This is a genomic window from Kitasatospora mediocidica KCTC 9733, assembly GCF_000744225.1.
Classification (GTDB): Bacteria; Actinomycetota; Actinomycetes; order Streptomycetales; family Streptomycetaceae; genus Kitasatospora; species Kitasatospora mediocidica.
Map to the genome: position 1 here is coordinate 1 of NZ_JQLN01000001.1, position 114,933 is coordinate 114,933.

The following is a 114,933-nucleotide window of genomic DNA, read 5'->3' on the forward strand; positions in this document are numbered from 1 at the left end:
GTCCAGGTCGATTTGGTCGAGCAGGCCGTGGCCGAGGATGCCGTGGTCGCTGAGCAGGTCGATGGCGCGGCCGGCGGTCCCGCTGCGGCCTTGCTCGACGTCGTTCAGGTGCGTCTCGGCGAGGGTGACGGCGGCCTCGGCGGCCTCGTGTGTCTGTTCCGCCTTGATGTGATCGCGCTGGCTCAGTTGAAAGCGATCGGCGGTGGTGGTCGTGTCGCTTCCGTCCCAGTCGTGGGTCTGGGCAGAAGGGTGGAGCGCTCTTCGAGCAGCATCGCGTGTCGGGTCTTCAACTCGGTCAGCTTTTGCGCGAGTTCGCTGTCGAGCTGCTGAGCGTTTGACCAGTTCTGCTTGGCCTGGCGTTCCTTGTCGGCGGTCGGTCGCCGACCTGAGCGTGCTCACGCGGTCGTCGGCTTCCTGTACGGCGGCCGCGGCGGGTCTCGGAAGCTTCCTCTGCTACTCGGATATCCGCGGCGAGGCTCTCGTCGAGAGCGTATGCCTCGCGGTAGGAGGCCGCGAGGTAGCGCTTGCCACGCCGCAACGGCCGGCTTCGAGGCTGTCGAGGGAGGCTTGACGGGCTCGTACTGCACCCAGCACCTGCTCTTCAATGAGCCGTTGCTTGTCATGCTCTGCCTGGGCGTTCTCGAGGTTGATCAGGTTTTCCAGTGCCTGGCCGCGCAGGCTGTACTCCTCGTCCAGCAGATGGCTCATGCCGGACAGAGCGATCAGGACCGGCGATGTCCTTGGGTTCCATCTCCGTCAGCTGCTGGCTGAGCAGCGAGGGGGCGGGTGGGCGCAGGGCGGTATCGAGGTAGGTGAGGCAGCGGGGGGCCGTGCCATAGAGCGTGTCGGCCATGGCGCGGGCGGAGAGCTGTTGGCGTGTGACCAGTGCGCGCCACAGGTCGTCGGCCTGGATGCTGCGTTCGTGGTCGGTGGCGGCGTCGGCGAGGTGTAGGCCTTCGGTCCAGTTAGCCTGCAGGTAGGGCGCGGTGGTGGCGATGCGGATCCACACGGTCATGGGGTCGGCGGCGGGGTCGGCAGGGTGGGCGAAGACGCCGACGATGTAGCCGTGGTCAACCGGCGATGCCCGGTGGGTCTGGTCGACTCCGGCGGCGTCGGGGTGGAACAGGATGCCGCTGGCGGGTCGTCCCCCGTTGGTGTCCAGGCGCCATTGTGGATCGGCCAGCAGCAGTGAGACGGCGATGAGGAAGCTGGTCTTCCCAGACCCGTTGGAGTCCTCCTTGGGGCCGAGGCCGGAGACCGCGATGAATGTCTCGGGGACGATTGGGACGGGGTGCGAGGTAAGCCTGGCGATGTCGAAGGTCTGCACGGCGACGAGTTGGCGGTCGCCGACGAGGCCCCGCGGCAGGTCCGAGGCGGGCGGGGTGGTCATGGCGTCTCCCGTGTCTCACGGTCGAGGGCGGTAGCTGGCGATGCCGGGCGGGGGGCTCGCCGGCGCCGAATCGACTCGGCGAGGGGGCCGGCGGGTCGGCCAGCAGGATGAGCTCTTCGAACAGCTCACTGCCCGCCGATTTCGTCAGGCGCAGGAACTGGTGGCCCAGGACGTAGCCGGCCTTCGTGTGGCGGACTAGGTCCGCGTCGGCCAGTCGCTGCAGAGCGCTGGTGACGACTCCGTCGGGCACCCGGCTGTCTTTCAGCTCCTGCACGGACACGGGCGTGCCGCGGGTCCAGGGTTGGTCGGCAAGGTGGTGCCCGCGGCCTGGGGAATGGCGACGCTGTGGAGCAGGACCAGGGTGAGGACGGCGCGGTCGTCGCGCGGCAGGATGCCGATGCCTTCGTGTACCAGACGCTGCCTGATGTCGTCGTCGTAGCCGGATAGGTAGCCGCCGCTAACGGCGAGCAGGGTACGTCCGGACGCGGCCAGGACCTGTTCCACGACGACCCTCAGCGCAGTCTCCGCGAGGGCGCGGTAGTGGGCGGGGCGCACTGGCAGTCGGGCGGTCTCCACGGCACAGACCGCGGCGCGTACGTCCGCCCGTCGGTTGTGGGGCAGCGCGTCCAGCGACGGTACGTCCACCGGGTCACTCCTTCCCCAGGCCCGGGCCGGGCAGGACGTCGTAACCGCTGCGGAGTTCGGCGATGTCGCGCTCGGACCACAGCGCGGCCATGGGGCCGAGGCGGATCGTGCCGTCGCCCTCGTCCGAGGCGAGGTAGCCGCAGGCGCGCAGGAAACGTACGGCGGCGAGGAAATGCGAGGCGCGGCCCAGTGCTGCGATGCCTTCCCTGGCGGCGAGGGTGTCGTGGAGCGGGACCAGAGTGGTGATGATGTCGTCCTGTCTGGCGGCCTGCCCCGGGTACAGGGGCTGACTGCGGTCGGGCCAGCAATGGCGGATACAGGCAGCAAGGGTGACCAACCGGAAAGCCGAGGCGGTGCGGCGGACATCGCTGTCGTCCAGCCAGCCGTTGGCGGGTTCGACGTCGGGGCTGAAGGCGAGCATCAGTTCACTGGCTCCTCCCGCGGTGATGACGTCGGTGAGGCGGCGTTCCACATCGTCGACGGCGCAGCGCAGCTGGGCGAGTTCTGCGCGATCGGCCGGGACAGGAAAGGTACGCAGCACCCGGGCACGCGCCAGCTGGTAGCGGTGGTCGTTCACGAGGGCTCCGCCGATGTGGTCTCGGTGTCGTCGTCGTGGTCGTGCATGTCCTGGAGGCCGTCGGGAACCCGGTAGACGGCCATGGGTGAGGCGTAGGTGACCGGGCCGGAGGGGTCCACCACCACTTGCCGGGAGATGGCGAGCATGAACGGCAGGGCCGGGTCGGCCGCGGCACGCAGCAGGTCGACGACATGTCGGACCGCAGCCCGCCAGGGCAGGGCCCGCAGTTCCTCGGTGAGGTCGGCTTCTGCCCTACCTCCCATGAGCAGAGTTACTGCGGCTTCGCGCCGCTCCCGCGCGCGGGCGGCCCTGGCCCGCGCGGTCTCGACCGGATCCGGACCCGGTGGCCGTGCGGGAGGCCGTGGCAGGCGCTGCCGCGGCGGCGGGGGCCGGTGGTCAGCAGCGGCGGTGAGAACCTGGCCGACGGTGATGTCGACACGGGGCGGGTCGAAGACAGTCGCAGCGAACACACTCGCCAGCGCGTCGATCGGAGCGCGTCGGGCAGCGGTCACATACTGCTCGGGCAGCAGCATGCTGAAGTCACGACGGGTGGTGGCCTGTCGCATGAGACGGTCATGGAACTCCTGGACGGCCGCCGTGTAGCGCAGCGCCTCCTGGATCAGGCGAGTGCCGGCCGGGCGCAGCGCAGGGTAGCGCTCGGCGATGGCGTGGACGACGTGCTTCGCCTCATGGATCGAGGCGGCGTGGGCGTGGTGGTGGCGTTGTCCGAACAGTTCCTCGATTGGCCTGGTCCGGACGAGTTGCAGCAGGTGGTTGGTGTAGTTCGCCAGGCTGCGCCGAACTTTGGCGATCTTCGTGGCGAGGTCCGCCTCGGTCAGGGAGCCGTTCAGGATGCCTTCATGGGTCCGGTCCAGAAGCATCGTGATCTCGTGGACTCCACCGGCCTCCCGCAGCCGCTCGTAGACCAGCAACGCTGCGCCGCTGGTGGGGTTGAAGACGTAACGCTGATCATGAGCCTTGCGGCGCAGCGGCTCGAGCAACTGGAGCTTGGTGAAGACGTGGAAGCGTGCATCGAACTCGCCGGTGGAGGCTACCGACGCGCAGGCCTGGGCGATCTCCGCACGGCTGAGACCGTTCTCGGAGCCGGAGTCACCGAACACGTCACGGATCGCCTCCGCGATGCGCAACGCTACCGGATCGCCGGTCACCGCCCCGGCCGTGGCAGCCACTGGCGCCACGAACGGCGGTATGTGCTGAAGACCATCAACGCTGTCCTCCTGCTGAGCGGAGAACAGATCAGGCTGATCCGACAAACGCCCCCCACACTCCCCCTACCACGGACCGATCGACCAAGCATGACTTACGACGGCGTCAACACTCCCGGAAACGAGTCAACTTGTACTCGATCGACCGCAAGCGACCCCTCCCTTGAGCCCGCACGGCCATCGCGATCTCCAGGCGCCCGGACCGCATATACCGGCCAGCAGGCGGTCATCAACACCCACACGCGCTCTCGTCATCGTGGTGGCTAGAACCACCGTTCATGGCCGCCGGACCGCCAGAGATCGCCTTCACCCGGTCGACGAAATCGACCGGCAGGACGACAAGGCCGGGCCCCGCGCCCCTGGATCAGGTTGTCCTGGCAGCCGACGTCCGAGCCGGCGGCCGCCAAACATTCCAGGTCGCGGCTGGCGCGGAGACCTGTTCGGTCACTGAAGCCGCCAACAGGCGAACCACCTTGTCAACGGCCAGAGATCAGCATAGGTGCACCTTTGAGCGTCAGAGGTGATGAACGAACTCGTCGGGGAACACCTTCCCGCAGGCAACGCAGAGCGGAACACGGGCACCAGGCTTTGCCGCCCGTTCGGCAAAGAGAACCACAGTGGTATCCGAGCAGTCAGGACAGTCAACGATCCATTCCCGCCCGGCCTCGGGCTCCTCGTAGGAGCTCAGACCCAACACAACGTCGACATAGAACACCGCGAAGTTGGCGAAGTCCCTCGTCGGCGGCTTCTCCCCGCAGAAGTGGCAAACCAGTGGGGCGATCCCCACGACCAGAGCAAACTGGCCGCAATCGGCACACTGCACGGTTCGCTCCGCGTAGGGAGCCAGGCCCGGCCGCAAGCGATCCATACGCACCTTGATCAGGCTGCGGATGTTGGCGAGCCGCTCGATGATGTAGTACTCCCCTTCCCCTGCGTACATGAGGTCGAGGCCGGTCAAGCCAGGCATGAGGTGTTCGCGGAGGAAGACCAGGAGGAAGTCGAGAATGCTGGCAGCACGCGCTTCGACGGCCGGAGCCGGTGCGGTCATGCCATAGTGCTGAAGGGCGTTGCGCCACTTGGCCAGGTGCTTGAGCTCGTCAACGGCCTTCTGAGGGAGGCTCAACCCCGCGATACTGCCGAGCCGAACTATCGTCTCGGCAACTCCACAGCTCTCGAAGTCACCGCTCTCGAATCGCGTTCGGTCAGCACGGCCTGGATCCTTGAAGACCAGGCTCCAGTGCTCCTGGAGCAGACGCGCCTTCAAGAGAACCTCAGCTGCAGCCTGCAGATGCAAGATCGCGTACTTCAAGTCACGCGGCTTTGGCTCGCCAGAGAGATGCTCCACCACGCTGTCCAGGTAGTCCATCGCGTTGGCGACCGGTGGGTACTCCACGTGAGCAGGCCCACTCGGCGGCATCTGAGTCATGGCCGGAGACTATCCCGAGAGGCGAGACCACGACGCACGCCAACAGGAGCAGCAGGCCCTCAAAGGCTCTGACCAGCACAGACTCCTTTCCCGTCATAGCGGTCTGCGCCAGAATGGCATGATCCTTCGTCATTCATGTCAGCGATGAATAAGCACCTCCTACCAGCGCAGATCACGAGGTCGCTGGGCCCATTCCACTGACACGCAGTTGACGATACGCAACTGACACTCCCCTGCAGACCATCAGGCGGCGGGAGAAGCATCCGCGGCGGCGGATCGTGGACGCGATCTTCTACGTGGTGCGGACGGGGTGTGCTTGGCGGCAGCTGCCGAAGGACTTCGCTCCGTGGCCGACGGTGTACTGGTATTTCACGTGGTGGCACGACGACGGCACCGTCGAGCGCATCCATGACGCCCTGCGCGGCAAGGTCCGTGAAGCTGACGGCCGGAGTGCTGAGCCGAGCGCGGGCCTGATCGACTCGCAGTCGGTCCGCACGGCCGACACAGTCACCGCTGCCACCAGGGGCTTCGACGCCGGCAAGAAGGTGAAGGGCCGCAAGAGGTTCATCATCACCGATACCCTCGGCCTGCTCCTGGCCGTCCACGTCGTCGCGGCGAGCATCCAGGACCGCGACGGCGCGAAGCGCCCCTTGCTGTGGACCCGTCTCGACCACCCGAGCGTCAAGAAGGTCTGGGCCGATCAGGGCTTCGCCGGCCGCCTGGTCGAGTGGGCCGCCAAGATCCTCGGCCGCGACCTGGAGATCGTCCGAAAGGACCCTGGCCAGCGCGGCTTTCAGGTCCAGCCCAAGCGGTGGGCGGTGGAGCGCACCTTTTCGTGGCTCACCGCCCACAGGCGCCTCGCCCGGGACTACGAAACCAGCCCGGCCCACTCCGAGACCATGATCCGATGGGCCATGATCGGCGTCATGGTCCGCCGGCTCACCCGGGGCGGTGCTGCGACGCGCCCCGGCCCACGAGCGCTCGTCCGGCAATCCTCGTAGACGGCCTGCCGTCCCTCACCGGCGGCAGCTGCTGTCGGTGACCTACCGAGCAAGGAACCCCTCAACTTCGCGTTTCAGAGCAGACGGCACGTCGGCCAATTCCGAGACGATCAGGCGGACCTCCCGCCCGAGTTCGGGGGACTGCCTCCAGACTTCCGGACTCCTGGTGAGCACGGCGACCAGCAAATCGCCCTCGTACATGTCGCCTTCCGCCAGTGGGTCGACCCGAAGGACCTCCACCGCCAGCGGCAGGAGACAGGCAAGGCCCACGTCCTGCCTGATCAGCAACCGCATGTCCTCAACCGTCAACTCGCCGATCGGCTTGCGCCGAAGCTCGCGCGCGGTCGCCATCAACCGGGTTTCGCCGCCCGACGAGGCCGACCAACGGTCGCGCTCAAGTTCCTCAAGGGAGCGGTCACGGTTCACGAGTCGAGTCACCGACCGATCGTCCCACGGCAGATCTCAAACGCGGTCTGACGTCACGAAGAGGAGACCAACACGATGACCGCACCTGACAGTCTGCCGTTCGCCGCGCTGCTTGAGGAGAACCTCGCCTCGGCGAGTCCGGACTTGTTGCGGGCGATGGTGAAGACCTTCGCCGAGGCGATGATGTCCGCCGACGTGGACCGGGCCTGCGGCGGCGAGTACGGCCGCCCGGGCGAGGAGCGCACCAACTCCCGTAACGGCTACCGGCATCGGGACTGGGACACTCGCGCCGGGACCGTTGACCTGGCCATCCCGAGAGTTCGGTCGGGGTCCTACTTCCCGTCGTGGCTGCTGGAGCGCCGGCGCCGGGCCGAGCAGGCCCTGGTCTCGGTGGTCGCGACCTGCTACCTGCTCGGAGTGTCGACCAGGCGGGTGGAGAAGCTCGCCGAGAGCATGGGCGTGACCCAGCTGTCCAAGTCTCAAGTGTCCGAGATGGCCAAGCACTTGGACGAGCGGGTCGCCGAGTTCCGCAACCGCCCGCTTGACCAGGGCCCCTACACGTTCGTCTGGGTCGACGCGCTGACGCAGAAGGTCCGCGAGGGCGGCCGGGTCGTCAACGTCCACTGCCTGGTCGCGGTCGGCGTCAACAACGAGGGCCAGCGCGAGGTCCTGGGCCTGGACGTCGCCACCAGCGAGGACGGAGCCGGCTGGCTGGCCTTCCTGCGGTCCCTGGTCGCCCGCGGCCTGGCCGGCGTCAAGCTCGTCGTCAGCGACGCCCACGCCGGGCTGGTGGACGCGATCGGCGCCACTTTGCCCGGTGCGGCTTGGCAGAGATGCCGAACGCACTACGCCCGCAACCTGCTGTCGCAGGTCCCGAAGTCCGCCCAGCCCTGGGTCGCCACCCTGCTGCGGACCGTCTTCGAACAGCCCGACGCGAAGGCCGTGCGCCAGCAGCTGGCCACCGTCATCGCCGCCCTGGACGAGCGATTCCCCAAAGCCGCAGAGCACTTGGAGCACGCCCGCGAAGACCTGCTCGCCTTCGCCGCCTTCCCGCGCACCGTCTGGAAGTCGATCTGGTCGAACAACCCGCAGGAGCGTCTGAACAAGGAGATCCGCCGTCGCACCGACGTCGTTGGGATCTTCCCCGACCGCAGCTCGATCATCCGCCTGATCGGCGCCGTCCTGGCCGAGCAGAGCGACGAATGGGCAGAACAGCGCCGCTACATCGGCTCCGAGATCCTCGGCCGCTGCCGCCTCCACCCGATCGAGGGAGAAACCCTCGAAGAGACCAGCACAACCGCACTCACCGCATAGCCTGAAATCGGATCACCGAGTGGCCGTCGATACACCACTCCGGAGGACGTGACCCAACGGGATTCTCTGCCACTGAAGACTGACCACGGCGTCGGCGGCTCTTCGCCGTGTGGACTACCAGGTCTTCGGGGGGATCCGGAGCAGTTGGCCGGGGTAGATCCTGTCGGCGTTGACGATCATGGGTTGGTTGGCGTCGACGATCTTGGGGTAGTCGTTCGCGTTCCCGTAGTACTGGGCGGCGATCTTGGCCAGGTTGTCGCCTGCGGTGACGGTGTAGAGCTGGCTGGGGTCGCTTGGGGCGGTCACGGACATCTCGTCGTTGACGCCGGTCACGCCCTTGATGTTGCCGCAGACCAGGAGGATCTTCTCCTTGGTGACCTGGTCGGGGGCCTCGCCTTGGACTGTCACCGTGGCGGTCGCGGCGTCGAAGGCGATGTCCAGCCCGTCCGCAGTGAGTCCGTTCGCTGTGACGTCGTTCCGGATCGAGTCGGCGGCCTTCTGCTCCAAGTCGGCGGTGTTCGGGGTGGACGCGGCGGCCAGGGCAGCGGTCACGCCGGGGTCTTTGACGCCTGCGGACGGTACGAAGTCGATCAGGCCCATGACTACTCCTTCAAGTCGGGTGGTTCGCGGTGGAACGGATGCGTGCCCGGTCGCTGGCAGGATGACGGCTTCTGGGACGAGGGCGCCCCGCTTCCATCGAAGATCCAGCGCTCCCCCATCGGCCGTGCTATATGGCGTGTCCACAGCATCTTGGGAGGCCTCCCGTCCGGGCAGGCCAGGCCCGATCAGAAGCCACACCCCGCAGCAGGGCGGTCAATCTTCAGCGGCAGAGAATCCCGTTGGGCAACGTTCAATGGCAAGCGGTCAAGGTGCAGTGTCAACGGACAACCAGTACTCACGCGGCGCGGTCCCTCAGCGGGTAGAGCCTGGTGTGCAGCATCCGCACCTCCCACCAGGGATCGTCCGGGGCGAAGACCAGGGCGGCCATCTGCTCGCGCTTGGTCGGGGCGGGCAGTACCAGCGGACGCAGTTCCTGCCTCTCCCGGTCGGCCGCGCACTGCGGGCACTCCAACCGGTCGGGGCCGGCCTTCTCGGTCAGCTCCAGCTTCGAGCCCGTGGTGCCGCCGATCGAGCCCCGGCACGTCCAGCACGGGCGCAGCTCGGCGTTCGCCGCCCGGGCGGTGGGTGCGCTTTTTCGGCCGGCCTCCAGGACCAGGGCGATCGGCAGACCTTCGTGGCCGGTCGGCGGGCAGACGGTCGGCCCCAGCGACGGCGCAGCGAGGCCTCGAATGGCGCCTTTACCGTGCCCTTGGCCGGGAGCTCGCACCAGGTGCGGTGGGAGGCGAGCTTTTCCACGAGCGTACCGGCGCCTTCGTTCTCCCGGTCCCACCTTGACCAGGAGCGCCGACACCTTCGCGCAGCACCAGTTCGGTGAACAGCGAGCGGCGGTGCGGGATCACTTGCTCGAACTCGGTGGTCTGCACGCAGACCACCTCGTGCTGAATCTGGTCTACGTGCTGCTGCCCGCTGGCGAGAGCGCCCGGGATCAGCCGGACACTGCGGCCATGTGTGCGTTGTGCCGCTTCTGCGCGGTCCGGCGGAACAGCTTCCGCAGCGCTTCGCGATCGCGCCCGCGCGTCTTTGCGGCATGGCAGTTCGGGCACACGGCGATCATGTTGATTGGGTGGTCCTGGCCACCATGCTGAAGATCGGTGATGTGGTCGATGTCTAACACGGGCTCCCCCGTATCGGTAACCGTGTTGAAGCCGGGGCTCGTGCAGGTCGGGTTCTCGCACCGGCCATTGGAACGCAATATCACGATGTCCCGGGCTTCGTCAGACCGGTCGGGCCGATCGACGTTCACGCGGCGGCGCGGCGGCGCACAGTCGGCGTTGGCGCGTTCCAGCGCTTCGACCCTACTGCGGTACGACGCCGCCCGTGTTGCGGACGGCGTCGCGGGGACGGCGGTGGTGTCCGAGCCGTCGTAGCTATCGATCGCCCAGCCGCTCATGATCTGCCGGATGTTGCTGGACTTCTCGGGGATCGGCTTGCCGAGGGCTCCGCCGGAGGTCGGGTCGAACCGCTCGCGTTCCAGCTCCGGAAGTGGCCCGGGAAACGGCGGCCTGAGAGCACAACTCGCCGGAGCCGGGGTCGATGGAACGCGGGAGGCCGGCACAGGACGTGTGGCACGTCCCGGGGCCAGCCGCACGGGGTGGGATGGAACCACCCTTGGACGGAGATTCCGCTGCGCTTGGTCAACGGCGGCGAGCGCCCGGGTCAACCTGGCATTGGACGCCCTGACGATCTCCCAGGCCGCCGCGAGCGTGGCAGACCGAATCGCGGCGACGAACCGCTCGCTTTCCCGAGGCGAGCGCGGCCCCTTGGGAAGCGCTTCCGCTTTCCGCACCTCCTCCCGCGCCTCGCGCAGCGCAGCTCGCGCGTGCCGCACTTCTTCTTCCGCCTCACGCAGCGCCGTTACGAGGATCTGCGTCCTATCCCGACTGGGTGCCGCTTCTACCTTGCGCGCGCACCGGCGACACATAGCCTGTGCCTCCCGTGCGGCTTTCCCGCAACGGACGCAGGCGCGGGACTTGACCTTCTGCTGGGCCATCAGGAATCCCCTCGGGAAGGTGTAGGCGCTGCGCTGTGGCGTCCGGGAGGACGGCGGGGTCGACCAAGCCCGCGAAGAAGTACCTTGTCCAGATGGCCAGCGGATCGTTGTCGGTGGTCCTGAATCTACTGGGAGAGGCCGACCGCCTGAAGTGCTTAGTCACACTGTGGAGGTCAGTTCAGGTCAAAGTCGTTGGAGTTGAAGTCGAAGTCGTCGGCCGAGAAGCCGCCGTAGCTGGCGCCACCGTTGAAGTAGTCCGCAAGGGCCTGGCCGATCACGACCCGCACCTCGTCCTCGTCCTCGGCGACGGCCAGGGCAGCGGCCTGGTCGCCCGACAGATTCAGGTGGATGTCGCGGGCCCGGACGGCGTCCGAGCCTCGGATCTCGAAGCTAACGGCGCGGCCGACCCGGGCCCCGATCCCGGAGACGGTGCCGCGCTGCGCGAGCTGCTTGGCCTTGCGCTCGCGGCCGCGCTCGGTGGTCTGCACCTCGACGGCCTCGCGCTGGAGCTGGTCGACGTTCTGCTGCTTGGTGGGGTGGCGGGTGCCGTCGATCCAGCGCAGCACGGTGCGCGGCGCGACGCCGTAGGCGGCGGCCATGGCCTTGGTGTTCCCGCCGTATTTGCGCTCGCGCACCTGGCCGGCCTGCGTGGTGGAGTGCACCGGTGCCTTCCGGGAGGGGAACATGGCCTCGCGGACCCGGCCGAACAAGCCGCCCGCCATCAGTTGTCGCCTTCCTCATCGTCGTTGCCGGTGCCGGCGGCCCCGCCGTCGGCACCGGGCTGCTCCTGGCCGATCGGGGTACCGTCGGTGGCGTATCGGTGGACCAGCTTGGAGGGGTGCTCCCGGCGCTCCATCGCCTCGACGGCGGCCTCAAGCGGGATCGAGGACTCGTGCTTGTGGCTGCCCGGGGCGATGCCCAGGCGCAGCGCGCCGGGGACCGGGGTGCCGTCGTCCTTGACCGGGAGCAGCTCCAGCGGGGACGGGGCGTCGGCGGCGTACAGGTAGCTGTCCACGTTGACCGCGAACGGGGCCCGGCCGGTCAGCAGCAGGGTTTTGCGCAGGCGGCGGTGGGCGGCGATGCGGGCGGCGGCGATGATGTGGAAGCGCAGCTCGGGACGGTAGGACCAGGCGGCGGCGACCTTCTCCAACCACACCTGGTCGTCGAGGTGGCGGGCGCTGTCGGCCCACTTGCCGATGCCGCCCTTGTAGATGTTCTTGTAGAGCCCGGCCAGGACCAGGGCGTCGGCGCGGACGGGATCGGTGCCGACGTCCTTGTGGACGGCGTAGGCGGCCAGGAACTCTTCGGGGGCCTGGCCGTCCATCAGGCCCAGCTCGGTGTAGGCGCGCTTGTAGCCGCCGCGCAGTCGGCCGGTCCACTCCTTGAGCAGCGGCGCCGTGTGGGCGGACAGGTCCGCCACGCTGATGGTGGACGGGTCGAAGCCGTAGGTGGTGATCATGTAGGCGACGGTCGGGGTGGCGTACCAGCCCGGGCCGGTCGGCGGGCGGCCGTGGAAGGTGGCCGGGTGCGGCAGCAGCTCGTCCACCGCCGTGGTGGTGAAATCCGCCCACCACAGGCCGGCGGTCTTGCCGCCGTCCCACGCCGGGTTCTCCACGCGCTCCAGCGGGCCGACGGGCAGGCGCAGGGAGTCGGTGACCGACAGGTAGCTGGCGCAGACGTCGACCGCGACCACCCACGGGCGAACGGCCTCCTGCCCAGTGAGCTCGCGGGCCCACCACTTGTAGTCCTCCTCCTCGCACACCGCCTCGCCGCGCGAGAGCAGCTCGCGGGTCAGCGGGTGCCGGGCCCCGGCCGCCGGCGGCACGCACAGGTCACCCGAGGGCAGGGCGCCCTCGCGCAGGTGCGAGGACCACTCCCCCGTCGTCTCGTCCTTGACCCACTCCACGCGCGGGCGCACCGCGTCCAGGAGCAGCATCGCGGTGGAGGCGGTCGTCGCCCCCGGCGCGGCGCCCAGGTCGGCGGTGAAGGCCCGGTAGCGGCGGGTCAGGGTGAGCCCGTCCCGGGTGCCGTCGGGGGCGGTGGCCAGCGGGGTGGCGAGGGAGCTGACGGCCTGCTGGCGGCCATCGCCCTGGCCCAGCCACGGCGCGACGGTGACCCGCACCGACGTCTTCGGACCGCCAGCCGACCCGGCCCGGCGGAAGGCGTGGAAGGACGGCCCGATCTGGTCGCTGATCTCCATGCCCACCGTGGCAGCGGCCTTCGCCAGCTTCGTGTGGAGCGTGGCCAAGGCCTTCTCGGTGCCGGGCAGCGTGGCGGGCAGGCCGAGCTGCCCCAGGGCGGCGGCGGTCAGGCAGACCATGCCGTCACCACCGCGTCCGGCCGGGTGGGCGCGCTCGACGCGCAGCGGCAGGCCGGTGCCCAGCCACGCGAACCAGTCGCCGAGCTTGGTGCCCGCTGGGGCCGGGATCTGAGGGACGTCCAGCGCCCAGCCGCCGTCGGCGATGTCCAGCGCGACCGCCGGCCACCAGCGCGCAGCAGCAGCGGAGGGGGCAGCGGGCAGCGCCGCAGCCTGACGGGCAGCGGTGCGGGCCGTCGCCGGACGCGTCTTGACCGACGGGGCCGGGGATGCGGCGGGCGCGGGCCGGACCGGCGCCGAGGAGGCAGGAGCAGCAGCTGCGGGCGCGGCCTGTTCGGCGGCGACGGGTGCCGGGGCCACCGGGGCGGTCGGAGCCTGGTCCGCCGGAGCCTGGGTCGGCTGCCGGGTGACCACCGCGGCGGCCTCGGGCGCCGGGGCGGCAGAACCCGCCCAGGTGCATCGGGCGGCCCTGGGCACGGTAAACGGAGGGCCGGCCGCACTGCACGCACGGCGCGGCCTCGCCCATCACCAGCGAGCCGTCCGCGTTCTGATCGAGCATCGGGACCACCAGGCCGTCGGCCGGATCCTGGGTGGGTGCCGGGGCGGTGAACGTCTGCGGCACCGCCGGGGCCGGTGCCTCGGCGGGCTGCTCAGGGGCGGGGAAGCGCTCTGCCAGGCCCGCGAGGAGCCGTGCGTAGGCCGGGGCGATGGCCGGGCCCGGGACGGCGCTGCCGTCCTCCCAGCCCAAGCACCTGGGCCGAGTCCACCCGCAGCGCTGCGGCGATCTGCGCGGGCGTTAGCCCGGCCGCCAGGCGCAGCCGTGCCCGCTCGGCCGGGAGCGGCAGGCCGGTGTTCACTGCCGCCAGCAGGGCGTCGACGGAGTTGAACAGGTCGTCGGACATCGGGCGTTGCTCCTCAGCGTCCGTTGGGTCGGGTCGGGTCGATCCGCGGGTCGCCGAACAGGGCGTCGAAGACCTGCTCGGTGAGGCAGACGATCGGGCCCTGGTCGGGGCGCAGGGTGTAGCCGGCGGTGCGTCCGAGGTCGGCCACCGCGATCGGGACCTGGGGGCGGTAGTAGAACGTCAGGTTGCGGCCGGCGAACTCCGTGGGCTCGACCACGCCCTGCGCGGGGTTGAACGGCAGGGTGAACGAGGGTAGGCCGGCCACGTCCTCCTCGGCGGCCAGGTGCAGCACGCCGTCGTCGGTGGTGCGGAACGCGACGGCCACGTCCACGCCGCCGGCCCGGCGGTCGCGCGGCAGACCGTGGCCCTCCAGCACCCGACCCAACTGCGAGGGCGCCATGGCGGCCGCCATGCCCAGGGCCCGCCGGTTGGAGTAGCCACCAGTGGCGTCCGCGCGGGACATCGCCAGCTCCTTCACCACGGTCAGGTGCTGGGTGACCCGGCTGATGCAGGCGACAAGGGCGGTCAGGTCCTCGAACTCGGCGGCCTGCAGCGGCTCCACCAGCTGCTCGCCGCGCAGCGCCGCGAGCAGCGCCCGGCCAAGGTCTTCGGGCACCTCGACCCGCTCACCCCCGATGCCGATCCTCACGAAATCACTCCCATATAGTAGGCTATGCCCAAATACTACACCTATCCATTTTGATAGATCAGAGGGACGGTGTGGGACGACGCCGTGCAGGGAAGCCGCTGCCTGCGAGTCGCAGTAGGCCGAGTGCCGGTGCCCCAGTCGCTCGCCGCCTCAGAGTCGGCGGCCGCCGTATCACCCGAACACCTGTCGCCCAATCCGGTGGTAGTCACACGCCGGCCCATGCGCTGGTGGCGGGCAGTCCGTCCCGCGTGGACTACCCACGGGTTCCTGTTGGTGAATCGGCGTTTTGCCGCACCATCCCGTAGTAAGAGTGTGAGGTTCACCGAATGCGGCCAGCGGCCGCCGACCGGCCAGGCGACGGACTCCAGGGGGCCAGCGTGCTCGGCAGGCTGAAGCGCAAAGCCCCCGGCCGTGAAACCGCCGACACCCTGTTCGGGGAGTACTACCCCTCGCTGAGGGGCCGGGTGAAGGCGGTCATCGAGATGATGTGCGGGCCCGGCGCCGACGCCGACGGGATGGCCCAGGAGACGTTCACGAAGCTGTACGTCGAGCTGGTCAAGAATCCACGAACCGTGCCGAAGACGTACGTCGTCAAGATCGCGATCAACCTCGCCACAGACCATCTGCGCCGCCGGGCCTCGGGCGAAGTGGTGGTGGAAGACTTCACAGCCACCCCCTGGGAGCAGATCGCCGAGCACGACGGCTACGAGGAGGCTATGGAGTTCCTGGACACGATGCAGCTCCTGACGAAACTGCCGCTCATTCAGCGCCAGGTCGTCGTGCTGATGCTCCTATCGGCTGTCAAGCTGCGGTGAGCCAGTCTCGGTAGGCGGTGGCGAGGGTGTCGTTACGGCGGGTGCCCACGCTCAAGGGTGGAGATGACTGAGGGCCAGACACCGAAGTGGTTGGCGACGGCGGTGAGGGTGATGTTCTTCGCCCGGCGTGCCGGTCGGAGGTCCGCGATCTCGGGGACGGCGACGATCGTGGTGAGGCAGCGGAAGATCTCCCGGGCGATGGCGCGCTTCAGGAGGCGGATGATCTCCTTCTTCGTCCGGCCGGCCTTGGTTTGGCGCTCGACGTAGTCGCGGGTGCGCTGGTCGCCGGACATCCGGCACAGGGCTATCCGGTAGAGGGCCGCGTTGGCTGCGCGGTCCCCGCCGCGGGAGAGGCGGTGTCGGTTGGTCTTGCCGCTGGAGGCGGGGACGGGGGCGGCGCCGCACAGGGCCGCGAAGGAGGCCTCGGTGCGCAGGCGGTCGGGGTTGCCGCCGGCGGTGATCAGCAGCTGGGCGGCGGTGTCGGGGCCGACGCCGTAGGTGGCGCGCAAGCCGGGGTTGAGCTCGGTGACCAGGGCGTCGAGGGCCGCGGTGAGGGCGTGGTGTTCCTCGGTGAGGGCCCGAACGCGCTTGGCGAGGGTCTTGAGCGCGGTCAGGATCGCGATGCGGATACCGTCGCCGGTCGGGCGGAGCCGGGTGAGGGCCTCGATCCGCTTGTCGCCTTGCAGGGCGCCGTACTTGGCGCGGATGTCGTCGGGGGCGCCGATGAGGGTGTGCGCGATCTGGTTCAGCGTGGCGGTGCGGGCCTTGACCGCGGATCGGGCCGCGTTGTGCAGAGCTCGGATGCCGCAGACGCTGTCGTCCTTGGGGGTGCTTGAGGCCCGGCCGGAGAGGACCGCGCGGGCGGCGGCGTAGGCGTCGATGGGGTCGGACTTGCCGATCCGGCGGCGCTCGGCCCGGTCGGGACGATTGACCTCCACCACCGTCAGGCCCGCCTGGCGGGCGGCGCGGGTGAAGCCGGAGCCGTAGGAGGAGGTGCCCTCCACTCCGATGGCTGTCACGGTCCCGTGGGCGGTCAGGAAGGCGATCGCCGCTGTGTAGCCCGGGGACGTGGTGGGGAACCCGGCGTCGGCGATGTGGCCGCCGCGGTCGGTGACGACCGCGACGTGAACGGTGTCGGCGTGGGAGTCCACCCCGCCGAACACGGTGGGATCCGTGGCGCTCGTGGTGTCTGGTCCTGTCATGCTGGAGCTGCCTTCCTAGCCGGAGGCGGCCCGACCGGGTGGGGCAGACAGGACACTGAGGGGGCCTCTGGCCAGGCTCCTATAAGGTCATGCTCCACCCGGCCGGGGCCATCGAGAATGGGCCCCGGCAGCCGGACAGAACAGCCGAAGGACAGCCCAGCAGGGCGTCAGTCAGTGGCAGAGCCACGACCACCGGGGACCCAGTTACGACTATCAGTGTCAGCGGTGGCGGTGCCGTAGCGGGTGGTGGCGGTCGTGGTGGTGTGCGCGGGTTCCGGCCAGGTGGTCGGCTTGTTCAGGGCGAACTCAGGCCCGTGCTTGGGTGGGCGTCCGTTGGTGCCGGGCAGTCTGGGCGGCTTCGGCCGTCGCAGGACCCGGTCGGAGCGGATGCGTCCGAGGAAGTTCGACGGGCAGGTCGGCGAGGACGAATGCCAGGCGGGTGACGTCGTAGCCGGCGTCCATGACCACCAGGACGTCCGGGTCGCCCTCGGCCCAGTGCCCGGCGGCGATCAGACGCTCGACGACGGACCGGAGCTGGTCGGCGGTCACCGCGGTGGCGTCGTCCTCGGGGCAGAGGCGGACGGCGTCCAGGATCCCGGTCCAGGAGGTGCGGCCGCTTTCCAGGGCGACGACGAACGAGTAAGGCCAGCCGGGGATGAACTGCGCGGAGTTCTTCGCGCGCCCGTGGACGTGGCAGAACAGCCTGTCCGGGCTGGTCGCCGCGTCGGAGCGCAGCCAGGAGCTGACGTCCACGGCCAGGACGATCCGTCCATCGGCGGTGCGGGGCAGCGGCAGAGCGGCCAGTGTCGTTCGCAGCCGGTCGGCCTCGATCCGGCCGTCGTTCAGCGCGTCGTAAAGGGCGCCGTGCCCTCGACGGTGTTCGGGTGTCAGGGTCAGGTCGACCAGGGCCTTGACCGGCCCGTCCGCGCAGAGCAGGGCGTCGGCCAGCTCGAACAGGGTATCCCCGCGGGCGGTCAGACAGTCGTAGAAGCCGGTCCGGAAACTGGAAAGCGCGGACAGGGACTCGACGCGGACAGCGTCTTCCAGCAAAATCGTCCTCACGGCCTTGGTTGGTGATCATGGGTGCTTCGCAACGCACATGATCACGCCAGGGCCGTACTGCTGTCCGACGAACGCCCGAACCCGTCGTGGCTGCCTCAATCAGCATCCCGAAGGCCGGCGTTGGCGGCGTTGTCAGCTGCGGCGGCCAGCCCTGATTCCGCAGCGGGTGGACCAGTCGCCGGCGGGCAGCAGTCGTTCTCCGCTCGCCCGCACGACGACAAGCCGGCCGTCCTCGAAGCTGATCCGATCACCGACGGCCGGGAAGAGCGGTCCAGTCAGTTCGAAGGTGTAGCCGTCGTCGGTCTCAAGGTCCTCGACCAGCACCAACCGCGAGGTCGGCGTGGCTCCATCAGCAATCAGGCGCATGCCGAGATGGTCCCACGCGGTGCGGCGCCACGACGGGCCAATCCAGAAGGCCAACAAGCCGGAGGTTAAGGAACAAGCTCAGGCAACTCCAGCTAAAACGCAGAGGCTAGTCTCCGTCGAGGCCATACTGCCACCCGATCCAGTGGCGGAGAATCCGTCTCCCGGGGGGCGTAGATAGCAACGGCTCCATCAGCGTGTCAGTGCGGCCACCTGGCGTTTGGCTTCGGCCGCTTGCTCGGACGTGTTCCCAGTCACGGTGTGAATTCCCTTAGGGGCCGGATGCTCTGGCGTCGCGATGGCAAGCAGCTTTGTCGTCGGGCTGGCTGGGGTGATGTCGGGCAGGGCATCAGTGAACGACGACCCGACAGCGATGATCAGTGTGCAGTGTTGCGCGACCATGCCCGCCAAGTAGGGGCTGGCTTGGGATGAAGTGTCGATTCGTACGATCTGTTGCTGAACATTCACAGCTGTACCGCGTGCGGCTTCCTGCATGGCTGCCCAAACAGGTTGGATGCTGGCTGCCGTAGTGGAGTCGCCAGAGTCTGCCGCCAAGCAGGCTGTCGGGCGTCCAGAGACGTTGGCAGCTGTCACGAGGGGTGGAGCTTTCTTGTGCGTGGTGCTCATCTGGAGAACGAGAATGGCCACTGCCGCGACTGCGGCAATGAGAACGATTACGGCGGAGATTTGGGCTCGCCGACGATGCGGCCGGGTGTCCAGGTTCATGAGCGTCGACGTCCTGAGGTGGTTGCTGAGCGTTGGGACTGGGAAGAGCTAGGTCGTACAGCACGATTGCTCGTAGCGCGTCGCGGCGTCTGGTGTTGACTACGCACCGGTGTGGCAAGGCGTTGGCGACGACGTCGCCTGGTCGCTGCGGCCAGGGCCAGGGCCAGGGCCAGGGCCAGCAGCACCGTGACGCCTCCGAGGCTAAGAAGCCAGCCTGTCCGGTTCGAGGTTGACTTCGATGCGGTAAGTGGGGCTGGAGTCAGTAGTGGGTTGGTCTGGTCGGTGCTGGGTGCGGTCGGGCTGGTGAGGGCGGCCGCAGGGTCGACGATGCCGTAGCCGACCTGCGGGTCAGGCCTCGCATGGTGTTGTTTGGCGGTGTCGATCAGACGGCGGATCACTTGGGCGGCTGTCAGGTCCGGGAAGTGTGCGCGGACCAGGGCCGCAGCGGCTGAGACATAGGCGGTCGAGAAGCTGGTGCCGTCGGACTTGACGTAGGAGTCGAGGTCGTTGGTGGAGTAGATCTCGGTGGCGGGCGCGGCGAGGGTGACTCCGGTGCCTGATTCGCTGGGGGCCCAGAACTTTCCGTCCTGTTCCACTCCGGAGACGGAGACGACCCCGGGGAATGCCGCGGGGTATTGCGGGGGGTTGCCTTGCTGCCCCTGGTTACCGGCGGAGGCCACGACGATCGCTTGTTTGCGCAGTGCGTAGGCAACGGCTTGGCGCAGGAGGGGGTCCGGATTCGGTGAGCCGATGGAGACGTTGATGATCTGTGCGCCGTGGTCGACGGCCCAGGTGATTCCTTGCGCCAGCGTGGTTGGGTCGACCTGGTTTCCGCTGGAAACGCGCACGGGAAGGATCTTGGCCTCTGGCGCGAGGCCAGTCATCCCGCTTCCCTGACTGGAGTTTCCAGTGGCGGCGATGATTCCGGCGATCGCTGTCCCGTGGGAGTCACCCGAGGTGTCTGTGCGTCCGTCACCGTGGTCGCCCAGGAGGCTCGTGCCGGGAACGATTTGGCCTGCGAGGTCGGGATGCGAGGCGGATACTCCACTGTCGACTACCGCGACCGTGACACCGGCTCCCTTGCTGACTGTCCAAGCTCGTTCAGCATCCAGCTGGTTGGCCTCCAGTGGCCATTCAGCTGAACGGATCGAGTCTGCAAAGGCAGTGCCGCCGCCCTGCTGGCCGAGCAGGAGGGGCGCCGTGAGCGGGATTGCCAGGAGCAGAACGGCTGCTCTTCTCCAGTGGCATGTTGGAAAGCGGAGGAAAGACAAGGGAGTTACTCCAGGTCTCGGGCCTGATGGCGCGGCGGTTGCCGCTTCCAGCGCCAGCCGGCCTGGCCTCAGACGGCACTGAGTACACGGCGTGATCGTACTCATGGACGTGGCGGGTTCGTACACCAGGTGCGCAAGTCGTGCATTGATAGAAGTTGATCATCCATCAGATGGTCAAGTGATCGTCAAATTTCTCCGGAGCTTGTCCTGAAAACTCCGCCGAATTACGGATAAAACACCGCCCGATCTCTTGGTTCTAGCTGTACACAGATGGGCGCGTCCCGGTAGGAACTCGTTTTGTCGATCACCAGTGGGGTGCTCAGACCTGAGTTCTCCTGGGGGTTCGGCCGTGCGCCGCACTGTGTCGCGTTGCTCCGATGTCTCCGCCTCGTTCCGGCGGCGGGCGGGCTCCCTGGTGTCAGCGCGCTTCGGCCACACTCGGGCTCGTGGTGTCCCGCTCTGGTTCAAGCGCCTGTTCGTCGTGGTGACCGGTCTCTCGGTGCTGATGACGGTTTCGACACAGGGCGCGATCGCGTTCGCCGAGATCCAGGCCGCACAGAACTTCGCACCGCCCAAGGTCCCCACGCAGCTGGCCGGGTCGCCGGACGGGCTGGGCCACCAGGTGTCGGCGGCCTCGACCGAGAAGACCGCCGGGCCGACGAACGGCGGCCACATACCGGCTGTCGGCGAGTTGCCCCAGTCCCAGAGCGGCCAGAGTCCGGTGGCTCCCAGAGCGTCCGGTGACAATCGGACTCCGCATGCTCCTCAACTGACCAATCCACCGGATTCTGTCCAGCCGAAGCCGAAGGTGAAGAAGCAGGCCTCCACAGCGCCCAGTGGCGGATCAGCCAACACAAGCACCGCTGCGCCGGCCGCCGGCGAGCCCGACGCCTCGCAGTCGACTGGCATTCCCGGGCCGACGCCGGAGGGTGACACCGGTGTCGAGGACACCAGTGCTCGTACCCAGAGCTCCTCGGTCTTTCGCAACAGCGACGGAACCAAGACCACCCGTGTCTACAGCCAGCCTGTGCACTACAAGCAGGCCGACGGCACCTGGGCGGACATCAACACCCGCCTGGAGCTGAACAAGGGCGACCGGTACCAGGAGACGGCCAACAGTCAGCAACCGAGCTTCGCGGCGCACGCCGACGATCCGGCACTGATCAGCCTGACCCTTGATTCCAGTCACCAAGTCGCCTACGGCCTTCAGGGCGCGGCCCCCGTGGCTGGGACGGTCAACGGTGACACCATTACCTACGCGGGTGCGGCTACTTCCGCTGACGTCGTCTACGACGGTCTCGCTGCCGGCGTGAAGGAAACCCTCGTCCTGCGCGATGCGACCGCGCCGACCAGCTGGGTCTTTCCCCTCCAGCTCACCGGGCTGACGGCTTCGCTCAACGCGAACGGTGAGGTCGAGTTCAAGGATGCGAGCGGCAAGGTCCTGATGACCATGCCGCACGGCTCGATGGAGGACTCGGCGAAGGATCCGCGCTCGGAACTCGGCGCCATGAGTGACGACGTGACGTACCAGCTGACCACGGTGAACGGCTCCCCCGCGCTGCGGGTGGACCTCGACGCCACCTGGCTCCACGACCCCAAGCGCGTGTTCCCCGTGCGGGTCGACCCGACCTCCTCGACCAACGTCCCCGCCGGTCAGACCACGTTCGTGGTCAGCGGCTTCAACGCGAACAACTCCGGCCAGAACGAACTGCACGTGGGAACCTACGACAACGGGACCCACGTCGCGAACAGCTACCTCTTCTTCCCCGCAGTCTCGACCTCGATCCCGAACGACTACGTCGAGGCCGTCGACCTGCACATCGCGAACACCCACTCGTGGAACTGCTCCCCATACCCGATCAACGTCAACCAGATCACCACGCCCTGGGACCCGGGATCCATCAGCAGCTACCCCGGCCTGTCGATCGGCCAGCAGCTGGGAACCGAGACCTTCGCCGCCGGTGACAGCTGCCCCAACGGCATCCAGTGGGAGACCATCCACCTCGGAGGCGACCAGACCCTCCCGGGCCCCCAGCTGGTGAACAGCTGGTCCCACGGCGGCGCGAACTACGGTCTGTCCCTGACCGCGGACCCGAACGACCCCAACGCCTGGAAGATCTTCGACAGCGTCCACACCGCCTTCCAGCCATACCTGTCCATCACCTACGCGGACTGGGCTGCCAACTACGGCGCGGGCGCGGTCGTCAGCCCGTCGGCATCCACGGCCGGCTCCCAGCAAGTGACGCTGACCAACGCGGGGGCGAATGCGTGGAACGCCTCCAGCATGCAGATCAGGCCGAGGTTCTACGACGCGAACTGGACTGAGCAGTGGCCTGCCGGGAGCGCACCGCTCACCGGCGTTCCCGGCAATGTCTCACCTGGTCAGACCGTCACCTTCAACGCCACCATTCCCGCAATCCGTCCCGGAACCACCTACCAGATGTGCTGGGACGGCTACGTCAACGGCACGACATCCCTGCACGACTCCTACGGCGTCCCCTACCAGAACTGCACCTGGTTGACCGCCGGAAACGCGGCGCCACAGATCGCCTCGGTCGCGCCGCTGAGCAATGCGCTCTCGGGGACGCTGACGCCCCAGCTGTGGGCGACAGGTCTCGACCCGGACAACTACCCCGGCACCGGCCTGAGCTACGACTTCCAGATGTACACACTCCCTGCATCGGGGTCGCCGCAGCTAGTGGTGGACTCGGGCTGGCAAGCGGGTAGCTCCTACGCCGTGCCGCCCGGGAAGCTGGCGTGGCACACCAACTACTTCTGGCAGGTCTCGGCGTCGGACCACCTGAACGCCAGCCCGTGGTCCAATCCGATCTACCTGTCGACGGCGTCTGTTGATCAGCCGCTGATCACGTCGCATCTGGGTGGGGCTGCCGATGACGGTTCGGGTCGGACGTTCGATCCGCAGGTCGGCAACTACACGACGCAGGCCACCGATGCGGTGGTGAAGGTGGTGGGGCCGGCGCTGGATGTGACGCGGTCCTACAACTCGCTCGATCCGCGGAATAGTGCGCTGTTCGGTGCGGGCTGGTCGTCGCGGTACGACATGAGCGTGGTCCCCGACGGTGACTCGCCGGACGTCATGGTGCTGACGGCCGCTGACGGGCACACGGAGCGGTTCGCCAAGAACCCGGACGGCAGCTACGTCGTGCCGGACGGCCGCTCGGAGACGTTCTCGGCGAACCCGGGCGGCGGCTACGTGCTGCTGGTTCCGGGCGGGATCCGGTATTCGCTGACGGCCGCGGTGGGGTCGGGCTTCGCGCTGTCCTCGATCACGGACGTGTCGGGGCACGTGCAGAACCTGCACTACACCGGCGGCAAGCTCGACACCGTGACCGACGCGGTCAGCAGCCGGGCCCTGCACTTCACCTGGACCTCGGACGGTACCCACGTCGCGAAGGTGGCCACCGACCTGCTGTCCGGCAGCGACCCGAACAGCGCGCTGACCTGGACCTACAGCTACAACGCCACCGGCACCGCCGGCGAGTTGGACCAGGTGTGCGCCCCGCCGACGGGCGGCAACACCGGGCCGGCGTGCACCAAGTACTCCTACGTGGCGGGCGCGCACTTCCGCTCGGCGGTGCTCGACGCACGCGCGGCCTCCTACTGGCCACTGGGTGAGGCCTCCGGCACCACTGCCCAGAGCCTGGTGGCGATCAACGAGGGCAACGACAACGCCACCTACACCAACGTGACGCTGGGCACCGACCACGGCCCGCTGGCCTCCGGCACGGCCACCGTCGCGAAGTTCGACGGGACCACCTCCTCGGTGGCGCTGCCGAGCGGTGCGCTGAAGAACACCTTCCAGTCGATCGGGCTGTGGTTCAAGGCCAGCGGCCCCGGTGTCCTGGCGTCCTACCAGGACACCGGCCTGAACGCGACGCCCTGGCACTCCTCCCCGGTGCTGTACATCGGCGCGGACGGCAAGCTGCGCGGCGAGCTCTTCGGCCCGTCGCTGGGCGCCAACCCGATCACCACGGCCGTCTCCGAGATCGGCCCGAACTGGCACTACGCGGTGCTGTCCGGCGCGGGCTCCTCCCAGACGCTGTACCTGGACGGCAATGTCGTCGGGTCTCTGACCGGCGGGATTGACCACCTCGACCAGGACCAGGTCTTCATCGGCGCCGGCTATGCCAAGACCTCGATCTGGCCGAGCATGCCCGGTGCCGCTGCGGACGGGAACAGCCACTTCGCCGGTGACATCGCGGAGGTGGCGACCTACAACCGCGCCCTGGGCCAGCCCACCGCCGCAGCGCAGGTCGTCGACGCCGTCCAGACCGCCCCGCTCCTCACCCAGGCCAAGCTCCCCTCCGGCAAGCAGCAACTGGCCGTCGCCTACGACGTGGTCAAGGACCGCGCGACCCAGGTCACGGACGCCAACGGCGGCACCTGGGGCATCAGCGACCCCACCGTGTCGGGAACCTCGCAGGACTACCGCTCCGCCGTGATGGGCTCCCGCCCCGCCGACTACTGGCGCCTGTCCGACCAGGCGGGCACCCAGGCCTCCAACGAGATCTACACACCCCGCCCGACCCCCAACAACGGCACCTACTCCAACGTCACCCTCGCCACCGGCGGCCCGATGGCCGGCACCACGGCCGCGACGTTCGACGGCTCCACCTCCTGGGCCCAGATCCCACCCGCCTACGCACCCCAGGTCGGGCCCGGCGCGATCGGGCTGTGGTTCAAGACCACCAGCACCGCCGGCGGCGTGCTCCTCGCCTACCAGGACCAGGCCCTGGACCAGACACCCACCACCGGCCAGTACTGGAACCCCGCCCTCTACGTCGGCAACGACGGACACCTGCGCGGCCAATTCTGGTCGGGCGCCTCCGCCAACACCATCGACAGCGGCGCCACCGTCACCGACGGCACCTGGCACTACGCCCTGCTCTCGGCCGACACCGCCTCCAGCCAGACCCTGTACCTCGACGGCAAGGCCGTCGGCACACCCGCCACCGGCCAGATCAGCACCAACGGCACCGCCCACGTCTACGTCGGCGCCGGCCACGTCAGCGCCGACTGGCCGCACGCCCCCGCCGACCCGGCCGGCCACTTCAACGGCCAGATCGCCGACGTCGCCGCCTTCGCCCACGCCCTGAACGCCACCAACGCCACCACCCTCTACACCATGGCCACCGAGACCACCCAGATCGGCACCGGCCTGCCCGCCAACAACTCCGTCGACTTCACCAGCGCCGTCCTGGACGACAAACCCACCGGCTTCTGGCCCTTGAGCGACACCAGCGGCAACCAGGCCAGCGAATACCTCACCTCCGCCGCCATGCTCCAGAGCCGCGGCATACCCACCGCCACCACCTGCTGCACCCCCGGCCCCTGGGCGACCGGCACCTCCACCGCCACCGCCTTCAACGGCACCTCCTCCACCATCCAACTCCCCTCCCACCTCACCCCCAAGGCCGGCGCCTCCGCCACCGTCGAACTCTGGTTCAACGCCACCGCCCCCGGCGTCCTCTACGGCTACCAGAGCTTCCCCCTCGGCGCAGCGCACGACAGCACCCAGATGTGGGACCCGGCCCTGTACATCGGTAGCGACCACCTGCTGCACGGCCTGCTGTGGACCGGCGGCGGCGTCACCCCGCCCACGTCCCCCGCGGGTAAGAACGTCGACGACGGCAAGTGGCACTACGCCGTTCTGACCGCCAACGGCACCAGTCAGCAGCTCTACCTCGACGGCGTCGCTGTCGGTACCCCCGTCCCGGGGCCGCTGAAGTACAACGGCGACGCCTACGCCTACCTCGGCGCCGGCAACTCCGACACCTGGCCCGGCGCTTTCGGCTCCGGCAACGGCTACCTGAAGGGCTCCCTGGCCGACGTCGCCGTCTACCAGTACGCCGTCGACGCCGGCACCATCGCCAACCGCTTCGCCGTCGCGACCACGGCCGCCCCCTCCGGGTCGGGTGTGGATGCCGCCACCGCCTACCGGGCGCAGGTGGTCCGCTCCGCGGAAGGCTACTGGCGCCTGAACGACCCGGCCGGCGCCACCAGCGTTGCCGACGAACTCGGCACCGCCAAGCCCGACTCCACGTCGGGCACCTACAGCAACGCCACCCTCAACACCCCCGGCCCCTCCGGTGACCCCGCCGAATCCGGCGTCACCTTCAACGGCACCAGCACCATGGTCCAGCTCCCCGCCTCCGCAGCCCCCACCTCGGGGCCGGCCAGCATGGAGCTCTGGTTCAAGACCACCACCGCCGGCGTCCTCTACTCCTACCAGGACTTCCCCCAAGGCCCCTCCGGAACGGATGCCTCACCGGCGAACGCCGGCAACACCCGGCACTGGAACCCGGCCCTGTACGTCGGCAGCGACGGCAAGCTCTACGGCGAGTTCTGGACCGCCCCCGGCAACGTCATGACCTCCACCCAGACCGTCAACAACGGCGCCTGGCACCAAGCCGTCCTCACCGCCGACACCACCGGCGAAACCCTCTACCTCGACGGCGCCAAAACCGCCTCCAACGCCGGCAACCACCCCGTCTCCTACAACGGCGCCTCCTACGCCTACCTCGGCTCCGGCACCACCGACACCTGGCCGAACGCGACCGCCGCCTACTTCAACGGCACCATCGCCGAAGCCTCCTACTACCCCTCCTCCCTCACCGCCGACACCGTCGCCGGCCACTACAGCGCCATGAGCGCCTCCGGCAAGGCCACCCCCACCACCACCGTCACCTTCACCGACCCGGGCACCAACCACCTCACCTACAGCTACGACACCCAAAGCGCCCGCATCACCGCCCGCTCCGACGCCAACAACAACACCACCCGCTACACCTACGACACCCACGGCTTCCTCTACACCACCACCGACCCCGACGGCCACACCACCACCACCGGCCACGACACCCGCGGCAACACCCTCTCCACCACCACCTGCCAAGACCCCGCCCACTGCCACACCAGCTACGCCACCTACAACCTCAACACCACCAACCCACTCGACCCCACCAACGACGAAATGCTGACGTCCAGCGACGCCCGCTCCGCCGGACCCACCGACCAGACGTACCAGACCAAATACGGCTACGACGCGTCCGGAAACCTGACGTCCGTCACCACCCCGAAGACCCCGGACTTCCAAGGCGGCCGCGTCACCTACATCAACCGCACCGCCGGCACAGAGAACGCCTACTCGTACGTCCCCGCCAGCGGCACCATGCCCGCAGGCTTGCCGGCCGGCTCGACCGCACCCGTCGACGCAAACCAGTACAAGCAGGCCAATGCGGTACCCGCCAACCAGGCCACGACCTACCGCTACGACGCCCAGGGCGACCTCACCTACACCGCCACCCCCCTGGGTCTGACCACCAACTACTGGTACGACCCCATCGGGCGCCTCATCCAGAAGCAGGACAGCTGCGGCAACTGCGGCCAGAACCAGACTGTCCCCTTCAACCTCAACACCAGCACGTACACCACCACTTACGCCTGGGACGGCCATTCCAACCCCATCGGTAAGACCGATCCGGCCACTACCGACGCCATCACCGGCCACACCCACACCCGCCAGACCACCACGAACTATGACGTCGACGGCAACCAGCTCAACCAGACCGTTGCCGACACAGCTCCTGGCGGAGACCAGCCCCGCACCACCAGCTGGACCTACGACTCCGGTGACAAGAACCTGCAGAAGGTCACCGACCCCGCAGGCCACACCACCACCTACACGTACGACAAGTACGGCAACACCACCGGCAAGACCGACCCCGCCGGTACCAGCTACCACTACAGCTACTCGCCCATGGGTCAGATGTATCTCGCCGGCATCACCAACTACACCGGCAGCGGACCCACCCCCACTGCTGCCCACTGGCAGGTGACCGACGCCCGCGCCTACGACCCCGCCGGCCGGCTCGCGACCGACACCGACGGCATGGGCCGCACCACCCACACCTACTACAACGACGACAACACCACCGCCGAGATCGATCTCGACTCCTTCCACAACTTCAACCCCACCACCCAGACCTACGACGGCACCACCCGCACCGTCGTCCTGGAACAGGACACCTACGACCCGGCCGGGCACCTCACCGAACGCGTCACCGGCGGCGGAAAGACCACCGTCACCAACACCTACGACGCCGCCAGCCGCGCCACCAGCACCACCCTCGACCCCGGCGGCCTCAACCGCACTACCACCAGCACCTACGACGCCGCAGGCGACGTCCTCACCAGCACCCTCACCGACGGCACCACCGCCCGTGAGACCGACGCCACCTACGACACCGCCGGCGACGTCCTCTCACAGACCGTCAAGAACACCCCCAACAACTCCACCACCACGCACACCTACGACCAGCGCGGCCTGCTGCTGACCACGGTCAGCCCGCTGGGCAACGCCAGCGGCGGCAATGCGGCGGCGTACACCACGTCGTACACGCATGACGATCTCGGCCGCCTGACCATGACGACGAGCCCGCCCGTCGCGAGCACGGTGTTCAGCACCACGACCGGAACAGCCACTGTCCTCCCGCAGGTCAACGCGATCTCCCGCACCGGCTACGGCGTCTTCGACGCGCCGACCTCCACCGAGGACCCGGTCGGCAACATCACCACCTTCACGCAGACCTTCGACAGCAACGGCCAGCACAGCTCCGTATCCCAGAACACCTACACCGCTCCCGGCCAGAGCACCCCCGTCACGCCGGTGACACAGCTCGACTTCGACGCCCTCGGCCGCCCCCGCACCGCGCACGACGCCAAGGGTCAGATCACGACGAGCACGTACGACCAGCTCGGCGACCTCGTCGAAACCGACCTTCCCGCCATCAACGGCACCACACCCAAGACCTTCTACAGCTACGACGTCGACGGCGAGAAGCAGTCCGCCACCGATCCCAGCGGCGCACAAACGTCCTCCACCTACGACGACCTGGGACGCACTGCCACCTCAACCACGCAGGTGCGCCGCGCCGGACAGGCCACGTCCGCCTACACCGCAGCCTTCGGCTACGACGACGCCGGAAACCGCACCACCGCGATCACGCCCAGCGGACAGGCCGTCACCGCCGTCTACAACGCCGCAGGGGAACGCACCAGCAGCACCGACCAGCTCCAGCGCACCATCCGGACCAACTACAACCTCGCCGGCCAACCCATCCAGGTCACACTCCCCGGAACCGGCAGCGCCAACGGTCCCTCGACGAAGACCACCTACGACCAGGCCGGCCAGGCCACCGGCTCCGCACAGCTTTCAACTGCCGGAGCTGTCCTCGCCACCACCAGTACCGCCTACGACGCCGACGGCAACACCGTTGCCACCAGCGACGCCGACGGCAACACCAGCACCACCGTCTACGACGTGATGGACCGCCCCGTCACACAGGTACAGCCCGTCACGGGCAGTCAGAACATCACCACCAGCCTCTATTACGACGCGGCCAGCCACCGCACCGCGTACACCGACGGCAACACCAACACCACCTACTACACCTTCAACTCCCTCGGCCTCCCCGAATCCACCACCGAGCCGGCCACCTCCGCCTACCCCAACGTCGCGGACCGCACTTACACCACGGGGTACGACGTCCTCGGAGAACCTGTCACCTCCACCCAGCCCGGCGGTGTGACCCTCACCAGCACCTTCGACACGGCCGGCCACCTCACCAACCAGTCCGGCTCAGGCGGCGAGGCACCCACCCCCACCAGGACTCTGGGCTACGACGCCGACGGTCGCCTCAACTCCCTCTCCACCCCCAAGGGCACCCAGACCTACACGTACGAGGACCGTGGCGCCATCGCCACCGCCACCGGCCCCCTCGGTAACGCCACCTACACGTACAACGCCGACGACGACCTGACCACCCGCACCGATGCCGCCGGTACGGCCAACTTCGGCTACGACCAGGCAGACGAACTCCAGACCCTCGCAGACCCGCAGACGGGCACTACCGCCAGCTACACCTACACCCCCACCGGCCAGGTCAGCACGGTCCAGTACGGAACCGGCAACACCCGCACCTACGGCTACGACGACCAAGGCAACCTCACCAGCGACACCGTCAAAACCAACACCGGATCAACCGTCGCCTCCCTCAACTACACCTACTACCCCTCAGGCCGTCTCAAGACCCAGGCCACAAATGGCCTGGCCGGCGCCACCACCCACACCTACACCTACGACGCCGCGGGCCGCCTGAGCACCTGGAACAACAGCACCGCCACCACCACCTACGGCTACGACGCCAACGGCAACCTCACCTCCAACGGCAGCACCACCGCCACCTACAACCAGCGCAACGAGCTCAACACCGCAGGCTCCACCAGCTACACCTACACCGCCCGCGGCACCCGCTCCTCCACAGCGACCGGCTCCACCACCACCAACGCCAACTACGACGCCTTCGGCGAACTCACCACCCAGGGCACCCAGAACTACACCTACGACGCCCTCGGCCGCCTCACCGGCAGCGCCGGCCACACCTTCAACTACGACGCCACCACCAGCAACCTCACCTCCGACGGCACCGAGAACTACACCCGCACCCCCAACGGAGACCTCACCGCCATCGGCAACAGCACCTCAGCCGCCTTCAACTACAGCGACCTCCACGGAAACCTCGTCGGAACCTTCACCCCCAGCGGCACCACCACCGCCGGCTCCTCCTCCTACGACCCCTGGGGCAAACCCACCGCCACCACCGGCACCACCCACAACCTCGGCTACCAAGACGGCTGGACCGACCCCACCACCGGCCAAGTCAGCACCGCCAGCCGCTGGTACGACCCCACCACCGCCGACTTCACCAGCCGCGACACCACCACCCTCCCCCCCACCACCGCCGTCAACGCCAACCGCTACACCTACGCCAACGACAACCCCCTCACCAACAGCGACCCCAGCGGACACTCCAGCAGCTGCGGCGGCGGCGGCGGTGGCGGTCGTGGTGGTGGCGGCGCTGCCGCGAAGCCCCCGGGCGGTGCGGCAACGCCAGCAGACGCCGATCCCGCCGACCCCAACTACGACTGGTTGGACTACAGGTACGAGCACGGTGGTGGCCCCAGAAGCTGGAACTCTGCCTCCATCAATGCTCGAAGCCATGAGGCATCATCAGACCAAAACGAATCCGACTACAGCCTTTCGTACTGGGGATCAGCACCCGACGCGTATGGAAATTGGCGCAATGCGGATGGAACCATAGTTTCCGCCAGCGGATGGGGATCCCTAGACAATGCGCAGGCGCTGAACAATGCTCAAATAACGCGGCTTGAAATCGAGTCGGAAATCGATATCGATATGGAATTCGCAGAGGCTGCTGGCCGTAGCGGCTGCGACACGACTATGCCAGACCTCCCGCCTCCGCCACCCAACCGCTCGCAGATCGCACCCGGCACCGACAATCCCAACAGCGGCGACACCCGCCCAGCCTCCGGACTCAACGGGCCCCAAATCGGTCAAACGCAGAACGCCACCATGGCGGCCAACAATCCCGCTAATTCAACTCAGCCATTCACGGCCGGCCAGGTGGGGTCTCAGCCAACGGCAGCACCCGGACTCCCGAATATCGGACAGAATCCAGGCACCTCAGACAACTGCAATACTGGCGCAGGATTTAATTCGACGTATAATATCGTCTATCTACCCAGACATAAGCAGGCGGGTGAATGCGTAGCGAGCGGAGCATTTGCCAACCTAACAAAAAACGACTACACGCCACCCCCGAGACCCAAACTGTCATTTCCGCTGCCCGGCCTGAATGACCTACCCGATGATAATCGCGCACGCGGACACCTCATCGGATACGCCATGGGTGGATCGAACAAGGATACGAGGAATTTTGTCTCCATGTATCAGGAGGCAAATCAGTGGATGTACGATGAGGCCGAAGGGCCAGTCGTGAAGGCCCTGAAAGAAGGTGGCAGTGCTTACATTCAAGTCACACCGGTGTATGGTGACCCCTCCTCGCCGATGCCAACATCACTCACCTTCGTGGCGTTCGGACCTACAGCAGTCGGCGAAGCACGAACCGTGTGCGTAATTGAAAACAATGCAACAGCCGCCGGAAGTCACTGCTAAGAAGGGGATACACCGATGAAATCGGCATCTGACTTCATTCCGCTCTTGGGCCCACCGATTCGGCCCAATGAAGAGCCTGACGTTTTGGAGATCGGCCGATCATGGGGGGTCTCTTTCCCCGAAGATTTCTGCAACTTTATGGGATCCTACGGCGACTCGGTAATTTCTGAGTTCATATTTCTCTGCGGAATGCGCAAGCTCGAATCGTATTCCGCAGGAATGGGGCGCAAGCTCGAAAAGTCAGACAGCGTCCCTGTCACAGTATTGCCTTCCTGCGATGGCGCACTACTTTGGGGGAATACGATCGAAGGGGATCAGCTATTCCTAGTAAGGCGAGCGACGGGCCAGTGGACAGTTTCTGCCTTCCGGCGGCAATGGGGAGACTGGTACGAGTCAGACATCGAGTTTAGCGATTGGCTTTATTCTGTATTGACGGGTTCAGAGGGCACCGAGTGGCTGCCCGACTGGGGAAATGCTCCTTATCCGATAAGGCCGGTCAGATAGCCGTCGAGCCCTGGGATTGTCCACAGCGGTACTCGGCTGGTCTGGATCTAAGGAAAGAGCCGCTGAGTGGGCTCTGTGGCGCTGCGCGCGAAGGATCGCGCAGCGCCACATTGTGGTGCATGTGGGTGTCCTGGTAGTCCGGCTGCCAGGACCGGGAGGCCGGCGTGCCGCAGGCCCGGGGCCAGAGGCAGGGGGCCGGGCCTCGCTACTCGTCGATCAGGAAGCCGCGCATGGGGGCGGGGGCGGAGTGAGAGCCAACGGCTTGCCACGGGGGTGGGCTGATTTCAGCGGAATGCCACAATGCCCCGGCCTTGGTGGCGGCTGCCAGGGACGCTGCCTGGGTGTTCGCGCGGGGCCAGGAAGGTTGGAAGTAGTCGTAGCGCCGCGGAACACGGATGGGTAGCCCGGCAGGGCCCCGGCAAAGTCGTTCATCACGCTGCCAGGAGCAGGTTGATGGGGCGGTCGGTGTCGCGGGCGTGATGTCGTAGGGCGGCGGCGATGTTGTGGTGTCCGTCCAAGCGGAGAAGGGTAATCGCGGTGTTGCGCAGGCACGCCATGACACGGGGTGCGTTGCCGGTGCGGACCTGGGATCGGTCCTCGTCGAAGGTGACGTCGCGAACCCAGTGCAGGCAGTTCTCGATCTCCCAGTGCGACTGCACCCATGTGGCCAGAAATGCCGGGGCCGCGGTGTGGGCGTCCGCGCTGGTGATCAGGTAGACGATCTCGACGGTCCGTCGGCCTTTCCTGGTGACGGTGCGTCGCAGTTGAGCGACCTGCGCGGCAGCGGTGAACTCGACCCATACCGGCACGTCGACGACCTTGATCGTGCGGGTGGCCCGACGTCCGTGTCCTCGGTCCGTCCTGGTGACGGCGGGTATCGAAGCCCAGGGAAGCGCCTTGAGCTGTGCATACAACGACTTCTGATTGGCCTTCACGGTCAGGACGTAGTCTCCGCCGGCCTCGGTCACCAGGGCCGCCGTGTCGTGCTGGGTGTGCAGTGCGTCCATCGTGACGACCACGCCGTCCAGGTCGAGGAGTTGGAGCAGTTCCCGGGCTGCGGGGATCTCGTTGCTCTTCTCACCCACCGCGACCTGACCGAGCACCGCCCCGGACCCGTGAGCGAGGGCGGCGACCAGGTGCGGAGCCGAGGAGCCGCCGCCGCGTGCGCCGCGGACCGTCTTGCCGTCGATCGCGATCACCGTGCGGCCCGCGACAAGCACGGTCCCGGCCAGGGCCCAGGCGCCCAGCACCGCATCGAGACGATCCGCGTCGAGGCGGGCGAACATGCGTCGCAGAGTGGATTCGTCCACCCCGCCCCGCTCAAGTCCCAGCCTTTCCAGCGCGGCACTTCCGGCGTCCCGGGCCCATTCCCCGATCGCGGTGAACCCCCGGGCCCCGGCCACCACCGCGCATACCGCCACCGCGATCAGTGCACCCACCGGATGCCGGACCCCGCGCCGACGGCGCGGATCAGGAACCCGGGCGAGCACTTGGACGAGGAGCTCATGATGAGGGACGGGCGTGCGAACAGGCGCAGGGATGAGAGACGATGACATGGCGCAGGCGTGATCCCCCGGTCGGATGGTAAGGCGTAGGAACCTCCATCCAACCGGACCGGAACACGCCCGCGCACCTCTTCTACCCGCGAAACCCCACGTCGCAGAGCTACAGAACGACTTTGCCGGGACCCTGGCCCGATCCCGCTCGCGGCCAAGCCAGAACACGGCTCCGCCCCAGCGCAGCATCAGGGGCTGTACCGGGGCGGTCGAGTCGGCTGACGGTGCTGATGGTCGGGTGGCCCGGGGGAATCGCAGCCCCGGGCTCCCACAGAACGGAGCGTGACAGTCTCCCGTCACTCCGCTCTTGTCATCCTGATCACGAGAACCCCGGTGTCCATGCCCATTGGGCGAAGAGCCTCGGGTACTGGCGCGTGGCGCGTTTCCAGCACGCATGGGCCTTCTTGAAGGTCCGGAGCCGCCTGTACTTCTTGCGGATCCAGCGCATCAGGTAGGCGTTGATGCGCTGGAGGAGGGGATGCAGCGCGGAGCGGTAGAACGCTCCGTAGTACTGCATCCAGCCCCGCACCATCGGGTTGATGCGACGGGCGAGGTCAAAGAAGGTGAGGTGGATCTGCCGGTGGAGCCGCCAGGAGCGGACCTCCGCGCTGATCTTCTTCAGGGCGTCCTTGCTGATCGCGGGCAGGAAGCCGGTGAAGTTCTTCCCGGCCCTGGTCCGCGCGCCGCGGGCTCGGAACGTGAACCCCAGGAAGGTGAATGACGTGTGCTCATACGAGCCCCGCCGGTTCCCGTCCTTGCAGTACACGATCCGGGTCTTGTCGGGATGCAGTCGCAGCCCGACCTCCTCCATCCTGTTCGCGAGCGCCGCCAGCACGTGGCGGGCCTGGCTCTCGCTGGCGCAGTGCACGACTGCGTCGTCTGCATACCGCTCGAACTGGATGCCCGGGGAGTTCCGGGCGAGCCAGGTATCGAACGCGTAGTGCATGAACAGGTTCGCCAGCACGGGCGAGACCGCCGACCCCTGCGGGGTGCCTCGATCTCGCTTCTGCAAGGTGCCGTCGGGCAGTTGGAGCGGAGCACGAAGCCACCGCTCGACGTACAACTTCACCCAAACGGCGTCGGTGTGAGCCTCCACAGCCTTGACGATGAGGTCCCACCGGACGCTGTCGAAGAACTTCTGGACATCGAGGTCGATCACCCAGTCCTTCTTCCAGCAGCGTTGCCGGCAGCGTTCCACCGCGTCCAGCGCGGACCGGTTCGGCCGATATCCGTAGGAATCATCGTGGAATACAGGCTCCACGCGGATTCCCAGATGATTGGCCACCACGGTCTGCGCCACTCGATCGGCGACAGTAGGAATGCCGAGCATCCTTGTGCCGCCACCGTGCTGTTTTGGAATCTCCACCGCACGCACCGGAGGAGGAAAGTAGGTCCCCGATGACAGCGGTTCCAGATCTTGTACAGGTTGCCCTGGAGATCCTTCTCGAAGTCGTCAATGGACTGCCCGTCCACACCCGATGCGCCCTTGTTCCTCTTAACCTGCCGATACGCCTCCAGTACTTCCCACTTCGAAATCTCAAACGGCTTTTCTGGTGACTTCAGCTTGTCCATCGGCTCCTCCCGGAGAACGTCCGGTTGACCAGACACACACAGCCACGGATGACCCGGCCCCTTCGCTCCACCCCCATTACAGGGGCTTCAGCACTACTACGAGCCGGTCCGCCAGCACCCTTCGCGACGGTACTCAGCCCCTTGCGGTTCAGCCGCTTGGGGCGCTCCCTCTCGCCGCCCTCACGAGCAGCAGTGTCGAAGCGTGCCTTCCCACGTTCCGTGCAAGAGCGGCAGATCAGGCTCACGCCACCTCCGTGCCGGACACCGCCTGGCCAATAGACGGGCACCCGCCAGGCTTATCCCGGGATCGATCCTATGGCCCCGGTTTTGATGTCACTTAGATTTCAATAACGGCACTTCAGCAGTGGTTCACTTGTGTTCGTCTTCCTGATCCCTACCTGACGCCTCATCGGCGCCTTCTCCACATCGCTCACCACGATCGCGTCACCACTCTCGCAGCATGTGGCGGCTTGAAGCCTCCCCCCGCAGGGCGGCTCCGAAGGGCCAAGCCTTCATCTCTTGCACAGCATTGCTTCCAGAACTTCTCCTACATGCAGTTCCTTTCGCATTCGTGGCACACAGGATCCGGGAAAATCCCCAGGCCTACTCCTGTTCCCCACTTGGGTGCGCGTGCATTGACAGGGTGCGCAAGGGCGGGTGAGGGCCGGTCGGCCTTGGACGGGCTGACCGGCCCTCACCCTGCTGGCATCAGTCCCCCAGTGTCCGCAGGAGGCGCTGCTCCTCCTGTTCGCTGAGCCCCTCGCGGTCCAGGGGCAGGCTGCCGCGCGCGGTGTCCCAGGCGAGCGTGTCCGCCAGGGTCTGCGCGAGCGGACGGAGCGTCAGCCCAGCGGCCAACGCACGCGAGACGTCGACCCGGTTGATGGCCGCACACGCCGGGTCGGCGATCCACATGGGGACCCCCATCCAGGGGTCGACCCCAGCCGCGAGCAGCCGCTCGCTCGGCACCCAGACGGTCTCGGACGGTGCGCCGGCGACCGCACGGCACGCGTCGAAGAACGCACCGAAGGCGATCGTTGAGCCGGTCACATTGAAGACCCCGCCCCGGTCCTGGACAGCGCACCCGACGATCCAGTCGGCCACATCCCGGACGTCGATGAACTGGGCGGCATCCGTCGGGTCGCCGGGAAGCAGCACACGCCCGCCGCGGGCGAAGCGGCGCGGCCAGTACGCGAAACGGTCCGTCGGGTCGTGCGGTCCGACGATCATGCCCGGACGGACAACGGACGCCCGCTGCGCGAACGCGTCGAGCACCACGTGTTCGCAGGCGGCCTTGCGCGCCCCGTACGCGTCCTCGGGAGGCATGCCCCCACGCAGGACGAGCAGTTCGCCGTCCTCGTCCTGAGGCGTGCGCTGATCGGCGAGGACGGACAGGGACGAGACGAAGACGTACCGCCCGACCCGACCGCGCAGGGCGTCGACCGACAGGCCCACCACCTGGGGGTCGTAGCCGGCCACGTCGACAACTGCGTCCCAGCGACGGTGGGACAGAGCGGACAGGTCGTCGGTGCGGTCGCCGATGACGGTCTCGACTCCGGGGAACAGACCGGGGTTGGTGCGACCGCGGTTGAACAGGGTCACCTGGTGGCCGTCGGCCAGTGCGGCCTCGACGACGGCGCGGCCCAGGAAACGGGTGCCGCCGAGAACAAGAAGACTCAGCGGTCGAGAGGTAGTACTGCGCATGGTGTGCAACTCCGGAAGGGATGCTGGAGTCCGGGCCCCGGCGGCATGGAGCCGACTCAGTCGGCGACCCGGATGAGGACATGGCAAAGCTCGCTCACGGCACCCATACCCCCACCTCCCTCGGTCGCGTCCGACACCGGGCACTGTAGCGGCGGACGTTCACCACCACCAGGGATTTGCCGCCCGCGCCACGGTGGGGGCAGTCGCGACAATTGGGCGGGGAACCAGGGTGAGCAGGTCTGGCCAACGCCGAGTACGAGGTGGCCGTTTTCAGGGTTCTGACCGCAGTTCCGTGAAATCCCAGGTCAGAGAGTGAATGCAGGAACGTTCACTCGGGGCAGTCATCGATCATGGGGGCCTCCTCGATCGAAGACGTGCTGTTTCCCGGGATCGATGTGCGGATGGAGGGCGTAAGCGTCACCGCCGCGATGCTGTTCGTCGACGCCGCGGCGTGCGGACGGCCACCGTCTTGCCCGAGCTGCCGATGGCGGGGAGGCAGAGTGCACTCGACCTATCGCCGCAACCTGTCCGAGCGGCCCTTGGGTGGGCAGAAGTTGGTCGTGCGTCTGCGGGTGCGGCGCTTCTTCTGCGATCGGAAATCGTGCGCCCGCAGGACATTCGTCGAGCAGGTCGACCGACTGACGGAACGTTACCGACGCTCCAGCCTCGGGCTGAAGGAGTGGCTGACGACGGTGGCCGTCGAGCTCGGCGGCCGGGCCGGCGAGCGGCTGTGCCGCAAGCTGAACCTGACGGCGGGCCGGACCCGCCTGGTGGGGCTGCTGGAGGAACCGCAGGTGCCGGAGCAGGCGCCGCGCGTTCTCGGCGTGGACGAATTCGCGTTCCGCCGTGGGTGCCGGTACGGCACCATCCTGGTCGACGTCGAGGCCGGGCGGGTGATCGACGTCCTGCCCGACCGCACGTCGGAGACCTTCGCCGCCTGGCTGACCGCCCACCCCGGAGCGGAGATCATCTGCCGGGACCGTGCCAGCGCCTACACGAAGGCGATCAAGGAAGCCGCGCCGGACGCCATGGAGGTCGCGGACCGCTGGCACCTGCTCCAGAACCTCTCCCACGCGGTCGAGAAGACCTGCTATCAGCATCGGCCGTGCCTGAAAAAGCACGCGGAAAGGGGAGGTGACCGCCCGATCCAGATGCCGCTGGTGGACGCCCTGCCGCCCACGCGGATCGTGCAGCGCGTTCTCCAGCACCACGCCGAGGTCACGCGCATGGTCGCGGCCGGCCACCCGCTCAGTGACATCGCCCGCCGCCTCGGTCTCGACCGCAAGACGGTCCGCCGCTACCGCGACACCAGCCTCGACCACCTCCTCGACAGCGCCCGCGACCGCCGCCCCGAGAAGTTGGATACCTTCAAGCCATTCCTGCAGCAGCAGTACGGCGCAGGCATCACCAACGGTCGCACGCTGTTCCAGCAGATCCGGGAACGTGGATTCCGCGGCGGCTACTCGACACTCACCCCCTACCTCCGAACCCTGAAGGCTGGCACGGCCCCGGCCGCACCAGCGGAAATCCCGAGCCCGCGCCGGATCACCTCTTGGATTATGCGCAACCGCGAGCGCCTCAGCACCCAGGAGATCGAGCAACTCGACCAGGCCCGCCTCGCCTGCCCGGACATCGCGCGGGCGTGTGACCTCGCCCGAGCCTTCACCGACCTCGTCCGCAACCGCCGGAGCCAACTGCTGCCAGCCTGGATCCGCCAGGCCGAACAGTCCGACGTTCTCCCGGTCGCCAAGTTCGCCGCGTTCCTCCGCCAGGACTTCGACGCCGTCACCGCCGGACTCACCCACAAATGGAGCTCCGGCAAGGTCGAAGGCCATGTCAATCGCGTGAAAACGATCAAGAGAGCCATGTACGGCCGAGCCTCGTTCCGACTTCTGCGAATCAGGATCCTCACCCGGGGATGAGCCCAGGGCCCTCGATCAGCCCGCTCCGGGGCGATCCGTCGGATCGCCGGCGAGGTGATCGAAGAACTCGTCGAACAGGCCGATCAGTTCGGTCACGGCTTGCTGGTCGTTCTCGGGCGACCAGGGTTCCTCGGGGCGGCCGTCGGGAAAGATCAGCTTCTCGGCCAACGCCCAGTACACCAGGTTCCAGCCGTATCCCAGTTTGGCGGCGAGCCACTCTTGGAACCCGTCCAGCAGGGCTCCTTCGGAGGCGGCGTCATAGCCGTTGAGGAACCCGACCACCGCCCCGAAGCTGACTCGGCCAGCGAACATCCCCGGACGTATCTTGAAGTTCGCCCAGATGTCCTGGCGCGACCTCACCGGCTTCGACTGGCCGCGCCACCAGGCGGCGGGCATGTGCGCCAGGTCGGTGCCGGCGCCCCAGGTGGAGTACGAGACCGCCTCCGGCCCCACGCCGAGAGCCGCGAGGAGGCTGCCTGTACGCGTGGCCGGATCGACGGGTCCGCCCTTCCGGGTCCAGACGTGGGTTCCCGGAGCGTCGCCCTCGTGGTGGTAACGACGAAGTCCGTTCCGTCCAGCACGAAGAACGCCGCCCGAACGCTGCCGTGCCCGTCCCACGAGGTCTCGATGGTCAGCCTCAGCCGCCGGGCCACCGCGTCCAAGTCCACCGAGAGCAAGGCCAGCGAACTCAACGGCCAGGCCGCGCTCTGGAACATCGATGCCTGCCACGCCGGATTGCGCCCACGTGCCTGGAGTTCTGTCGCGGGCTCCCAGTTGCCCTCTGCATCCGGTATCTCGATCAGCTCAGTCACGACGCACAGTCAACCAGTACACGATCTCAATGCGGCTGGCCGTCGACAGATCCGCAGTATCCCTCTCCAGTCGTTCACGGAATCACGGTCAGAGCCGTTTTCAGGGATCGTCATCAGCAGCCTCCCCGGACCACCAGCAGAGCCACCACAGCAACCTCCAGGGCGGCCTGACGGCCACCCAGCACCACCACGGCAGGACCCGACGGCGACCGACCGGGCGGCGACCAGCGCCCCGGGGCAGCGGCGCAGCACCGCAGCACCGCACGGCAGCCAGGACGGCGGCCAACACGACCAGGACGGGGCGCAGTACCAGGGACGGCGGCACGGCCCGGACGGCGGCGCCAGCGCCCGGCCACCCCGGACCGCAGCCGCCCGACGGCGACCACCAAGAAGCGCCCAGCCCGACCCCGCCAAACCGAACACCGGCCCCGCCACCACCCCCGGCCACCACAATTCCGACCCGAATTCACACCACCACCAGCAACCGATCCACCAAAACAACCGAACGGAATACCCGGCAGAATTCACCCCCGAAGACCCGCCCGCAACACCCCACCGACCCCCGACCGGCCCCACCCCACCCCTAACCCCACCCACCACCACACACAGTCACCGCGCCCCGCCGACCACCCACCCCGGCGCCACTACCTCCAACAGGTCCAACCAAAGGTCCAGACAACACCGCGTGCGAAGCCAAAACACCCCCACAACACCAACAGGTCACACCCGACCTTGTCACCGCTTTCAGATAGCCTGGTGCGTCGGCGAAGCTGAACACCCATCCCGCTGTCGTGCGCCCACGCCGCGCGAATCCCGGGAGAAGGTCCTACGGGATCCAGACCTGACGAACCGTCGGGTCCTCTTCTTCACCGGCCGATGGCGTGGGCACAGAGAGCCGGTCTCGAAGGAGACGATCGTGACCAGGCGCAACACCGACCAGCAGCGAGCCAGGGAGCTGCGGCACGCTGAGGGCATCGGCTACCACGAAGCGCTCAACCGGATGCGCGAGACCAAGTAGCACGAGCCGGAGATCAACTCCGGCGTCGTCCTGACCGGCTCGACCCTCATCGCCGTCGAAGCGGCCAACGGCGTGCGCTGCATGGCGTGCTGCAAGGGCATGGGCTTCGACGAGTGGGGGCTGCACCTGGCCGACGTGAGCGGCCATGGGTACTTCCAGCCCGTCCTGTGCGCTTCCTGCGCCAAGGCGATCGGCAACGCCGTCGACCGCATCCCCCCGCTCCCCGCCCCGGACCCCGAGGACCCGGACACCATCCTCGTGCTGGCACAGACCGGGCGGGACCAGGTCGTGGCGCACCTCTCGCAGGACCGCGTCCATCTGCTGTGCCGCCGCCACACCCCCGAAGCCCCGGTCAGCGACGACGACCGGTGCCAGCCCATCACCGCGGAAGAACTGGAAGCCCTCGGCCACGGGTTCCGCCCCTGCGGAGGCGGGCACCACTGCAGCGTCTGCAACCTCGACGTGCTGACCGTCTGACAGGTCTCCGCAGAGCTTGACGGCCGGCGCCAACCGTCGGCGCACCCCGACCTCCCACCAGGTGGGAGGTCGGGCCCCCGTTCGATCCTCAGCCGGTCGTGGCAAGACGGCTGAAGGCCCATCGCAGTACTTCCCGGTCGACGCGGGTGCGGCCGATGCGCTGGAGGGCGGTGTGGGTACGGGCGGTCAGGCGTGCCCAGTTACGGAAGTTGCCGTGGGCGGCGTGCTGGTCGGCGAAGGCGATGTCGGCGGGATCGACATCGGCCCAGATCGGGTGGTAGAGCGGGATGACGTCCAGAACCTCCTCGGGGGTGAGCCGGCCAAGGCGCTGCCAGATGAAGATCCTGGAGGAGAGCATCGGCTCTTTGCGCAGGGTCTGGTAGCAGCCTTCGCCGCCCACGAAGACGACGGCGAGCTGGGTGTAGGGGTCGTCCCAGAGGTAGCGGACGTACTCCAGTTGGTCGCCGGAGAGCCATTGGGCTTCGTCCAGGACCAGGGGGCGGGCGGCGAGGGCGGTCTTGAGGAGGTGGTCGAACTCGCCGGCGTAGCGCGGGGGCTGCCCCGGCAGGCCGAGGCTGGTGAACAGCTCGTGGCGCACGGCGCGGGTGGTGGGGCGGGCGTGGAAGGTGATGCGGTGGATCTACTCGCCGGGTTCGAGCTCGCGCAGGCAGTTGGTCACCGCGACGGTCCTGCCGAAGCCGGCGCCGCCGTGGATGCACCTCATGGCGCGGGCGGTAATGGTGTCGGCGAGGTTCTCCCGCACGGTGAGCAGCGCTCGGGTGGCCACGAGGCGGGCCTCGGGCAGGGTGACGTACTGGTCGGTGGGTGCAGGCGGCAGGCGGCGGTTCATGGGGTGTCCTGGCGGTCGGTCGGCGGGGTGGGCCGGGGGGCGGCTCTCGTGGTGGCGGGACAGTTCCCGGGTCGCTTCGGCGGCGGTGACGGCGTCCAGAAGGTGTGGAGCGGTCGGGGCGGTGGCCGGGGCGAAACGTTCCTGGCGCAAGTGCTCGGCGGCCTTGGCTTCGGCCCGCAGGCGCTGTACGCGCTGGGTGCGGGCGCGGCGCAGCGCGGTGAGTTGTTCGGGGGTGGCTTGGTCGGCCAGGCGGGCGGTGCCCAGGCGGTGGCCGGCGGGGTCGCAGATTTCGATCTCGTGGGTGTGGTGGGGCATGAACCGGACCCTGACCTCGCGGCCGACCTGTCCGGTCATCCAGTCGGCGAGGTAGTCGCGCCTCTTGGAGGCGGTCGGGGCGGCCGGCGATGACGCGTAGCGGGCCTGGACGTGGTCGCCCTCCCAGGTGTGGTTGCGCCAGGTGCGGGGGCGTTTGCCGAACACGTCCAGCGCGCGGGCCGCCTCGGGGCCCTTGCGGTAGCCGGCCCGCTCCCCCGCGGTCAGGTCGCGCACCGCGCGCAGGAGTGTCGACGGCGACGGCACCGGGTCGAGCACGGGGCCGGCGGCCGGTGGAGCGCCGCCCGCCGGAGGGTGGGGCTGGGGCAGCAGGGAGGGTGGGACGGCCTGTCCGGGCGCGGAGCCGCAGGCGGCGGCTGCGCGGGCTCGGGCGAGGAGTTCGCGGTGGACCGCGGAGGCATTGCCGCGCCAGTACGCCAGCAGCACCCGCAGCTGCGGGGTGATTTCGAACCGGTCGGGGTGGCGCGCTCCGGGCTCGTCGGCGGTGGCGGGTGTGGCGGTGGCATCGGCCAGCCATCGCCACACCGTGCGGTCGGAGACCGCCAGGCACTGCGCCGTGGTGTGGACGTGCGCACGGGTGAGATCGCCCTCGGCGCGCAGGGCGAGCAGACGGTGCACGGCGGGAGCGCGCAGGACCTTCAACGACACGGCGTCCAGGACGGGTTCGGCCCCGGCCGGCACCGGCGCGTCGCCAGCAGCGCCATCGAGGGTGGGGGTGTTCACCAGGATCCTTTCCGCGCGCGGCGGCAAGCGGCTCAGTGACGGTCGGCGGGGTGACGCGGTAACGGTCAGCACGGCGGCGGAGCCGCGGCACGGTGGGGCGGAGCAGCTCGGCCGTGGCCGCCCTGGTCGCGGCGAGCTCCCGCGCCGCCGTGACCCGGGAGTGGAAGGTGATGACGCGGCGCGGCTCCAGGTCCGCGATGGCGCGCAGTACCGCGATCTGGAGGGCCAGGCACAGCAGTTCCTCGTTGGAGGGCTGCGAGCGGAGGTCCGCGATCGCGGGCAGGTTGAGCAGCTCGCGCAGGTCCTCGTCGGTAACGACGGGGCCTGCCGCTGCCACGTCAGGTCCCGGCCGGTCTGCGACAGCGGGCCCATCAGCACCGTGTCCTCCCAGTGGCGGCGCAGCGTCTGCCACAGCAGGGTGAACGCCTGGCGGCAGGTCACGACGTCGGCGCCGTCCGCATCGAACCGCTCCCCCACGGACCGGATCTCGGTCGTGCCGCTGTCCGGCGCGGCTGCCGGGGCGTAGCGGCCGACCGGCTGGCGCTGGTGGACGAAGTGCCCGGCCAACGTGTCCCGGCCCGAGCCGACAGCAGTCGTCCAGCGTTCCGACGGCGTGTTGAGCCACGCGGCGACCGCGTCTTTGAGCGTGGAGTAGCGCTCGGCGCCGTCGTGCCAGGGGCGCCGGCGGTGATGTAGATCCGCTCCGTGCCGGGCGCGGTCGCCAGGACCGCGTCCAGGATCTCCCCGGGCGTGCGGGGGGCGCCCCGCCTGCTGTGCGGGGCGGGGCGCTGAGGCGGGGCGGGGGCGGGGCGCTGAGGCGGGTTCAGGGTCGGTGGCCGGGCTCGGGCCGGCCGAAGAGGTGGCCGTAGCCGGGTGGGAGCTGGAGCAGGACGCGTTGGGTGAGGTCCTCGCCGACGGCGTCGGCCGCGGTGGACAGGACGGCGCCGATGTCCCACAGGGCGGTGGTCTCGGTGGCTCCCTCTATCCACGCGGCGGTGGCGCGCACGAACCTCTCGGGGCTGAGCGGTTCGGCGGCCTGCAGGGGGTTGAGGAGGATCAGGGCGAGGGTCTCGGGCAGCCGGGCCGCGAGCTGGGCGCGAACGTCGCCGACCAGGTGGGCGCCCAGCAGCGCCAGCACGACGCGGGTGACCCGCTCGGCCTCGTGGGGTGTGTCGTAGTCGCCGCGTTCCTGGACCGCGTCCAGGAACGCCTCCCATCGCACAGTCACCGCGCTCTCCCTTTCTCTCGCTCGCTCGGGCGGGCCCCGGCCCGCCGGTCAGGACTCGAGGGGCAGGTGCCGCTCGAGGCGCGTCAGTTTCAGCAGCCGGGTCACCTGGGGGCCGGCACCGCGCAGGACCAGCCGACGGCCGGTCCGGTCGGCCTGGTCGCGGGCTGAGACGAGGACCCTCAGGCCCGCGCAGTCCATGAACGTCACCGGTGACAAGTCGAGCACGACCTCGTGGTGCCCCCGCAGCGCCTTGGACAGGACACGCCGCAGGGCAGGAGCGGCGTCGAGATCGATCTCGCCGTTCGCCCGCACCACGACGGTGGGTGTGGAAGTGCGCTGGAGCATGGTGTCCCTCGCCGTCTGCCGGCCTGCGCCGCGTGGTCGGCTTGAGGGGTGTTCCGTGCCGCCCCGGGGAGAGGTGTGGGGCGGCGCGGAACGGCTTGGGCGTGGGTCAGGCCCGGATCTGCTTGCGGTCTTCGCCGCTGTGGCTGATCGCGATCTTGCGGGGCTTGGCCCTCTCCGCGACCGGGATCTTCAGGGTCAGCACGCCGGCGTCGTAGTCGGCGCTGATCCCCTCGGGGTCCAGGGTGTCCGAGAGCATGACCTGGCGCGAGAAGACGCCCAGCGGGCGCTCGGACAGCTCCCACTTCACGCCCTCGCCCTCGTGACGCGGGCGGCGTTCGGCCTTGACGGTCAGCATGTTCCGCTCGACGTCGATCTCGATCGCCTGCGGGTCCACCCCGGGCAGATCGAAGCAGATCACGTACTCGTCACCGGCGCGGTAGGCGTCCAGCGGCATCGGGGCCGGACGCGACCAGGTACCGGTGGAGCCGAGGAACTGCTGGGTCAGACGGTCCAGCTCGCGGAACGGGTCAGTGCGCATCAGCATCGCGAAACACCTCCAGTTGATGGTGCCAGTGCGCTGGGTCTGAATCCGTTCTAACATGTCATCCATCCGATGACAACTCCATGAGTCGCCCAGAGAGTGACACTGATGCCAGAGACACCCGCACCACCCCACACCGGCGCCGCCGTGCCCGCCGAGCCGGTCTCCTTCCTCGCCGCCGCCGCGGCCCTGGCCGCCATCGACGACGCCGTCCGCACCGCCCAGACCCCCGACCCCTCACACCCGACCGACCCCCACACGGCCGACGGACCCGGACCGGCCCTGGCCGCCCTGATGCTGCTGCGCGAACTGCGCACCGAACTCGCCGGCTGGGAAGCAGGCCTGGTGGAGAGCGCCCGCGCCACCGGCGCCACCTGGGCCGACCTCGCCCAACCCATGGGCGTCGCCAGCCGCCAAGCCGCCGAGAACCGCTACCAGCGCCTGCGCCCCGCCCCCAGCACCCCGCAGGCCACCACGACAGGCGCCGAACGCGTCAAGGCCGTCCGCGACCGCCGCGCCGCCGAACGCACCGTCACCGCCTGGGCCCGCACCAACGCCGCCGACCTGCGCATCCTCGCCGCCCAGATCTCCGCCCTCACCGACCTCGCCCCCCAAGCCCGCCCGGCCCAGAACGCCCTGCACGCCGCCCTCGCCGCCGCCGACACCGCCGACCTCCTCACCCCCCTGACCGACATCCGCCCCCACCTCCCCACCGCCCACGGCGACCTCGCCACCCGCCTCGACGACCTCGCCCGCCACACCGACCAGCTCCGCCATGACAGCAACCGCCGACGCGCCTGACCCGACCCCCGACCACGACCGCTGGCACCACATCCAGGACCGGCTCACCGAAGCCCGGGCGCGTGCAGGCCGAGACCGATGAGGCCGTCACCTCCATCGACTCCTGCCTGACCCAGCTCGACACCCTGCGCCACCACCTCGCCCGCCTCGCACACCCCGGCCCGGACAGCACACAGCGAACCCGGACAGCACACAGCAAAAGGGGTGACGGCATCGGCCCGCCGCTCTCCAGTGAGCGCACAATGTCGATCTCCCCAGGAGGCAGTGAGCGCATGATGCCGATCTCCCCAGGAGGATCCATGCCGAACAGGACACCCACCAGCGCCGACACCGTCGGGTTGAACGACAGCACGTGGGGCGGCCTGACGAACGACACCGTCTGGGGCGGTGTCAGCGACATCACCTGGGGTGGCTTCACCTCGACGAGCGCATCCGGCTGGGGCCGCAGCACGGACAGCGGCTGGAACTGACCGCCGCGGTCACTGCCCGTCCGGGGCCGTCGCCGCTCGCTCAGGCGACGGCCCAGCGTCGGCAGCAACTGTCCTGGTGTGTGCGGACGGGACGTGCGGTCGGCCCTATCTCCGGTGCGTGCGCCGACCCGAGGCCCAGTCGGACGGGGCGCACCGTCACTGCGGGATCCGGGACACTCGGTGCGGCACCCGGCACCTGGCGGGCCGTCACCTCAGCCGTCGGAGGAATCCCGTGCAGCACCCGGCCAGCGTCGTCCTGGCCGCCACCGCCGTCCTACTCGCGGCCGCGTGCGGCCCCACGGCCAGTGGACACCCCGGCCCGTCGCAGCGCGCCGCACCGCCGGCCTCACCCGCAGGGGCGGTGCCCGTCGGTGCCGGCCCGCAGAGCACGTACACCGCGCAGCCCCAGCCCGGCCCGGGCAGCTGTCACTACCGCCACACCCCCGCCGGGCAGCCCCTGCCCGCCCCCGCGAGCACCCCCGGCGCGAGCAGCCCCGCCGTCACCCCGGCCAATCCGGCGAGCACCGTCAGCCGGCCGGGCGGCCACACCTCCACCGTCCGGCCGACCACGAACATCACGAACATCACGAACAAGGAGAAGACCGCCAACGCCGCCTCCCACAGCTACACCGGGCCGATGGGCGACGCCGAGCACGACCACCTGATCAGCCTGCAGCTCGGCGGCGACCCCAACCGATCCGCGGAACGTGTGAGTGGAGCCGCCCTCCCCCCGGGCACCAGCCCGGCAAGGGCCCCAACAATCCCAAGGACGCGGTGGAGACCCACCTGCACACCGCCCTCTGCAAGGGCACCGTCACCTCGCCGCCACCCAGCAGGCCATCGCCACCGACTGGACCACCGCCGAAGCCGTCCTCGGCATCAAGGACACCAGCTCCAGCAACCCCGACGACTCCGACCGACCCGCCGCGGATCCTCATCACCGGCGGAGAAGGCAGGATTCGAACCTGCGTGGGCCTCAAGGACCCGACCGGGACCAGAGCCCCGGCCCCCGATCAACCACTCCGGGCACCTCTCCCAGCTCGGCCGGACCCCGAACTCCCGGGCCCGTCCTCACACCCATGACTATCCGCCACCGCCCTGACCGCTCACTGATCGGACGCTGATACCGCTCCCGAAACAGGAGCGGTAGCGCGCACAGCGGTCACCGGCCCAGTGGCCCGTCAGGCGTCGAGCAGGTCCTGTTCGACACCACCCAACAGCACCTTCACCCTCTCCCGGCCCTCCTCATCGCGGCGCACCACGACCTGGACCTGCGGTACCGCGGTGCGCAGCGGTCCTTCGACGTGCCCGAGGCGGGAAACGGAAGACTCCCGTTCGACGGCAACCCTCAAGATCGGAGCGATAACAGCACTTCGAACACTGCGGTCGAGGCTGTGCTACTGCGCGGCCTCGGACCCCCGCGCCAACCGTGTGCTTCCGCCGCCGCCACCTTCGGCGGTGACCAGCAGCAAGGTGGCGCCGGGGACATGCCGATCGGGCGGCTCCCCCGGGTTTCCCGCGCAGTTGGCATGACCACCTACGGCGCACGGCGGGCGCAGCGCAGCGGGGAAGGGACGCCCCGGACGGCGGCCGGCTCCGAAGCGCGATGGTGACGGTCAAGGCCGGCGCCTGGGCGGTGTGTCGCGGAGCTGGTTGGCGCTCACCCCCGGTGGCGTCGTCCTGCGGGCCGGGACGACCGCATCGAGCACCGCCGTCCACGAGGTGCGGCCGGACTCCAGCGCGGCCACGAAGGAGTACGGCCGGCCCGGGATGAACTGCGATGTGCTCTTCGCACGCCCGCAGACGTGGCAGAAGAGCCGCTCGGCGCTGGTCGGCGCGTCCGAGCGCAGCCACGGGCTGACGTCCACCGCGAGCACGATCCGTCCGTCGGCCGCTCCGGGAAGAGGCAGGCCGGACAACTCGGCGCAAAGTCGGTCCACTTCGATCCGGCCACGGTTCAATCCGTCGCAGAGCGCACCGTGCCCGCGCCGGTGCCCAGACGTCAGCGTCAGGTCAAGCCGAGGTCCCGGAATGCCTTGCCGTCCTGCCGGTAGCAGCGCAATGCCACCCGGCCGCCGGCGCCGTCCAGCAGTCCGTGCCGGCTCCCGCGCCCGCCGGTGGGAAGTGACGCGCGGCGCCCGCCTCCGCTCACCTGGCCGCCGCCAGCGGATCGGTAAAACCCGCGGGTGACCGGTGAACACCTCGGCCATGAAGGCCTCGACCGGGAAGCCGTCCGCGTGTGCGAGCAACACCTCCACGTCCAGGCTTCGAAAGGGCTCCAGGTAGACGTCCTTCGTCGGCTCGACCGCGCTGTGGCCAAGCATCGTCTGCACCAGGTGCCAGCTGACACCGAACTGCTCACGGAAGTCGCGCCGCTCACCGTCCGTCGGATGACCCAGCCGCGCGGCGAGCAGCAGCTTCCCGACCGTGTACCACTTCAGGGCCGGAGAGTGCCGGAGCATGTGGACGGTGCAGGTGAGTTCTCCGGGCCCAGTGCCTGGAACCGCTCGTTCGCGGTGTCGAAGGTATGCTCCCAGCCCCTCCCGTCGCGCGGCAGGTCGTCCTCGTTCAGCCAGAGCGTCACCGGCTCCAAGCCCTCTTCGGTGCGGCGGAACAGGCGAAGCCGGTTCCTGGGGCCGACCTCGTTCCAGAGCTTCTTCTCGGCGCCGCCGCGCACCCCCTGAACGGTGACCGCCTTGGTGCCGTGAAGTGCGAGGACCAGCCGCCGCCCGTCGGGCTTCTCGTAGCGGCCGGCCGCTTGGGCCCGGCGGACCGCAGCCGCGCGGGCCCTCCACGCAGGACCGCACGCCCTTCATCGCCGAGCGCGGCGTCCAGGACGGATGCCCGTAGCCACCCTTGGCGCAGGCGTCCGCCAGTCGGCCGGTGACGTAGCCGCGACGCCGGCCGTAGGCGGGCAGCTCCGGCAGCTCCGGCAGCTCCGGCAGCACCACGCTCGCCCACCCCGAGACCCGCAGCCCGTTGCCGTACAGGCCGTCACAGAACGCTTCGTCGCGCCGGTCGTTGCGTCCGCGCCACCACAGGTCCGGCCGCCCCGACAGGTCCATCCCTCGGATGCCCAGGTCGAGCCGGCGCCGGTAGCCGCCCGGGTCGAGCCACTTCACGTCAGCCGAGCGCACCGCCCTCGGGGCGTCGAAGTCATCGAACGGGTTGGCGATGCCGTAGCGGCGCATCCACGTGTAGAACTTCTTCAACGCCGCCAGGCCCCGGGAGAACGAGCTGGTCTGCACCGATTCATCGTTCTCGGGGTCGGTGACGCGCCAGAACAGGAACTCCTCCGCGTCGTCCTCGGTCGCGTCCCACCGGTTCACGCCAGGACGAGCAGGAGATTCAGCCACACCCCGACCGAATAGGTGTCGTCCCGCTGCGAGCGTTCCTTGAGGTTGCGCCACTTCGCCGACCCGAGGCAGGCGTTTACCCGCAGGTCCGTCCGTCCGTCCGGGCCGAGCAGAAACCGTTGGCCGTCTCGAACGCCCCGGGCCTTCGCCCAGGAGCTCAGATCCAGCGCGAACCCGGACAACAGCACGGCAAGCTCACCGAAAGACCGGGCAAGGTTGAACCGGTGGACCTGCCGGCATGGCGAGTCGTCCGTGGCCACCATCACGGAGGCGCAACGACCCCTTGCAACAACAGTCACCGGTGCCACCCGAAACGGTTCGGGGCAGGACATGGTGAAGGCATGCCAAGGGGTGGGGCCCGCCCCGGCAGCGGGCCTCACCCCTTGCGGCAGACTGTGGGTTCTACCGGCGAGTGGCGTTGCCCCGGACCAGCGGCGTCAGTCGTTGCGGTGCCGCCAGGTCCTGGGGCAGCCCCTCAGTGCCATCCGAGGGAGAAACGACCTGCCGACAGCGAGACCTCCTCGATGGCGACTTCGTTGCTGCTGGCATCGAAGTCGGGGGCAGCGAGCTTGGTCGGGAACGCGTTGCGAACGCTCCAGGTGAGGAACAGAGCAGTGCCGGCGTCGTCGGTGAGGCTGATCGAAATGTCGCGCTTGCCGATGCGAGAGTCATCAGCGGGGTCCAGCCACGCGGCGAGCCCGGGCTGGTCCTGGAGAGCACCGTCCGCGAGCGTGATCACGGAAGGCATCCGTAGAAGTCCTCCCGGAAGTGTGACGCTTCAGCGAACAGCTCCCGCTGGACATCCCAGTACAGCAGACTCATCCCCCACGGCCTTCGTCGAGTTCAGGTGCATCCTTGGTCGGAGCACATGGTCAGACGAGGGCCGTGTCCGCGTCCGGCGAACTCCCGGATGAGTGAACTCGTTCGAGAAGCGCGCGTGATCGCGACACCATGGGCCGCGTGATGACGAACCGAAAGGTCCATGCCGCGTAGACGGCCGACGGACGTCCGGGCCAGCTTCCCCCTGCACCGGACACAGGCTTCGAGACCCGCGATCGACGGTGTCTCCTCACGGGCACTCTCCGAGGTAGCCCGCCTCGAACGCACCCGGAACTACCTGCAACCAGGGGATGTCACCGTCGCTGTGCGCCTGTGGCGGGACTACGTTCGCCGCTCCAAGCGGCAGCAGTGGCACGACTACGAGTGGGGCAACGTGCACTGGTACTGCTGCGGCAACCCCTTGGAGGCGCGCGCCCTCCTCGACAAGGTGATGAACGCGATGTCACTTCGGGGCGCCCGCGAACTCCGGAAGATCATCAACAGGCTTGACGCCGCCTACAGCATCCCCCTGTCGCCGCATGACGGCAAAGGAGGATAAAGCACAAGCTCACTTAGGACCACACCAGCCCATCGTCGGTCCAAGCGACCCCTTTGTGCCGGCACAAGCAGAAGGGATGACCGGCCGGGTCGGTGTAGACCTGCCAGCCGTAGCCCTCGGGGTCGATGAAGTCCTTCTGCAGTTTCGCGCCGAGTTTGACGACGCGGCGCTGTTCGGGCTCGATTTCGTCCACTTCGAAGTCGAGGTGGTACTGCTTGGGGTGTTCGTCGTCGGGCCAGGTTGGAGGGCGGTAGTTCTCCACTAGCTGGAAGGCCAGGTCGACCTCACCGAAGGTAACGCCGGCCCAGCTGTCGTTGCTTCCCTCCATGATGGCGCGGCCTGTCACCTCGGAGTAGAAGGCTGCCAGCTTCATCGGATCCGGGCAGTCGATGATGAAACCCAAGATTCTTAGCATCAGGTAATCCTGCCAGCCATCTACCCCCCGAGGCGGGAAACGGAAGACTCCCGTTCGACGGCAACCCTCAAGATCGGAGCGATAACAGCACTTCGAACACTGCGGTCGAGGCTGTGCTACTGCGCGGCCTCGGACCCCCGCGCCAACCGTGTGCTTCCGCCGCCGCCACCTGCGGCGGTGACCAGCAGCAAGGTGGCGCCGGGGACATGCCGATCGGGCGGCTCCCCCGGGCTTCCCGGCAGTTGGCATGACCACCTACGTCGCACGGCGGGCGCAGCGCAGCGCAGCGCAGCGGGGAAGGGACGCCCCAGACGGCGGCCGGCTCCGAAGCGCGATGGTGACGGTCAAGGCCGGCGCCCGGGCGGTGTGTCGCGGAGCTGGTGCTGAAGGGTGGCAACCCGAAGGCCACGAGTGTTCGATATGCACTCGCAGTCACCGGGCACTCGCCTCCTGTCCCGAACGGTCGACGACCAGTCATCGACACCCGAGCTTCTAGTAACCGACGGTGAAGTGCCGGTCCTCGCGTGGGTCCTCGAGTTCGTCCAGCACGGCCACGGCGAGGTCCTCAGCCGAGATGCGGGACGCGCCGTCGGCGCTGGTGAGGAGGGTGGTGGTGCCGCGTCGGTAGATTCCGGTGCGAGGTCCGGGTTCGAGGACGGCGGGTGGGCTGAGATAGACCCAGTCGGCCGGGTGTGCTCGGCAGGCGTCCAGTTGTGCGGCGCTGGCGGCGGCGACGGTGCGCCATTCCTGCGGCACGTACTCCGGGCTGTCGAGGACGAGCAGGTCGGGGCGTCCCGGGAGCTGCAGGGGAGCGGCGCCGCCGACAACCAGGATGCGCGTTTGGGCCGTTGCGGCCGCGTCGAGCAGCATCGTCGTCGTCGCGGCGACGGTGCGCTCGTGCCCAGGGGCGGGACGGGTGGCGGTCACGATCACATCGACGCCGGTGAACAGATCGCTCAGGCGGGCGGGATCGTCCGCGTCGCCCTCGACGGCGGTCACTGCCGGTGGCAGGGTGGTCGGCCGCCCGCGCCGGAATATCGCGAGGAGGTCATGGCCCCTGGTGGCGGCTTCGTTGACGACGCGTGAGCCGACCATGCCTGCGGCTCCTATGACGGCGATCTTCATCGAGGTGTCCTATCCGGTGCGGGTGCGGGTGCGGGTGCGGGCGAGGGTGCGGGTGCGGCAGGGGTGGGCGAAGGGAGCTGTCCCGCGACGATCGCGGCCAGTGCGAGCCCGAACCCCACGAGCTGGATCGGGCCGAGTGTCTGGCCGAGTACCACGGCGCCGAGCACCGCGGCGACCAGCGGCGAGAGCAGGCCGAGTACGGCGACCGAGGTGACCGGCAGGCTGGTGATGCCCTGGAACCAGAGGATGTAGGTGATCAGACCACCGACCAAGCCCAGCCAGAGGTAGCCGAGGACGGCGGTCGGCTGGATCGCGGGAGGTGGTCCCTCGGCAAGCAAGGTGACGGGCAGCAGGAAGAGACCTCCTGCGGTGAGCTGCCAGCCGGTGAAGGCCATGGGACTGACCCCGGTAGGGCGTCCCCAGCGCTTGGTGAGCGTCACGCCCAGGGCCATCGTGGCCGCGCCGGCCAGGCCGGCCGCGATCCCGACGGTGTCGAGGGCCGCATTCGGCCCGATCACCACCAGGCCGACGCCGGCGACGCCTGTGACGCCCCAGAAGAGACGCCGGGCGGACAGGCGCTCGTGAAGCACGGGGACGGCCAGCACGACGACGAGGAGCGGCTGGGCCGCCGCCAGGGTTGCGGCCACGCCTCCCGGCAGACGTTCGGCCGCGGTGAAGAGCAGCGGGAGGAAGAGTCCGATGTTCAGCACGCCGAGCGTCGCGGCCTTCCCCCACCAGGCTCCACACGGCAGCGTCCGGGTGATCGCCAGCGCGATCAGGCCGGCGGGCAACGCCCGCAGGAGCCCTGCGAAGAGGGGGTGTCCCTGCGGGAGAAGCTGGGTGGTGACGACATAGGTCGTGCCCCACACCAAGGGAGCGAGCGCCGTCAGGGCGGTGCGTGGCAGGTTTCCTCTGGTCATGCCTCGAAGTCTCACCTGGCAGCGATCGATGAGTCCAACACATGCTTGTCACTTCATCGATCTCTTTTTAAGATGGATCTCCATGGAGCTTCAGCAGATGCGCTACGTTCTCGCCGTCGCCGAGACGAACAGCTTCACCCGGGCCGCCGAACGGTGTCTGGTGGTCCAGTCCGCCTTGAGTCACCAGATCGCGCGCCTGGAGCGGGAACTCGGCGCCAGGCTCTTCGAGCGCACCAGCCGCCGGGTGCGGCTGACGCCGGCCGGTGAAGCCTTCCTCCCCGCCGCCCGCCAGTGTCTGGATGCCGCCGAGCGGGCGGCCGCCGAGGTCGCCGCGGCGGTCGGAGAGGTCCGCGGACGGCTCGCGGTGGGCCTGATCCCCACGGTCGCCGCGGTCGATGTCCCGGGCGCGCTGCGCGACTTCCGCGAGCAGTACCCGCACGTGCGGATCAGCCTGCGGGTGGGCGCGAGCGAGGAACTCGTCGAGCAGGTCCAGCAAGGCACCATCGACGTGGCGTTTCTCGGGCTGCCGACCACAGCGCGACCCCGAGGTGTCGCCGCCCACGAACTCGCCCGTGACCGGCTCGTCGCCGTGGTCGCGCCGGACCATCCACTCGCGGGCGAGCCGACGGTCAACTTGCGCAGGCTCGCCTCCGAGGTGTTCGTCGACCTGCCGGCCGGGACCGCCGGACGTATCCAGTCGGACCAGGCCTTCGCCGCCGCCGGCCTCAGCCGTGACGTCGCCTTCGAAGTGACCAGCGCCGACTACATCGCCCGACTCGTCGGGCCGGGCCTCGGCGTGGCCATGCTCCCCTGCGCCTACGCACCCCAACTCTCCGGCGTCATCACCCTGGAGGTCACCGACGCACCGGCCCGCATCGAGTACGCCGTCTGGAGCCACCGCGGCCGCACGCCGGCGGCGAGCGCGTTCCTCGCGGTACTCGACATCCCGGCAAACCCTCCACACGACGCGGCACCGGGAAAACCCGAGTGACACCACGGGTGCCGGACAGGGAGACTGCCGCCAGACACACGCAGAGTCGCCGACCGAGAGGCAGCAGCGTGGCACTGGCCAAAAAGGGTTCCCGCCGCATCGTCGTCGACGGCGTCGAGTACCGCTGGCGCGTGAGCAGGAAGCACTGGTGCTGCAGCTACGACCGCAGCACCTTGGGCTACGTGGCGGAGGACGCGACCTGCCCCGGAACCACCCTCGTCGTGGAAACCGGCAGGCCGGCCCTCCTCGACCCCGGCATGGTGCCAGGCGCGGTCGTCCCGCCACGGGAAGTCGCCGCAGGTATTCGGGCCGCACGATCGAAGGGCTGGACGCCCACCTCCAACGGCTCGCCCTTCCAGCTGCACCTGTCCGCCGCCTGACCAGCCACCGGTCGCCGGACAAGGTGAGCATCCGCGCGCTGCGCCTCGACCCCAACGGCGTCCAAACCGCCGTCGGCCAGCGCCCGCAGACCTTCGTCCACCCAGCGGTCGCACGGTGTGCAAGCATCGCCCACGCGGTGTCCCGCCTCACTCGCCCACCCGGACGGCAGGCGGCGTCCCGAGCGGGAAAGACAGCACCGGCCATGCAGCTCCCTCGCACAACCCACACCGAACAGCCCTGGCGGATCCACGAGTTCACCCACGACCTCCGGATCGAGGACGTGCGGTCCTTCCAAACCCCCGGCGCCGGACCGGACGACTTCCCGCTGATGCCGGCCACGACGCGGGCGGCCGGCGGATTCGCCGCGCAGGCCCGCCCGGCCCGGTTCCTGCTCACGGTGCGCCGGAAGCTCGGGGCCCTGCCCAGCCGGGAACCGGCACCGGATCTGCCGTCTCATAGGGCTGGCGGGCTCCCCGCTTCGGCACCCGGCTCGCACCACAAGAGCACCGATTCCACCGAAGCGGAGCCCACGCGGTGGCAGGCGTCGATGGTCTCGCGCTGGGAGGCCGTCAGGTGCTCGCGGTCGGCCTGGGCGGTCATCCCGTCGGCGGTGCGGGCGGCCTGGCCTGCGAGGATCGTGGTCAGGTGGTCGGCGGCCCAGGCTTCGGCCTCGGAGGTGCCTGGTCTGTGGAAGGCGTGGGCGCCGGCCCAGACGTATTCGGCGACGTGCACGAAGTCCAGCAGGACGTGCGCCGTGACGCCGCGTCGGGCGGCCTCGGCGGTGATCAGGTCGAGCTGGTGGCGGGCCCCGTCGACCAGGACGACCCAGGACCGCAGGTGCTTCGGGTCACGGGCCCGGGCCTGGTCGAAGGCGTCGGCGATGACCTGCTCGGGCGGGCGGATGAGGGAGGCGGTGCACCACCTGTTCTCCGCCCCGGGCCCCGGGCGGACCGATCGTTCGCGGCTGCGGCCGCCGGGCGGGTGGATCACGTCGTGGGGGCGTCTGGGGGCCGGGCGGGTGTCGAAGACGCAGGCCACGGTCGCCATCCGCTTGCGGTTCGGCTTCTCGCCCGGCGCGAGCCGGCCGCGATGCCCGACCGCCGCGGCGGCTTTCACGGCCGCCCGGCGGGTGCCCTCGCGCAGGGCCTCGGGCCGCATGACCACGCCCTTGCCGTCCACCTGGACCGCCAGCGGCATCTCGCGGCTGCACGGGAGCGGGATCCTCGCCCGGTAGAAGCCGTCGACGTCGAGCGCGGCTGCGACCACGAGCTCTTCGAGCCGGCGCTTGCCCAGTACCCTCCCGCAGCGTCGCTCGATGACGTGCTGAGCCTGGTCGAACGAGCCGCGCACGGCTTCGGTGACCGCGAGCCGCCGCACTCCCATCGAGTGCCGGCCCGCCGGCAGGGACAGCGCGGCGTCGGCCGGGTGGACATTGCAGGCGCCTTTGCCCCGGTGGGCGATGCGGGTGACCCGGACCGGTCCGAACACGCCGGCCAGCCAGCGTCCGTGACCGCTCTCCCGCCATGGCCGCACCCGCCCCTGCGGCCCGACCACGACCGGCCTGGCCCCGGCGCGGACCAGGTCTTCCTCCTGCCGGGCGCGCAGGTCCAGATGGTCCTGCAGCAGTTGCCGTAACAGCTCCCGCCCGGCCGTCTCCAGGCGTTCTTCCAGCACGGCGTGGGTCCACGCGCTCGCATCGGCGCCCGGCAGCGTGCCCATCAGCGTCTCGAAGGCGCTGATGGAGCGGGCAAAGGGGTCAGCTGTGGCATGAGTGTCGTACTGTTCCACCCCGAGGGCTCTTCCTGTCCCGCGTCCGATATGGGTCGCACCTTCGAATGTAGGCGGAAGAGCCCTTCTAATCACGGGAGTTGGACGAAGCGGCCGTGCGGCGGCGGGCCGGGGTGAACAGTCCCGGGGTGTCCTCGTCCAGCCAGCCCCGCTCGACCAGCCGCTTCAGCTTCGCCCGTGTGCCCTCGATCTTCCCGGTCTCGGCCGGCAGCCCCATCCTGGGCACGATCTGCTTGGCGCGGACCGGCCCCGGCCCATCCGCCACCACCTCCACGATGTCCCGGTAGACCGCCGGCAGCACGTCCGCCCCCATTCCGGGCTGCCGGGTCGGCGCGCTCAGCACCCCGATGACCTGCCGCTCGGCCCCCGCATACGCCGATGCCACCCGCTACCGCACCCAATGTCGTTGGCAGGGCTTGAGCTTCCGAGGGAGGACGAAAGGACCGGTGAGGCGGCGGGCGGCAGACCAGTTGAGGAACGGCGGGGCGTGCTGGGGCACCCGCCGGTGCCTATCCCCAGCTGGGGCAGGTTACGCCCGCCGAGTCGACCCATACTCGGATCCATGACCGGAAAATCGCAGCTCGGGGAGTTCTTGCAGGCACGACGCTCCCAGGTCCGTCCCGAGGACATCGGGATGCCCACTTACGGGGAGCGCCGGCGTGTGCCCGGGCTTCGGCGCGAGGAGCTGGCATTGCTGGCGGGGGTGAGCGCCTCCTACTACACGCGGCTGGAGCAGGGGCAGTCGTTGAGCGCCTCGCCCGAGGTACTGGAGGCGATCGGCGGGGCGCTGCGGCTGGACGAGTCCGAGCGGCGGTACCTGCACGACCTGGCCCGGGCGGACCGGCCCCGCACCCGGGGTCGGCGGCCCGCGCCGGAGCGGGTGACGCAGGCGGCGGGTCAGTTGCTGGACGTGCTGGCCGACGTCCCCGCCATCGTGCTCGGTCGGCGCAGTGACGTGCTGGCGTGGAATCGCCTGGGCCACGCGCTGTTCGCCGGGCACCTGGATCCCGGCGCCCCGGACACCCCGGCGCAGCGGCCCAACATGGCCAGGCTGGTGTTCCTCGAGCCTCATACCCGCGACCTGTACGCGGACTGGCCGAGCAAGGCCAGGGCGGTGGTGGGGAATCTGCGCTTGGTGGCGGCGCAGCATCCGCAGGACCCGGCGCTGCACTCGCTGCTGGGGGAACTGAGCGCGAGGAGCGCCGAGTTCGCCTCGCTGTGGGCCGACCACCGGGTCACGGCGTGCACCGTGGCCGGCTACGAGATGCGGCATCCGCTGGTCGGCTCGCTGAGCGTGATCCAGCAGACGCTGAGTCATGGGCCGGGCCCCAGTGTCGTGGTCGCCACCACCGAAGCCGGTTCGCCCTCGCGGGCCGCGCTGGCCCTGCTCGCGCAGGCCGTCACCGGGGGCACCACCGCAGCCGATCCGGCACGGACGGTCTCGCGGGTTGCCACTGCCTGACCTCACACAGACGCCTCCGGGCTCCATCAGTCACAAACCCCGTGCGTCGGCGCGTTGCTGGCGCATGCCCGAAAACAGTGAAGGAACCATGTTCAAGAAGCTCTCCAAGTCCGCTCTGTCGGCGGCCGTTGTCGTCGCAGCTGCTGCCGCGGTGCTCACTCCGACGTCGGCAACGGCAACGGCGTCGGCTGCTCGCGCTCCGCTGAGCGGGGCACGGATCGCCGTGCACTTCGATCTGGCCAAGGGGCAGACGCCGGAGAACGTCGCCCTGGCGCCGGGCGGCGCCGCGTACGTCACCTTCGCCGAGGGCCGCCAGATCGCCGAGGTCTCCCCCGCCGGCGCCGTCCGGATCCTGGCCACGCTGCCCGTGCCCGCCGACGGGGGTGTCCACACCCCGGCCCTGGGCTTCCCACTGACCGTCGGCATCGTCCGCGCGCACGACGGGACCCTGTACTTCCTCTACGCCACCGGCACCGCCGACCTGACCGGCGTGTGGCGCCTGCGCCCCGGCGGCCAGCCGCAGCGGATCGCCGCGCTGCCCGCCGACGGCCTGCCCAACGGCCTGGCGCTGGACGCCGCCACCCACACGCTCTACGTGACCGACTCCGTGCTCGGCACCATCTGGAGCGTGCCGACCAGTGGCGGTACCCCCACCGCCTGGTCCACCGCGCCCGAACTGGCCGCCGGCGGATTCCTCGGCGCCAACGGCCTGAAGATCCACAACAGCGCGCTCTGGGCCACCAACCTCGACAAGGGCACCGTCCTGCGCATCCCCATCCTGCCGGGCGGGCAGGCCGGCGAGGTCCGGACGGAGGCCACCGGGCTGCCGGGGATCGACGACTTCACCTTCACCGGCCACGGCGACCAGCTGCTGGCCGCCCTCAACGGACCCAGTGAGGTCGCGCTCGTCCAGAGCGACGGCAGCCACTCCATCGTGCTGGCCCCGGCCGACGGTCTGCAGAACCCCACGTCCATCGCCCTGCGCGGCGACACCGTCTACGTGCTGAGCGCCGCCTACGTCACCGCCAAGGACCCCAACCTGCTCCTGGCCCACCTGAACCGCTAGAGCCGCGTCCGGGCGATCCCGTCGGATCAGCGCCCGGCACCCGCAGCCTCCGGCCGGGGCACTCCCCCGGCCGGAGGCTGCGGGGTGCCCCGCGTCGCACGCCCGGCCGTCGCCCCGGCACCAGTCCAGACCGCCACCCCCAGGAGAACCCATGACCATCACCGTCCGTGACCAGAACGCCGACGACGACCTGCGAGCCGAGGACTTCCACTTCACGCGCACGGCATGGATCGCGGCCGCCCCCTCGACGATCTACGACCTCGTGAGCGACGTGTCGATGATCGGCACCTGGAGTCCGAGCGCCAGCCAGGTGAGCTACGACGAGGGAGCAGGCCCGCAGGCCGGCGCCTGGTTCAGCGGCCGCAACGAGCGCAGCGCCAAACAGTGGACGAGCCGCTCACAAGTGCTCCGGGCCCAACCCGGTGAGGAGTTCGCCTTCGTCGTCGAGGGCCTCGTGCAGTGGACCTGGACGTTCCGGCCACTCGGCACCGGGACCTTGGTACGGCAGTCCTGGCAACTCCTCCGCCTCGACCCGGTGCTGGGAAGCACGCGCGCCGACCTGGAATCGCTGCTCGCGCACATGGCGGAAAGCGTGGAGACCACGCTGGCCGGTCTCGCGCGCTGGGTGGCCGAGCAGGACCACACCCGCTCCCCCGCCCCTCAGGCGCAGTAGCCCGCCACCACCGCCCGCACCCCTTTGGCAGCGAGCCGGTCAGGCATGGCGGACCGCACCGAGGAGAAGTACTGGACCAGCGTCGCCCCGAGATGAACCGCTGCGAGCGCCTCGGCCGAGCTCTCCTTCCGGGTGGTGTGCTGGTTGCCGTGCCGACCGGTCTGCCCGTCCAAGCCGCACGGCGTGAGTCCGGCACCGCGCCGAGCACTCCACGCGCTTGTCATGTCCGGTTTCAGTGAGGGTGGCGCGGCGGACACCAAGGCGCTCCTGAACCTGACGGCCCCTCATATCAACTTCCGGGACACCTCCGTGACGCGCACCCGCCTCCTCCTCGCAATGCCCGCAATGGCTTTGTAGGTGAGTAGTGGCTCTGGCACGAGTTCTGCGGTGGCTCACGTTGCGTGATTGTTGATCTTCTTGGCTGTACTCGTGAGGTTGCCCGAAAATCGTCGGGCGCCGTCGTGCTGTCGCTGACACTGCTGGCCCGTGAACGAGTTGTTGGTCCGGCTGGAGACGTTGCTGTTTCCGGCGGTCGCGGACGTGAGGGTGCTGTCGGTCGATGTGGACAGCGAGGTGATTCGGGTCGAGGTGCGGTCCACGGCTGTTGGGGCGTCGTGCCCGGGCTGCGGGGTCCGGTCGAGTCGGCTTCACGGCTCCTACCTGCGCTCTCCCACGGACATGCCGAGCGCGGGCCCACGGGTGCTGTTGCGTCTGCACGTCCGCCGGCTCTCATCTGCGCCGGCACGTCGTGTGAGCGGCGGACTTTCGCCGAGCAGGTGCCGGGCCTGACCCGTCGGCACAGCCGGTGGACCGAGCGGCTGCGGCCGACGCTGGCCAGCATCGGCCTGGCGCTGGCCGGCCGGGCCGGCGCCAGGCTGGCAGACGCCCTCGGGGTCTCGATCAGCCGCAGTGCCGTGTTGCGACTGATCCATGCACTGCCCGAGCCACTGCCGCCGCCTCCGCGGGTGGTGGGTGTCGACGCGTACGCGATGCGCAAGGGCCGCGTCTACGGAACCGTTCTGATCGACATCGAGACGCGGCGGCCGGTGGACCTACTGCCGGACCGGGAAGCGGCGACGGTCGCCGCCTGGCTCGCAAAGCATCCCGGCATCGAGGTCGTCTGCCGCGACCGCGCCCCGTTCTTCGCCGAAGGCGCCCGGACCGGCGCCCCGCAGGCTGTCCAAGTCGCAGACAGGTGGCATCTCTGGCACGTGCGCCGTGAGGCGCCGATTGATCGAGTGGAGGTGGGAGACCTTCGCCGCTGTCCTGTCGCAGCAGGGCGGTGAAGCTGGGGCAGCCTGACCCGGGAGATGCCGGGAGGGTGGCAAGCGGCCCTGACGAAGCCGGGACGTGCCAGCACGGTCAGATGGTGCGGGTCCGGCGAGCAAGACGAAGAGGTATACGAGAGGAACCGGTGCGTGAAGCCTCCTAAGGTGCCGCCAGCTCGAACCTGGCAGATCTGGGCTGGTAGCGGCGCGCACCCGCCTCACCGTTGGTGGAGCGGGGAACTCCTGGGTGGTCTGTACCAGCTGCCCCGGGAGGCCCTGGTGAAGTGCTGCGGGGTAGCCATGGCGATGCCGCGGGGGTCACCTCAGGGCGGCTCCAGCCCGTGCCCCGTGCTACCGAAACGCCGTGCCCCGCAGGGCCGGTCTTCCACGGACCGCTCGACCGTGCGACGGCGCGCACTCGACCTTCACGGCACAGGGGGGTTCCGGGCCGCGCAGGCGGTCGCTTCGCCGCGCGACTGTCGCCGAGATCATCGCGGCTGCAGCGGGCGTCGTTCCCGGCCTTGGGCCATCCCCCCGGGGACCGCGGCGTGCTTCCCGCGGCAGCCCGGGGGCTCGGCGGCGGGTCAGAGCTGGCTCATCTCCTGGGTGAACTGCAGGATGATGAACTCGGCGGGCCGCACGGCGGCGAGACCGGCCTTGACGATGAGCCGGCCGGCCGCGATGTCGTCCTCGGTCATCGTGACGCCCGTGCCGACCTGGACGAAGTACGCCTCTTGTGCGCTGTGGCCCTGGAGGGCGCCCTGCTGCCACAGGCCGTGCAGGTAGGTGTCGACGGAAGCGCGCACCATCTCCCAGGTGGGCTGGCTGTTGGGCTCGAACATCGCGGCCGACAGCGCCCGCTCGATGTCGCGCTCGACCGCGTTGAAGAGACGGCGGACGGGGATGTAGCGCCAGCTGTCCAGGTCGGAGAGGGTCCGCGCGCCCCAGATCAGGGTGCTGTCGCCGGTGCCGGGGAAGGTGCGGAGGAAGTTGAGGTTGGGCCGGGCGCCCTGGTCGTCGTCGGTGGCCTTGCAGATGGGGCCGTCGGTGCCGCGCAGGGCGATGTTGGCCGGCGCCTTCCACACGCCGCGCTCGCGGTCGACCGCTGCCCAGGCACCCGCGACCGCGCCGACGGGCACGAGCGGCTCCTCGTCGCCGCTCTGGCGCAGCCAGGGGAAGTACACCGCCGCGTAACCTCGCGTCTCGCCGTCGAGGTCCCAGGCTTCGACCGCCTTGGTGGCCTGCTCGGGGGTGTGATCGCGGTCGGTGTGCAGGATGGTCATCGCCTTGTTCGCCGCGGCCCAGCCGGTGAGCGCGCGGGCCCACTCCCGGGCCGCCTGCGCGCCCTGGTCCCACAGGCCGGGGGCTGCCAGGAGCGTCACGTCCCCCAGCGCGCTCACCGCCCGCAGTGCCTCGGCGAGGGAGGACTCGGCGGTGCTGACCAGGTAGCAGTGGCCGCCGCCGTTGTGGAAGTAGCTCTTGAGGACCGGCCCCAGTGCCTTGCGCAGGTCCCCGTCGCCGTCCTCGCCGGCCAGGGCGGTGAAGTCCAGCCAGCTGCCCACCCTGGCCCCGGCCGCGGGCACGCCGGGGAAGTCGCCGACGAACGCCGTCACCGAGGTTGGCCCCGACCTGACGGACAGGCCGATGGTGAACGTCTCCTCGACGTAGACGTGCGCGCTCGGACCGACCACTTTGGTTGCCATGGGACTCTCCTCCACTGTCGTGTACACAACGCGGGTGATCATTCCCGGAGACCGGAGCGCCCGGAGCTGTTCGCGTGTTCTGACCAACGCCGCGCCGCGCATCAGGTAATGCACCCGGTCAACCCACGCGGTCCTCGCCGACACCCTCCGGGCCACGCCGCAAACCCGGCGGCCGCGCCAACGGCCCCCGGCCCTACCGCGCCACCTCCCGCACCTCCCGCTCCGACTCACGCCCAGGTCAGGCACGCAAGCCTCGCCCAAGCAGGTTGCGATCCCCTCGGCACGCTGCCCGGCATGCGCAGCCCAGCGGGTGGTCACTCTATGTTCCGAAGGTGCCACGCTGAGGCGCCGGTGTGGCTAGGCTGCCGACTTGATCGTCCGCGACCAGCGGCCCGGCATCCGGAATGAGGAGTCCCATGACCGTCGGCGTCGAGACCGAGACTCTCGTCGGCAAGTCCAGCTACCAGTGCCTCCAGAACAACGGCTACACCGAGGTCATCGTCCGCGCCTACCAGTCGACCGTCCGGGTCGACCCGAACTTCGCGTCGAGCACGAGGAACGCACGCGACGCGGGCCTGGCCGTCGACGCCCTGATCACGGTGACCGGGCACACCCCCGCCACCGCGGCCGCGGACGTGGCCCAGTACATCAAGGACAACCAGCTCTCGGTGGGGACCACCTGGCTCTTCCCGGAGGCCCCGGACCGCTACTGGGGCACCGACAAGAGCGCCAACCGGACCGTGCTCACCAACCTGGTGGCGGCCTGCAAGGCCGCCGGCCTGTCGGTCGGCATCTACGCCTCGGCCGACCGCTGGGAGCGGAACTTCGGCGCCGACTTCGCGGACCACAGCGCGCTGCCCCTGCTGTACGCGCCCTTCGACGGGCAGAGGGACTTCAACGGCTTCACGGCGTTCGGCGGCTGGACCAGCCCAGCCCGCAAGGCCTACAACGGCGAGACGAACATGTGCAACGCCAAGGTGATGTCCTTCACCTGGCGTCCCTGACACCTGGCCACGCTCCGCCGCACTGGGTCGACACCGACCAGGTTCCCTCGCCAGCCCGGCGGCCGCACCACGGCCGCCGGGCCTCCCTCACCCTCCTCGTCGCCTCTCGCAGCACCCGCCTAAATCCCGCCTCCCGAGCGCGCAACCCCCACACCGCACCGGCACCGGCCCCGGCGGTGACACCAAGCACGAGAACCGCGAGCTGGTGACAAGTAGCACGACCATCTGGTGACAACTATCGCGATTCACTCGACAGGTTCACCCAGGTCAGTCGGCGCTCGCGGTGACAACTACCAGGGTCTGGCTCATGTGCGCGCGGGAGGTCAGCGCCACCGGTAGGACGTGGTGGTCATCGCCGGGAGCAGCACCGGGGCGCCCCCGGCGGTGTCGGGCCGGACGGCCTGGTCGAGGACGGCGGCGACGTCCGGGTACAGGTGGAGGCCGGCCGCGTCGGGCAGGGAGGCGCCGTAGCGCACCGAGTAGCCGGAGGCGACGTGGAGATGGGTAAACACGCTGGTCGCCTCCTCATGCGACGACCCCCGTCGCTCTCGCCGGTTTCCCCTCCGTATGGCCAGCGTAGCGCTTGTTCGATTATTTGTTCGAATGCATTGCCGGTCACATAGAGTGCGTGTCGACCGATGCGACTGGTCGAGATAGATGTCACCTGATCGCGATGGTTGTCACCCGGTTCCCGGGTCGACCGTCCTTGCGCTGGTGTCGGGGGTGGATGGCATGCTGGCGCTCTTCGCGGTCCAGCTGGTGGGGCGCACTTTGCAAGGGTGACTCTGATGGACGGCACGGATCTGGATGACATACCGGAGCTCTTCCCCGCGCTGGCGTCATACGGCCGTACGACCACGCTGTTGAACTGGCTCCCGGCCAACCCCGGGCCTCACGAGAGTTCGCTTGGCGGCCCCATCCTGTGGCCGGCGGAGGAGCCCTGGCCCGTGTGTACGCAGAAGCACGGTCACGTTGCTGAGACCGGCGAGCTTGTGGAGTCGCCCCCAGGATCCGGGCAGATGTTCACGAGGTCCGCGTTCATGGAGAAGGACGAGACGGGAGAACCCGAACCACACTTGGTTGCGGTGCTGCAGCTGCGGGCCGAGGACGTCCCGGCCCTCCGGTTTCCCGCCGGGCGGGATCTGTTGCAGTTGCTGTGGTGCCCGGCCCTGCATGTCGAAGGTGGAATTCAGGCGCCGAGACTCTACTGGCGCGACAGCGTGGCCATCGGCAAGACACTCGACAGTCACCCTCCGCTGCGGCGTTCACAGGCGGAGTATGTGCCGTATCCCTGCGCACCCCAAGCAGAGACTGTTCTGGACTTCCCCCACTCCGCTGACCTGCCCGAGGAGGTGTTCGAGGACCTCTTCGGGTCCGCCGAGGACCCGGAGGAGGCCGAGGAGACGTACGACGATCTATTGGCCTGTCGCTGGTCCGACAAGGCCGGGGGCTACGCCTACTGCACCCAGCGCTCCTGCCGACCGGTCTGCGAAGGATGCGGCGGCGAGATGGAACTGCTGGTCCAGCTGTTCAGCCAGCGCCGCTTCGCGGACGATGTCCGGATCCAGGCCGACGCTCTGGCGAAGGCAGGGATCGACCCGTCATCGTTGTCCGATCCAGGCAGCCGAATCTCCTTCGGCCGTATGGAACGGATGGCGGTGTTCGGCTGCTTCACCTGCCCCAACCAGCCGATCGTCCACGACGTCCAGTAGAGAGCGGACGAACAGTCAGTGTGCCTTGGCCGCAAGAACATCAGCATGACGGGGAAAGTCGAGGAGCCCGGGTGACTGGTCAGACGGCGATGATCGCAGAGCGCTGTAGTGACTGCGGTGGCACGATGGTGTGTCAGGTGAACCAGTTCATCCAGCGCGATGACCTGTGGTGGGATGCCGAGATCTCCTGTGACACCTGCGGCATGGCGGGCTGCGAGGACTCCAGCCCGGGGAGGCCGCCCGAGGATGTCCGGAAGGCTCTGCTCACGGCGCACGGACCTGCCAGGCTGCGGGTGGTCGGTCCGATGCCGAGCCTGGTCCCCGCGCTCAAGGTCCTGCGGGAAGTCTCCGGAGCATCGCTGCCTGATGCCCGGAAGCAAGTCGACGAGCTGAGACGCGGTGGCCTCGTCGGGACGCTGACGGAGATGGAGTTCCTGAGGCTGCGCTTGCGAAGGCTCGGAGTTCCCGTTGACGTCGAGTTCGGCACGGACTGATCAAGAGCGTCGCTGGCTGCTCCCAAGAGTCGATCTTCCATCACAGCTGGCCCTTAACGGCCTCCGTGGCTACTGGGAGACCGTCATGGGCCGTCGATGCTGGCGATCACGCCTTGGAGGCAGCTGTCGAGCAGCTCTCTGAGGTGGACGTAAGTAGGCGAGATGTACCTTTCGGATCGGCCGGCGTGCTCGGTGTACCAAGCGTGCGCGAGAGGGTCCATGCCTCTGGGGCGGTGCTCGGCTCCTTTCAGGTCGGCGTGCAGCCGGGGTTCGCTGCTGGTGGCCCGCGCCCAGATGTAGGTCGAGGCGCCCAAGTGGCGGGAGGCGTCCCAGCGGGTCCGCTCGCGGCTCTGCGCGCGCTGGCGCTGCCGGATCGCGGTGACGATTGCTTCCCAGTCGGCGCCCGGGATGGTCCATCCGTGCAGTAGCTCGCGGCGGCGCTCGTAGTCGACAGGGTGGCCGTCGGAGACGATGTGCTCGGCGATCCTCGCGAGCGCTTGGCGGTACTGGTACTCCTGACCGCTGGTGCGGAGCCAGCCCGCGATCCGCGCCCCGCCAGCCCGGGAAAGCACATGCGAAAGTCCGAGATACAGACCGGCCTGGACCCGCGAGCTGCTGCGGGCCATCTGGACCAGCCGGATGGCAGCGTCGCGCTGCAGCTCCAGAGGCGAGATGCCGTTCAGCTCCCCCAGCTCCACGAGCCACGTGTCAGGCAGCCTCTGGGGGACCTGCCGCGGCTTGTAGAGCCCGAGATGGGTGGCCTCCTGGGGAAAGTCGCCCGCACCGCCGGGTCGGCGGGAACGGTGCATCTGCGGCAGCCTCGCCAACGCGCCCCGCAACCCGGGTGAGCAGAAGGGCACGTGGGAGGCGAGCCGGGGCCGCACAGCTGAGCGCAGAGCGCCGCGGTGGGCCAGATCCCCGATCACGCGGTCTGCTTCACCGCTGGCGGTGAGTGTGTCGGCCAAGGTGAGCAGGGCCGCGCAGGTGCTCACCTTGGTGGGCAGCGCGGTGACGAACCGCTCGCCGCGTGAGGCGTTCGACGGTTCTGCCCGCGTTTCCAGAAGGGTGTGTTGACGCTCCAGGTACTCCTCGACGTCGGCGAAACGGGCGAAGTGCGGTGCCACGGCGCGGATGGCCGGCCAGGTGGCCGCGATCAGCACGATGAGGACGCGCAGTTGCCGTAGGCAGGCGAAGGTCATGGGCAGACGCCAGGTGCGTTGCCACGAGCCGCCGTGGTCGCGCTGGATGGAGCTGCCGTCCCCGGCCAGGCACTGCGGGCAGTAGCGGCTGTAGCGGATCAGCGCCCACCCGTCCTTGACCATCGCGCTGATATCCCGTCGCCTGCCGAGGAAGGGTGAGTGCAGTGGTGGGTAGTTCGGTGCCGCGCTACGCAAGGTGAGCTGGCTGGCTTCTTCCAGGGACAGGCGCCAGCTGGCTGCGAGTAGTCGGGTGGCCGGCGGTCGGAGTTCGAGTAGCAGGCGGGGTGAGAGTGTTCGGGCCCGCCCACCATGGGCCAGGAGGCCGCTGAGGTAGGCGATGCGTTGGGGCGATTGCTCGTTGCGGTGGGACAGTCGCAGCAGGAGGCCGGCGAGTGTCTCGTCGGGCAGGGGGTTCAGGCTGCAGGGCAGTTCGGTGGCGTCGTGGCGGGCCAAGGGGCTGTTCACCTCGCGTGGGTGCCGGTCACGGGCGGCGGGCCCTGGTCGTCGAAGACGCGGTTGCGCGGGCGGCTGCTCTTCGCGCGGGTCGGTGACTGCTTGGGCAGGGCCGGGACCTCCCCGGCGGTGGCGTCGCGTCCGGGCAGGCGCTCGACGCTGATCTCGACCTGTTCCAGCAGTTCGATAGTGAGCTTCTCAAGCCCGGTTTCGGTTGCCGCTTCCACGGCGTCCTCGATCAGGCACTCCAGCAGCCCGACAACGCCTGCGGTGCGGTCGTGCAGGTACTCGGGCATGTCGCCCGTGGTGAGCATGCCGGGGAAGGCGTCGAACAGGCGGATGTGGTCCTCGATGCCCTTCAGGTGGCGGAGAAAGGCCGCCATGTCGTCCGGAGTGTCGTAGGGGAACGGTCCGAGGTGGACCATCGTGAACCTGCGCTGGTGCTGGGTTTCGGCACCCTGGCTCGCCTGGCCTCCCGGGCGCGAGGGCATGATCCACTCTCCGGTCGAGGGGTCTTCGACGGCGCCTCGCAGAAGGCCGGACCCTGGGACGTCCACGCCGATGAGGACCAACGTGGCGCTCATGTCCATGAAGCCCTTGAGGAGGTCGAAGACGTCCTGGTCGTCGCGCCGGTGGAGCTTGAGGCGGGTGATGTCGTCCAGCAGGATCGCGCGGGTGCCGTGCGCGTGGACGTGGCGGCGCACGGCCCGGATGAGGGCCGGCAGGTCCATGCCGTTATGGTCGGCGCCGTAGAAGTCCAGGACCGCCTTGCAGGTGCTCTTCGGCTTCGCAGTGACCGGCGTCTGGACGTAGACGACCGGGATGTGCAGGTCGCGGGCGCCCTCGACGGCGTCCGGGTTGAGGTGCTCGTGCAGTTCCAGCCAGGACTGCTCGAACGCCGCGGCGACCTCACAAGCGGTCTCCGTCTTCCCCTGGCAGCCACCGCCGTTGACGATCAGGCCCCGGCGGGTGGTCGGCCGGTGCTTGAGAGCACCGGTGCGCAGGCGAGAGCGCATGACCCGGGCCACGGCCCGACTCATCGGCGTCTCCTGCAGCGGAAAGTTGCTGTGCGTCACCTCCCGATGCAGCAGGAACAGCTCCTGTTCGCCTGGGCTGAGCTGGGCGAACTCATCACGCGTCAGACGCCGCGCGGGAACGAAGGAGTCGCGGACCGTGCACCACTGCTGCCAACCGGCTGCCGTCTGTCGGTCCGCCGCAGCTGGTGGGAGGACGAACCCGCCGCTGGGGGCGCCGGGGCTCTGCGGACGCGCCGTCACCGCTCGTCCCGCAGCGGCTCGGAAACGGCGGGAAGGGCGAACAGGTTGCGGCGCCGTACTTCCTCACCGAGCCGCGGCGGCGCCTCCAGCGGTCCGCTGACGGCGGCCTCCCGCTTCCTGCGACGCTCGGAACTCGCAGCGGCTGCCGGTCGAGGGGCGGGTAGCACCGCCGGCGGTGCGGCGGGGCGGTCGGCTGCCGCGGCTTGGGCCTGCTCCCGCTCCCGGGCCACCTCGACGCGCTCGGACTTCGTCATCCGAGTAGGCCACCGGTCGACGGGTTTGGCCGTGTGCATCAAGGCCAGCAGGTGTGGCAGCAGGTCGGCGTCCGTCTGGGGCTTCAACCCGGCCTTCTCGACGCGTGCGAGGAGTTCGGTGACGCGCTTGTCCCCAAAGGCGGGGAGCGTCCCCTCGGGCGGGAGACCGGTCCAGCGCAGCGGATGCCAGTCGTGGGTGAGCGGGTCTTGGAAGAACACAGTGCGCCGGTCCCTCGGCTCGCGGTGGACGATCCACTTCGTCGCCCGCGCGCCTCCTCGGCTGGACCGCTCGCCCCAGTAGGGCCGCAGGGCCGGCCCGTCATACCAGAGTCCGCGGATCTTCACCCCGCGCCTTTCGTCGATCTTCTTCACCGCGTGCTCGGGCAGCACCTTGTAGTAGAGGTCCGGCGAGGGGATCTCCAGGGCGAAGCCACCCTGGTCGAAGGACGCTGCGATCAGCGAGTTCGGGCTGTGGTCCCCACCTGGATCCCAGTGCGGCGCGTACTCGCCCAACCGGCGCTTCTGCCAGATGCCGACCACCCAGGTGGCGATCAGATGTTCCATCTCGGCGATGGTCAGCACTGCATCACCCTGCGGATCAGCGCCACGGTCTGCGGCGTCGACGCCCGTGTAGCCCGGCAGCCACTCGAACAGCAGCGACCGGATGCTCCCGAAGACCCGCTCGACGGCCTGCTTGTCCGTGGGACGCAAGACCCGGGCGGGCAGGATGTTGCACCCCAGCGCTTGCTGGATCCGCACCATATGGTGGTTGCGGTAGACAGCCCCGTGGTCTGTGGTCACCGTCTCCGGCGCGAAGAACGGTAGCCCGGCGACCTCGTGACCGGCGAACTCGGCGACCACCGCGGCCGGCAGACCTGGGTAGGGCCACTCCATCTCCTCGCCCCAGTCCTCGCGCATCGGCAGAGGCAGCATCACGTCCCTCAGCAGCATCGCGACGTCAACCGACGTGTCAGACACCAACGTGAGCCGGAACGCGCAGATCGAGTGGCTGTAGGTGTCCAGAGCGAGAGTGAGGTGGACCTTCACCGCCTCGTGGAAGACACTCTCGCGGACCATCACCGGCAGCACGGTCGAGTCCAGGGCGACGACCTGGCCCGGACGGTCGATCAGCACATAGCCGCCCCGGGTGGGCAACTCGGCCGATCTGGCGTAGCGCTGGCGCTGTCGGCCGGATCCGAACCACTCCCGCCAAACCCTCCGCAACACCGCGTAGCTCGGAACCTCGGCCTCCGCGCCGAACTCCTCGCGCACGTACTGCCTGATCATTCGTTCGCGCGTGGCCATGCTCACCTTCGCCCCGTGCAACGTCTCCTGCCTGACCGCGTGGATGGCCTCTCGCACCTGCACAGTGACGCTGGGATGCCCACCGCTCTCGCGCAGCCAGCGGTCGTCCACGCAACCGAGCAGCCCGTCCCTCCGCCGAGCTGCATCCCATCGGATCAGCGTGCGCACGCTCACCCGGTCCAGCGCGAGCAGCTTCGCCTCCTGCCGGTCCATCGCTTCCAGCTCCGCAACCTTCGCCAGCCGACGCTCGGTCAGCGTGCTTGTGTCCGGGTTGTACTGAGGCTTCGGCTCCCCGGGCGAGGCCCTGAGTGGATCGCCGCTGCGAAAGCCGGTGCTGACCTCCAACAGGTGCGCGAGCCGCAGCTCGGCCAGACGCAGTCGGCCCGGCGTCAGATCGTTAACGTTCTTCGGTTGGCGGCCCCGGCCGGCGCCGTGGGCGGCCGTCCGCGACGAGGCCCGGCAGCGGGGGTGGTTGGCCAGGAACCGGAAGGTCACACACTGACGGCCGCCGTCCAACCCGACGAGGTGAACGCGGCCCGTGTGCGGTTCGCGCCGCTCGACGCGCCACTCCGCCTCGTCCAGGACGAGCTCGGCGCCGACCGACAGATCCAAGGGCACGGCCGCGGTCATGATTCCGTCTCACCCGGCACGACCCTCGATCGGTCGCTCAGGGGTTCCAGCAGGTCGAGACCGAGCCGACGATGCCACAACAGGTGCAGCAGATGTGCCCGCGCCACGGGCGGAAAGGCACTGGAATCCACGAGTTCACCGAATGTCCGGCCTTCGGCCGCCTCGGCCAGCAGCCCGGGCTCAACCCTGAGCGGATCCGAGACCGGGCGTCTGCGGGACGAGAAGCAGTCCAAAGTCACCGTCACGTGCTGCCGCCAGTCCGCCGCGACCGCGAAGCGCCACCCGCAGACCCGGGCCACCTCCGCGGCCGCAGCGAACGACTCCCGGTCCTTTCCCTCAATCAGCCTGGCCGGGCGGACATCGATGAGCCACACCCCCGATCGCGTCCGCACCAGGAAGTCCGGTGTGTGCACGCGCCGCCCGGCCTGCCCGAAAAACGTGAGCCTCAGCGGCTGGGACACAACCTCGATCACCCCGGCGGCGAAGTCCAGCGCCAGCAGCAGTCGGGCCTCCTCCAGACTTTCCGAACCGTGCAACCTCCCTGTGCTGACCATGTACACGAGCCCGGGCCGATGGCGCTGATCGCGCCGCCATGTGAACCAGCGAACCGGCCCCAGCCCGCTCAACGAACTCTGCGCAAGCTCATCCAGCGGATACGAGACCGCATCGCCGCCCAGCCGCCACGCCACTGACCACCGCCGTAGCCAGCCCTCGGTCAGGTCGAGCCCGTCGCGGCCCTCGGCCAACGACACCGGGAGCAGCAGCTGATCCCAGGTGCAGCTATGCGACCACAGAGGGCTCCGCCCAGCTGGGCCGGCAGCCATGGAGGGCTGCCCACGATGCTCGAAGCTCTTCACCCCGCCAGAGAACTCGGGCGGACTGGTCGCCCGCAAACGAACTCCGGAGTTGGTGACAACCAGACCGAAAACCTGGACCACATGACAACAAAACCGACCATCTGGTGCCAACCAGAGCGATCAAACCGGCCGTAGGACCCAGCTCAGACCACCAGCCCCGTGCCATGTAGCTCGCAAAGTCGCACCGACACGGCAGAGAACAGGCGGGCCAGGCAGTGGCGCAGAGCAGCGGGGTACACCGGCGGTGGCGGCCGCCGTACGCGCTCGATCTGGGCCAGGTCGCGGCGCCGCTGCACCGCGGCGCCGCCGACCCGGCAGCCCGCTGGCACGCCGGCGCACTGTGGCGGGCCGTTCGAACACCCGAAGGCATCGGGACGATCCGCATCGCCCCGTGCCCGAGCGCCGGAGAGGTCGACGCGACAGCCTGGGGAGACGGGGCCCCGTGGCTGCTGGAGACAGTGCCCGCCATGCTCGGCACGTTCGACGAACCGCACACCCTGGTCCTGCCGCCCGGCCCGCTACGAGAGGTCCAGCGCCGCAACCCCGGGCTGCGCCTTGGATCGACCGGGCTGGTGATGGACTCCCTGATTCCCGCGATCCTGGAGCAGAAGGTGACCGTGCTGGAAGCACGGCGCGCCTGGCATCACCTGCTGCGCCGCTTCGGCACAGCGGCACCCGGCCCGCTCGCGGACCTACGGGTGGCGCCCGCCGCCCGGCAGTGGGCGCTGATCCCCTCCTGGGACTGGCACCAGGCCGGCGTCGACCCGAAGCGCTCGGCCACCATCCAGCGAGCGGAGCGGCCGGCTCCCCGGCTGGAGGAGGCCTCGGCGATGAACTCCCAGGCGGCCACGAACAGGTCATCCGGGACAAGATCAACACGCACCCGGACAGCCTGCCGAACAAGATCGTCAATCACAAGAGCGCGACTCAGCTCAGAGCGTGGTGGTGAACCGGGTGATGTTCGGTGGGGTCGGGTTGTGAATGCCTCGGTCGGTCGCGCCTCCGACGCAGTACCTTGGGCCGGTGGATGAGATGCCAGTCCCGACGGCGGGTATGACGGTCAGCGTTCGGATGCGCCAGGACGTAGTGATCGTCGATCCGGAGCGTTTTGTCGCTTCGGCCCGTGCGGCGTACCGCGAAGCCTCCCCTGAAATCACCGAGGAGAGGGCGGCCGAGGACATCCACGATGTCTACGAGGCTGTGTGGGCTCTGCTGGACCGCTTCGGTCGACTCGCAGCCGACGCACCAGTGTCCACCGGACTCCCCGGCCAACGGATTCTGGACCGCTCAGACGGACTCTCACCTGCGGGCGAGCGCCAGCACATCGTGCTGAACGATCCGCAGCCACTCCAGGACTACGGCTGCTTCATGCCCGAGGAGTACGACCCGTTCGCCATCCCGCCAGGGGTGTGACGGCGTCCACCGCGACAGACTGCTCCGAAAGATCATTTCTCTGAAGAAATCTCGAACGCTCGTGCTGGCCACTGGGCGGGTGTAGACGAACGGGCCTCTTGGTAGGAGTGCGGTTGTCGAGACCAACCCTCCGGCCCAGGAGGCCCGTTGCCGTACCAGTTCACCATTCCCGTGCCGGGCGATGCCACTTCGGTCACTCTGGCGTGTGACTGCTTCGTTCACCAGTACGGGGCGATCGTGGCGGGGCGGCGTGCGCCGCACTACCCGTCTGACATGACGGATGCGGAATGGGCCCAGATCAAGGCCTCGATGCCGGTGCCGGCCTGGTTGGAGGGCCGGGGCGGACGCCCCGAGGCCCACTGCCACCGTGAGATGGTCGACGCAGTGCGCTACCTCGTTGACAACGGCGCGAAGTGGCGGGCGATGCCCGTCGACCTGCCGGCCTCGCGCAAGGTCTACGACTTCTTCCGCCGCTGGTCGCGCCACGGATACGTGCGCGAGCTCTACCAGCGGCTACGTCGCCTGCAGCGCGAGCGGGAGGGCCGGGCGGGAGAACCGAGCGCGGGCATCATGGACGCCCAGTCGGTGGACGGCTCGGAGACCTGCCCGGCCGCCACGCGCGGGACCGACGGCAACAAGCTCCGCGACGGACGCAAGCGCCACATCCTGACCGACACGGGCGGCCTGCTGCTGGAGATCACCGTCACCCCCGCGAACATGCACGACTCGGTGGCCGCCCCGGAACTCATCGACGCGTTCATGGCCGAGCACGGACGCCTGCTGAAACTGGTCTGGGCGGACACCGCCTACCAGGGCCCGGCACTGGCGGAGGCGTTCGCGGCGCACGGAGTCAGGGTCGAGGTCGTCAAACGCCCGGACGGGACCAGGGGATTCGTGGTGCTCGCCCGCAGGTGGGCGGTCGAGCACACACTGGGCTGGCTCTCACGGGCCCGGCGCCTTAACCGCGACCACGAGCGCCGGCCCGACCACCACACTCAGATGGTGTGGTGGGCCGGCCTGATCACGCTGACGCGGAAGCTGGCGAAGGACCGTCTGCACTGGCCGGAGTTCCGGCCCGGGCGCCTGGACCCGCGGCAGGCCTGAACAGGCCCCGCTCTCGCAGGAGCCAGCCGCGCGCCTGGAGCGCATAGGCACGATGGCGCACCTTCTCCACCTCGTTCAACCGCGCCGCGTCCCGCCCCAGTGCCCGGGTCAGCTCCTGCACCGTGACCGGCCCCGGCGCGGCCAGGGCCGTCTCGAAGACCTGCCGGTAGGCCCCGCACAGCGCATCGGCTCCCAGCCCCGCCTGCCAGGCCGGCGGTCGGGCATCGTAGCCCTCTCGCAGCACCGGACCCGTCGGCAGTGTCCCGGCCACACCCACGGGCTTCTCCACCACGATCGGCGCTGGTGACGCCCCGTCACCCTCCCGTCCCACACCCGGCCCTTCGGCGAACATGAGCGCCACCTCCTCGCGGGCGATCCGCGCGTGCTCCAGCCGCTGGCGAGCCGCCTCCGCCTGCACCTCGGCCTCACGCAGCATCTCCAGCCAGGACTCCAGATCCTCCCGGGCCCGCGCCTCCCGGACTTCCAGCAATGCGATCACCGACGGCACTCCGCACCTCCACAACCAGACGAACCCTCCGCTGGCTGCCCGCAGCCGGCCACCCCGACACCGCCACCACCCGAAAGCTGCCGGTCATCGAGCTACAGACCGGTTCACCACCACGCTCTGACTGCGCGTCGATGATCCCGGCGGTCGGCTCCGGATCACGGCCCGCGGCCCGGCGGACCCGGTCGCGCAGCCGGTCGTGGAACTCGGTCACCAGGCCGGTGTCGCGCCAGCGTCGGAAGAAGGCGTAGACGCGGTCCCACGCGGGGAAGTCCGCGGGTACCGCCCTCCAGGCGATGCCGCCCGCGACCAGGTAGCGCACAGCGTCGACCAGTTGCCGGTGGCAGTAGCCCTCCGGCTGCCCGCCGCGGCCTTCCAGCCAGGCGGGCACGGGCATCGCGTCGCGCACGACCGCCCATTCCGCGTCGGTCATGTCCGAGGGGTACCTCGGACGCCTGTGCGGGCGACCCCCGGCGTTCCCGAACCGATGAGCGAGGCAGTCACACGACAGGGGTACGGAGTTGGACGGCAACGTCACGGAGACGGAAGACTGCGGCACCAGGGGCCTCCTGTTGCTCGACTGGATTCGACACCCACGAGCTGTGCGGGAGGCCCCACTTTCATGCCCTGCCGACCGAAAGATCACCCGGCCGAGTCGGCAGACTCGAACTCACGATCACCAAGATCGATAGAGCAACGGCTTCTGAGTATCCGGCTGTGACCAGCGACGACCAGATCGGTTGAGACGTCAGGCCAGTCCCGGTCCCAGGTGATCTGCTCCGACGTCGGAGGAGCGGACCGGATCACCTGAGTACGTAAGAACGGTAGGCCGTGGGGATTATGCCTCGGTCAGGTAGAGGACGTTCAGGTCCCTGAGGGTGATGCCGTTGTCGAGCTGTACGTGGCAGGTCCCCGATTGGGTGCCGGGCTGACGCTTGCGGATCTCGGCGATCTTCCTGGCGCTCCTGGGCCCACGGGTCCTCGGTGTCGCCCGCCTCGGGCTCGCCGACGTTGCGGCTCAACTCCTCTTCGACTTGCTGCACATCGTCCTCGATGCCCTGCCGGAAGGCCGCGAGATCCTTGGCGCTGAGCTGACCCAGCTCGGCCCAGGTCACGATGCCCTGGGTCCCGGCTGCCATGCACACATTGCTAGCCATCGTCGTAGGCCCGGTGGCGCCGGGCCCGGACGCGCTCACCACCACCCGGGGGACCAACTCGATCTCCTGGGCGAGCTTGCAGCGAACGCCTACTGCCAACGCCATGTCAGATCCTCTTCTCGGACGCATCGCGAAACCAAATGATCATTTCGACGGCGAAGCTACCCAGCTCACACGCCAAGCAACCAACGCGCAACCCCTCGTTGGCCACGCCAGCTGCAAACTCTGGCCATCCACGGCGCTCAGTCACAGGAGGTCAGCGCCACTGGTAGGCCGCTCCGCTCATCGCCGGGAGCAGCACCGGGCCGCCTGCGGCGGTGTCGGGCAGGACGGCCTGGGCGAGGGCGGCGCCGACGTCCGGGTACAGGTGGAGGCCGGCCGCGTCGGCCACCGGCAGCCACACCACCGGCGCCTCGTCGGGAGCGTCCTGCTCGGCCACGGCGACGGCCTCCACCAGGTGGTCGGGCAGGTGGGCAACGTAGACCAGGTGCCGGCGCCGGAAAGGCTCCACCTCGCCCGGCCGCTCCGTCTCCTGGTCCTGGACGAACCGCAGCACCGGCGGCACGGGCAGCGCCGCCAGGTCGAGGCCGAGCTCCTCGAGGAGCTCCCGGCGCAGCGCGTCGATCGGGTCCTCGTCGTCCTCGTCCTCGCCCACGCCGCCGGGGAAGGAGAGTTGTACTCCGGCCGGGCGCTGGCGGCGGATCAGGCAGACCAGGGCGTCGTGGAGCAGGACCGCGCACACCCGCACGCGGACCGGCCCGCTTGCCGTGCCGCTGCTCGTCATGGCCGGTACGGGGTCGCCGCTGTGGCGGCTTCGTCGGCGCCGGGCGGCAGCGTCGGCAGCGGCCAGGACGGATCCGGTGCCCAGGTCGGCCAGCCGCCGGCGAACGGCCCGGCGCGGTCGTCCAGCATGCCGATCGCCCTGCCTCTGGCCTGCTCGACCTGGCGGCCCGCGTAGTCGTCGACCACGCCGAGGCGGCGCAGCTGGGCGTACTCCTCGGTGTCCTTCCAGTGGTGGCCCGACAGGTCGGGGGTGATGACCAGGTCGAGGGCGAGGTCCATGGTGTCGATGCCGAGGCCGGGTCGGCACCGGTAGGGGTGTTCGAAGTTGATGTACCAGCGCAGTGGTTCTTTCGTGGTGGCGTCCTGGAAGCAGTGCACGGAGAACCACTCGCCGTTCAGGAAGTGGGACAGCAGCTCGGTGCCGGTCCAGCAGTAGTGGCCGAGGGTCCAGGTGCCGGCCGCCAGGTCTGCCAGGCCCTGCTTGCGGGTGGCGTCGTCACCGGTGCGGGTCGAGGAGATCCAGGTCGTCGGGGCCAGGGTCTCGATCCCCGGCCAGTAGGCCAGGGTCAGCACGTGGCCGGTGTCGTCGATCACCCGTTGCGGCATCGCGGTCCACACCCGGCCGGCGTGGACGTCGCGGCGGATCACGGTGGTGCCGAGCTGGAACACGTCGGTGTCGGTCACGAAGAGCAGCCTTCCCGCGCTCGGGGCCGGGAACTCCGCTCGATGGTGTGACGGCGGGTCAGGAGTCGGGGAGACCGTAGTGCCCGGCTGCCCACCGGTTCGGCGGCTGTGGGGCGTCCAGGCGCTTGCGCAGCTCCTGGACGGCCCGCGCGAGCTCCTCGCGGTCGGTGGCGTCGACCGTGCCGTCCAGGACGGCCGTCACGTCGGCGAAGGTACCGTCCTCGTTCACCCGGCCCGCGCACAGCTGGACGCGCGGGTGCGGGGCGAAGGCGTCGATCCCGATCCACCAGCGGTCCGGGTCGTGGACCAGGCGCAGCTGGGAGGGCAGGCGTCCGAGGAGCACTCGAGTCTGGTCCTGCCAGTCGCAGGCCTCGATGATCCAGGCAGCTACCGGGTCCGGGCCGCTCTAGCGCGGCTGCATCATCGTTGCGCTTACTCCTCGATGACCTTGGCGCATGTGATGGTCACCGTGTCGATGGCGCCGTCCGCGCCCTGGGCAGCCGAAGCCCAGGCTTCGACGAGGAGGAAGGCCCGGACGGGCTTCGACGCGGAGTCAAGCAGCGCAAGGTTCAGCCCCCGCGCGGCGCCGGGGTTCTGACTGGTCCGCTTGATCCAGTCCGTGAACGCTTTGCTCTTGTCCCTGCCTCGGGTGATGGTCACCTCTCCGCTGTCAACAGGGCCGGGCCTGGTCACGGGCCCCGTGCCAGGGGACACCTGCTGAATTTCGATGTCAGCCTTGTCGACCGCCAGGCCGGAGACGCTCTGGAGTGTCTCTACCTGGCTGCCGTCGATCCAGACGGCGAACGTCAACTGACCGCTCATAACCCCTCCATCGTTGTCGGGCACGCACCAAACGGGCGCCGTGACGATCATCCCGCGCCCGGGGGTGTCTGGGCGGCAAACCGCTCAACGCTCCTTCGCCAGGTTGTCGTCCTCGTTGGCGGCTGGGGCGCCCTGCGGCAGGCCCTCGACGGCGCGACCCGAACCCTCCTCGACCGGGTCAACCCCGACGCGTGAATAGCCCCGCTCCTGGTCCAGGTGCGGATAGCCGATCTCGGAGATGTCCTGGGCCAGGTCCGTCAAGCTGACCTCAGGGTCCAGCAATGACACGAGTTCCTGGTCCAGTGGCCGCAGGGCATGGACCTGGCTCACCGCCCCCAGGTCGACGGAGACCTCGTAGTAGTCCTCGGCGAAGCGCTGGAACACTTGCGGAGACCGGTCGATCAGGAGGCCGAACAGGCTTGTCGCCCCGTCAGGATCGACAGCGCCCTCGGGGAAGTCGATCGTCCCGTGGTGCCACCGCTCGTCTGTCGGCCCCCGCCACAAGCAGGCCGTCACGACGGGCACCCCCTCCTGATCGGTGAACGCCGGCTCCTCGACGAAGGCTCTGAAGACCTCGGGGACTTCGTCGATCACACCCGGCCAGGGCTCGCCATCGTTGCCGAAGGGGCTCATCGGCGACTCGTGGTCGAAGCCGCGCGAGGTGCGGAGCCTCAGATGTCTCACCACGCCGGTCCCTCGACGCCCTCGATGACGAACTGCTGCGGCAAGCTGCGGCCGAGCGTGCCGGCACGCGCGCTCCGCCAGGGCGCCCACGGCCCTCCGCACTGCCAGGGGGACGCCGGGTTACCGCTCCCCGCGCCCGCGCTCGCGGCTCGGGCGCCGACGGCGCGAGGGGTCGGCGCAGCCCGTAACGATTGAGGTGTCAGAAATATGGATGAGCAGACGCATTCTCGACACCAAGCTTGATCCAAGGGCTTCAGACCTGCTGCGATCACCCTCTGAGCTGCACAGATCAGGGAGATTCGGGGATGTCGGAGCAGGAACCAACAGGCGATATCGAGGCCGTGCCAAGCGGAGGCCTTCCGCCCGCCAGCATCCCGAACCGCACCCCTAAGCGGTGGCTGTTCGCGAGCGTGATCGGTGTGACGGCCGCTGCGGCGGCAGGCATCGGCTACTCCGAGGACGGACCGAACCACCAGCAGGCCTACCAGTTCGTGGCACCCACGCAGTTCAAGGGGCTGACCAACGACCCGGACGACCCGATGGTCGTCCGGGCCAAGGGCCGACGCCGCGAAGGGCCGGGTTGCACCCAACGCGTTCGCCGCCCTCTACGGCAGCCCGAGCACCGGCGAGGTGCGCGTCTTCGGGCACCCGCAGTACGAATCCGCTCCCGCCGCAGCCCTGGACCAGGCGCTTCGCCAAGCAGCAAGTGGGGACACACTGCTGCGCCACCCCCAGCGAGTGGACCCCGGACCGCGCGGCGGGGCGATGGCCTGCACGGCGCAGAACGCTACCGCCCCGCCGTCGATCGGCTCTGCCGAATGCATCTGGGCGGACTCCAGCGCCCAGGCCCTCTTCTCGGAGATCGCCGCGGACCCCACCCCCATCACCCTCGACGAGATCGCCCAGGACGCCCGTACCTACCGCCTGCTCAGCGAGACGAAGCTGACAGCTCGAACAACACGGGCGGAGCCCACCCAGAGGGGTGACCACGGCAGCCGACCTCGCAGATCGCACCCCCCCAGATCGCACCCCCCAGCCCGCCGGTGCCTGGCACGCGACCTGTCCGCCGCTGAGCGGCGGATCCGTCCCGATCGACCCGGTCAGGGAACACCGCAGCAGGCGATCAGCCGGAGTCGACGTCAAGTCGTGACAGACCCGCGAGCCCGCTGGCGCCGACCGAACGACTCCGGGAACAAAGACCACGTTCCCACCAGACCCAGTACTCAAGGAGCACACGTCACATGAAAGACCAGAAGCTCGCCCTTCAGGAGCAGGCCAAGCGCGCGGTGCGGCTGATCGAGCCGGACGGTCGGCCCACCGCGGTCGTACTCGCCGTCAACGGTCCCCGGCCGTGGCTCATGAGCCTGTTCGGCCCGTTCGGAATCTTCCTCCTCAAAACCTACTTCGTCACTCTGACCAAGCAGTCCGTCGTCGTTCACCGCGGCCCCCGAGTGAGCCCCCAGCCTGCGGACCTCGTGCACGTCATACCGCGAAGCGAAGCCCAGGCAGTCATCACCGACGTCAAACTCGGGGCGACCTGGAGCTCGCTGCGGCTCCGGAATCCGGGCACCGGCAGGTCGACCCGCCTGAACATCTACCGGACCTCACGGCCCGAGCTGGACCAGCTCCTCGCCGCCGTGAAGAACACACCGCACAACAACATCTAGCTGTTTCGGTGTCATAGAGCTGCGCTTGATCGCCCCGTGACAGCGGAAACCCACAGCCGCTTCAAGAAAAAACCGAGATCAGCAGCCCCTCCCCCCGATCAACGCGCTGCTGACCACCCCGCTGACACCACCCCACCCACTCACAGCGCTAACGGCCGCTGAAGAAGTCGGTGAGGGCGGCGGCGACGGCCTCGGGCTGCTCCTCGGGGATGTAGTGACCGGCGTCGGGCACGATGACGCCGGTCACGTTCTCGGCCCACGGGCTGATGGAGGCCGCCATATCCGGGATCGAGCCGTGGCTGCTGGAGATCCCGAGGACGGGCACGGTCAGTCGCCGTTGCTCGAGTGCCGCGCGGTTCTTGCGCGCGGACTCGGCAGCGTCGCGGTAGTAGGCGAGGCCTGCGCGCAGACCGCCATCGACGGCGAGGGCCGCGCCGTAGTGGTCGAGCTCTGCTTCCTCGAACGCGTCGGGCGTGAGGGACTTGGTCTTCAGGAACCAGCTGATGTACTCCCGCTCGCGGCCGGCTATCAGCGTCTCGGGAAGATCGGGCACCATGTGGAACGCGAAGTGCCAGGTCTTGAATGCCAGAGTCGGGTCCAGAGGGATCGCTTCCGGCATGGTGATACCGGGAATTCCGGCGTCGAGCAGCGCGACCCCGTGCAGTCGGCTCTCGTAGTTCAGGGCGAGGGAGAAGGCGACCCAGGCGCCGATGTCGTGCCCGGCGAGCCAGTAGTCCCGCACGCCGAGAGCGTTCACGGCGGCCTGGATGTGCGCGGCGACCGTGTGCGTGTCGGAGCTGAGCTCCGGATGCTCGGAATTGCCTTGGCCCGGCCGGTCGATCGCTATGACCCGGAACCGTTCGGCGAGAGCAGGCATGACCTTTCGCCAGGCCCACCACGTCTGCGGGAATCCGGTGAGCAGGACGACGGCCGGTCCGTCCGGCCGACCGCCTTCGACGGCGTGCAGGCGGACGCCGTCGGCGTCGACCCAGCGGTGCGTGAATCCGGCCAGGTGATGCAGGGGCAGGGCGGGGTCGGGGTTGGTCATGGGAATCCTCCATCGAAGCGGGTGGACCGTGATTCGACGCTAGCACGTCTTGAACTGATCAGTCCAAGATGGGAGGATGGGCCGCATGGCAGGCAAGAAGCAGTTCGACATGGACACGGTGCTCGACGCCGCGATGATCCAGTTCTGGCGCTCCGGCTACGCCGACACCTCGCTCGACGACCTGTCCCGGGCGACCGGCCTGAACCGCAGCTCGATCTACTCCTCGCTCGGCGACAAGGACGCGCTCTTCCTACGCTGCCTGGATCGCTACGCCACGCGCTACGGCGACAAGTTCGACGCCGCCCTCTCCTGCGCGGCCGAGGACCCCGTCGCCGCTGTCCGTGCGTTCTTCGATGTCACTCTGGGACGCATCGCCGACCCCGCCGTGCCCGACGGATGCCTGATGGCCCAGTCGGTCATGGCGAGTCCGGCACTGAGCCCGAGCGTCGCAGAGCACGTCAAAGAGTTGTTCGGCCTCCAGCGCCCGCGCCTGCGCACCGCGCTGAAGGCCGGCGGAATGTCCGCCGAGAACGCCGAGGACTTCGCCGTACACGTAGCGGCCGTGAACCAGTCCCTCGCAGTGATGGGCAGGGCCGGGTCCAGCCCGGAGCAACTCCGGGCGATCGTCGGCGTGACCGTCGACGCGCTCGCACGGGCGCTGAGACCGGCCGGATAGCCGGCCCATCAAATTCCCGTCCCAGAGTCATAGACGCCTCTCAATGAGCGCTGGGCGGGTGACTTGGGTGAAGATCGTCGGTCAGCGGGCGACTTCCCGGTTCGTCAGCACGAGCAGAGCCCGCACCGGCGCGGTCGCCCGCTTCGGGTCGGCGCGGAACCTGCCGAGCACGCGCCAGTTCCTCAGGCGCGCGAAGCCGCGCTCGACCGGCCGGGCCGCCGCCGCGGGCCTCGACGCGGGCCCGCTCGGCGTACTCGCCCAGGCGCGTGCTCGCGGCTTCGGCGGCGTTCGGCCGGCCTTCGACGCAGGCATCCGGCCGGCCGTCGGGCACCTGCAGCCGGTGCTGGTGACGTTGGCCTGCGCCCGGTCCAGGACGTCGTCCCCGGCCCGGGCGTTGGCCGCGGCGGCCTGCTCGGAGGTGTGGCCGGCGTCCGTCAGGAGCCGGGTCAGCAGGTGGTAGCCGGCGCCGCGCATCCGGATCTCTCCTTACGCAATGAGGCAGGAGGGCGGCCCGGTGCGCGGGCCGCCCCCGGGGCGGTGGTGTCAGTCGACCGCAGACTCGGGCGCGGCCGGCCGCTCGCCCTCGGCGGGGCCAGCCTCGGATGCCCCCGTGGCCGTGGTGTGCGCTGTGCCCTGGGAGCGGATGCCGCGCCTCTCGGTGATCCGGCCCACCACCCGGGCGTCATGCGCAGCGAACGCGCGCAGAACCCGCCGGATCGTGCGGAACGAGGACGCCTCGATCTCGGCGGCGGCCGGCGCCGACAGGGCTCACCTGCGTCCTGCGGACGTGAGGACGGCGAGCCGGACGGCGCAAGCGATCCGAACGGGTCGCCCGGACGGTGAACCGACCACGGCTCCAGAGTCCGGCTCCCGCCGCTGACGGCCGGCCGTCAGCGGCGGGTCTCGATTCGCAGGCCGCCCGTGGTCACCTGCCGGATGGGCTCGCTCGCCAGCAGATCGTGCGGCTGGCCGAGGGCGATCGCGCCCGCCGCGTCGAGCCGGGCCAGCTGGCCGTCCGTCAGCTCGACCGCCAGGGCGCCCAGGTTGTCCTCCAACTGGGCGGGGGTACGGGCGCCGAGCAGCGTGCTCGTCACGCCCGGCTTGCGCAGCGTCCAGGCCAGCGCCACCTGGGCCGGGGTGTACCCCAGCTCCCCGGCCAACTCCCGGACCACCCCGGCCACGCCGAGGCTGCGTTCGGTGAGGGTACCCAGGGCGAGGTTGTGACTCCGACGGGTACTCCCGTCGGGGCCGGCGCCCGTCGCGCCCACGTCCTCCCGCTCGTACTTGCCACTGAGCACCCCGCCGCCGAGCGGCGAGTACGGGATGACGCCCAGGCCCAGTTCCCGGGCCATCGGGATCAGGTCACGCTCCGCGGTGCGTTCGATCAGGCTGTACTCGACCTGCAGCGCGACCAGCGGCGACCAGCCACGCAGGTCGGCGATCGCCTGCATCCGCGACACCTGCCAGGCCGGGGTGTTGGAGATCGCCACATACAGCACCTTGCCCTGCCGCACCAGGTCGTCCAGGCCGCGCAGCACCTCCTCCACCGGCGTCCGGAAATCCCAGACGTGCAGGTACAGCAGGTCGAGGTAGTCGGTGCCCAACCGCCGCAGGCTGCCCTCCACCGAGCCGAACAACGCCTTGCGGTGCCCTCCCCCGGAGTTCGGGTCGCCGGGGCGACGCATGGTCGAATACTTGGTCGCCAGCACCAGGCGCTCGCGCTCCTCGCGGGCGAACTCGCCGAGCAGACGCTCGGAGCTGCCCTCGGTGTAGGTGTCGGCGGTGTCCAGGAGGTTGCCGCCGAGCCCGACGTAACGGTCGAACAGCTTGCGGGCCTCAGCCCGTTCAGCACCCCACCCCCATTCGGTGCCGAAGGTCGCGGTGCCCAGAGCCAGCGGTGAAACCCGCAGTCCCGAGCGGCCCAGCAGCCGGTAGTCGTCCAAGGCCAGTGCCATCAGGTCCTCCTGTGCTCGCGTGTGCTCGCGTTCCATTGCCGGGACCGAGTCTGCGGCGCCGCCCGACCCCGGATAAGGGAGGGAACTTCCGGGGAAGGCCGCTCCCACCCTGGCGGTTGGACCGGTCATGACGACACGAACCGTGGACACCACCGAGGAACTGGCCGCCTTCCTGCGCAACAGGCGCGAACGGCTGGACCCCGACCGGCTGGGCCTGCCTGCGCGCCGGCGGGCCCGACGCACGCCCGGGCTGCGCCGCGAGGAGGTCGCCGAGCTGGCCGGGGTCAGCACCGACTACGTGGTCCGACTGGAGCAGGGCCGGGGGCTGCGGCCCTCCGCGCAGGTGCTCGCGGCGCTGGCCCGGGCCCTTGGACTGGCGCCCGGCGAACGCGACTACCTCTTCGACCTGGCCGGACGCCGCCGCCCCGCCACCACCGACGACGGGGCAGCCGCCGGCCCGGCGCCGTCACTGGCCCGCCTGGTCCACGACCTCTCCCCGCTACCCGCCATGCTGATGGACCACCGCTACGACCTGCTGGCCTGGAACCCCGAAATGGCCCGGCTGCTACCCGACTTCGACACCGTACCGCCCAGCCGGCGCAACGCCATGCGGCTCTGCCTGCTGCACCCACCGATGCGCGACTTCTACGCCGACCGCGAGGGGGTGCTGCGGGACGGCGTCGCCCATCTGCGCGCGGCCTGGGCCGCCCACCCGGAGGACCACGAACTGGCCGGGCTGATCGCCGAATTCACCGCGCAGGACGAGGACTTCGCCCGACTCTGGGCCGAACGGGAAGTCCGCGTCAACGGCCGCGGCCGCAAGCTACTACGGCACCCGAGCCTCGGGGCGATCACCGTCGACTTCGAGATCCTGCTCCCGCTGGAGGACCCGCAACTGCGCCTACTGGTCTACCGCGCCGCCGACCAGAACAGCCACGCGCTCCTGGACCGACTGCGCACACAATGACCCGGCCCCAACCCACGGACGGCGGCAGGAAGCACAACCCACCGGTGCCGACAAACGCCCCCCCGGACCAGAAACCACAGCACACCGACCCTCACCGGTTCCAACCAACGTGACCAGGCTCAGCCACTGTGCAGGGTTGGTGGCCAGGGCTTCCTCACTACGTGGCCATCCTCAGCACTCCACCTGGCGCTGGCTGAGGGGCGACCGCAGGGCAGCCACCGCGATGTCGATCGCGAAGCTGACCAGCTGGACGGCCTCGCCACTCAGACGCATCACTCCAGGGCGGCTGCCTTGCGCAGCAGTACCGCCCGCTCGCGGGCGTTGCCGCACAGGCGGGCGGCGAGTTCCAGTTCGGCCCGGGCCTCGGTGGTGCGGCCGAGGCGGACCAGCAGCTCGCCGCGCACGCCCGGGAGCAGATGCGAGCCCGACAGACGGCCGGAGGCGAGCAGGTCGTCGACCAGGGACAGTGCCTCGTACGGTCCGCTCGCCATCGCGACGGCCACGGCCCGGTTGAGCTCTACCACGGGTGACGGGGCCACGCGGCCGAGCGCCTCGTACAGGAGCACGATGCGTTCCCAGTCGGTCTCCTGCACCGAGGGCGCCGTCGCGTGGCACGCGGCGATGCCCGCCTGCAGACCGTACGGTCCAAGGCCCCGCCCGAGGGCGGCAGCCCGGCCGAGTGCGGCCAGGCCGCGACGGGCCGCGGAGCGGTCCCACAGACGGCGGTCCTGGTCCTCCAGCAGTACGGCCTCGCCGTCGGGCCCGGTGCGCGCCGGGAAGCGCGCGGCGGTGAGCTCGAACAACGCGAGCTGGCCGTGCACCTCCGGCTCGCCCGGCAGCAGAGCGCCCAGCATCCGGGCCAACCGCACGGCCTCGTACGCGAGATCCGGGCGCAGCAGGTGGTCTCCGGTGGTCGCTGTCGAGCCTTCGGTGAAGATCACGTACAGGACGCTCAGGACAGCGCTGAGGCGCCCCGGCCGTTCCTCGGCCACCGGGAGTTCGAACGGCACGTGGGCGGCGGTGATCGTCTTCTTCGCGCGGGTGATCCTGGCCTGGACGGTCGGGGTGGGCACGAGGAACGCGCGCGCGATCTCCTCGCTGGACAGGCCGCCCACCACGCGAAGCGTCAGCGCCACCCGGGCCTCGGGCGAGAGCACCGGATGGCAGGCGGTGAACACGAGGGCGAGGACGTCGTCGTCGACCCGGTCCGGGTCCCAGGGCAGGTTGTCCGGCCGGTCGGGTGTGTCCTGCGCTCCGGAGCTGAACTCGCCCTCCGCGAGAGGGCCGGCGAGCAGGGCGTACCGTTCCTCCAGTGCCGACCCGCGGCGGAAGGCGTCGATGGCCCGCCGCCGCGCGGTCGCGAGCAGCCAGCCCACCGGGCTGGCCGGCGCACCGTCTGCCGACCAGGAGACGAGTGCCTCGGCCAGCGCCTCCTGCGCGACGTCCTCGGCGAGCGCGAAGTCCCCGGTGTAGCGGGCCAGGGCACCGACGATCCGCGCGGACTCGATCCGCCAGACGGCCTCGACGGCCCGCCGGGCCGACTCGGCGCTCGGCGGGCCGTCGGAGGCCGGGGTCGTCACAGCTGGCCGGTCCGCTCGCGCCACGCCCGCTCCTTGACGATCCACTCGTTGTCCTGCGGGAACTCGTCGATGCCCGGCACGCGGCGCACCTCGCACTTGGAGCCGGCGACGGCCGGGAGGCGCTTGGCCCACTCGACCGCTTCCTCCTTCGAGGCGACGTCGATCAGGTAGAAGCCGCCGAACAGCTCCTTGGTCTCGCCGTACGGGCCGTCGGTGACGACCGGGGTCTCGCCGCTGAAATCGACCACCACTCCCTGAGACGGGTCGTCCAGGCCCTCCGCGGCGACGAGCACCCCGGCCCGGATCAGCTCCTCGTTGAAGCGGCCCACCGTGTCCAGCATCTCCTCGAACGGCGTGGTCATCAGCTTCGCGACGGACTCGTCCGTGCCCCGCATGATCAGCATGTACTTCGCCATCGTCAGTCTCCCTGTTCAGAGGTCGTCTCCTCGACCCTCTCAGTCCTAGGTCGAACGGCGCAGCCACAGATCGACACGACGGAAGAATAATTCTCAGACCGGTCGCACCACGTCCGGCGCCGGAGAAGTCCGGGGCCGGCGGCGTGAGCGGGAACCGAGGAGCACGGAGTGCGCCAAGTAGCGCGAAAACGCCGGCCATCTACGGTGCACAGTCACAGCCGGGCTGGCTGCGGCCTCCGCTCGGGAGGTCAGCGCCACTGGTAGGACGCTCCGGTCATCGCCGGGAGCAGCACCGGGCCGCCTGCGGCGGTGTCGAGCCGGACGGCCTGGTCGAGGGCGGCGCCGACGTCCGGGTACAGGTGGAGGGCGGCCGTGTCGGCCACCGGGAGCCACACCACCGGCGCCTGGTCCGGGTCGTCCTGCTCGACCGCGGCGACGGTCGCCACCAGGTGGTCGGGCAGGCGGGCAACGTAGACCAGGTGCCGGCGCCGGAACGGCGTGGTCTCGCCCGGCCGCTCGGTCTCCTGGTCCTGGACGAAGCGGAGCACCGGCGGTGCGGGCAGCACTGCCAGGTCGAGGCCGAGTTCCTCGATCAGCTCCCGGCGCAGCGCGTCGGTCGGGTCCTCGCCGCCCTCGTCCTCGACCAGACCGCCGGGCAGCGAGTGCTGGGGGCCGGCCTTCCGCTGGCGGCGGATCAGGGCCAGGCGGCCGTCGTGGACCAGCACCGCGCACACCCGCACCGGCCCGGTCACCGTGTTGCTGGTCACCGCGTTGTCCAAGCCGGGCAGGCGGGCTCGTGCCAGGTGCGGACGACCACCCCGCCCGGGGTCAGGTGCTCGCTCGACCACGTCCGGCAGCACGCCGGCCGGGCCGGGGCCGGCGGCCAACCAGCGCGGACCGGAGCGGCGGGCGCGGACGCGATGGGCGCGGCCGGGTGGCGGCGACGTCGGCTGGGCCGGGTGGGAGTCGTCATGCCGAAGGCTCTGCCCAGCACACCACCGCGCCGAACCCCGCCGCCACCCGGACGGCAAACCACAGTCCGTTCTAACCGGCCGCTGAACTGCGGCGACATGCGAAACTCACCGGTTCCGAGGCGAAACTCACCGGGTCGGGCGGGCAAACTCACCAGCGGCCTCGGGGCGAAACTCCCCACCGCAGGTCAGCAGGGGTGCCCAAACTCTCCGCCGCAGGTCAGCGGCCTGCCGGTGGGTGAGGCCGGGTCAGGTCCGGCGCCACCAGGAGCCGATGCGCTTCGCCTCGGCGGCCGCGGCCTCGGCGTCGGCCTGGCGGCAGCCGGCGCACAGCCCGTCGTCGTTCCAGCCCGTTCGTTCTCCTCCCACCGCTCGTCCGAGAACGGCGCCGAGCAGTGGCGGCAGGCCGGGCGGCTCTCCTCCCGTTCGGCTTCCCCGCGGGCGCGGCGGGCGGCGGCCACGGCCTGGCGCTCGACGGCCAGGAGCCGGTCACCGTCCGGGTTGTCCAGCGCGGCGGTGGGGGTGTGCCAGCCGTCGCGGCCGAAGCGCCGCCACACCGGGGCGTCGGCGCCCTGGTCGTCGAGCAGCTGCAGCGTGGTGGCGACCACCGGCAGCGCCAGCAGGTGGTGCCCGCCGTCACCCCCGCGAACGGGTACGGGCGCGCCCTCCAGAAGGCGGCGGAACCGGCCTCCACCGCGTCGAGGCGGCGGAGCAGCCGCTCGTGGTCGCGTGCGGCCTTCACGGCCTTCTCCTTCAGGGTGAGGGGCTTGGCGCCGGGCCGGTCGCGTTTGCGGCCGGGGACGAGGACCAGGGCGACAGGCGGGTAGCCCTCGTGGCCGGCGGGCGGGTAGACGGTGCGCCAGTGGAGCGGGTGGTCCATTGCCTGCCGCCCTTCTGGTCACATCCGCTGAACCAGGCGCCCACCTGCGGTCCGGCGCCCTGGTCCCAGCTGCGTCCCCAGGACGTGAGGGTGCACCGCACCCGCACCCGCTACCCCTCCCGGCGGCCCGCACCGCAACAGATGACGGACGCGACAGGTCAGTTGCTGGACACGCTGGCCGACGTCCCGGCGATCGTGCTGGGCCGGCGCAGCGACGTGCTGGCGTGAAACCGCCCGGGCCACGCGCTGTTCGCCGGCTACCTGGACGGTGCCGCGCCGACGCTGCCGACGCGGCGTCCCAACATGGCACGGCTGGTGTTCCTCGACGGTCATACCGACGAGAGAAGGAGGGAGCGGACCCGCACAACCCCCGGAACCGGGGCGCAGCCGCAGCGACACTCGATGGCCCCATCCCCCGATCACGAGGGACGAAAGGGGCGAATCGCTGAGCCCGTCAGCGACTCACCCGGCCCGACGAATCGAGGCCGACTCTGCATCTTCCCGCAACGTGCTGATCTCCCTTGTGGGAAACGGCGGCGCCTCGGGCCCGTTGGCGAGTCCGTCGAAGAATGCCTTGGCACGCGCCGCAACGGGGGCGTATCGCTGGATGACGGCCAGGGCCTCGTCACCGAGTCCTTGGAGGTTGTCGCCCACGACGTTCACGAGCTCCGAGAAGGTCAGCATCCAGTCGTAGTCCGCGTGGGCGCGGTGGAAGTCGCGTTCCTCATCGGTGAGGGTGAAGTCCCGGCTTAGCGCCTGTGAGTAGTTCTTGATGTAGAAGTGTGTTCCATCCGTCAGGATGTTGGCACGGTGTGTGTCAAAGTGCACGAGGCCGCGCGAACCCATGAACGCCACGCTGGCCTCCAGCGCCGCCGCAGCGGAGGTGACTGCACAGTCGAGCGTCGAGCTGCCTGCGGCCGCCTGTCGTCGCATCCAGTCTGCGAGCGTCAGGGGAACGTTTTCCAGGAACACTACGATGTCTGCCTGCCGCGGGTGCGCGGTGATCTCGGACCTCGGTAGGGCGGATATCGGCAGTACGCGTGTGTGGAAGGTGAGCGGGAAGCCATCGTGTTCCCCGTTGAGGACCCACGCGGTGGTCTGGTCATGCAGGGCCGACTCACGCCACGCACCGAGCCCGCCAGAGCCGATGCCGTAGTGGCTGTGGAGCGGCAGCCCCTGGAGATTCGCCGTTGAGCCGACGTTCTCCGGCAGTTGCTCCAGCTCGGTGAGCGGAATTCGCTTGATGAAGACGGTATGGCCGGCGAACTCGGTCAGCGACATCTTTCCGATGCGACCCAGCGGCTTCGCGGCGGTGACAAGCGCACACAGCTCGGCATCTGTGAATTGGGCAAGCGCCTGCGATACGGCTGCATGCACGGACATGCGCTCGCTCTGCCGCTGAAGCGTTTCAGTCATCACAAATCCGTGATCATACCCGCACTGCTCGGAATGAAGGAGTAACTGTCAAGACTTGTGGATCGAGACTCGCTGACGCATGCCCGGGTGCCCGGCAGGTGCGGGCGGGCTCCTGTGGGCCAGGCATTGACCTTGCCCCTGGGGTAAGCCCCAGCGTTTGGCCATGCGGATCTTCATGGATATCGAGCCGCTGCGGCATAAGGACTTCCGCAGACTGTGGCTCGCGGGTGCGATCACGACGTCGGGTGCTCAGTTCACGGCGGTGGCCGTGCCGATGCAGATCTACAGCCTGACCGGTTCATCTGCCGACGTCGGACTCGCGGGCCTTGTCGGCTTCGTTCCGATGGTCCTCGGATCGCTGTGGGGAGGAGCCGTGGCGGACACCGCCGACCGGCGTCTGGTGCTGCTGTGCACCAATTCCGGGATCGGGGTGGCCTCGCTGCTGCTGTGGTTCCAAGCCGCTGCCCACCTGCGTTCGGTGGCGCTACTGCTCGTCCTGGTGGGGCTGCAACAGGCCTGCTTCGGCGCGAACGCCGCCGCAGGCGGCGCAGTCGTCCCTCGCCTGGTACCCGCTGCCGTCCTGCCGGCGGCGAACACGCTGCAGTCGACGGCTTCCTGGTCAGCGGGAATCGCGGGCCCGCTGCTGGCCGGCGCGCTGCTGCCTGTTGTCGGGAGCCCCACGCTCTACTTGATCGATGCCGTGGCGCTCACAGCGACGCTCCTGGCCGTGTGGCACCTCCCGCCGCTGCCGCCTATAGGCTCCGGCGGACGCGGCCTTGGCAGGAACGGCGTGTTGGCCGGGCTCCGGCTGCTCACCATGGACAAGGTCCTGGTCGTTACCTACGTCGCCGACTTCTCAGCGCTCTTCCTCGGCCTGCCCTACGCGATGTATCCGCAGCTCGCCGCAGGACTGCGCGGCGCTGACGCCGTGGGCGTGCTGTATGCGGCGATCCCGGTCGGCAGCGTGCTGGCTGGACTGCTGTCCGGGACCTTCACCCGGGACCGTCGCTATGGTGCCGCGATCTGCGGCGCTGTCTGCTGCTGGGGCGGGGCCATCGCCGGGTTCGGCCTGGCCCGGTCCCTGGCAGCGGCTTCGGGCCTGCTTGTCCTGGCCGGCGCCGCGCTCACTGTGCTGAGCGCGTTCCGCAAGTCCGCACTTCAAACCGTCGTCACCGACGAGCTGCGAGGTCGTCTGCAAGGCGCCGACACGGTCATAGCCGCTGGCGGCCCCCGCCTTGCGGGCCTGGCCCACGGCGCAGCGGCCTCCGTGGTTGGTCCCATGTGGGCGGTCACGGGCGGGGGCCTGCTGGTGGTAGCAGTCATGCTGGCGCTGTATATGGCGGTCCCGGACTTCCGGCGCTTCGAACAGCCAAGTATTGGGTGACATGTGATCAGGCCGCCGTAGATTCGGCGCGCTCGATCAAGACGCCGTTCTTGAATCTGGCGCCGGAGCGGACGAGAGCGACGAGGTGGGCGCCGGTGATTGCGCGCCAGCGAGCCTGGGCGGACTCGACGAGCTTGAACACCATGGTCAGGGCTGCGGCCGGGCTGCCCGCGCCGCGGGTGACTTCAGCTACTACCCGCACCTGCTCGCCTGGGAGCTGTCCCGCCTGCCCCCAAGCACCGCACTGTGCCGGTCATCCTGCTCGACACCTTCGAAGACGCCGGCGACCGCACCAACCGCGACCTGGAACGCCTCCTCCAGCGCTTGGTATGGACGATGCCCAACGCACTGTCCGTCATCACCGGCCGAGGCCGCCTGCTGTGGGCCGACCCGGCACTGGCCCACGAACACCGCCTGGAGCTCGACTGGCTGACCGACGCGGCCTGGGCCAACGTCTCCGACTCGATCTGGGAGCCCCTCGCCCCGCCCGCCGCTGCCGAGCAGCCGGTCCCGGACTCGCCGCGCATCCCCGCCGAGGCCCTGGCCGAGACCCTCAGCGCGCTCGCCCGCCGCCAGCACGAGCACCGCGACCGCACCGTCGGGCGCCTGGGCGCCGTCCTCGACAGCCGCCTGCTGCCCGACGACCTCACCGACCTCGCCCTCTACTACCGGGCCAAGGCCCAGCGCGACCTCGGCCGCAGCGCCGACTCCCGCCAGGGCATGGCCAAGGTCGCCGCAGGCACACCCGCCTCGCCCCGGCCGCCCGCCGTGGCCTCGCGCACCTGGCCCGCCTCGCCGGGGACTTCCCCACCGCGCTGGCCACCGCCCAGTCCCTGGGCTGGGAGGGCCGCCACCAGCGGGTGCCGGGCGACCTGTGGTGGCCTCAGGCGGAGATGGACCAGAGCCGCACCGCACCCGGTGCCGGACGACCTCGGCAGGGAAGTCCGCCGGGGGCCCTGGAGGTCGTCACCGAGGCCCTCGCGGTCGCCCGCACCGCGGGCAACCCGGTCAGCGAGGCCACGGCACTGACCGACTCGGGCCGGTGCCTGACCGCGCTGAGCCGCCCGACGGAGGCGAGTACGGCCCTGACCGAGGCGATCAGCATCTGGACCCGTCTCGGACACCCACGTCTGACGGAGGCCGAGGCGCTGCTGGAGGAGTTGGCCGCGCGGTGAGCAGTCCACCGGGCAGGCGGCGGTAGCGGGGGCCCATGACGTCCGAGCCCACCCCCTGACCGCCTTCGAGGCTTGCACTTCGGAGCGCCGGGCCGCGGCGGCTCCCCCGCTGCGACGTCGCAACCGCTCCTGCCGACCTCATCCCCCACTCGGCGGCCGTGATCGCAGGTGCGGGGCAGCCAGGGAGGCGCGCCACGAGCACCCGGCGGATTTCGGGGGCGCACCCTCGATGTGCAGCAGGCTGATCCCGGACGGCAGCTCGTGTCTGCCCGCTTCTGCCGTCCTGCTCTTCCAACACCAGGAACATTACATAGCCCGCCAGACAATATCTTCTCTCACCAGCACAGATTTCCGCATTCACACAGAAAGGCTTATCGCGGCACTACTGAACTTGATCGGGTGATGTCGGGCTGTTCGTCGGACAGCGTGCGGGTGGTTTCGGTAGTCGTGGTGGGTGAGATATCCGCAGGGCGGTGGCTTGACCGACGCCGAGAGGGCCGGGCGAGAGCAGGTCCGGCTCCAAGCCGTGACTGGCTTCGAGGCTGGCGAGAAGAACCGGGAGATCGCTGCCTCGTTGCGGGTCTCGGAGCGGTCGGTGGAGCGCTGGCAGCGCCAGTGGCGCGAGGAGGGCCTGGCCGGGGTGGCGTCGAAGGGATCGCCTGGCCGGCCCCGACTGTCGGACAAGCAGATAGCTCGGCTGGAGCGGGAGTTGGAGCGCGGTCCGCTGGCCCACGGGTGGGCCGACCAGCGGTGGACATTGGCCCGGGTGAAGACGATGATCGGCCGCCTGTTCCACGTCTCCTACACCGTCGAGGGCACCTGGCGGCTGCTGCGGCGGCGCGGCTGGTCGTGGCACAGCCCGCCCGGCGCGCGATCGAGCGCGACGACGACGCGGTGGAGCTGTGGAGGCGGGAGGTCTCGCCGCGGCCGCTCCACCTACTACTCATGGCTCGCCGCGCGGCCGGCCGTCGTCGAACGCCAGCGCGCCGAGGACGAGTTGGCCGGGGAGATTCGCGAGATCCAGCCGCCTCCCGGGGCGCCTACGGCGCTCCTCGCGTGCAGGCCGAGCTACGGCGCAGAGGCCACGGCATCAAGCGGAAGAGGGTCGAACGGATCATGCGCGCGCGACATCCGCGGGATCACCCGCCGTCGGCGCCGCCACCTGACGAAGCAGGACACGAAGGCCGCCCCGGCTCCGGACCTGGTCGGCCGCGACTTCACCGCCGCCAGGCCCGGCACGAAGCTACGCCGCCACCGCTGCAGTGGGTGCCGGACCGGCAGCCCAGGTCTGGGGCAACTTCTACCCGACCCACTGACGCGCGACGCCAGCTCGTGCCCCTCGATGCGAGCGGCGCACTGCCAGGGCGCTCCGATCGGCGAACAGGGAGGCGGCCCGGCCTCGCGACGGCGCCCGACGAGGATTTTCTGGGAATTCCACGATCGGCGGCAACCTTTCGCCGTGCGGCGGCCACTGAAGAGCGTCATGGCGTACCCGCACCGGCTGATACGGCCGGTGCGCCCCGCCGTAGCGCATTTGGAAGGACTGACCAGGTGTCACCTGATCGCCAGCACCGTGGAGACCGCCACGGCGGCTCATCCGCAGCCCCAGCCGCTGTCCCCACCCGCCACCGCCGATCCCGTGCGGCACGGCGCGCCTTCGTCGCCGGCGGGGCGCTGGCCCTGGTCGGCGCCGTCGCGGCCATCCCCCTCTACGCCAGCGCGAGCGTCCACGGCGAGAAGTTCGTGGTGGCGGCGGACGGCTCCGGGCAGGACCGGACGGTGCAGGCCGCCATCGACGCGGCGCCGGCGGACGGGGTATCGCGCACGATCGTGATCAAGAAGGGGACGTACCACGAGGTGGTGAACGTCCCGGCGGGCAAGACCCATCTCAGGATCAGGGGCGCCACCGGCAACCCGGACGACGTGGTCATCACCTTCGGCAATGCCAGCGGCACGCCCAAGCCGGGCAGTGGCACGTACGGGACCGCAGGCAGCGCCACCGCGACGTTCTCGGCGAACGACCTCTCCGTGGAAGGCGTGACGATCAGCAACTCGTTCGACGCCGCCGCCAGCCCCTCCATCAAGGAGGCGCAGGCGGTCGCGGTGAACGCCCAGGCAGACCGCCAGGTCTTCCAGAACGACCGCTTCCTCGGCCACCAGGACACCGTGCTGGCCTGGTCGCCGGAGGCGACCGCGCAGAACCGGCAGTACTTCTTCGACGACTTCATCTCCGGCGCCGTCGACTTCATGTTCGGCAACGCGACCGCGGTGTTCGACCACGACAACATCCAGGCGGTCGACAACGGCGCGGCGGCCGGAGGCGTCAACGGCTTCCTCACCGCGGCCAACACCGACTCGGCCAAGAAGTACGGCTTCCTGATCACCAACAGCACCGTCTCAAGCAACGGCCAGGCGAACACCTTCTACCTCGGTCGGCCCTGGCACCCGACCGGCACGTCCGTCGCCCAGGTGGTGGTACGCGACACCGTGCTGCCTGCCGCGATCCACGCGGACCAGCCCTGGACCGACATGTCCGGGTTCCCTTGGACCTCCGCCCGCTTCTTCGAGTACCACAACAGCGGGCCCGGCGCGGTCGCCGACAAGAACGCACCTCAGCTGAGCGACGCGCAGGCGAGCGACTACACCGCGCAGAAGTACCTCGCGGGCACCGACGGCTGGAACCCGGTGGGCGGCATCAAGGCCGGCGGCGGCTCAGGCGGCGGCAACGGTACCGGTGGCAGCACAGGCGGCGGCAGTACGGCCGGTCTGGCGTCCGGTGACAGCCGGACCGTCACCCAGCCGACTCTCCCCACGGTCTGCGCGACCGTCCCCTCCACGCTGGCCATGCCCGACCGGATCGCCGCCACCGCGCAGGAGACCGCCCCGCCGGACACCTCCCGGATCCAGCACGCGCTCGACGGCTGCGTACAGACCGGCACCGGCTCAGTGGCCGTCAAGCTCACCTCCAGCGGCGCGGACACGGCCTTCCTGACCGGACCGCTCACCATCGGCCACGGCGTGGTCCTGCTGCTCGACAGCGACACCACGCTCTACGGCTCCCGCAACCCCGCCGACTTCCAGATCAGCGGCCAGTCCCAGTGCGGCACCGTCGCCGCCGCCGGCCGCGGCTGCCGGCCGCTGATCTCGGTCGCCGGAGCAGACGCTGGCATCGAGGCCCTCCGCAGCCCTTCGGGCAGCCAGGGCCGGATCGACGGCCGCGGAGACCTCACCATGCTGGGCGGCTCGACCACCTGGTGGGGCCTGGCGCACCAGGCACAGGTGAGCGGCGGCAACCAGAACAACCCTCGGCTGATCCAGGCCGTGAACTCCGACAACTTCACCCTCTACGACGTCGACCTGCTGAACTCCCCCAACTTCCACGTCGTCTACCAGGGCGGCAACGGCTTCACCGCGTGGGGCGTGCGGATCAAGACCCCGGCCGACGCCCGCAACACCGACGGCATCGACCCGGCCGGCTCGACCAACGTCACCATCAACGACTCCTACATCCAGACCGGTGACGACGGCGTCGCGATCAAGGGCGGCAGCGCAGCGAGCAACATGACGATCGAGAACAGCCACTTCTACGGCACCCACGGCATCTCCATCGGCAGCGAGACCAACGGGGGCGTCAGCAACATCCTTTTCCGCGACAACACCCTGACCGGAACCGACAGCTCGGGGATCGTCAGCGCCAGTAGCGCCGGCATCCGAATCAAGAGCTCGGCCGCGAACGGCGGAAAGGTCTCCGACGTCACCTACCTCAACACCTGCCTGGACGCGGTGCGCGCGCCGCTCGTCTTCGACACCCACTACTCCGGCGGGAGCGGCTCCTCGATCCCGCAGTTCACCGGCATCGTGGTGGACGGGGTCAAGTCGGCCGACTCCCCCTCCGGCGCCAACTCGGTGTTCCAGGGGTACAGCGCCGTACTGCCCCTCGGACTGACCCTCAAGAACGTCCAACTCGACGCGGCCAAAAACACCGCTCAGTACGCGCACATCAGCACCGCGAACACCAACCTCGCGCTCTCCGGCACCGGCGTCACGGTCACCCCGACCGCCACCGACAGCGCCGCACTGAGCTGCTCCTTCCCGGCCTACCCGGCCCTGTGACAGCCGCCGCTGGACGCTGAGCCGGTCCGGCAACGGTCGGCCGTGGCCCAAGTGGGCCGCGGCCGACTCCGGCTCAGCCGACGCCCGGCATCCAACCCGGAACACCTGCCCGGCGGCGGGTCGCCGATCTCAGCGCGATGCGCGAGGTCTACCGCTACGAGTACCGCCCAGCCACCTCGGCGCCCTCCCCGGCACCTCAACACCCATGACGCAGTCCATCCGACCTGTCCTTCGAGGGGCGGCGGCTGTTCAGTGAGATGTTCGGGACCTTCCTGCTCGTCCTGGCCGGGGCGGGTGCCGGGGTCCTGGAAGCGGCCACCCGAGGCGGGATCGGCCGCGGCGCCGAAGTCACGGCACCCGGCCTGACCGTGCTCGCGGTCATCCTGTTCATGGGCGCCGTCTCCGGAGCCCACCTGAACCCGGTGGTGAGCATCGCCTTCGCCCTGCGCGGCGACTTCGCCTGGCGCCGCGTCCCTGGCTACGTCGCCGCCCAGGTCGTCGGCGCCCTGCTGGCCAGCGTCGTCCTGCGCGCCACCTTCGGCGATGTGGCCCACCTGGGAGCGACCCTCCCGGGGCCCGGCTTCTCCGCGGCCCAGGCGTTCGCCGTCGAAGCCGTCCTCACGCTTGGACTCGTCAGCACGATTCTGGGCACGGCCTCCAGCGCGCAGAACATCGGGTCGCTGTCCGCGGTGGGCGTCGGCGCCTACATCGTGACGGCCGGTTTGTGGGCCGGCCCCGTCAGCGGTGCGTCCATGAATCGCGCCCGCTCCCTGGGGCCCGCGCTCGTCAGCCCGGACCTGGACGACCTGTGGATCTACCTCACCGCGCCGCTGCTAGGAACACTCCTCGCCGTCGCCGCCGCCCACATCCTGCGCGGACCAGGCGGCCCGAGCGGATCCCGCGCCGCCCAAGGCACGCTGAGCCCTCCCACCACCAGACACAACTGAGCCCCGGCCGCTGGCGGGGCCGTGCACAACCGATCGCCCCAAATCGCCGCGGGTGTCCCCGAAGGCGGCGAGGGCGAGTGAGGTGAGATGGCAAGAACGGGGCCACGCCGTGGACCGGGATAGCTCGGCGCGGATGGCCGAGCCGGTCTGCGGCTGGTGCCCGGAGAGTGGCCGCTGATCGGCCTGGGAGAATCGTGCGATGACCACCCCGACCGAGATCTCCCGCCACGCCCTGCTCCGTCGTGGGTTCGCCCTGGAGTACGCCACACTCGGCTGGAACGTGATCGGCATTGTCGTGCTGGTCATTGTCGCCGTCTCGGCCCGCCCCGTGCTACCTCGGCCAGCGTCTTACCGGTCTCGGCGACGATCCGCACAGCCCCCTCACGGAACTCCGCGTCGAACTTCCGCCTCTTCTCCGCCATGACTCCCAACTTCCCCTCCAGTCATGGTCTCTACGCTACGAGGGGAGGCACATGGGTGCTCCAGTTCGGTGATGAGCTGGCGGAACTCCAGACTCGCTGGCGCATCGGGCGGCCGGGTGCGCCGGCCGCGTCGTGGCGATCGAGGCGATCGAGGCGATCTGGGACGGTGACACCGTCCATGACTGGTTCGTGCAACTGCTGGCCATCACCGCCGACCCGGCGGGAGAGGCTCAGATGGCCACCGTCTACCGGTCAACGGCCAAGCGGTACCTCGGCGAGGACGAGGATTACCACTCGCGCCACCCGGCAGCGCCCTGGCCGCCCACCTCTCGGTTCCCTTCCACTTCGCCAGCCCGAACACCCCGGACGACGAGGCCCCCCGCTGGCAGTCCTGAGCGACGACAAGGCCGCTTCGCTTCAGGTACCCCGTCGAACGGGGTGTGGCCTGGGTGGCTAGCTCGCGAGAGAGGGCCTTCGGCCTACGGGCCCATAACCTACGGCGTGGAGGGGTCGTGCGGTTGACCGCACTCGTCGTCCAGCAGATGCAGTCGCCGAAGGTTCTGGAGCGCAGCGACCGGGAACGGGAACCGAATCCACCTGGCCTCGTAGCCAGCCTCGCCGTGCTCCTGCAGCACCTCCTGAGCGGCTTCGATCACGGCGTGTACCAGCGTGCTTCGAGGCTGGGTCGAACGCCACGAGAGGGTGCCGTCGGTGTCGGGGGCGGCGAAGCTCGCGGACATGTCGGGGAACCTGTAGATCGAGACGCCCACGCCTGTGGCGACGCCACGAAGCACCCACCTGATTTCGACGGGTTCAAGGTCGAAGGAGAACCGTTGGACTGGGTCCAGACGGTACATGCCTTCCAGCCCGTTGAGCAGATCGGTCAAGGCATCGGTGCAGTAGCTGACCACGTACTTCGCTTCGGCAGATGCGTCGGCGATTCGGCATGTTGCCCAACCACTACCGCTGAGCTGCCAATCGAACTCGATCTGACCTGTCATCCCCGCCCCCTTGACTGATCTTGCCCAGACGGTATCGCGGTGAGGGCTGCTGTCGGTGATCGGCTGCTCGTGTTGCCGGTGCTGTTCCATCTCCTGTGGCCGGGCGTCCTGGCGGCGGATCTGGAGTCCGAACTGCTCGGCACGAAGAGCCTGGTCTGGGTCGAGGGATGGCAGGGATGGGCGGGTTGAGGCGTCCGGTTCAGGTCACGGTCGGGGGCCGGGGCCGATTCGACGGCCAGGTGCACGGGGTGCTCGCGGTGTCGGCGCTGGAGGTGACGCTGGTGGTGACGCTGTCCGAGGACGACGGTCCGTATCGGGTCGTCCCGGTGCTGGAGCTGTTCGCGGCCGTTTCGCCGTACAAGGACAGTCCCTGAGCGGCGCCGCGGATCGTCGTGGTGGCGGTCCTCAGCAGCGGTGCGGGGACACCGGTGTTCTCGGAGCGTATGCCGTGCCGGGGGGGACGTGGGGGCTCCCTTCCGGCCGGGAAAGGTGTCTGTACACGAGCCTGTCCCAGGCCGGTGGCCTCGTCCAACTGCGGATGCCTTCTCAGTCCTCCTCCTCTCATTCCCTCTCCGCAGTCTCCGCCGCCCCTGGCTGCGGCGGCCGGCCGCCCTCGTGCTGGTAGCGCACGGCCGGGTCGGCCCGCAGGTCCTGGCGCCACAGGGAGCTGATCGCCTCATTGACCCTGAACTCCTCGGCGGCGTCGGCCGGCAGGGGCAGGTGCAGGGCGGGGTACAGCTCGAAGCGGTGCAGGTCGAAGGCCGCGATGACACACTCCCCGTAGGCGACGGCGGCGTGCACGGTGGCGACGTAGGCGAACCAGGCCACGGCCGCGAGCGCCGGGGCGAGCAGCAACCACCAGCCGGAGTCCCGGAGCAGCCAGATCGTCAGCGGGACGCAGAGGGCGGCGGTGACGCTCAGGCGGGCGGCGGCGTCCATGCTGGTGCGGCGATCGGCGACCGCCGCCCGCACCCGCTCGCCGAGCAGCGGCTCCAGCCGGGGCCAGACCACCACCGCGTCGAAGCCGTAGATCCGGCCGGCCCGGGCCTCGGCGGCGCTCAGCACGTTGCCGAGACCGGTGGGCCGGACGAAGTGGTCCTCGACCGGAAAGCGGGTGCGCTGCCAGTTGCCGTGCTGCCCGAGGAGCTGGATCTCGGCGGGAGACGGCTCCTCGGGACCGATCTCGGTCACGATGACCCCACGCCGCTTCAGCTGCCACGCTCGGCAGGGGACGGCCAGCCACCCCAGCCCCTTGGGCCAGTAGCCCTCCAGCCAACGGACCAGCGGCAGTTGCAGCGGCATGGTGACCAGGGCGACCAGCGAGACCACCAGCAGGAGCAGCAGGATCTCACCCGTCCGCAGCTGGGCCGCGGTCTGCCAGGCCCGCTGCCAGTGCACCGGGCCCGGGGCCCCTGCCCACAGGAGCGTGAGCACGAAGACGGTGGCCGCCGTGGTCGGCAGCGTGGAGACCAGGAAGAGCCGACCGGAGAGCGAGGATGCGGCGGGCTTGGCCAACGCCCCCAGATTCATGCTCTCTCCGCCTCTCCCGCACGGGCGCCGGTCACTGGTCGATCCGGAGGGTGCGGCCGTGCGTCTTCTCCTTGCGACAGACCGGCGGCAGGCCGTCGAGCAGGAACACCGCGGCCTGGGTGACAGGGTCGGGGCACACCGGGCAGCGGAAGTACAGCAGGCTGTAGTGAGCCTGGCCCGGCAGGCCCATCATGCCGGAGTCCCCGGCGGGGGCCGAGCGGGAGCCCGGGTCGGCCCCCGGGAGGACCGACGGGTACACGACCCCGAGGTCGGTCGATCCCGACGCCAGGACGACGCGGCCCAGTTCGGGCCGCTGTGCGAACAACCGGTCCAGCTCGTCGCGTAGCTCGAGGCGTGCCGGTGGCTCCTCGGGGTCGATCAGGTAGCGGGCGTCCTGCTCTGCGACAGGATCCGTTGATAGCAACTTACGGTAGCGGTAACGCAGTTCGTCCGGCTGCACGGTGCTGCTCCTCGGGTGGCCGGCCCTCACGGGCCGATGTGCTGGTAGGAGGCCCAGAGGTCGGGCCGGTCGGGAGTGCGGGCGCGCGCCGCGCGGACGGCGGCGTCCAGGGCGTGGGCCGGGCTGTACTCGGCGGCCGCCAGCAGCTCCCGGTAGAAGGCGAGGGCGATCCGGCCGGCCTCGTCGTCACGGACCGGCCACAGGGTGCCGATGACGTCGCGGTAGCCGGCGAGGTGCAGCGTCCCGGCCATGTGGAGCGATTCGTCCAGCAGCCTCGTCGCGCCCAATGCCGTGCCGCAGCCAGACAAATAGGCCAGCTCGGCGCCCGGCAGGTCCAGGCTGCCCACGGTCGACGGTGACAGCAGGGTGCCGTCCCCGAGCAGCAGACCGCTCTGCCGGGCCGGGTCCCGACTCCCAACCGCCGTCCGGGCGTGCCCGGCGAAGTGCAGCCAGGGGTGTTCCGCCATCCCCGCCACCAGGCCCGCCCAGTCGGCCCGGTCACCGGAGATCAGCCGCCCGGCACGGACCTCGTCCAGGACGTCTTCGGCCTCGTCCACGACCCGCGCCAGGTAGCCGGGTTGCCCGGCCTGGCCCGACGCCGCGACGGCGAGCACGCTCGGCGGGGAGGCTGGGGCCGGGCGGCGCCGGGCATGGTGCAGCGAGCGCAGGGTCGGCGCGCACGAGGAGACCACGCGCTCCAGCACGCTGTCTCCGGTGACGGGTTGCGCACCGGCGAACCGGCCGGCCGCGTGCAGCGGCAGGAAGACGGCCGCGCCGGAGGGCACCCACCAGAGTCGGGACCGTTCGGCCGGTGAGGCGGGTGGGCCGTGGTGGCCGAGCGCGTGCAGGACCGGCTCGGCGAGCTTGTGCCAGAGCTCGGTGAGCAGCTCCCGCACCTCGCCGGCGGCCCGATCGCGGTCCGTCCCGGGGCGGTTGAGCATGGTCATCGCGTCGACCAGTCGGAGCAGCCACGCCCTGGCCTGCTCGAAGCTCAGCAGCGGCAGCGGTACGACGTCGATGCCCTTCGGCGCAACCAGCACGGCGTGCGAGCGCCGGTCATGCAGACTGATGGCCACCAGGGTGCCGCGATCGGCGAGTCGGCGCAGGTGGGCAGGGGTGGGCGGCAGCAGGAAGTCCTCGTACCCGGGCAGTGCGCGCACCGCGGCCAGCTGCGCCTCCCAGGCGGCGGCCGCCCGGTGATGCCGCTCGACCGCGCCCGCTTCCGTGGGCAGGCTCGGCCTGTCCTCCTCGTTCTTCGGTCTACCTTCCTGCGCGCGGTCCAGCGCGGCCCTGGCATCCTCGAATCCGCTTGCGGCGTCCGGGAATTCGCGTCGGAGGCTGCCGAGGTCGGGTATCGCGTCGAGTCGGACGGCCGACAACAGACCGCGGGCCGACTCCCACCGGGCCAGCGCCTGACCGGCGGGCTCCCCGGCCATCAGGGCCGCTGCCAGGGAGGCGTCGGCGAGCCCGGCGGCGTACCTGGCCGTCAGCCGTTCGCGGTCCTCAGGGCCGAGCCGGGCCGACACCAGCGCGCTCTCCACCCGCACGGCCGCGGCGAGCGCCGGCGCGAGGGCCGGCCAGTCATCCAGCTCGGCAGCGGCCCGGGCGAGCGGCCTGACGACGCGGATCAGCGCCAGCGGGGAGACTCCCTGGGAGGTACGGAGCCGGCGTGCGGCGTCCAGGGCGATGGCCCAGGCCGCGGCCCTCTCCTCCCCGCACGAGCGGATCGCCCGCTCGGCCGCCACCCCTGCGGTCCGCTCCAGTACCGTGCCGCCAGCCGGGCCGAGCAGGTAGGCCGGCAGGCCGCTGCGAGCGCCGTCCCGGCCCGGCCCGACCGGTTGGGCGGCATCGCCCGTCCCGTCCCGACCCACGAGCGCGAGCAGGTCCGCGAGGTCCTCGCCGGTGTCCGGACTACCCCGCTCGATGGCGTCGGCCGCGGCGCGCCACTGCTCCACCTTCGCCCGCCGTTCTGCGGCCATCTCCAGGACGACGGGGTCGTCACTGATGCGGACCGCCTCCTCCACCCGCGCCAGGTAGTCCGTCGCGGCCGCGCGCATCACCTGCGGCTGCCTGTCGTCGATCGCCTGCAGGTACCGGACGCTGACGGCGCTCATGGCCTCGTGCAGGACGGACACCGCGAGGTTCATCCGGTTCATCCGGTCGTCGAGAGGAGTGGCGCCCGCACTGGCCGGCAGCGGTGCGGGCGGGCTCGCCATGTGCATCGCCTCCCGCCGGGCGTCCTCGTCGCCGGTGAACTGGTACCGGGCTTCGAGGATCTCCTTGAGACCCGCGTGGGCCTTGAGGAGGGCCGCCGCGCGCACCGCCGCGTCGTCGGGCTCCTCGACGGCGCCGGGAGGTGCGCTCTCCGTGAGCACGGCCCGGTACACCTCGGCGGGTTCGTCGAGCGCCGCCGGCTCGCCCCGGCGCCGCGCCCGGATCACCTGGGCGGCGCCGAGCTGCTGCCCCGCCTGCGCGCGCAGCGGGCTCCCGTGCGGCGCGATCCGGTACGCCTCCGCGGCGATCCTGATCAGCTCACCGAGCAGGCCCTCGTCGTCGTTCCACTGGGCGAGGGCCTCCAGGATGGACGCGAGCCTGCTCCATACCGCCGCCTCCTGCCGGGGCGACCCGCGGTGCTGCGCAGCGTTGAGCCCTCCGTAATGCAACAGTTCGGCCCACAGCGCCCGGTCCGTCGGATCGGTCCGTAGCAGGCCGAACAGTGCGTTCTGATGGGTGTCGAGCAGGAGGTGGCGGTCCGGGTCGTCGTCGACCAGCAGGCGGAGGGCTCGGCGGCCGATCTCCACGGCGCGCAGCGCGTCCGCCGCGGGCGGTGGGCGCAGCGGCCCCGACTCCAACAGCCGCATGGTGAGGTGCAGCTGGAGCGCGGTGAGGTACTGGCTCTCGAACGGGTGCCCGGCCGGGAGCGCGGCGGAAGCCTCCTCCAGCAGCGCCAACGCCGGCCCGCTGGACAGACCACCGGCGGCGATCGTCACTGCGCCCATGGCAGCCGCCGCCTGGACCTGCGCCACCGGTCTGAGCCAGTGCCCCACAGGGAGCAACGAGACGGCCCGCTCGGCGAGTTCGATCACCGCGGACGGGTCCTTCGGCGTCCTCCGACTCATGTTCCGGGACTGCGCGTGGGCGATGACGGCCTGGAGTTCGGCCGGGGAGCCCGTCCAGCCCAGGCCGCCCCGGATGAACTCCGCTGCCCGCAGCAGCGCCTGCTCGCCCTCCCCGGCCAGCGCGCCGAACCCCTCCGGCGTGAACCGCTCGCGCCCGGCCGAGCACAGCGGCTCCGGCAGCAACACCGGAGCGCAGCGCGAGGTCACCTCCAGCCAGACCGCCGCGAACCGCAGCTCCGCCGCCTCCCCGCCGCACAGGCCCCGACACCAGGCGAGCAGCCCCAGCAGCTGCACGTTGAGCGGGCCGCTCATCCGCCCGGCCTGGCTGTCGGCCAGCAGTGCGGAGCGGGCGTCTTCCATCGGCTCCCCGAAGAGCGCCTCCCGCCGCACGTCCGCCACGTACGCCACGTCCCGCCCGGCGAAACCGAGCAGGCGCCGCACGAACTCCCGCTGCGGCTCCGGGAGATCCTCACCGAACCATTGCCCCGCCATGCTCATATGATGAGCCATCAGCTTCCGGCCCACCTCGGATTCCGGCTAACCGCACAGCACTACTATTCGTACGCTTCCGGGGTGATCGCGGTATGTGGGGGCCGTTCGGCGACCGAAGCCTTGCCACAGATGGAACCGGTCGGCGACCTGCACGGGGTTCGGCGCACCGCGCCGGGCGCCCTCCCATGGTGGAGTCGGTGTTGGAACTGTCCGAATGCCTTCCCGTGAGCCGGCGTTGAACGGCGTTCAGAGGTGACAGACCGCAACCGGAGCGACGACGTCGGCCGTGGTGCGGATCGTCGGAACGCTCATGGTTCCGGCCCCGGTCATGAGGGACCCCGCTCTTCTGCCTGACGGCCCCGTTCGTCACACTGAACCGTGCCTCGAACAGCCACCGTCACCTCGTCCCGGCAGGTCCGCCGCCTCACCACGATCGCGTTCTTCGGTCCGCCGGTGATCGTCGGGCTGTCGTTGCTGGCCGCCAATCCGGACTGGAGCGGGCTCGGGCTGGTGCTCGGGACCCTCGCTCTGATCGCTACTCTCCTGCTGATGATGACCGCCGCGCCGAGCGGGTGGCTGCTCGTCGGCGGGGTGATCCTGGGGATCGCCGCGCTGTCCGTGCCGGGGCCGCTGCTGCAGGCAGAGGTGATGGCGCACCAGGGGCAGCGGGTGCAGGTCCGGGTCACCTCGGTGAAGAGGTACCAGGGCAAGCACGGGCCGCAGTACACCTGCCTGCTGGAGCGGGTGGACGGCAAGCCGCTCAAGCACGCCGAGCTGGGCAACGACTCCTGCGACGGGCCGGCGGAAGTCGGGCAGAGCCAGGACGTGCTCATCGACCCGCACGGCTGGACGGCGCCGGAACCGACCGATACGGACTACAGCGGGATCGACATCGCCGCCTGGTCCCTGCCGGTGGTTCTGGGGCTCTTCGAGCTGCTGGTCCGGCGGTCCCGGCGGGCCGGGCTGCGCCGGGTCGGGGGCCGCTGATGGCGCGCGGGTCCCGCAGGAACGTGGCCTGGCCTGCGCACGTGGTGCGGCGGCACGCCCGGACAGCCGCGCTCGCCCCCCTGCCGATGGCGGGCATCGGCGTGCTCGCCACCCTTCAAAGAGCCCCATCAGAGCACGCGGCCCGGCCCTGCCACAACACCTCGCCGTCACTGTCCGTTGACAGGGAAGTTAGCGTTCTGTTCGCGTTGGCCTGCGGCGACTGGATTGGTTGGCAAACGATCAGGCCAGAGGGGTGGCTCTCCGTCACATAGGGAGCGAGAACAGCCGTACGGGCCCGGCGGGCCAATGGGCGTCGTCGCGTAGGGGCATCGTCATGGTCCGCAGCGGCATCGTCACCAGGCGGTCTTCAGGCTGTTCGACGAGTACGTGGGTGTCGAGCGGGTGCCATCCGAGGTGCTGGTAGAGCGACACGAGGGGAGGTCGGCAGAACAGGAGTGCGTGCTGAGGACCCATCGTGCGGGCGTGCTCCAGGGCAGCCGTGACGACGAGCCCAGCCAGACCCTGACCTTGCATGCCGGGTGACACGGCCACCCCGCCGACGCCCACCACCTCTGTCTTGGTGTCGCCGATCGCAACAGGCAGTCGTAGCAGGCCAGTGTGTGCCACGAGCCGGTCTTCGTGTCTGATGCCGAAGTGTTCCTCTTTCGGCAACCAGGTCAGACCGGCCGAGGCGACGCCGAAGGGATCATCGCCGTTGCCGAGGATCTCCTCCTGGTCCGCCTTCGTGTACTGGAGGAGCCGCACCGCAGTGGGTGTCGCAGAGGACCAGTTCTCATCAGACATTCCCACATGATGATCTCTCCGCCGAGCACTGGCCAAGCCGTTTCTCGGCCGACACTGGGCGCTGTCGCTCCCGATCGGCAGTACGTCCCCTCGTACGACTGGGTTCGCTGTCAAACGCCTCGCTTGGATGACAACGGACAGTCGCCCTGGTTGTAGTCGTGGTCCGCGCGCACGAAGGTGCCGTCGTCGACGTAGGCATCGCGGTCGTCCCGGCAGGAGGCGCAGTGGCACTGCGCGCTCCAGGTGAGCCGGGCGGCCGGAGTCGGCTCTCGGATGCCGGGCCCGAGGCTCCACGGACGGACCGGACGTCACGGCCGGAGCGGCGGGGGTGGGTTCCGATACGAGGTCGGTTCCCATGCGCACGTGTGGTTGGGGAGCCCGGGCCGATGTCCGGCCCACAGCGCATATCGCGGCGTACCGGAAAACGCATACACCGCCGCAACACCGCAGCCGTTTGAATGTGTCCCATGGACCACATCACCTCGCTTCCGACACAGTCGGTCCGTCGCGCGCACCGGACCGTGCTCGGCGGCCTGGCGCTGCTCGCCGCGGCGTTCGTCGGCTTCTACGCGCAGCGGCCGCTCGGCCACCACGGCAACCGGCTGCACTCCTACCTCGACACGATCAACGGGGTCGTCTTCCTCACCGTGCTCGCGCTGCCCCTGGCGGCGCTGACCATGCGGCTGCTGACCCGCCGTCGTGCCCACGCCGGCACCGCGCCGGCGTGGGCACGACGCGCCTCGCTGGCGGAGGTCGGCATCGTCTACGGGACTCTGCCGTGGGTGTGGATGACCATGCTGCCGGGCGCCCAGGCCGGCCCGAACGCTCCGACACGGGTGAGTCTGGTACCGCTACGGGACCTGATCGCGACCGTCGAGGCAGGCCCCGGGTCCGCGATCGTCCAGGTCGGCGGGAATCTGCTGGTCTTCGCGGCGCTGGGATTCTTCGGCCCAGTACGGTTCGCGGCGCTGGCCTCGGTACAGCGGGTCGCAGCGCTCGCGGCAGCCTGCTCGACGGCAATCGAGGTCCTGCAGTACGTACTCCAGCTGGACCGCGTGTCCTCGGTGGACGACGTACTGGTCAACACCGCGGGCGCAGCGCTGGCCGCACTGGCCTCCCGACGCTGGTGGCGCGGCACCACCTCTGAACCGGGGCCTGCGGCTGGCAGGGCGTGAGCAACGGACCGGACCCGGCGCACCATGCGCTCGGACGGCTCCTCGTCCGCGAGGGCGGGGTCGTTGTCGCGGACCTTGGTGGCCGATCCGGCCGCGCCCGCCTCGGCCACCGTGGCGCTCATGTCGATCGACGAGGGCGTCCCAGGACAGCGGCATGCCCTGGGACGCGAGCAAGGCCAACAACAGCACCACCGTGGCCCTCGGCCGCCAGCCTGCCGGGGCGGTCCCCGGCCGCAGGGCCCGCGACACGGCCCCGCGACACGGCCCGATCGACCTCCGCGGAGCCGTTTCAGCGCTCGGCGCTCGGCGCTCCGCGCTCGGGTCTCAGGGTGAGGGAACGAGTGGAGCCAACGCGCCGGGCCGCACAGCACCTGCGGCGGCCGAACCGTTCAGCAGTTCGGCCAGGTCGTGAGGGTGCGCCTGCTCGGTGGTCGCCGTCGCTGCGGTGATCCGGTCCAGCCGGAAGCCCCGGCCGGCCTGCCGGGTGCGGCACCAGGCGATGAGGTACCACCGACCGCCGGCGGTGAGCAGCCCGGCCGGTTCCACCCATCGGTCGCTCTCGCGTCCCCCCGCGTCCTGGTAGGACAGCCGCAGTACCGTGCGGTTGGCCAACGCCCGTTCCACTTCGGCCCGGACCGCGGAGTCGGTGCGGGCCGGTAGTGCGACGATCCGCGCGGCGAAGTCCTGGGCGGCCGCCAGGGCGGGACCGGTCACCGAGGCAGCGATCTTCTGGGACGCCGCGCGGGCCGCGCGTCCGTAGGGGGTGGAGGCGTCGACCAGGGCGAGTGCGGCGACCAGGGCGGACGCCTCCTCGGCGGTGAAGTGGATCGGGGGCAGGGTCATCGCCGGGTCGATCGACCAACCACCACCCCGCCCTGCCGCTGCGCGTACCGGAACGCCAGTCTCCATCAGCGTTTTGAGGTCACGCTGCACCGTGCGCGTGCTGGTCTCCAACCGCGCGGCGAGCGCGGCGACCGTCAGCTGCCGCGGCGCTGCCGCGCGCAACTCCTCCACCAACGCATAGAGCCGAGAAGTGCGCTTCATCAGACAGACGTTACCGTCCCGCGCCGGCCAGGAAGTCGTGCTGGCGCCGCTGTTCGCGTTCGGTGACGGTCAGCGGGAACAGGGTGAAACCGTGCATCGCCCCGGCGACGACGCCGAGTTGTACGAGTGACCCAGCCGCCCGCCACCGCTGGGCCAGGAAGAGCGAGTCGTCCAGCAGCGGATCCTCGGTGCCGACGACCATCCGGGCGGGCGGCAGGCCGGTCAGGTCGGCGAAGAGCGGCGAGACCTCCGGAGCTCGGCGCTGCTCCGCTCCCATCCCTGGCAGGAACAGTTCGTAACTGCCCCGCAGTGCGTCGGTGTTGCTCAGCAGCCGCCGGGAGCCGAAGGACCGCTGGCTCGGTGTCATAGACAGGTCGTACGCGCCGAAGAGCAGGTGGGCGGCCCGGAAGGCGCCGGTGATGCCGTGCCGGTCACGAAGGCGCAGCAGGGTCAGGACGCTCAGATGGGCACCGGCCGATTCGCCGCCGATCAGCAGCCGCCGGGTGCCGAACTCGGCGGCCGCGTTCTCCACCAGCCACCGCGCGGCCGCTTCGCAGTCGTCGGGTCCGGCGGGGAACGGGTGCTCCGGCGCCAGCCGGTAGTCCACGCTCACCACGGCAAGCCGCGCCTCCACCGCGAGCCGCCACAGCCTCTCGTCCTGCCCGCCCGCCGAGCCGAACGCCCAACCACCGCCGTGGATGTGCAGGTAGACGCCCTCGGCGTCGTCCGGTACGAACGTCCGGACCCGTACCCCGCCGGCCACCAAGCGATCGTGGCCCTGCGGCAGTCTCACCGGTGGCGTGTCGCCGCCAAGCCGGTTGCCCCGCAGCAGCGCCATGGTGGCGGCGTCCAGCACCGCCCCGCGAGGCGGACGGCTCGCGGCTGCGGCCTCGAACTGCTCGTTGAACGCCAGGGTCTCGGCCAGGATGTCTTCGTCGGTGATCGTCATGGGACGACCGTCGCAGCTCTTCGCGACAACACCCTGTCACCTTTTCCAGGTGACCTGCATCACAGGAGGGAGGTGCCCATCACCACACGGCGCGGTCCGGAGTGAGATTTCGTCCGCCCCCGGCCGCCTGCTCCCACCCGTCGGTAGCTGGATTGGGCAGGGGCGCCCGCGACGTGAAGATCCCGCCGGGCCTTGGGGATCGGGCGGGATCTGGTGACTGTCACATGTCGCGTGTCGGGTTCAGCCCGTGGGGGTGTGGGGCGCAGTCAGAGCCGGAACGGGTTTCCTCCCTGGGCTGCGATGAGGTACCAGGCGGTGGCGCCGGTGTGCAGGGCGGCGTAGTAGGTGTCGCCTTCGCCGGTGATCAGGCCGTCCTGGGAGGCGGCGACGATTCCGGCGCCGTCGGTGTTGGGCGCGCTGTGCTGGGCCAGTTCCAGGGTCTTGAGCAGGGTGGCGGCCTTGGCGTCGTCGCCGGCTGCGCCGCGCTGGTTGTAGGCGGCCAGGAGGTGGGCGGTGCCTTCGAACCAGACCTTGCTGGTGTCGGCACCACTGAAACTGACGCCGACGAACGGGCCGTCTGCGGCGGCCATCCGGCCCGCGGCCCAGTCGACGGCCGGTGAGTAGGCGGGGTCCAGGGTGGCCAGGTAGCTCCAGGTCTGGACGTCTTCGGGCTCGACGTCCTGGTTGGTGGTGACGCCGTCGAGCCCGGTGCCCGTCCACAGGTGGCCGTTGGCCGCCTGCATGGACTTGACGAAGGCGAAGGCGTCCTTCGAGCGGTCCGCCCAGGTGTGGTCGCCACTGGCGGTGGCCAGCATGGCGAAGAACGCGCCGGTGTCGATGTTGTGCTCGGTGGCCTTCCAGGTGATGGGGACCATCGTGGCGCCGGTGCCGTCGTCGTTGCGCAGTCCTCCGGTGTAGCCGCCGTTGCCGCGCGTGTCGGCGGTGTTGGTCTGGATCCAGTTGGCGATCTTCAGAGCGCCGTCGAGGAAACGCTGCTGGCCGGTCGCGTGGTACAGGCGGGTGAGGGCCATGCCGGCCCAGGCCATGTTGCCGGTGTAGACGGAGGACCCTCCGACGTACGGAGCGCCGGTGGCGGTGACGAAGGGGGTCGGCTCGTAGGAAGCACGCAGGCGGCCGTCAGGGCTGATGTCGTGGGCTTGCGCATAGAGGAGGCTGTCACCCATGGCGATGGCGTGGCTCACGTCGTCGCCGCCGCTTCGTTGGAGGAAAGCGGTGATGACCAGCGCATTGTCATGCTGCACCTGTTGCACTTGCGGAGGCGCCGGCGTGCGGATCGCCACCGTCCCGCCGGCCCGGAGTGTACGGACGGGGTGTCAGCGCCACTGGCAGGAGGCGCCAGCCATCGCCGGGAGCGGCACCGGGCCGCTGGTGGTAGCGGTGGCGGGTCGGGCGGCCGTCGCAGGGTGGTTCCCCGGTGCCCTTCCGGGCTGACGGCTGGTCGCAAAATACTTTGAAACATTTACCCACCCTTGCTCCGTCATAGGGCGGATACCGCGAAGGACGGAGGAGGCAGTGGGGACAGCTCGACGGCGGGCAGCCTTGGAGGAGGAGTTCGTCGCGTTCGCGACGACTCGCAAAGGGCAGCTCTACCGGTCGGCGTACTTCCTGACCGGGGGTGACGGTCACCTGGCCGAGGACCTGGTACAGGAGACGCTCGGGCGGATGTACGGCCAGTGGCACCGGCTGCACCGGCCCGAGTGGGCCGGGCGGATCGATAATCCGGCCGGCTATGCGCAGACCGTGCTGGTACGCGAGTACCTGACGCACCAGCGCAAGCGGAGCAGCAGCGAGCGGCCCAGTCAGGTGCTGCCGGAAGTGGCGGTCCGCGAGCCGGACGCGGCGCTGCGGCAGGCGCTGGTCGGCGCGTTGGCGCAGTTGCCGCCGCGGGACCGGGCCGTGGTGGTGCTCCGGTACTGGGAGGACCGCAGCGTGGAGGAGACAGCGGCGATCGTCAAGGACAGTTCAGCGGCAGTGCGCACCAGGTGCACTCGGGCGCTGGCGCGGTTGCGGGTGTTGTTGGGCAGCGATCTCGAGGAGTTGGTGAGGCAGTGAGTGGCAATGGCCCGGTCGGCGGCGGGGATGAGGAGTTCGAGGTGCGGCTGAGTGCGGCCTTCGGGCGAGCGGCGGACGGTCTCACCGCGGAGGGCGGGGGGCAACTGGTGGAGGGAGGGTTGGCACAGGGGCGGCGGCGCAGGCGGGGGCGGCGGCGTGCGGTGTTCGGCGCCATGAGTGCGCTGACGGTCGTCGCGGTGGGGGCGAGTGCCCTGGGTGTTGCCGCCACGGACCGGATGCCCGGGCGCACCTCCAAGGCGCTGGCGGCCGCGTCGAAGGACGCGCCGCCACCGCTGGACCACGGGGTGACCATCCTGCTGATCGGACTGGACTCGACGACCGACGCCAAGGGGCAGCCGGTCTCCGAGGACCTTCGTCGCGGGGATCTGCACGCCGCAGCGAACGACGTGGACGTGACCGACACCCTGATGCTGGTGCACATTCCGGCCGGCGGCGCGACGGCGCGTCAGCTGTCGATCCCCCGAGACGTGCTGGTCGGTTCCGGGATGACGATCAACCAGGTCTATCCCGCCGCCGAAGCCGCGGCACAGAGCCGGCTGCGTGGCCAGGGGTTCTCCGGAGCCGACCTGCGCTGGCAGGAGCGGGAAGCCGGCCGAGCGGCGCTGATCAAGTCCGTGCAGCAGCTGGTCGGGGTCCAGGTGGACCACTTCGCGGAGCTGTCGATGGCCGGGTTCTACCAGGTCGCGCAGGCCGTCGGCCCGGTGCCGGTCTGCCTGAACCATGCGGTGGACGACTCGTGGAGTGGCGCGCATCTGCCCGCCGGATCCAGTGAACTCGACCCGGCCCAGGCACTGGCGTTCGTGCGCCAGCGGCACGGGGTGGGCGACGGTTCCGACCTGGCCCGGATCCAGCGGGAGCAGGCGTTCCTCACCGGCGTTCTGCACAAGCTGCGCACGGGGGGCGTGTTGGCGGATGCCGGGAAGCTGTCGGCGCTGTACGAGGCCGTGAAGGACGACCTGGTGGTGGACCAGGGGTGGAGTCCGGTCGACTTCGTGCGCCAGGTGCCCGCCTTCGTGCAGAACGCGACGACGGCCTCGACCTTGCCGGTCCAGGTGCAGGGCAACCGGCTGGCGGCGGAGCCGGGGAAGGGCAAGGAGATCCTGACCGGCCCGGCCGAGCCAGGGCACCAGAGCACGGATGGTGTGCCCTGCGTCGACTGACGGGGCGCACCAGTGACCGGTACACCGAACGTCTGAGAGGCGGCGGGGACGTCGCCGGGCATCTTCCTTGGTGAGATGTCCGGTGACGGACCGGGCCGCTGCCGTCGGGCGGGTGGATCCCGTAGGGTCGGCCAATGGCGAAGTATTTCGACGTGCACCCGCAGACCCCTCAGTCCCGCACCATCGGCACCGTGGTGGACAGCCTCCGTTCGGGGGCCCTTATCGCGTACCCGACCGACTCCTGCTTTGCCCTCGGTTGCCGCATGGGCAACCAGGAAGGCCTCGAACGGATCCGGTCGATCCGGCGTCTCGACGACCGCCACCACTTCACCCTGATGTGCGAGAGCTTCGCCCAGCTGGGGCAGTTCGTTCACATCGACAACGACATCTTCCGTGCCGTCAAGGCGGCGACACCAGGCAACTACACCTTCATCCTCCCCGCCACCAAGGAGGTCCCGCGCCGTCTGATGCACCCGAAGAAGAAGACGGTGGGGGTCAGGATCCCCGACCACGTCGTCACCCGGGCCCTGCTCGCCGAACTCGGCGAGCCCCTGGTCTCCAGCACCCTTCTTCTCCCCGGTGAGGACGAGCCGATGACCCAGGGGTGGGAGATCAAGGAGCGGCTCGACCACGTGCTGGACGCCGTGGTGGATTCCGGCGACTGCGGTACGGACCCGACCACGGTCGTCGACTTCTCAGGCGGCGGGGCGGAGATCGTCCGGCGCGGGGCCGGCGACCCCGCGCGCTTCGAGTGACGATGCGGGCGCAGGCCGGCTGACAAACGGTCTCGACTGCGGCGTGTCG

The 114,933-nt window shown here is 69.7% G+C and carries 102 protein-coding genes, 1 tRNA gene and 8 pseudogenes; 39 read left to right on the top strand and 72 right to left on the bottom strand.

Annotation, left to right across the window (positions count from 1 at the left end):
• From BS80_RS40105 to BS80_RS00025, 6 genes and pseudogenes are all read right to left on the bottom strand, one after another.
• Window positions 1–399 (bottom strand): annotated as a pseudogene (locus BS80_RS40105) (hypothetical protein); the annotation flags it as partial.
• Window positions 400–619: 220 nt separating this feature from the next.
• Window positions 620–1,390, bottom strand: a complete 771-nt coding sequence (locus tag BS80_RS37300; RefSeq protein ID WP_051965496.1) for a hypothetical protein — start codon at window positions 1,388–1,390, stop codon at window positions 620–622.
• A 261-nt stretch (window positions 1,391–1,651) separates the two neighbouring features.
• Window positions 1,652–2,035 carry a hypothetical protein gene (locus tag BS80_RS42215; protein WP_232246287.1) on the bottom strand — a complete coding sequence of 128 codons (384 nt, stop codon included), beginning with the start codon at window positions 2,033–2,035 and terminating at the stop codon, window positions 1,652–1,654.
• A 4-nt stretch (window positions 2,036–2,039) separates the two neighbouring features.
• Entirely contained in the window at window positions 2,040–2,612 is a 573-nt protein-coding gene (locus tag BS80_RS00015) for a hypothetical protein (RefSeq protein WP_035791283.1), read from the bottom strand.
• Window positions 2,609–3,811, bottom strand: coding sequence for a hypothetical protein (locus BS80_RS00020; RefSeq protein WP_232246288.1), 1,203 nt, complete (start codon window positions 3,809–3,811; stop codon window positions 2,609–2,611). Before BS80_RS00020 ends, BS80_RS00015 begins: the two co-directional genes overlap by 4 nt.
• Window positions 3,812–4,352: 541 nt before the next feature.
• Window positions 4,353–5,264, bottom strand: a complete 912-nt coding sequence (locus tag BS80_RS00025) for a hypothetical protein (protein ID WP_157535673.1) — start codon at window positions 5,262–5,264, stop codon at window positions 4,353–4,355.
• 230 nt (window positions 5,265–5,494) lie between these two features.
• Here BS80_RS00025 and BS80_RS00030 point away from each other — a divergent pair.
• Window positions 5,495–6,265, top strand: a pseudogene (locus BS80_RS00030) (IS5 family transposase); the annotation flags it as partial.
• Window positions 6,266–6,307: 42 nt separating this feature from the next.
• On the opposite strand, the gene BS80_RS00035 reads toward BS80_RS00030, so the two are convergent.
• Window positions 6,308–6,703: a contact-dependent growth inhibition system immunity protein gene (locus tag BS80_RS00035; protein WP_035791288.1), complete on the bottom strand. Its 396-nt coding sequence runs from the start codon at window positions 6,701–6,703 to the stop codon at window positions 6,308–6,310.
• Between the two features lie 63 nt (window positions 6,704–6,766).
• On the opposite strand from BS80_RS00035, the gene BS80_RS00040 reads away from it, so the two are divergent.
• Window positions 6,767–8,005 (top strand): IS256 family transposase, encoded by a 1,239-nt coding sequence (locus BS80_RS00040; RefSeq protein ID WP_035791290.1) that lies wholly within the window; start codon window positions 6,767–6,769, stop codon window positions 8,003–8,005.
• 114 nt (window positions 8,006–8,119) lie between these two features.
• Here BS80_RS00040 and lysM read toward each other — a convergent pair whose 3' ends face one another.
• From lysM to BS80_RS00070, 7 genes are all read right to left on the bottom strand, one after another.
• A complete protein-coding gene (gene lysM, locus BS80_RS00045) occupies window positions 8,120–8,605 on the bottom strand; it encodes a peptidoglycan-binding protein LysM (RefSeq protein ID WP_035791293.1) in 486 nt (161 codons plus the stop codon).
• Window positions 8,606–8,900: 295 nt separating this feature from the next.
• The gene (locus BS80_RS00050) at window positions 8,901–9,332 is read right to left on the bottom strand and encodes a hypothetical protein (protein ID WP_035791295.1); all 432 of its coding nucleotides are present in this window, start codon (window positions 9,330–9,332) and stop codon (window positions 8,901–8,903) included.
• A gap of 219 nt (window positions 9,333–9,551) precedes the next feature.
• Entirely contained in the window at window positions 9,552–10,616 is a 1,065-nt protein-coding gene (locus BS80_RS38755; RefSeq protein WP_083973971.1) for an HNH endonuclease, read from the bottom strand.
• Window positions 10,617–10,789: 173 nt separating this feature from the next.
• Window positions 10,790–11,338 (bottom strand): hypothetical protein, encoded by a 549-nt coding sequence (locus tag BS80_RS00060; RefSeq protein ID WP_035791299.1) that lies wholly within the window; start codon window positions 11,336–11,338, stop codon window positions 10,790–10,792.
• On the bottom strand, window positions 11,338–13,293 hold the full coding sequence (locus BS80_RS41425) for a hypothetical protein (RefSeq protein ID WP_198045380.1): 1,956 nt from the start codon (window positions 13,291–13,293) through the stop codon (window positions 11,338–11,340). The genes BS80_RS00060 and BS80_RS41425 overlap by 1 nt, the downstream gene beginning before the upstream one ends.
• Before the next feature lie 290 nt (window positions 13,294–13,583).
• Window positions 13,584–13,835: a hypothetical protein gene (locus BS80_RS40115; RefSeq protein ID WP_157535674.1), complete on the bottom strand. Its 252-nt coding sequence runs from the start codon at window positions 13,833–13,835 to the stop codon at window positions 13,584–13,586.
• A gap of 13 nt (window positions 13,836–13,848) precedes the next feature.
• Window positions 13,849–14,484: a hypothetical protein gene (locus BS80_RS00070; RefSeq protein ID WP_035791302.1), complete on the bottom strand. Its 636-nt coding sequence runs from the start codon at window positions 14,482–14,484 to the stop codon at window positions 13,849–13,851.
• Window positions 14,485–14,861: 377 nt separating this feature from the next.
• Between BS80_RS00070 and BS80_RS00075 the strand changes: the two genes are divergently transcribed.
• Entirely contained in the window at window positions 14,862–15,299 is a 438-nt protein-coding gene (locus BS80_RS00075; protein WP_198045381.1) for an RNA polymerase sigma factor, read from the top strand.
• A 32-nt stretch (window positions 15,300–15,331) separates the two neighbouring features.
• Here BS80_RS00075 and BS80_RS00080 read toward each other — a convergent pair whose 3' ends face one another.
• The 6 genes from BS80_RS00080 to mycP form a co-directional block, all read right to left on the bottom strand.
• Entirely contained in the window at window positions 15,332–16,501 is a 1,170-nt protein-coding gene (locus tag BS80_RS00080) for an IS110 family RNA-guided transposase (RefSeq protein ID WP_063771852.1), read from the bottom strand.
• Between the two features lie 167 nt (window positions 16,502–16,668).
• The gene (locus tag BS80_RS43965) at window positions 16,669–16,890 is read right to left on the bottom strand and encodes a transposase (RefSeq protein ID WP_408607336.1); all 222 of its coding nucleotides are present in this window, start codon (window positions 16,888–16,890) and stop codon (window positions 16,669–16,671) included.
• On the bottom strand, window positions 16,808–17,551 hold the full coding sequence (locus BS80_RS41430) for a transposase (RefSeq protein ID WP_408607327.1): 744 nt from the start codon (window positions 17,549–17,551) through the stop codon (window positions 16,808–16,810). Before BS80_RS41430 ends, BS80_RS43965 begins: the two co-directional genes overlap by 83 nt.
• 144 nt (window positions 17,552–17,695) lie before the next feature.
• Window positions 17,696–17,929: a hypothetical protein gene (locus tag BS80_RS00090; protein WP_157535675.1), complete on the bottom strand. Its 234-nt coding sequence runs from the start codon at window positions 17,927–17,929 to the stop codon at window positions 17,696–17,698.
• Window positions 17,930–18,118: 189 nt separating this feature from the next.
• Window positions 18,119–18,652, bottom strand: a complete 534-nt coding sequence (locus BS80_RS40120; protein WP_157535676.1) for a type 1 periplasmic-binding domain-containing protein — start codon at window positions 18,650–18,652, stop codon at window positions 18,119–18,121.
• Window positions 18,649–20,028 (bottom strand): type VII secretion-associated serine protease mycosin, encoded by a 1,380-nt coding sequence (gene mycP / locus BS80_RS38760; protein ID WP_157535677.1) that lies wholly within the window; start codon window positions 20,026–20,028, stop codon window positions 18,649–18,651. Before mycP ends, BS80_RS40120 begins: the two co-directional genes overlap by 4 nt.
• Window positions 20,029–20,428: 400 nt before the next feature.
• Here mycP and BS80_RS43350 point away from each other — a divergent pair, with 400 nt between their 5' ends.
• Window positions 20,429–31,981 (top strand): LamG-like jellyroll fold domain-containing protein, encoded by an 11,553-nt coding sequence (locus BS80_RS43350; RefSeq protein ID WP_157535678.1) that lies wholly within the window; start codon window positions 20,429–20,431, stop codon window positions 31,979–31,981.
• Between the two features lie 935 nt (window positions 31,982–32,916).
• Here BS80_RS43350 and BS80_RS00100 read toward each other — a convergent pair.
• The 3 genes from BS80_RS00100 to BS80_RS00110 all read right to left on the bottom strand — a co-directional run bounded on the left by BS80_RS00100 (window position 32,917) and on the right by BS80_RS00110 (window position 37,314).
• Window positions 32,917–34,437 carry an ISAs1 family transposase gene (locus tag BS80_RS00100; protein WP_332262136.1) on the bottom strand — a complete coding sequence of 507 codons (1,521 nt, stop codon included), beginning with the start codon at window positions 34,435–34,437 and terminating at the stop codon, window positions 32,917–32,919.
• Window positions 34,361–35,416 (bottom strand): group II intron reverse transcriptase/maturase, encoded by a 1,056-nt coding sequence (ltrA, locus tag BS80_RS00105; protein WP_232246289.1) that lies wholly within the window; start codon window positions 35,414–35,416, stop codon window positions 34,361–34,363. The genes BS80_RS00100 and ltrA overlap by 77 nt, the downstream gene beginning before the upstream one ends.
• Before the next feature lie 905 nt (window positions 35,417–36,321).
• Window positions 36,322–37,314, bottom strand: coding sequence for an SDR family oxidoreductase (locus tag BS80_RS00110; protein ID WP_035791310.1), 993 nt, complete (start codon window positions 37,312–37,314; stop codon window positions 36,322–36,324).
• A 428-nt stretch (window positions 37,315–37,742) separates the two neighbouring features.
• Here BS80_RS00110 and BS80_RS00115 point away from each other — a divergent pair, with 428 nt between their 5' ends.
• The gene (locus BS80_RS00115; protein ID WP_269676088.1) at window positions 37,743–39,236 is read left to right on the top strand and encodes an ISL3 family transposase; all 1,494 of its coding nucleotides are present in this window, start codon (window positions 37,743–37,745) and stop codon (window positions 39,234–39,236) included.
• 15 nt (window positions 39,237–39,251) lie between these two features.
• On the opposite strand, the gene BS80_RS00120 is transcribed toward BS80_RS00115, so the two are convergent.
• Window positions 39,252–39,689, bottom strand: coding sequence for a hypothetical protein (locus tag BS80_RS00120; RefSeq protein ID WP_035791314.1), 438 nt, complete (start codon window positions 39,687–39,689; stop codon window positions 39,252–39,254).
• Between the two features lie 1,458 nt (window positions 39,690–41,147).
• On the opposite strand from BS80_RS00120, the gene BS80_RS00130 reads away from it, so the two are divergent.
• Window positions 41,148–41,543, top strand: a complete 396-nt coding sequence (locus tag BS80_RS00130) for a hypothetical protein (RefSeq protein ID WP_157535679.1) — start codon at window positions 41,148–41,150, stop codon at window positions 41,541–41,543.
• 88 nt (window positions 41,544–41,631) lie between these two features.
• On the opposite strand, the gene BS80_RS40125 is transcribed toward BS80_RS00130, so the two are convergent.
• Together BS80_RS40125 and BS80_RS42230 are read right to left on the bottom strand one after the other, a co-directional pair.
• Window positions 41,632–42,183, bottom strand: coding sequence for an ATP-binding protein (locus tag BS80_RS40125; RefSeq protein WP_332262144.1), 552 nt, complete (start codon window positions 42,181–42,183; stop codon window positions 41,632–41,634).
• The gene (locus tag BS80_RS42230) at window positions 42,184–43,449 is read right to left on the bottom strand and encodes a hypothetical protein (protein ID WP_035791320.1); all 1,266 of its coding nucleotides are present in this window, start codon (window positions 43,447–43,449) and stop codon (window positions 42,184–42,186) included.
• On the opposite strand from BS80_RS42230, the gene BS80_RS00145 reads away from it, so the two are divergent.
• Window positions 43,442–43,975, top strand: a complete 534-nt coding sequence (locus tag BS80_RS00145; protein WP_157535681.1) for a hypothetical protein — start codon at window positions 43,442–43,444, stop codon at window positions 43,973–43,975. The two genes, BS80_RS42230 and BS80_RS00145, sit on opposite strands and share 8 nt — an antisense overlap.
• 297 nt (window positions 43,976–44,272) lie before the next feature.
• Here the strand turns inward: BS80_RS00145 and BS80_RS00150 are convergent, their stop codons facing one another.
• The 3 genes from BS80_RS00150 to BS80_RS00160 all read right to left on the bottom strand — a co-directional run bounded on the left by BS80_RS00150 (window position 44,273) and on the right by BS80_RS00160 (window position 45,566).
• Complete coding sequence (locus BS80_RS00150; RefSeq protein ID WP_035791324.1) at window positions 44,273–44,677, bottom strand: DUF2267 domain-containing protein; 405 nt, start codon at window positions 44,675–44,677, stop codon at window positions 44,273–44,275.
• A 48-nt stretch (window positions 44,678–44,725) separates the two neighbouring features.
• Window positions 44,726–45,022: an STAS domain-containing protein gene (locus BS80_RS00155; protein ID WP_035791326.1), complete on the bottom strand. Its 297-nt coding sequence runs from the start codon at window positions 45,020–45,022 to the stop codon at window positions 44,726–44,728.
• A gap of 106 nt (window positions 45,023–45,128) precedes the next feature.
• Complete coding sequence (locus BS80_RS00160; protein ID WP_035791328.1) at window positions 45,129–45,566, bottom strand: Hsp20/alpha crystallin family protein; 438 nt, start codon at window positions 45,564–45,566, stop codon at window positions 45,129–45,131.
• 105 nt (window positions 45,567–45,671) lie between these two features.
• Here BS80_RS00160 and BS80_RS00165 point away from each other — a divergent pair, with 105 nt between their 5' ends.
• Entirely contained in the window at window positions 45,672–46,364 is a 693-nt protein-coding gene (locus BS80_RS00165; protein WP_051965503.1) for a hypothetical protein, read from the top strand.
• A 299-nt stretch (window positions 46,365–46,663) separates the two neighbouring features.
• Window positions 46,664–46,834, top strand: a complete 171-nt coding sequence (locus BS80_RS40130) for a hypothetical protein (protein WP_157535682.1) — start codon at window positions 46,664–46,666, stop codon at window positions 46,832–46,834.
• A gap of 429 nt (window positions 46,835–47,263) precedes the next feature.
• On the opposite strand, the gene BS80_RS43725 is transcribed toward BS80_RS40130, so the two are convergent.
• The 6 genes and pseudogenes from BS80_RS43725 to BS80_RS00185 form a co-directional block, all read right to left on the bottom strand.
• Window positions 47,264–47,443, bottom strand: a complete 180-nt coding sequence (locus tag BS80_RS43725; protein ID WP_035791330.1) for a hypothetical protein — start codon at window positions 47,441–47,443, stop codon at window positions 47,264–47,266.
• Between the two features lie 335 nt (window positions 47,444–47,778).
• Window positions 47,779–47,870: transfer RNA gene (locus BS80_RS40140), tRNA-Gln, on the bottom strand.
• Window positions 47,871–48,015: 145 nt separating this feature from the next.
• Complete coding sequence (locus BS80_RS40145; protein ID WP_157535683.1) at window positions 48,016–48,186, bottom strand: hypothetical protein; 171 nt, start codon at window positions 48,184–48,186, stop codon at window positions 48,016–48,018.
• A gap of 291 nt (window positions 48,187–48,477) precedes the next feature.
• Window positions 48,478–48,852, bottom strand: a pseudogene (locus BS80_RS38775) (transposase); the annotation flags it as partial.
• Between the two features lie 1,307 nt (window positions 48,853–50,159).
• Entirely contained in the window at window positions 50,160–50,456 is a 297-nt protein-coding gene (locus BS80_RS38445) for a hypothetical protein (RefSeq protein WP_157535684.1), read from the bottom strand.
• A 209-nt stretch (window positions 50,457–50,665) separates the two neighbouring features.
• A complete protein-coding gene (locus BS80_RS00185) occupies window positions 50,666–50,929 on the bottom strand; it encodes a phage tail protein (protein ID WP_051965504.1) in 264 nt (87 codons plus the stop codon).
• Window positions 50,930–51,172: 243 nt separating this feature from the next.
• Between BS80_RS00185 and BS80_RS00190 the strand changes: the two genes are divergently transcribed.
• Window positions 51,173–51,568: a hypothetical protein gene (locus tag BS80_RS00190; protein WP_051965506.1), complete on the top strand. Its 396-nt coding sequence runs from the start codon at window positions 51,173–51,175 to the stop codon at window positions 51,566–51,568.
• A gap of 13 nt (window positions 51,569–51,581) precedes the next feature.
• On the opposite strand, the gene BS80_RS00195 is transcribed toward BS80_RS00190, so the two are convergent.
• The 3 genes from BS80_RS00195 to BS80_RS00205 all read right to left on the bottom strand — a co-directional run bounded on the left by BS80_RS00195 (window position 51,582) and on the right by BS80_RS00205 (window position 54,028).
• Entirely contained in the window at window positions 51,582–51,983 is a 402-nt protein-coding gene (locus tag BS80_RS00195; protein WP_035791332.1) for a VOC family protein, read from the bottom strand.
• A 492-nt stretch (window positions 51,984–52,475) separates the two neighbouring features.
• Window positions 52,476–53,108, bottom strand: a complete 633-nt coding sequence (locus BS80_RS00200; RefSeq protein ID WP_035791334.1) for an NAD(P)-dependent oxidoreductase — start codon at window positions 53,106–53,108, stop codon at window positions 52,476–52,478.
• Window positions 53,105–54,028 (bottom strand): EamA family transporter, encoded by a 924-nt coding sequence (locus BS80_RS00205; protein ID WP_035791336.1) that lies wholly within the window; start codon window positions 54,026–54,028, stop codon window positions 53,105–53,107. The genes BS80_RS00200 and BS80_RS00205 overlap by 4 nt, the downstream gene beginning before the upstream one ends.
• 82 nt (window positions 54,029–54,110) lie before the next feature.
• On the opposite strand from BS80_RS00205, the gene BS80_RS00210 reads away from it, so the two are divergent.
• On the top strand, window positions 54,111–55,019 hold the full coding sequence (locus BS80_RS00210) for a LysR family transcriptional regulator (RefSeq protein ID WP_035791342.1): 909 nt from the start codon (window positions 54,111–54,113) through the stop codon (window positions 55,017–55,019).
• 68 nt (window positions 55,020–55,087) lie between these two features.
• On the top strand, window positions 55,088–55,399 hold the full coding sequence (locus BS80_RS00215; protein WP_035791344.1) for a hypothetical protein: 312 nt from the start codon (window positions 55,088–55,090) through the stop codon (window positions 55,397–55,399).
• 532 nt (window positions 55,400–55,931) lie between these two features.
• On the opposite strand, the pseudogene BS80_RS40150 reads toward BS80_RS00215, so the two are convergent.
• Together BS80_RS40150 and BS80_RS00225 are read right to left on the bottom strand one after the other, a co-directional pair.
• A pseudogene (locus BS80_RS40150) lies at window positions 55,932–57,188 on the bottom strand (ISKra4 family transposase); the annotation flags it as partial.
• A 67-nt stretch (window positions 57,189–57,255) separates the two neighbouring features.
• Window positions 57,256–57,573, bottom strand: coding sequence for a hypothetical protein (locus BS80_RS00225; RefSeq protein WP_157535685.1), 318 nt, complete (start codon window positions 57,571–57,573; stop codon window positions 57,256–57,258).
• A 177-nt stretch (window positions 57,574–57,750) separates the two neighbouring features.
• On the opposite strand from BS80_RS00225, the gene BS80_RS00230 reads away from it, so the two are divergent.
• The 3 genes from BS80_RS00230 (at window position 57,751) to BS80_RS00240 (ending at window position 60,389) form a co-directional block, all read left to right on the top strand.
• Window positions 57,751–58,650, top strand: coding sequence for a helix-turn-helix domain-containing protein (locus BS80_RS00230; protein WP_035791346.1), 900 nt, complete (start codon window positions 57,751–57,753; stop codon window positions 58,648–58,650).
• Window positions 58,651–58,738: 88 nt separating this feature from the next.
• A complete protein-coding gene (locus BS80_RS00235; protein WP_035791348.1) occupies window positions 58,739–59,716 on the top strand; it encodes an SMP-30/gluconolactonase/LRE family protein in 978 nt (325 codons plus the stop codon).
• Window positions 59,717–59,867: 151 nt separating this feature from the next.
• Window positions 59,868–60,389, top strand: coding sequence for an SRPBCC family protein (locus BS80_RS00240; protein ID WP_051965512.1), 522 nt, complete (start codon window positions 59,868–59,870; stop codon window positions 60,387–60,389).
• Here BS80_RS00240 and BS80_RS00245 read toward each other — a convergent pair.
• Window positions 60,377–60,562 (bottom strand): hypothetical protein, encoded by a 186-nt coding sequence (locus BS80_RS00245; protein WP_035791350.1) that lies wholly within the window; start codon window positions 60,560–60,562, stop codon window positions 60,377–60,379. The two genes, BS80_RS00240 and BS80_RS00245, sit on opposite strands and share 13 nt — an antisense overlap.
• A 313-nt stretch (window positions 60,563–60,875) precedes the next feature.
• On the opposite strand from BS80_RS00245, the pseudogene BS80_RS44235 reads away from it, so the two are divergent.
• Window positions 60,876–61,615 (top strand): annotated as a pseudogene (locus BS80_RS44235) (ISL3 family transposase); the annotation flags it as partial.
• A gap of 626 nt (window positions 61,616–62,241) precedes the next feature.
• Here the strand turns inward: BS80_RS44235 and BS80_RS00255 are convergent.
• Complete coding sequence (locus tag BS80_RS00255) at window positions 62,242–63,360, bottom strand: phage tail sheath family protein (RefSeq protein ID WP_035791352.1); 1,119 nt, start codon at window positions 63,358–63,360, stop codon at window positions 62,242–62,244.
• Between the two features lie 416 nt (window positions 63,361–63,776).
• Here BS80_RS00255 and BS80_RS00260 point away from each other — a divergent pair, with 416 nt between their 5' ends.
• The gene (locus BS80_RS00260) at window positions 63,777–64,364 is read left to right on the top strand and encodes a GH25 family lysozyme (RefSeq protein ID WP_035791354.1); all 588 of its coding nucleotides are present in this window, start codon (window positions 63,777–63,779) and stop codon (window positions 64,362–64,364) included.
• 323 nt (window positions 64,365–64,687) lie between these two features.
• Here the strand turns inward: BS80_RS00260 and BS80_RS00265 are convergent, their stop codons facing one another.
• A complete protein-coding gene (locus BS80_RS00265) occupies window positions 64,688–64,876 on the bottom strand; it encodes a hypothetical protein (RefSeq protein WP_035791356.1) in 189 nt (62 codons plus the stop codon).
• A gap of 528 nt (window positions 64,877–65,404) precedes the next feature.
• Between BS80_RS00265 and BS80_RS37305 the strand changes: the two genes are divergently transcribed.
• Together BS80_RS37305 and BS80_RS00275 are read left to right on the top strand one after the other, a co-directional pair.
• Window positions 65,405–66,076: a hypothetical protein gene (locus BS80_RS37305; RefSeq protein WP_157535686.1), complete on the top strand. Its 672-nt coding sequence runs from the start codon at window positions 65,405–65,407 to the stop codon at window positions 66,074–66,076.
• A 137-nt stretch (window positions 66,077–66,213) separates the two neighbouring features.
• Window positions 66,214–66,570 carry a hypothetical protein gene (locus BS80_RS00275; protein ID WP_232246292.1) on the top strand — a complete coding sequence of 119 codons (357 nt, stop codon included), beginning with the start codon at window positions 66,214–66,216 and terminating at the stop codon, window positions 66,568–66,570.
• 83 nt (window positions 66,571–66,653) lie between these two features.
• Here the strand turns inward: BS80_RS00275 and BS80_RS00280 are convergent, their stop codons facing one another.
• The 4 genes from BS80_RS00280 to BS80_RS00295 form a co-directional block, all read right to left on the bottom strand.
• The gene (locus BS80_RS00280; protein WP_198045384.1) at window positions 66,654–68,222 is read right to left on the bottom strand and encodes a TniQ family protein; all 1,569 of its coding nucleotides are present in this window, start codon (window positions 68,220–68,222) and stop codon (window positions 66,654–66,656) included.
• A gap of 8 nt (window positions 68,223–68,230) precedes the next feature.
• On the bottom strand, window positions 68,231–69,262 hold the full coding sequence (locus tag BS80_RS00285) for an AAA family ATPase (protein WP_232246293.1): 1,032 nt from the start codon (window positions 69,260–69,262) through the stop codon (window positions 68,231–68,233).
• A 233-nt stretch (window positions 69,263–69,495) separates the two neighbouring features.
• Window positions 69,496–71,688, bottom strand: coding sequence for a DDE-type integrase/transposase/recombinase (locus BS80_RS00290; RefSeq protein WP_035791362.1), 2,193 nt, complete (start codon window positions 71,686–71,688; stop codon window positions 69,496–69,498).
• Window positions 71,685–72,440, bottom strand: coding sequence for a TnsA-like heteromeric transposase endonuclease subunit (locus tag BS80_RS00295; RefSeq protein WP_232246294.1), 756 nt, complete (start codon window positions 72,438–72,440; stop codon window positions 71,685–71,687). Before BS80_RS00295 ends, BS80_RS00290 begins: the two co-directional genes overlap by 4 nt.
• Window positions 72,441–72,760: 320 nt before the next feature.
• Here BS80_RS00295 and BS80_RS40155 point away from each other — a divergent pair, with 320 nt between their 5' ends.
• The 3 genes from BS80_RS40155 (at window position 72,761) to BS80_RS00310 (ending at window position 75,062) form a co-directional block, all read left to right on the top strand.
• Entirely contained in the window at window positions 72,761–73,576 is an 816-nt protein-coding gene (locus BS80_RS40155; protein WP_157535687.1) for a DNA glycosylase family protein, read from the top strand.
• On the top strand, window positions 73,569–73,958 hold the full coding sequence (locus tag BS80_RS00305) for a hypothetical protein (protein WP_157535689.1): 390 nt from the start codon (window positions 73,569–73,571) through the stop codon (window positions 73,956–73,958). Before BS80_RS40155 ends, BS80_RS00305 begins: the two co-directional genes overlap by 8 nt.
• Before the next feature lie 273 nt (window positions 73,959–74,231).
• Window positions 74,232–75,062 carry an IS5 family transposase gene (locus BS80_RS00310; RefSeq protein WP_232246295.1) on the top strand — a complete coding sequence of 277 codons (831 nt, stop codon included), beginning with the start codon at window positions 74,232–74,234 and terminating at the stop codon, window positions 75,060–75,062.
• Here the strand turns inward: BS80_RS00310 and BS80_RS40160 are convergent.
• The 7 genes from BS80_RS40160 to BS80_RS00345 all read right to left on the bottom strand — a co-directional run bounded on the left by BS80_RS40160 (window position 74,980) and on the right by BS80_RS00345 (window position 79,646).
• Window positions 74,980–75,561 carry a hypothetical protein gene (locus BS80_RS40160; protein WP_157535691.1) on the bottom strand — a complete coding sequence of 194 codons (582 nt, stop codon included), beginning with the start codon at window positions 75,559–75,561 and terminating at the stop codon, window positions 74,980–74,982. The genes BS80_RS00310 and BS80_RS40160 overlap by 83 nt on opposite strands.
• A complete protein-coding gene (locus BS80_RS42250; RefSeq protein WP_232246296.1) occupies window positions 75,488–76,000 on the bottom strand; it encodes a transposase in 513 nt (170 codons plus the stop codon). Before BS80_RS42250 ends, BS80_RS40160 begins: the two co-directional genes overlap by 74 nt.
• A 980-nt stretch (window positions 76,001–76,980) precedes the next feature.
• On the bottom strand, window positions 76,981–77,508 hold the full coding sequence (locus tag BS80_RS00325) for an NUDIX domain-containing protein (protein WP_051965522.1): 528 nt from the start codon (window positions 77,506–77,508) through the stop codon (window positions 76,981–76,983).
• Window positions 77,505–78,191 (bottom strand): DUF402 domain-containing protein, encoded by a 687-nt coding sequence (locus BS80_RS00330; RefSeq protein WP_051965523.1) that lies wholly within the window; start codon window positions 78,189–78,191, stop codon window positions 77,505–77,507. Before BS80_RS00330 ends, BS80_RS00325 begins: the two co-directional genes overlap by 4 nt.
• Before the next feature lie 58 nt (window positions 78,192–78,249).
• Window positions 78,250–78,534 carry a hypothetical protein gene (locus BS80_RS00335; RefSeq protein ID WP_035791372.1) on the bottom strand — a complete coding sequence of 95 codons (285 nt, stop codon included), beginning with the start codon at window positions 78,532–78,534 and terminating at the stop codon, window positions 78,250–78,252.
• An 89-nt stretch (window positions 78,535–78,623) separates the two neighbouring features.
• Window positions 78,624–79,013: a phage tail protein gene (locus BS80_RS37310; RefSeq protein ID WP_051965525.1), complete on the bottom strand. Its 390-nt coding sequence runs from the start codon at window positions 79,011–79,013 to the stop codon at window positions 78,624–78,626.
• 84 nt (window positions 79,014–79,097) lie between these two features.
• The gene (locus tag BS80_RS00345; protein ID WP_157535693.1) at window positions 79,098–79,646 is read right to left on the bottom strand and encodes a hypothetical protein; all 549 of its coding nucleotides are present in this window, start codon (window positions 79,644–79,646) and stop codon (window positions 79,098–79,100) included.
• 1,292 nt (window positions 79,647–80,938) lie between these two features.
• On the opposite strand from BS80_RS00345, the gene BS80_RS00350 reads away from it, so the two are divergent.
• On the top strand, window positions 80,939–81,364 hold the full coding sequence (locus tag BS80_RS00350) for a hypothetical protein (RefSeq protein WP_035791374.1): 426 nt from the start codon (window positions 80,939–80,941) through the stop codon (window positions 81,362–81,364).
• 148 nt (window positions 81,365–81,512) lie between these two features.
• Here BS80_RS00350 and BS80_RS00355 read toward each other — a convergent pair whose 3' ends face one another.
• On the bottom strand, window positions 81,513–82,412 hold the full coding sequence (locus BS80_RS00355; RefSeq protein ID WP_035791376.1) for an alpha/beta fold hydrolase: 900 nt from the start codon (window positions 82,410–82,412) through the stop codon (window positions 81,513–81,515).
• An 85-nt stretch (window positions 82,413–82,497) separates the two neighbouring features.
• On the opposite strand from BS80_RS00355, the gene BS80_RS00360 reads away from it, so the two are divergent.
• Window positions 82,498–83,088: a TetR/AcrR family transcriptional regulator gene (locus BS80_RS00360; RefSeq protein ID WP_035791379.1), complete on the top strand. Its 591-nt coding sequence runs from the start codon at window positions 82,498–82,500 to the stop codon at window positions 83,086–83,088.
• Window positions 83,089–83,169: 81 nt separating this feature from the next.
• On the opposite strand, the gene BS80_RS42255 is transcribed toward BS80_RS00360, so the two are convergent.
• The gene (locus BS80_RS42255; RefSeq protein WP_083973990.1) at window positions 83,170–83,562 is read right to left on the bottom strand and encodes a hypothetical protein; all 393 of its coding nucleotides are present in this window, start codon (window positions 83,560–83,562) and stop codon (window positions 83,170–83,172) included.
• A 416-nt stretch (window positions 83,563–83,978) separates the two neighbouring features.
• Entirely contained in the window at window positions 83,979–85,043 is a 1,065-nt protein-coding gene (locus BS80_RS00370) for an aldo/keto reductase (RefSeq protein ID WP_035791381.1), read from the bottom strand.
• Between the two features lie 127 nt (window positions 85,044–85,170).
• On the opposite strand from BS80_RS00370, the gene BS80_RS00375 reads away from it, so the two are divergent.
• A complete protein-coding gene (locus BS80_RS00375) occupies window positions 85,171–86,010 on the top strand; it encodes a helix-turn-helix transcriptional regulator (RefSeq protein ID WP_035791383.1) in 840 nt (279 codons plus the stop codon).
• A gap of 272 nt (window positions 86,011–86,282) precedes the next feature.
• Here BS80_RS00375 and BS80_RS00380 read toward each other — a convergent pair whose 3' ends face one another.
• The 4 genes from BS80_RS00380 to BS80_RS40170 form a co-directional block, all read right to left on the bottom strand.
• Window positions 86,283–87,614, bottom strand: a complete 1,332-nt coding sequence (locus BS80_RS00380) for an RNA polymerase sigma factor (RefSeq protein WP_035791385.1) — start codon at window positions 87,612–87,614, stop codon at window positions 86,283–86,285.
• Window positions 87,587–88,006, bottom strand: a complete 420-nt coding sequence (locus tag BS80_RS00385) for a YciI family protein (protein ID WP_035791387.1) — start codon at window positions 88,004–88,006, stop codon at window positions 87,587–87,589. The genes BS80_RS00380 and BS80_RS00385 overlap by 28 nt, the downstream gene beginning before the upstream one ends.
• A 248-nt stretch (window positions 88,007–88,254) precedes the next feature.
• The gene (locus tag BS80_RS00390) at window positions 88,255–88,773 is read right to left on the bottom strand and encodes an NUDIX domain-containing protein (RefSeq protein ID WP_232246297.1); all 519 of its coding nucleotides are present in this window, start codon (window positions 88,771–88,773) and stop codon (window positions 88,255–88,257) included.
• Between the two features lie 392 nt (window positions 88,774–89,165).
• A complete protein-coding gene (locus BS80_RS40170) occupies window positions 89,166–89,585 on the bottom strand; it encodes a hypothetical protein (protein WP_157535698.1) in 420 nt (139 codons plus the stop codon).
• A gap of 362 nt (window positions 89,586–89,947) precedes the next feature.
• Between BS80_RS40170 and BS80_RS43730 the strand changes: the two genes are divergently transcribed.
• Window positions 89,948–90,085: a hypothetical protein gene (locus BS80_RS43730; protein WP_198045385.1), complete on the top strand. Its 138-nt coding sequence runs from the start codon at window positions 89,948–89,950 to the stop codon at window positions 90,083–90,085.
• Window positions 90,086–90,319: 234 nt separating this feature from the next.
• Here the strand turns inward: BS80_RS43730 and BS80_RS41440 are convergent, their stop codons facing one another.
• Window positions 90,320–91,273 (bottom strand): hypothetical protein, encoded by a 954-nt coding sequence (locus BS80_RS41440; RefSeq protein ID WP_051965527.1) that lies wholly within the window; start codon window positions 91,271–91,273, stop codon window positions 90,320–90,322.
• A 163-nt stretch (window positions 91,274–91,436) separates the two neighbouring features.
• Between BS80_RS41440 and BS80_RS00405 the strand changes: the two genes are divergently transcribed.
• Entirely contained in the window at window positions 91,437–92,657 is a 1,221-nt protein-coding gene (locus BS80_RS00405; RefSeq protein WP_083973992.1) for an MFS transporter, read from the top strand.
• Between the two features lie 7 nt (window positions 92,658–92,664).
• On the opposite strand, the pseudogene BS80_RS00410 reads toward BS80_RS00405, so the two are convergent.
• Window positions 92,665–92,844 (bottom strand): annotated as a pseudogene (locus tag BS80_RS00410) (IS256 family transposase); the annotation flags it as partial.
• A 59-nt stretch (window positions 92,845–92,903) separates the two neighbouring features.
• On the opposite strand from BS80_RS00410, the gene BS80_RS38800 reads away from it, so the two are divergent.
• From BS80_RS38800 to BS80_RS00430, 5 genes and pseudogenes are all read left to right on the top strand, one after another.
• Window positions 92,904–93,686, top strand: coding sequence for a hypothetical protein (locus BS80_RS38800; protein ID WP_198045386.1), 783 nt, complete (start codon window positions 92,904–92,906; stop codon window positions 93,684–93,686).
• A gap of 600 nt (window positions 93,687–94,286) precedes the next feature.
• A pseudogene (locus tag BS80_RS44240) lies at window positions 94,287–94,736 on the top strand (winged helix-turn-helix domain-containing protein); the annotation flags it as partial.
• A 41-nt stretch (window positions 94,737–94,777) separates the two neighbouring features.
• Window positions 94,778–94,912, top strand: a pseudogene (locus BS80_RS43970) (hypothetical protein); the annotation flags it as partial.
• Window positions 94,913–95,383: 471 nt separating this feature from the next.
• Window positions 95,384–97,945 carry a pectinesterase family protein gene (locus BS80_RS42270; RefSeq protein WP_051965532.1) on the top strand — a complete coding sequence of 854 codons (2,562 nt, stop codon included), beginning with the start codon at window positions 95,384–95,386 and terminating at the stop codon, window positions 97,943–97,945.
• 245 nt (window positions 97,946–98,190) lie between these two features.
• Window positions 98,191–98,892 (top strand): MIP/aquaporin family protein, encoded by a 702-nt coding sequence (locus BS80_RS00430; RefSeq protein WP_269676089.1) that lies wholly within the window; start codon window positions 98,191–98,193, stop codon window positions 98,890–98,892.
• 302 nt (window positions 98,893–99,194) lie between these two features.
• On the opposite strand, the gene BS80_RS38820 is transcribed toward BS80_RS00430, so the two are convergent.
• The gene (locus BS80_RS38820) at window positions 99,195–99,314 is read right to left on the bottom strand and encodes a transposase (RefSeq protein ID WP_083973996.1); all 120 of its coding nucleotides are present in this window, start codon (window positions 99,312–99,314) and stop codon (window positions 99,195–99,197) included.
• A 494-nt stretch (window positions 99,315–99,808) separates the two neighbouring features.
• A complete protein-coding gene (locus tag BS80_RS00435; protein WP_035792692.1) occupies window positions 99,809–100,315 on the bottom strand; it encodes a hypothetical protein in 507 nt (168 codons plus the stop codon).
• 39 nt (window positions 100,316–100,354) lie between these two features.
• Between BS80_RS00435 and BS80_RS40195 the strand changes: the two genes are divergently transcribed.
• Together BS80_RS40195 and BS80_RS00440 are read left to right on the top strand one after the other, a co-directional pair.
• On the top strand, window positions 100,355–100,504 hold the full coding sequence (locus BS80_RS40195) for a hypothetical protein (RefSeq protein ID WP_157535702.1): 150 nt from the start codon (window positions 100,355–100,357) through the stop codon (window positions 100,502–100,504).
• A complete protein-coding gene (locus tag BS80_RS00440) occupies window positions 100,501–100,689 on the top strand; it encodes a hypothetical protein (protein ID WP_157535704.1) in 189 nt (62 codons plus the stop codon). Before BS80_RS40195 ends, BS80_RS00440 begins: the two co-directional genes overlap by 4 nt.
• Before the next feature lie 187 nt (window positions 100,690–100,876).
• Here the strand turns inward: BS80_RS00440 and BS80_RS37335 are convergent, their stop codons facing one another.
• The 3 genes from BS80_RS37335 to BS80_RS00455 are packed head-to-tail and all read right to left on the bottom strand — an operon-like array spanning window position 100,877 to window position 105,916.
• A complete protein-coding gene (locus tag BS80_RS37335) occupies window positions 100,877–101,845 on the bottom strand; it encodes a hypothetical protein (RefSeq protein ID WP_051965534.1) in 969 nt (322 codons plus the stop codon).
• A gap of 31 nt (window positions 101,846–101,876) precedes the next feature.
• Window positions 101,877–102,305, bottom strand: coding sequence for a hypothetical protein (locus BS80_RS00450; RefSeq protein ID WP_035791392.1), 429 nt, complete (start codon window positions 102,303–102,305; stop codon window positions 101,877–101,879).
• A gap of 26 nt (window positions 102,306–102,331) precedes the next feature.
• Complete coding sequence (locus BS80_RS00455) at window positions 102,332–105,916, bottom strand: CHAT domain-containing protein (RefSeq protein ID WP_157535706.1); 3,585 nt, start codon at window positions 105,914–105,916, stop codon at window positions 102,332–102,334.
• A gap of 378 nt (window positions 105,917–106,294) precedes the next feature.
• Here BS80_RS00455 and BS80_RS00460 point away from each other — a divergent pair, with 378 nt between their 5' ends.
• Entirely contained in the window at window positions 106,295–106,903 is a 609-nt protein-coding gene (locus tag BS80_RS00460; RefSeq protein ID WP_035791394.1) for a hypothetical protein, read from the top strand.
• Window positions 106,904–107,167: 264 nt separating this feature from the next.
• On the opposite strand, the gene BS80_RS00465 is transcribed toward BS80_RS00460, so the two are convergent.
• Window positions 107,168–107,707: a GNAT family N-acetyltransferase gene (locus BS80_RS00465; protein WP_035791395.1), complete on the bottom strand. Its 540-nt coding sequence runs from the start codon at window positions 107,705–107,707 to the stop codon at window positions 107,168–107,170.
• A 467-nt stretch (window positions 107,708–108,174) separates the two neighbouring features.
• Here BS80_RS00465 and BS80_RS00470 point away from each other — a divergent pair, with 467 nt between their 5' ends.
• Complete coding sequence (locus BS80_RS00470) at window positions 108,175–108,882, top strand: VanZ family protein (protein WP_083973997.1); 708 nt, start codon at window positions 108,175–108,177, stop codon at window positions 108,880–108,882.
• Window positions 108,883–109,206: 324 nt separating this feature from the next.
• Here BS80_RS00470 and BS80_RS00475 read toward each other — a convergent pair whose 3' ends face one another.
• The 3 genes from BS80_RS00475 to BS80_RS00485 all read right to left on the bottom strand — a co-directional run bounded on the left by BS80_RS00475 (window position 109,207) and on the right by BS80_RS00485 (window position 112,137).
• On the bottom strand, window positions 109,207–109,926 hold the full coding sequence (locus tag BS80_RS00475; protein WP_035791397.1) for a helix-turn-helix transcriptional regulator: 720 nt from the start codon (window positions 109,924–109,926) through the stop codon (window positions 109,207–109,209).
• 10 nt (window positions 109,927–109,936) lie between these two features.
• Window positions 109,937–110,875 (bottom strand): alpha/beta hydrolase, encoded by a 939-nt coding sequence (locus BS80_RS00480; RefSeq protein WP_035791398.1) that lies wholly within the window; start codon window positions 110,873–110,875, stop codon window positions 109,937–109,939.
• Window positions 110,876–111,141: 266 nt separating this feature from the next.
• Window positions 111,142–112,137 carry a hypothetical protein gene (locus BS80_RS00485; RefSeq protein ID WP_157535708.1) on the bottom strand — a complete coding sequence of 332 codons (996 nt, stop codon included), beginning with the start codon at window positions 112,135–112,137 and terminating at the stop codon, window positions 111,142–111,144.
• A 271-nt stretch (window positions 112,138–112,408) separates the two neighbouring features.
• Between BS80_RS00485 and BS80_RS00490 the strand changes: the two genes are divergently transcribed.
• The 3 genes from BS80_RS00490 (at window position 112,409) to BS80_RS00500 (ending at window position 114,884) form a co-directional block, all read left to right on the top strand.
• Window positions 112,409–112,948: a SigE family RNA polymerase sigma factor gene (locus BS80_RS00490; protein WP_051965539.1), complete on the top strand. Its 540-nt coding sequence runs from the start codon at window positions 112,409–112,411 to the stop codon at window positions 112,946–112,948.
• Entirely contained in the window at window positions 112,945–114,129 is a 1,185-nt protein-coding gene (locus BS80_RS00495) for an LCP family protein (RefSeq protein WP_051965540.1), read from the top strand. The genes BS80_RS00490 and BS80_RS00495 overlap by 4 nt, the downstream gene beginning before the upstream one ends.
• Window positions 114,130–114,263: 134 nt before the next feature.
• Window positions 114,264–114,884, top strand: a complete 621-nt coding sequence (locus BS80_RS00500; protein ID WP_035791400.1) for an L-threonylcarbamoyladenylate synthase — start codon at window positions 114,264–114,266, stop codon at window positions 114,882–114,884.
• Window positions 114,885–114,933 lie beyond the last annotated feature (49 nt).

Excerpts from the sequence above, each read along its gene's own strand:
- BS80_RS37300 (WP_051965496.1), bottom strand. The coding sequence starts at position 1,390 with ATGACCACCCCGCCCGCCTCGGACCTGCCGCGGGGCCTCGTCGGCGAC.
- BS80_RS00025 (WP_157535673.1), bottom strand. The coding sequence starts at position 5,264 with ATGACTCAGATGCCGCCGAGTGGGCCTGCTCACGTGGAGTACCCACCG.
- BS80_RS00040 (WP_035791290.1), top strand. The coding sequence starts at position 6,767 with ATGACCGCACCTGACAGTCTGCCGTTCGCCGCGCTGCTTGAGGAGAAC.
- lysM (WP_035791293.1), bottom strand. The coding sequence starts at position 8,605 with ATGGGCCTGATCGACTTCGTACCGTCCGCAGGCGTCAAAGACCCCGGC.
- BS80_RS38755 (WP_083973971.1), bottom strand. The coding sequence starts at position 10,616 with ATGGCCCAGCAGAAGGTCAAGTCCCGCGCCTGCGTCCGTTGCGGGAAA.
- BS80_RS00060 (WP_035791299.1), bottom strand. The coding sequence starts at position 11,338 with ATGGCGGGCGGCTTGTTCGGCCGGGTCCGCGAGGCCATGTTCCCCTCC.
- BS80_RS40115 (WP_157535674.1), bottom strand. The coding sequence starts at position 13,835 with ATGTCCGACGACCTGTTCAACTCCGTCGACGCCCTGCTGGCGGCAGTG.
- BS80_RS00080 (WP_063771852.1), bottom strand. The coding sequence starts at position 16,501 with ATGACAGGACCAGACACCACGAGCGCCACGGATCCCACCGTGTTCGGC.
- BS80_RS00090 (WP_157535675.1), bottom strand. The coding sequence starts at position 17,929 with ATGCGCCTGATTGCTGATGGAGCCACGCCGACCTCGCGGTTGGTGCTG.
- BS80_RS40120 (WP_157535676.1), bottom strand. The coding sequence starts at position 18,652 with ATGAACCTGGACACCCGGCCGCATCGTCGGCGAGCCCAAATCTCCGCC.
- mycP (WP_157535677.1), bottom strand. The coding sequence starts at position 20,028 with ATGAGTACGATCACGCCGTGTACTCAGTGCCGTCTGAGGCCAGGCCGG.
- BS80_RS43350 (WP_157535678.1), top strand. The coding sequence starts at position 20,429 with ATGACGGTTTCGACACAGGGCGCGATCGCGTTCGCCGAGATCCAGGCC.
- BS80_RS00100 (WP_332262136.1), bottom strand. The coding sequence starts at position 34,437 with ATGCGTGCTGGAAACGCGCCACGCGCCAGTACCCGAGGCTCTTCGCCC.
- BS80_RS00110 (WP_035791310.1), bottom strand. The coding sequence starts at position 37,314 with ATGCGCAGTACTACCTCTCGACCGCTGAGTCTTCTTGTTCTCGGCGGC.
- BS80_RS00115 (WP_269676088.1), top strand. The coding sequence starts at position 37,743 with ATGCTGTTCGTCGACGCCGCGGCGTGCGGACGGCCACCGTCTTGCCCG.
- BS80_RS00130 (WP_157535679.1), top strand. The coding sequence starts at position 41,148 with ATGGCGTGCTGCAAGGGCATGGGCTTCGACGAGTGGGGGCTGCACCTG.
- BS80_RS00155 (WP_035791326.1), bottom strand. The coding sequence starts at position 45,022 with ATGCTCCAGCGCACTTCCACACCCACCGTCGTGGTGCGGGCGAACGGC.
- BS80_RS00160 (WP_035791328.1), bottom strand. The coding sequence starts at position 45,566 with ATGCTGATGCGCACTGACCCGTTCCGCGAGCTGGACCGTCTGACCCAG.
- BS80_RS00165 (WP_051965503.1), top strand. The coding sequence starts at position 45,672 with ATGCCAGAGACACCCGCACCACCCCACACCGGCGCCGCCGTGCCCGCC.
- BS80_RS40130 (WP_157535682.1), top strand. The coding sequence starts at position 46,664 with ATGCCGAACAGGACACCCACCAGCGCCGACACCGTCGGGTTGAACGAC.
- BS80_RS00190 (WP_051965506.1), top strand. The coding sequence starts at position 51,173 with ATGCCGCGTAGACGGCCGACGGACGTCCGGGCCAGCTTCCCCCTGCAC.
- BS80_RS00195 (WP_035791332.1), bottom strand. The coding sequence starts at position 51,983 with ATGCTAAGAATCTTGGGTTTCATCATCGACTGCCCGGATCCGATGAAG.
- BS80_RS00200 (WP_035791334.1), bottom strand. The coding sequence starts at position 53,108 with ATGAAGATCGCCGTCATAGGAGCCGCAGGCATGGTCGGCTCACGCGTC.
- BS80_RS00205 (WP_035791336.1), bottom strand. The coding sequence starts at position 54,028 with ATGACCAGAGGAAACCTGCCACGCACCGCCCTGACGGCGCTCGCTCCC.
- BS80_RS00210 (WP_035791342.1), top strand. The coding sequence starts at position 54,111 with ATGGAGCTTCAGCAGATGCGCTACGTTCTCGCCGTCGCCGAGACGAAC.
- BS80_RS00230 (WP_035791346.1), top strand. The coding sequence starts at position 57,751 with ATGACCGGAAAATCGCAGCTCGGGGAGTTCTTGCAGGCACGACGCTCC.
- BS80_RS00235 (WP_035791348.1), top strand. The coding sequence starts at position 58,739 with ATGTTCAAGAAGCTCTCCAAGTCCGCTCTGTCGGCGGCCGTTGTCGTC.
- BS80_RS00240 (WP_051965512.1), top strand. The coding sequence starts at position 59,868 with ATGACCATCACCGTCCGTGACCAGAACGCCGACGACGACCTGCGAGCC.
- BS80_RS00255 (WP_035791352.1), bottom strand. The coding sequence starts at position 63,360 with ATGGCAACCAAAGTGGTCGGTCCGAGCGCGCACGTCTACGTCGAGGAG.
- BS80_RS00260 (WP_035791354.1), top strand. The coding sequence starts at position 63,777 with ATGACCGTCGGCGTCGAGACCGAGACTCTCGTCGGCAAGTCCAGCTAC.
- BS80_RS37305 (WP_157535686.1), top strand. The coding sequence starts at position 65,405 with ATGGAGAAGGACGAGACGGGAGAACCCGAACCACACTTGGTTGCGGTG.
- BS80_RS00285 (WP_232246293.1), bottom strand. The coding sequence starts at position 69,262 with ATGAGTCGGGCCGTGGCCCGGGTCATGCGCTCTCGCCTGCGCACCGGT.
- BS80_RS00290 (WP_035791362.1), bottom strand. The coding sequence starts at position 71,688 with ATGACCGCGGCCGTGCCCTTGGATCTGTCGGTCGGCGCCGAGCTCGTC.
- BS80_RS00310 (WP_232246295.1), top strand. The coding sequence starts at position 74,232 with ATGACGGATGCGGAATGGGCCCAGATCAAGGCCTCGATGCCGGTGCCG.
- BS80_RS42250 (WP_232246296.1), bottom strand. The coding sequence starts at position 76,000 with ATGACCGACGCGGAATGGGCGGTCGTGCGCGACGCGATGCCCGTGCCC.
- BS80_RS00325 (WP_051965522.1), bottom strand. The coding sequence starts at position 77,508 with ATGACGAGCAGCGGCACGGCAAGCGGGCCGGTCCGCGTGCGGGTGTGC.
- BS80_RS37310 (WP_051965525.1), bottom strand. The coding sequence starts at position 79,013 with ATGAGCGGTCAGTTGACGTTCGCCGTCTGGATCGACGGCAGCCAGGTA.
- BS80_RS00345 (WP_157535693.1), bottom strand. The coding sequence starts at position 79,646 with ATGAGCCCCTTCGGCAACGATGGCGAGCCCTGGCCGGGTGTGATCGAC.
- BS80_RS00350 (WP_035791374.1), top strand. The coding sequence starts at position 80,939 with ATGAAAGACCAGAAGCTCGCCCTTCAGGAGCAGGCCAAGCGCGCGGTG.
- BS80_RS00355 (WP_035791376.1), bottom strand. The coding sequence starts at position 82,412 with ATGACCAACCCCGACCCCGCCCTGCCCCTGCATCACCTGGCCGGATTC.
- BS80_RS00360 (WP_035791379.1), top strand. The coding sequence starts at position 82,498 with ATGGCAGGCAAGAAGCAGTTCGACATGGACACGGTGCTCGACGCCGCG.
- BS80_RS42255 (WP_083973990.1), bottom strand. The coding sequence starts at position 83,562 with ATGCGCGGCGCCGGCTACCACCTGCTGACCCGGCTCCTGACGGACGCC.
- BS80_RS00370 (WP_035791381.1), bottom strand. The coding sequence starts at position 85,043 with ATGGCACTGGCCTTGGACGACTACCGGCTGCTGGGCCGCTCGGGACTG.
- BS80_RS00375 (WP_035791383.1), top strand. The coding sequence starts at position 85,171 with ATGACGACACGAACCGTGGACACCACCGAGGAACTGGCCGCCTTCCTG.
- BS80_RS00385 (WP_035791387.1), bottom strand. The coding sequence starts at position 88,006 with ATGGCGAAGTACATGCTGATCATGCGGGGCACGGACGAGTCCGTCGCG.
- BS80_RS41440 (WP_051965527.1), bottom strand. The coding sequence starts at position 91,273 with ATGACTGAAACGCTTCAGCGGCAGAGCGAGCGCATGTCCGTGCATGCA.
- BS80_RS00405 (WP_083973992.1), top strand. The coding sequence starts at position 91,437 with ATGCGGATCTTCATGGATATCGAGCCGCTGCGGCATAAGGACTTCCGC.
- BS80_RS38820 (WP_083973996.1), bottom strand. The coding sequence starts at position 99,314 with ATGGCGGAGAAGAGGCGGAAGTTCGACGCGGAGTTCCGTGAGGGGGCT.
- BS80_RS00435 (WP_035792692.1), bottom strand. The coding sequence starts at position 100,315 with ATGACAGGTCAGATCGAGTTCGATTGGCAGCTCAGCGGTAGTGGTTGG.
- BS80_RS37335 (WP_051965534.1), bottom strand. The coding sequence starts at position 101,845 with ATGAATCTGGGGGCGTTGGCCAAGCCCGCCGCATCCTCGCTCTCCGGT.
- BS80_RS00455 (WP_157535706.1), bottom strand. The coding sequence starts at position 105,916 with ATGGCGGGGCAATGGTTCGGTGAGGATCTCCCGGAGCCGCAGCGGGAG.
- BS80_RS00465 (WP_035791395.1), bottom strand. The coding sequence starts at position 107,707 with ATGTCTGATGAGAACTGGTCCTCTGCGACACCCACTGCGGTGCGGCTC.
- BS80_RS00470 (WP_083973997.1), top strand. The coding sequence starts at position 108,175 with ATGGACCACATCACCTCGCTTCCGACACAGTCGGTCCGTCGCGCGCAC.
- BS80_RS00475 (WP_035791397.1), bottom strand. The coding sequence starts at position 109,926 with ATGAAGCGCACTTCTCGGCTCTATGCGTTGGTGGAGGAGTTGCGCGCG.
- BS80_RS00480 (WP_035791398.1), bottom strand. The coding sequence starts at position 110,875 with ATGACGATCACCGACGAAGACATCCTGGCCGAGACCCTGGCGTTCAAC.
- BS80_RS00500 (WP_035791400.1), top strand. The coding sequence starts at position 114,264 with ATGGCGAAGTATTTCGACGTGCACCCGCAGACCCCTCAGTCCCGCACC.